Here is a 115,343-nt window from a genome sequence, read left to right as displayed (position 1 = left end):
TGGATTTTGAGTCCGCTAAATTGACAACCCAATTTATGGGCAAGAAACTTCTAAAAAATCTGCTACATAATACTTTAGATCAGTGGTTAGCGCTGAAATCGAAGTTAACTTATGCAGATTGTCCTTTAAAGCATTGAATTAAATATGAAAAGGCTATCTTCATTATATATACATGTGTAAAAAACTCTGATATCGTGCAAATAATTAAAATATTACTGTGATTTACGCAGACTGATACTCGGGGTGACATTAAAAATGTTAGAGCATAATTCTGGGAAATATTTGTATACGATACGCAGCGCAAACGGCGTGCTGGTTGAAAACTTGCAGGTGTATGGCAAGTCCCGCACTGAGGCGGATAACAAGATTCGGCAAATGTATTTGCGTTGTGACATTATCAGCTGCGGCTTGATTGAAGACATCAGGCCACGTGTGCCGAACTTGAAAATGAATTGGTTACGACCATAACAGTTCGATAAGACTGGCTCTAGAACCAGGCATGTTTTAAATAGAATACGCATAGTGAGTACCACCGTCGAATAGCTTGCAGTCCGCAGGGAAACCTAGCGTGGCAACCATCGACTGGCGTCGTACTTTGTCTGATCTCCCTGCCATGACCATCATATTTTGCATATGACAGCGCGTTTACTTTTCGCGTTGTAAAAAAGATGGATGCTGGCAGGGATGTGTCCCCATCTGCGATTTATCAAGCATCATCACATAGCATTACCCTCGGAGTTTCCTCGTATATAGCGGCTTCCAGCTTCTAATTGTATAAAAGGTGCAATTCAGGAGTTTGTGTTATACCATGTGGGATTTTATGCAACATTGTTGCGTATTTGGGTGGTAGGGCAACTCCAGTTCGACCTATCGCGTCAGATAGATTTGATAATAAAGCTTCCAAATTATGTTGATTGATAAAGTAATTTCATCCGAAGCCTCCAGCTCCGAATATGTACTTGATGCAAGGGATGTTCTGGCAGGGTACGGCAGCAAAACCATCCTGCACGAGTTGAATCTGCACATTCGCCCTGGCGAGATTTATGCCTTGTTAGGCGCAAATGGCGCAGGAAAGACAACCACATTAAGCCTTTTTCTGGGCTTCTTGGCCCCTCAATCAGGTTTAGTCCGTGTTAATGGTATTGACCCATTCACCCGGCCAACTGAGGCCAGGAAGAATTTTGCCTACATTCCTGAGAATGTAGCACTCTATGAACATTTGAGTGCCCGTGAAAATGTGGCTTACCTGTTAGACCTTGCAGGGCAGCATGAAGATGCAAGTACTATATCTAATGCACTGGCTGCAGCAGGCCTGGACTCTTCAGCATTTGATTTGCGGGTAGGGGGATTTTCAAAAGGGATGCGTCAGAAAGTGGCTATTGCTTTGGCATTGGCGCGCAAAGTGCCTGCATTGTTGCTTGATGAGCCAACCTCCGGATTGGATCCCCAAGCCACAACCGAATTCAATCGCTTGTTGGGCCTCCTCAGGCAGCAAGGGGTTGCCATACTCATGGTGACACATGATCTCCTCAGCGCTGCCGATATCGCTGATCGTATTGGTTTCCTGGAGGCAGGCCGATTAGTTGAGGAGGTTGCCGCTCAAGGCCAGGATCGTTTTGACGTCCGGAATCTGCATCGCCGATATGCTGGACAAGCAATATGAGCATCGTGTTACGCATTGCCCGCGAAGAGTGGCGCTCGCTATTAAGAAATCGTGTTGCCGTGATGGGCACGATTTTGTTAACCATATTGATGCTGATTGCGTCACTCACTGCCTGGGAACATCAGCGCAATGCTGGTGAAGAAAGAGCTCGCTACCAAGCTCAATCCAATCACGAGTTCGAATCACAGCCTGACCGTCATCCACATCGGGTGGCCCATTATGGTCATTTCCTATTTAGGCCTTTAAATGCGCTTGCAGCATTTGATCCCGGCATTAATGCCTACACCGGCAATACGCTGTTTCTAGAGGCTCACCGCCAGAACAGCGCAAACTTTGGTGATGTGAGGCAATCGTCGTTATTGTTGCGCTTTGGTCAATTAACGCCAGCGTTTGTGTTGCAGGTGCTTGCGCCGTTATTACTGATATTTGTTGGCTTTGCTGGTGTTTCGCGTGAGCGTGAGTCAGGCACATTGCGGGTGCTTCTAACACAAGGCGTGAGTAGCCAGCAGCTTGTGATAGGCAAGCTGGTTGCGCTTTTAGGCTTTTCAGGCTTGATCCTGCTTCCTGCAGTAGTAGGATTGTGCTTGTTATCAGTGTCTGGAGCGTCTGCCTGGGCGATGACCTTGCTGTTGATCGGTGGATATACTTTATGGCTTCTTCTGTGGTCATTAGCCGTGATATTTATTTCAAGCCTATGCCAGCGTGGACGTGACTCACTTTTAGCCTTAATGGCCATATGGGTGTTGGTCGTTATATTGTTGCCCCGATGGGTGCCGGACATGGCTAACGCGGCTATCGCTTTACCTACGCGCTTCGAAAATGAGATCTCCGTTCAACGTGAATATCTTGCCCTTGGAGATGCGCATAATCCAGATGATCCGAAATTCGCAGAGTTCCGCGACAAAGTGCTCAAACAATATGGTGTGACGCGTATCGAAGACTTGCCGGTCAACTTCAAGGGGCTTGTCGGAATGGAGGGGGAGCGCAAGTCGAGTGAATTGTTCAGTCACTATTCGACGAGAGCATTTGACCTCCAGGCTCAACAAAATAGCTTTGTTGATGGATTCAGTTTGTTAAGCCCCTTATTTGCGCTTAAGCGACTTTCAATGACAGCCTCAGGTACGGACTTGCAAAACTTCCGACGTTTCCTTGAACAGGGAGAACAGTATCGTTACAACCTGGTGCAAGGCTTGAACAAGCTGCAAGCTGAGAGCTTAACTTATGCTGACGATACCAATCGTCAGAAGGAAAACCGCATCGCACGCTCGAATTGGCAGGCTTTTCCTGAGTTTAAATTTACCCCTGGCTCCTCAATTGAGACACTAAAAGGTGCTTTGGCATCAATTGGCGTTTTAACGCTTTGGATCATGGTGCTTGGAGTTTTGAGCTGGTTACAAAGCCGGCGCTTAGGGAGGGCAATACGATGAGTTGGCTGTCTCATGAATTAAGGCTATTACAACGCTCTCATTTATCCATCATCGCGCTGATTTTGCTTTTCCTGTTAAGTGGGCTGGCAGTGTGGTCAGGGCTCAAGGAGATAAAGCATCAGCATGACACCATTGCCAGGCTAGCTCCTTTGCAAGAGCAGGATCTTGCGGCGGTGGCTAAGACATATTCGAATGCTGCAAACGCTGGATATCCTGCCTACTATACGTTTTATAGCACATGGGATACTCCTTCGGATGCTGCATTTCTTTCAATCGGCATACGGGATTCCGCGCCTTATGTTCTTCGCGTACGTGCCCTGGGCTTGCAAGCTCAGCTGTATGAAGGGGAAATATTTAATCCTGAGTTAGCATTGCCTGGTCGTTTCGATTTTGCTTTTGTGTTGATCTACTTGACTCCTCTTTTCATCATTGCGCTCATGCATGACATGATCTCAGGTGAGCAACAATCTGGCAGATTGCGCCTATTAGTGTCTTTACCGGAAGGGCGTCTTGTCTGGTTAAGACGCACCAGCTTGCGTTTTGTGCTGGTGTTGATGTGCCTAGTCATTCCTGTTTTGCTGGGAGCGACCATCACTAGCACTAACCTTAGCTCCCTCTCGATCATTATGGCTGTCATATCTAGCTACGTGGCGTTTTGGTTTGGATTGACTTTATTGATCACAACCCAGGGGTGGCGATCAGTGACAAACGCCACAGCATTGATGAGCGTATGGGTGTTACTCACTTTAGTATTACCGTCCCTAGCCAATGTTGCCTTGCTTCGTGCTGTGCCAGTGCATCAAGGTGTAGACCTGATGCTAGCGCAAAGGCAGGCTGTGCATGGCGCATGGGAAGTACCCCGCGAAGAAACAATGCAACGCTTTTTCGTTCATCATCCAGAGTGGAGTGGCACGGCCCCGCTGCCTCAAGACTTCCATTGGAAATGGTATTTTGCTTTCCATCAGCTTGGTGATGAAAGTGTAGCGCCTCTAGCTAACGCGTATAGGGCTGGTTTGTTAGAAAGGCAAGCATGGACGAACCGCTTGGGGTGGTTGTTACCAGGGGTTGGGGCTCAAGCGATATTACATCGTGTAGCCGATACTGATCTGCTTGCGCAACTTTCTTACCAGGATCAGATTGAAGCATTCCACCGCCAGATCCGGGAATTTTATTATGCATACCTATTTGAGGATCGGCCTTTTGGGGCAGCAGATTTCGCCAAGCAACCGGTTTTTCAACCAAGTGCACATAACATCGCACCACCAGAACATACATTTTTCATGCTAATTCTGAGCTGGATGGTGTTCTTGATTGGAGTATGGCGGTTGAAGACGGTGCGTCTTGATAGCTAATGAAAGCGGGTTTATGAGGTTGGGGATATACAGTCAGGACAAGTTGTCGTGATCAAGTCATCCCAGACACTGCATTAAGTTTTTCTTCGACCATGGCTGGTGACGATCCGTTAGCGCTACAGCCGCTAACGGAATTTTCTACTGGCATACTGACTTTCATTGATCTGAGTGAAACATCAGACCTGGTGGTCTCCCACGCTGATGAAATGCCATCTTCAATGCTTGTGCCCCAGATTAAGCGTCATTCTGTGGATGCTACTGGAAAGTACCACACGTACTTTTAAACTTGTTGGGAGACTTGGCTGATTTGAAAATCAAAGTATTAATGATTGATTGGTGCGCCCGACAGGAGTCGAACCTGTGACCTTTGGCTTCGGAAACCAACACTCTATCCAACTGAGCTACGGGCGCATTTTGAGGCAGGCGCGAATTATATCAAATGGCGGGGCAGTTGTCCTTGCTAGTAACCTTTTCCCTGTTGCGGGTTATTCAGTATAATTAGGCTCATTTTCCCATGTATCAAGGATATGGTTGGCATGAGCGCGCAAGAGTACGATTTTCCTAAAACAACTAAAAAAGAATTTATCCTGGCAGTGCTAGGTGGATTGTTTGCCCCTGTATTGGTACTTTTTCTGGTTGCCCGCTTGTTTTTCGGTATCCAGGCCAGCCATATTGATGATCCGGAAGTAAAGCAGCCCACTGCGGCTGAGGCTGCCAAGCCTGCTGAAGATGGGGAGGCTGATGAAGATGCGGCTGATGCGGAGGCACCAGTAGCTGAAGAGCCTGCCGCCGCTGAAGGCGAAAAGAGCGAATAAGGCTTAGCTTTATTCGTCTCAATTTCCTGTTGAAATAGCGGTCCTTATGTCTACATATGCAATAGGTGACATCCAGGGCTGCTACCATTCTTTTCTCTCCTTGCTGGATGCTATCCAGTTTGATCCCACCACAGACAAGCTCTGGCTGGTGGGTGATCTGATCAATCGTGGTTCGGGTTCTCTGGAAACGCTTCGTTGGGCCAAGGCGCATGAGTCCAGTGTGATTATGGTGCTGGGCAATCATGATTTGCATGCGCTCGTTGTGGCTGAAGGCTATGTCCGCGCGCATCGCAGTGATACTTTACAACCCATTTTTGATGCGCCAGACCGGCAGGAATTGCTTGACTGGTTGAGGTTCCGTCCCATTATTCATGGAGATGGCGATCTGCTGATGGTGCATGCTGGCTTGTTGCCGCAATGGCAAGCCGAAGAGGCGCTGGCGTTGGGGCGTGAGGTGGAAGATGCATTGCGCGGAGACCTGTATCAGGATTTTCTGGCACAGATGTATGGTAATTATCCGCTGCAGTGGCGTGATGATTTACAAGGGATGGATCGCTTGCGCATGATTACTAATGCCATGACGCGCTTACGTGTTTGCAGCGTGGACGGTGAGATGGATTTCCATTTCAAGGGTGAGTTGGCGGATATTCCCGCTGGCAATCTGCCGTGGTTCGATGTGCCTGCCCGGCATTCTGTAGATGCGACCATTATCTTTGGACATTGGTCTGCATTGGGATTGCAGCAGCGCGATAATTTGTATGCGCTGGACACCGGTTGCCTTTGGGGTGGGCGGTTGACTGCATTGCGCCTGGAAGACCGGCAGACCTTTCAGGTGGAGTGTCATCCTGCCGATGCGCCGCGCCGTATCAAGGCCTAGTTGTAGAACGTCTTCTGGGCATCTCGCCCCGAAATTATTAAGGTTGTTGTGATTAATGCAGGTCTAGCTTGGCAGCAATCGATTGTCTGGCCATTAAGCACAATCCTCTTCTTTCATGCCCTGCACTTGCAATTGGAGCGGCAAAATTCAGTTCCACCACTGGGTGTCGTTGTCCCAATATCATCAACAGTGATTGCCACATGGTGGTGTCGTTGTGGTATGCCATGGCGATATTCGTACTGCCATCCGGATTGGGATAGCGGATAGAAAATGGGCGAATGTCGGTGTGGGCATCAATCGCGGCTTGCATCAGGCTACCCTTGAATGGGCGCAACTCATTTCCGTCTGTAGTTGTGCCTTCAGGAAAGTAGCATAGGCAATCGCCAGCTTGCAGGCTTTGAGTGGCGGTGGCCACAATGCGGCTGGCATCCTGTTTTTTATCCCGCTCAATAAACAAGGTGTTTGCCTGCGCCATTAGCCATCCAAGGACAGGCCAGGAGCGAATATCGGACTTGGCAATAAAGCGCACGGTACGCATGCTATTGAGGGCATGTATATCCAGCCACGAGATATGGTTGGCCACAAACATGGCGCCACGTACTTGTTCATTGGGTACATGGCCTGTTGCCACTACGCGAATATTCAGGATACCCATGAATTGCCCGCTCCAGCGACTAATGATGCGGTCACGCCTTAAATGCGTGACGCGGGGCAATATCGTGGCGGCGATTGTGACTCCGTAAACCGTGTGGAGAAAAAGACGCGTCAGGCGATAGAGTTGAGTAGGGAGAGGCGTCTTTTTATTGTGCAAGCGGGTGTGTGCGGGCAGCCTATTTGAAAAAGTGAGCTGCATAGCGTTTGTTGATTCTCGACAATGGTAGCATGACCAGCATGTCTGCCGTGTTGAAATCAGGATCCCAGGCCGGTGCGCCGCAAATGTATGCACCCAGGCGTAAATAGCCTTTGATCAATGGCGGGCAATTGACTTCAATGTCATTCCTCAACGCTTCCAAGGGTAATGGGCAATTGGGAAACACACGATATTCCGCTGGAGACAGGTGTTCTTGCTGTAACTGGTGATAGAGGCTGGCTGCCATGTGGCCGCCATCTGCCATGCCGATACTGCCGCACCCAATCATGTATTCGTAGCGGTGTACCTTCATGTAATTGGCAAGTCCTGCCCATAACATGGTGATGGTGCCACCCATTCTGTAGTTCTTGTGTACGCAGGCACGTCCCACTTCTACCATGCTGGATGACAGGTGGCGCAGGCGCGAAAGGTCAAACTCGCCTGCGGAGTAATAGCCTCCAGCTTCATTGGCCATAGCAGGGCTGAGAATTCGGTAAGTACCGACGACTTCACCGGTATTGTGATCACGGACTAATAGATGATCGCAGAATGCATCAAAGCCATCCTTGTCCAGACCATCTGTGCTGGGGATATTGGCTCCCATTTCTTCGGCAAAGACTTTGTAGCGGAGGCGTTGGGCTTCTGCGATTTCAGAAGCGTTGCGGGCAAGGCTGACATATAGCTGGCTGGAACCGGGCCGGGCGCCGGTAGCGGACTGCCGATCAAGCATGGTGCTTTCCTGACTGCTGTTTAGACAGTCAGGACTTTAAAAGCGCCAGGTGACAAATTGGTTAAACGAGTTTTAAGCTTTTGTGAATGTGCCCGGTTTTGCCGAGCAATGATTAATGGCTGACGCGTGTCACGCCACCGCTATCCAGCAAGCGTACCTTGTCGCCAGGGGAAAACTGCACATCGGCTTCTTGCACCACTGCGAGCAGGGTGCCATTTTCCAGTTTGACGGTGATTTCCAGTCCATCCTTGCGGGTAATGCCTTCTTCTGCTGCTGCACCCGCCAAGCCGCCAACCAGTGCGCCAAGCACGGTGGTAATGGCTTGGCCTCTGCCACCACCCAATGTGCTACCGGCAATACCGCCTACGACCGCACCTGCACCACCACCGATCGGGGTTTTGGTCCCTTCCAGCTTGACGTTACGTACACTTTCCACCACACCCAGGCGCACAGTCTGCGTTTTGCGTGCTTCATCGCGGCTATACACATCCCCAGAGTTGGAGCTCATGCATCCCGTAAGCACGAGGAGTATGGACATAGCAGTCAATAATTTGGTGGTGCGCATTTCTTGCTCCTTAAGCGGTTAGTTCATCAGTGTGTTGCGACAATGTTTCATTTACCAGTATCTGGCTGTATATGTGCTGAATTTCATCACGGGTAGCACGATGGTTTTGTCCGCCGCGGCTGGCAATCTTGATTGAGCCCATGACCGAAGCCAGACGGCCACATACTGACCAATCCCAGCCTTGCGAAATGCCGTATAACAAACCGGCACGATAGGCATCACCACACCCAGTTGGATCAACCACTTCCAGCGCTTCCACACATGGGATCTCGTACAGTTGCTCATCGGCATAAATCGTCGAACCTTGAGCACCCTTGGTCACAATCAGCGCTTTTACCTTTGATGCAATGGCATCAAGAGTAAGACCGGTTTTTTCCTGTAATAGTTGCGCCTCATAGTCATTTACTGCGACATAAGTGGCCAAGTCGATAAAGTGCATGAGTTCTTCACCGTTGAACATGGGGAGACCCTGGCCTGGATCGAACAGGAACGGGATACCTTGTTCATGGCATTCCTTTGCATGCTGGAACATGCCTTCGCGTCCGTCTGGGGCGATGATTGCCAATCCAATGTCTTTGGTGTCGGCAACGCTGTTTTGATGACACTCACTCATGGCGCCGGGGTGAAAAGCGGTGATCTGGTTATCATCCATATCGGTTGTAATGAAGGCTTGCGCGGTAAAACTGCCATCAATTTTCTTGATGTGGGTGGTGTCCAGCTTGTTGTCGTTCAACCATTTGTCGTAGACGCCGAAATCTTCGCCAACTGTTGCCATGATCACTGGCTCACCAGACAGTAGGTTCAGGTTATAAGCGATATTACCTGCGGTGCCACCGAACTCGCGGCGCATTTCGGGCACAAAAAAACATACGTTAAGCATATGAATCTTCTCCGGCAGGATGTGATTTTTGAATTGATCGCCAAACACCATGATGGTGTCATATGCCATGGATCCACAGATTAATATACGCATGTCTAGCCTATTGCAATGGTGTAAAGCCTGCATTATCTAGGGCGCGCGAATGCTTCGCAAGTATGAAAAAAGCCTGCTTCATTCGAGGCAGGCTTTTGCAATGGATTTGTAATACTTTAGTAGCTACTTTTCCAGCGCATTCTCAATCAGAATCTTGGCTGCTTTTTTGGCATATTTGACCGCACCAGAGCCACGTTTCATCTGCTCGGCCTGGATTGCACCTTCAATCAGGATGGATAACTGAAGCGCCAGGCTGTCTGCATCTTTGGCGCCAGCGTCTACAGCGAGTTCAGTCAGAAACTGCTTGAATTGCTTGGAGTGCTCGGCAGAAAGGCGATGTACCGGGTTTTCTTCATTGGGGAATTCAGCGGAGGCCTTGAGGAATGCCATACCACGGAAATCAGGTGCAGTAACCCATTCTTCAATAAAGTCGAACAGCTTTTGCAGGCGCTCGGAAGGTTTCTTGGTGTTCTTGTTCAGTTTCTGGTTCAGCCAGGTGCTGAAGTCGGCATGCCCTTTGTGCAACACCTCCAGGATCAGGTCTTCCTTGCTGCGGAAATATTTGTACAGTGTCATCTTGGTGGTGCCTGCTACCGCTACGATGGTATCCACGCCGGTCGAGTTGATGCCGCGCGTCTGAAACAAGTCAGAGGCAACATCGAGTATTTTTTCCCTTAGCAAGGACATAGTGCCATTCCCCATATAGCGTAGCTCTTCAGTACGCATTTTTATATACAGATTAGTATATACGTAAATTTGCCAGTGCAATATGAATAAAAACTGCGCTGGCTAATTCTCTAATTCACGCCCGAGTATAAGTCCTGCCTATTAACTCTGCTTGGCTTAAGTGTAAACAAACTGTTACAAAAGTATAAAAAAGTGTAAATTTACGGCTGCAATAGGCAATTTTAAAAACCACAATGTATTTACAGGGAGGTATTGATGAAATGTATTTTAGCTGTTGCGGTAGCCGCTGTGCTGAGTTGCCCCTTAATGGTGTCTGCGGCCCTGGATGAAACCCTGCGCGTCAAGGAAACGGTGGAGATTGATGCACCGGCAGATGTGGTGTGGGAAAAGATTGGCAATTTTGGTGATATGAGCTGGCATCCTGCTGTGGCTTCCACTGAAATTGTAGAGGGCAAGCAGGATGAGGTGGGTGCGAAACGCACACTCACATTGCAGGATGGCGGGAAAATCCATGAGGTGCTGACTGCGCGAGATGCTGAAAGTAAGACACTGAAATATGAAATTACCGAAAGCGTTTTGCCGCTACGTGATTACAGCGCTACGTTGACGGTTCAGGCGAATGGTACAAAAAGCAAGATTGTCTGGAAAAGTATGTTCAAACGTCAGGATCCTGCACATCCAGGCGCGGCGGGCAAAGATGATAAAGCTGCGACTGACGTGATTACTGGGATTTTTCAGTCTGGTTTGGCTAATGTGAAGAAAATCATCAAATGATGATGAAGTGATTGGGGTCAGTGTTGTAAAAAAGCCGATAGATGTCGGCTTTTTTACATGGAGTGTCGTGATTGGCTGAGCTACTCTAGGTTTGCGATGTATTGGCCGGTCCATGGGTTGGTATGCCGGTGTGCATCTTCATTTGAGTCTGCTCAGGTTCAGATAAGGTGGTCAGTGGTCGGTATTCACAGCTGACCTTTTTTATTAATTGGCTGGCCAGTTTGATTTCATCTTCATGGCTGGAGAGATTGCCATCGACGATATTTTGTAGATAAACGCTTCGCTCTGACTCGGCCAGCATCAAGGCTTGCGGGAAGTGGCATTTCCCCTGACGCATGCGTTCCAGCATATTGTAAAGTTCAGCCACCTTGATCGGGTTGGCCACTGGCTGACGCGCACCATTGTTCCATAGCTGATAGCTGGAAGCGTCTTGATGCTGGGCGGGAATATCGCGCAACATATACCAGAACATGAACGATGTAATGATCATCAGGCTTACCAGGCCACTTGTCATGCTGAAATCGCGCACTTTGCGATAGCTGCCATCACATTGAGCCTGTACCAATGCCTGGGTGGCGACTTGGGCGTGATGCAAAGCCTGGCACCCAGGATGCTTGATCTCTCTTTGCAGCGCATTTTCCAGCATGATGAGGATTTGCTGTGCCAGCACCTCAGGTAACTGCGCGCCGCTGGAGCGGGCTTGCTTGGTGAGGTACTGCATCAGGGGTTGTTTGTTCTTCTCTACTTCAAGTGCCAGATCTGTAATAGAGGTGGACTTGCTCTCCAGCACATCAAACACGCGCAATAGCTTCGCCTGAGGCTTGTTTTTGTACTGTTGCAGTGCGCGCAGCAGCCATGATGTGGGTTGAGTAAACATATACGTGTCCTGGCTAGAATGGCTTGACGACCACCAGTATGACAACCCCAATTAATAAAAGCACTGGGAGCTCGTTCAGCCAGCGGTAGTAAACATGACCGTGGCGGTTGCGATTATATTTGAAATCAAATAGCAGCTTGCCACAATAGACATGGTAGGCCAACAGGACTGCCACCAGTGTGAGCTTTGCGTGTAGCCATGCACCAGAAATGCCATAGCCCTGCCATAACCACATGCCGAAGATAATTGTCAGTACGGCACCTGGCGTCATGATGCCAAAGAAGAGTTTACGCTCCATGATTTTGAAACGTTCAGTGCTGACGCTGTCGTCTGCCTGTGCGTGGTAGACAAAGAGGCGGGGCAGATAGAATAGCCCTGCGAACCATGTCACCATAAATACAATATGCCAAGCTTTTATCCATAACATGCTAATGGTTCCCCGATAATTGCTTGTCTAGCAGGCTGCGTAAGGACTTGAAGTCCAGCTCGCCAATGAGTTTCTGAGTAATGCGTCCTTGCTGGTCCACAATGAATGAGGTGGGGGTCACGCGGACATCGCTAAATAAATGAGCAGCTTCGCCTTGACTATCATGGGTAACAGGGAAGGGCAGGGCATTTTTCTGGGTGTAATTGATGACTTGCTGTGGCGCATCGTAAGACATGGCCACGGCAATGACTTCAAAGCCTTTATCTTTATATTGGTTGTAAGTCTCTACTAGGCCTGGCATTTCGGCAATGCATCCCGGGCAGTCTGTTGCCCAGAAGTTGACCAATACCATTTTCCCCTGCAAGGATGACAGTGGGATGGTCTTGCCTTCCAGTGTAACGAAATTAATGGTGGGGGCTTGCGGTTTCTGGGTTAGTGAATAGCCGAGAAATGCCAGTAAGCCGAGTATGACAAGAGGGATGAGTACTTTTCGCAGTTTTGATGACATTGTTCGATCACAGCCAATTCAACATCGAGGATAAATCTGTGTTGCCATTGTGGTGCTTTTTACAGGCTTTGTCATCTGAATTGCACTGTGGGGTGCGTGTGTGTGTATGAAACAATTCTCATTCTCGTGAAAGCCGCGTCACGACTGCATTTGCGTGTAATTCTACGGCTATCTCCATGTTATAATTGTGCCTTTAGCCCTCAGTACAAGCATGACTGCCCGCTTACGCGAAATCCCGTATAACTACACTTCGTTTTCCGATCGTGAAATTGTCATCAGATTCCTCGGCGAGGAAATCTGGGAGGTACTCAATGAGCTGCGAGAAGAGCGCAAGACTGGTCGCTCTGCCCGCATGTTATTTGAAGTGCTGGGCGATCTGTGGGTGGTTTCAAGAAATCCTTATCTGCAGGATGATCTGCTGCAGAACAAGAAGCGTCGCCAGGCACTGATTGATGCGCTGAATCACCGCATCAAGGCGATTGACGAGCGTAGTGCCGGCAATCAGAAGGTGCTGAAGCTGGTGGTGGCTGCCCGCAAGGCAGTCAACGAGTTTGAGCAGGATTTCCGCCAGACCGAGACCTTGCGCAAGCAGGCATTGGCAAAGCTGAGCCGTCATACGCGCAAGGACAATATCCGTTTTGATGGCTTGTCCCGTGTTTCCCATGTGACCGATGCGACCGATTGGCGCGTTGAGTATCCCTTTGTTGTGATCAACCCAGATACTGAAGCGGAGATCGCGGCGCTGGTCCGGATCTGTATTGAGCTAGGCCTGACCATCATTCCACGTGGCGGAGGTACCGGCTATACCGGTGGTGCCATACCATTGACCAAGCTCTCTGCGGTCATCAATACCGAGAAACTCGATCATTATTCCGAAGTCAGTTACACCACATTGCCCGGTGTTAGCGAGCAAGTGCCGGTGATCCATTGTGGCGCGGGTGTAGTGACTCGTCGGGTGATGGAGGCTGCAAGCAATGCAGGGCTGGAATTTGCTGTTGATCCAACCTCGGCCGATGCATCTTGCATAGGCGGTAACGTGGCGATGAATGCGGGTGGCAAGAAGGCGGTGCTATGGGGTACTGCGCTTGATAACCTGGCTTCATGGCGCATGGTGACGCCAGATGCCCAATGGCTGTTTGTGGAGCGCCTGGAGCATAACCAGGGCAAGATTCATGACATCGACATGGCGCGTTTTCGCATTACGCGCTATGAAGAGGATGGTGTAACCCTGATCGGGGAGCCCCATGTCCTAGAAATTCCTGGTCCCAGCTTCCGTACGGTAGGCTTGGGGAAAGATGTGACAGACAAGTTTCTGTCTGGTTTGCCTGGTATCCAGAAGGAAGGCTGTGATGGCCTGATTACCTCAGCCACCTTTATTCTGCATCGCATGCCCAAGCATGTGCGCACCGTGTGCCTTGAGTTTTTCGGCCATGTGGCGCTGGCAGTGCCTTCGATTGTTGAAATCAAGAATTACCTCGATGCCCATGCCAATACAATACTGGCTGGACTAGAGCATCTGGATGAGCGCTATTTGCGGGCGGTGGGCTATGCCACCAAGGCGAATCGCAGCGAGCGTCCCAAGATGGTGTTGATTGCCGATATCGCCAGCGATGATGAAGCGGGTGTAGGTGAAGCAGCTTCGCAAGTGGTACGTTTGGCCAATGCCCGTGGTGGCGAGGGTTTTATTGCGGTTTCCAGTGATGCACGCAAGAAGTTCTGGCTGGACCGTGCACGTACGGCTGCGATTGCCAAGCATACCAACGCGTTCAAGATCAATGAGGATGTGGTGATTCCATTGCCGCGTCTGGGCGATTATTCGGATGGTATCGAGCGTATCAATATCGAGCTTTCCATCCGCAACAAGCTGAAGTTGCTCGATGGCCTGGAAAGCTTTATGCAAGGCGATCTGCCCTTGTATGAGGATGATGAAACCCAGGCTGATCTCGACATGCTGGTGACCAAGCGCCAAATGGCACTGGAACTGTTTGCTGCAACGCGCAAACATTGGAAAAACACGCTGGAAAACCTGGACGGCGCGCTTTCATTGCTGGGGCCAGATTATAGTGATCTTGCCGTGGAGAATATCTTCCGCGCCGTGCAGGAGCATCAGGTGCGTATCTCCTGGAAACAGGACGTCAAGAAAGAGCTGCATCGCATTTTTACCGGTCGTGAATACCGGCGTATTCTGGAAAAATGCGATGAAATCCACAAACAGGTCTTAAAAGGCCGTGTGTTTGTTGCCCTGCACATGCACGCAGGGGATGGCAATGTGCATACCAATATCCCCGTCAACTCTGATGACTATGAAATGATGCAGGCCGCACATGAGGCTGTGGCACGCATCATGAAGCTGGCTACCGGCCTGGGCGGCGTGATCTCGGGTGAGCATGGGATTGGTATCACCAAGATGGAGTTCCTGGACGAGAAAACGGTGTCCAGATTTGCTGCCTACAAGCAACAGGTTGATCCTGAAGGCCGCTTCAACAAGGGCAAGCTGATGGCTGGTTCTGGCCTGCATTCAGCGTATACGCCTTCTTTCGGCCTGCTGGAGCAGGAGTCCATCATCATGGAGCAATCTGCGATTGGTGGCATTGCAGATTCCATCAGCGATTGTTTACGCTGCGGCAAATGCAAGCCTGTCTGCACTACGCATGTGCCACGTGCCAACCTGCTTTATAGTCCGCGCAACAAGATATTGGGTACCTCGCTATTGATAGAGGCATTTCTCTATGAGGAGCAAACGCGTCGCGGGATATCACTCAAGCATTTTGATGAATTCAATGATGTTGCGGATCATTGCACTGTGTGTCATCGCTGCGAAAAACCGTGTCCGGTCGATATCGATTTTGGCGATGTTTCGATTGCCATGCGCAATTTTCTGCGTGAGCAGGGCAAGAAGCATTTCAATCCTGGCACTACTGCGGCCATGACCTTCCTCAATATCAAGGACCCAGCCACGATACGCGCCATGCGTAGCGTGATGGTCGGTGTGGGCTACAAGGCGCAGCGGTTGGGGCATGCGATATTCAAGAAGCTGGGCTTGTTGAATGGCACCAAGAAAAATCCGCCGCCAACGTTGGGCAAGCCTGAAATCAAGGCGCAGGTGATTCATTTCCTCAATCGCCCCATGCCCAAGGCCATGCCAACCAAGACATCACGTGCCTTACTTGGCATTGAAGATGACACCATTGTGCCGGTGATCCGTAATCCACAAAAAACGCATGAAGATTCAGATGCGGTGTTCTATTTCCCTGGATGCGGTTCCGAACGTTTGTTCTCCACCGTAGGCTTGGCAACCCAGGCCATGTTGTATGAGGCTGGCGCTATTACCGTATTGCCGCCAGGTTATTTATGCTGCGGATATCCGCAAACCTCCAGTGGCAATCACGACAAAGGCCAGCAGATCACGGCGGATAACCGGGTGCAGTTCCATCGTGTAGCGAACACCCTCAATTACCTAGACATCAAGACGGTGATTGTTTCATGCGGCACTTGCATGGATCAGCTGCAGAAATATGAGTTTGAACGCATTTTCCCGGGTGCGAGGTTGCTCGACATTCATGAATACCTGATGGAGAAGAATTTCAAGATCGAGGGCGTCACCGGTACACGCTATATGTACCATGACCCGTGCCACAGCCCCATGAAGACCTATGCGCCAATGAAAGTAACCCAGGCGCTGGTGGGTGATAACGATGTTGAGCTCAATGATCGTTGTTGTGGGGAGTCCGGTACGTTTGCAGTGGCCCGCCCCGATATTGCGACCCAGGTCAAAATGCGCAAGCAGGAAGAGCTGGAAAAAGGCCTGACCAAGCTCGGACTGACGCCAGGGGCGCCAGAGCAGGATGTGAAAATCCTGACTTCTTGCCCATCATGCCTGCAAGGCTTGTCACGTTATGGGGAAGATACCGGCATAGAAGCCGATTACATTGTGGTGGAAATGGCCAAACATGTATTGGGTGAAAACTGGATGCAGGATTATGTGCACAAGGCAAATAATGGTGGCATAGAAAAGGTCTTGCTTTAAGCTCTCTGCATCATGAGCACCAAATAAAAAAGCCAGCATTGCTGGCTTTTTTATTTGACCAGGCAGGTTATGGTTGCTGAACTGGAGGAAGCTTATAGCCTCCCTGCGCGAGGTAGTCGAGTACGATGCGCACAAAGGCTTTCTGGCCCACGATCAGTGCACTGTCGTCCAGCAGGAAGTAGGGAGAGTGATTGCCCGCTGCTTTTTCCAGCGGTACTTGTGCTGGGGTGACGCCCAGACCAAACGCCAAGCCTGGGATGACTTTTGCAAATTCCCAGAAGTCTTCGCCGTAATATCCAGAATTGCTATCTACTTTCACGCTTTTTCCAGAAGCCTTGGCTGCACTTTGCAGGCTGGGCAGTACTTTATCTACCAGTGCAGGATCATTAAATCCAGCGGGCCAATGGTGATGATCGAGGATGAACTCTCCCTTGGCACCATGTGCAGCAGCAACATGCTCAGTGATACGCTGTATGCGATTGAGCACATCCTCTCGTTGCGAATTGGATTTCGCGCGCAATGTGCCATCCAGACTGATGGATTCAGGAATGATATTGTGGCGTATCCCGCCATCGACTCGTCCAATGCTAATCACGGGCGGTTTGTTGGCGATCAGGTCGGTCTGGCGGCTGGGGATTTGCTGCAGTGCCAGAATGACCTCGGCCGCAATCGGCACAGGGTCTATACCACGCCAGGGTGAAGCGCCATGGGTCTGCACACCAGTGATTTTTGCCGTGAAATGATCAGAGCTGGCCGCGGTTGGGCCTTTGGTGACACTCAGGCTTCCTGTTTCTCCAGGCCCCACATGCAACATGAAGATAGCGCCCGGGCGTGGATTCTCCAGTGCGCCTTCTTTGATCATTAACGATGCGCCACCTGCCTCGCCATTGGGAGGCCCCTCTTCTGCCGGTTGAAAGATGAATTTCACTGTGCCAGCGAGCTTTTCCCGATTGGCAGCCAGCGCTTCTGCTACGCCCAGGAGAATGGCAATGTGACCATCATGGCCACAGGCGTGCATCACCCCTACGTTCTCGCCGTTGTATTCTGCCTTGGCAGAGGATGCATAAGGCAAGCCAGTTTTCTCCACCACGGGCAAGGCATCCAGTTCTGAGCGCAGCGCAACCACTGGACCTGGTTTGCCGCCCTTGAGGACTGCGACTACTCCAGTGACACCTACACCGCTTTTGACTTCCAATCCCAGTTTGCGCAGGCGATCTGTCACCAGTTGGCTGGTTCGGACTTCACGGTTGCCAAGTTCTGGATGCTGATGGATGTCTTGGCGTAAGGCAATGATCTCTGGCTGTATGGCTTCCAGTTTCAGGTCAATGGCTTTTAGTAGAGGCTGATTGACGCCATCCAGAGCATAGGATGCTGAGCTGGCTAGTGTCAGCATCGCGGCGGCCAGAATCGGTTTTATCTTGAATTGCATGCGTATCCTCATCAGTGTATGAATCAGGTTTGGTTTTCGTTGATTTTATTAAGTGTTGCTTTATCTCACCTTGGCCAGCGCATGGATGCCGACTGGTGGGTAATGCGTGGTCGTGACGTCTGCATACTGATGGCTTGTGAAGTGAGCGCCGGGATGTGGTGCAAGGTGAATCACAGCGCTATCGATTTTGCCCGGACGATCTTTGCTTGCATCTGGAATGGGGCGCGTAGACTTATCTACAACGGTATTGGTCACTATTACGGTTGGTTTTTTGATAGCCGTGATCAATGCTTGCGCCGTTTCATCTGCAGCAGATGCAAGCGCGGGTAATGCAAGCAGGATAAACAAGGACATGGTATTCAGCAGATTTGAGCGATTCAAGATGTTCACGGAAGATCCCTGTTTTTTTGAATGACAGATAGGTATCGCAAGCGCCGTGCCACTAATTGATGACAAGTGGTGGTTTTATAGTTATATGATTTTTAATGTATTTTTGGTTTTAAGCCTGGGGTGCAAGCGGTTAATCGCCTGTTGCTAACAAAACAATCTGTCCCAATTCACACAATAAGATGGATGTGTGTGGATTTATCAACAGCTGGGGCAAGTTAGCGTTAGCAGTGAAGTAAAGACGCTTTCGCCGGGGATTGGGCTGAATGAATGGCAATGTTATCCGCTTGGGTAAAGATGATTGGCGATTGATGGAGTGTGGAGTAGAAAGGCGTGAATGCAACTAGAGCACTATGGTGCTTATGAAAATGAAGCGCGTGTTTATAATGTAGGTATTCAGCTATTGCATGCCCATCGGGATGATATTAAAAACTTTCTTGTTATTTGTTGTGACCGCCCTGGCTGAGATTGTAGGCTGCTATCTGCCTTATCTGTGGCTGAAAAAAGGCGGGTCGGTATGGTTGTTGTTACCTGCGGCTCTCAGTCTTGCCTTGTTTGCCTGGTTGCTGAGTTTGCATCCCAATGCTGCTGGGCGAGTCTATGCGGCGTATGGTGGCGTCTATATTTTTGTCGCCCTGGGCTGGCTCTGGCTGGTGGATGGCATACGTCCCAGTGCCTGGGATATTGTCGGGGTCATGGTGGCCATAGCTGGCATGATGATTATCATGTTTGCACCACGGTAGCTTGATTGATGGGGTGTAATGGAGTGAAATAAAGCAGTAAATCGCCAATGTAGGTCTTCAGGCAGGCAGTGCAAGGAGATTGAAATGAACGCGTTGATCACTTCCGTAATGCTAAGAGGGCTGGCCTTGATAGGCTTGATGCTGCCTTTTTCTGAGGCAAATGCCATCATGGATGGCATGCCTGCTGTCGGTGTGTCGACGGTTCAACTGGTGTTTGAACATCGGACTTGGCGTGAATATGCTCAAGAATGGAAGATCAGTCATAGCCAGTGTAGCGCAGTCGTCGTAGGCGTTGCGCCCTTAACCTTGCTGACGGCTGCCCATTGCCTGCGTGAAGTGAGCCTGAATCCAGTAAATCAACTCCCACTGGTACGCATTGCCCAAGCGGATCAGCCTGCAATACAGTCAGCAATACTCACACAAGCCATTTTCCCGGAGTTCGACAAAGTGCGGGGCAACCTGATTGATGACCTGGCAGTCTTGGTATTTGATCTCCAGCTCACGGATACCAAGCTGATTGCGCCGGTGTTACTGGATCATCCACAAGCCAGGGCATTGTTATGCGGTTATGGCTTTGGTGCCTCGGATAATCCCCCAGATATATTACGGTGCGCCAGCAAAACCTTGCACGAGGCCAGCGCGGAGTTTTCTGCTTTTGTGCCTGCCCGCTATGAAGCATTGGATCCATTGTTTTATGCGCGATATCGTACCCAGTTTGAAAGCAAGGCCAGCGCTATTTCTACATTGGATACGCTGCTCGCCGTGAATCGGCTGGATCATGAGGGTGAATATATCCCAAGTTTGCCAATGCCGACTTTGGGCGATTCCGGTGGGCCATGGTTGGCTGATTTGGGAGAGGGGCGTTATGTCGTGATGGGCGTGACCAGTTTTGTGGAAAGTTTTTACAGCAGTTCGCCCCAGTGGGGATTTTTCCGTCAGAGTAATGCGCCCATGGCGGATTTTATGTACGCAGGCTACGGCATCCGGCTGGATTCAATGCGCGCGCGCAAGTTATTCAATGCTGCGCGCATCCGGGGGGCGGATATACGCGTCTACCGGCAGGGTTGGGAGCAACTCGAATCAAGGCAGCGAATCAACTGATGCGACGGTTTTTCGGATCAGGCGGGATTGGGGCAGGACGGCACTGAAGATACTGCCTTTGCCTGCTTCACTTTCGATCTCAAGGTGACCTTGATGGCGCGTCAAAATATGCTTGACGATAGACAGGCCCAGCCCGGTTCCGCCAGTTTCACGTGAGCGGCTACGATCAACCCGATAAAAGCGCTCGGTGAGACGATCTATATGCTGTTGCTCAATGCCAATGCCGGTATCACACACGCTGAAAATAACATTGGTGCCACGTAGCAGCAGCTTCAGCGAGATAGATTCACCCTTGGGTGTATAGCGTACGGCATTGCTGACCAGATTGCCGAGGGCACTGTGCAGCTCTTCCGGGGCGCCTTTGATAAACAGGCCGGGTTCGACCGGGTCCAGCGTGATGTGGTGCTGGTTCTGGCTCAGGCTATTGCCTTCATGCAGGAGCATGTTAAGCAGGGCTGAGAGATCAATCTCACTTTCCTGCGGTGCTTCCGGACTATTCTCCAGCTGGGATAAGGTCAGCAGGTCTTCAATCAGGCGCCGCATGCGGTTGGTTTGTTCCTGCATCATGCTGAAGTAACTGCGTGTACTTTCAGGCACTGCACCTTCCATATCCATCAATGTTTCAATAAAGCCACCGACGACCGTAAGCGGGGTACGCATCTCATGGGAGACGTTGGCAATAAAATCTCGCCGCATGGTTTCGAGCTTTTCCACCTGGCTGATATCGCGCGATAGCAATAATTTCTGGTTGGCGCCAAAGGGTACCAGCTGTATTTCCAGCGTGGCGCCTGCATTACGCCATGATTTAAGTTTGATGGGTTCGGAATAATCCTGACGATGAAGATACTGGATAAAGTCTACCGGCCTGACCAGATAACTGATGGGCTGACCGGCATCCTGCTTCATGGATAAGCCGAGCTGGTGTTCAGCCGTGGGGTTACACCATTCGATCTGGTCGTTGCCATTCAGCAAGACCACACCATCTGGCAAGGCGCTGGCGGCGTGGCGAAAACGATCCAGCGCAGAGCTGATTTGTGCCTGGCTCCTGCTATGGCGACGTTTTTCATAATAGATCGCGGCAAACACATCTTCCCAGATACCTGCACCTATGGGCATCGAGTTGAGATCTGGCTTCTTGAACCACTGCAATAGCTTGTGCAACCAGAACAAATGGCTGATCAGATAAAGCAGGATGGCCGCAGCAAAGACCGCAAGTGCAGTCATGGCGTCCGTGGCTGCCCAGATGATCAGGCAAATGAATACTGTGGCCAAACCGAGCCACAGGGCTTTCCATCGAATATCTTGCACGAAGTTGTTCTTGTAAGAATCAGGCGCTTATTATGATCTACTGAGCGGAGAAACGGTAGCCAACACCACGCACAGTCTGGATAAATTCTTCATGCCCGGACTCTGTAAGTGCGCGTCGCAGGCGGCGGATGTGCACATCCACGGTACGGTCTTCGACAAATACGCGGTCGCCCCAGACGCGATCCAGCACTTGAGTGCGAGAATGCACGCGTTCCGGATTGGACATTAAGTAATGCAGCAAACGGAATTCTGTCGGACCCAGTTCCAGGGTTTTTCCATTGCCTGACACCCGGTGCGTCATTGGATCCAGCCTGAGGCCGCCCGCTTCAATCGGGTCATCTGTCATTTGAGGTGCACGACGGCGTAATACGGCCTTGATTCTGGCATTGAGTTCACGCGGGCTGAAGGGTTTGGTGACGTAATCATCCGCACCCACTTCCAGCCCACGTACTTTGTCTGCTTCTTCGCCACGTGCTGTAAGCATGATGATGGGGATGGACTTTGTCAGCTCATCGCCTTTCAGCTTGCGTGCAAACTCAATACCGCTCATGCCAGGCAGCATCCAGTCGAGCAGGATAAGGTCAGGCAGGGTCTCGCGAATCAGCATCTGTGCCTGCTCCACACTCAGTGCGCGCACTGGGTTGTGGCCGGCCTGGGTCAGGTTCAGGGCAAGCAATTCCTGTATCGCTGGTTCGTCTTCTACTACCAGTATATTGGCTGGCATTTGGAGGTTTCCTTGAGTGGTTGAATGACGAGCAATATATGACGCTAATATGACAGATTGATGAACAAGATTAAATAGACTCAGGCATTGCAGTTTTTCCCAATTTATATGAGTATTTGTAACAAATTGTTTCGATCTTGGCAGTGGCGGTGATTGCTTGCTGATTATTGATTAAATAAGGGGTGTCTGATGTCTGGTTTTTTCTCCAAAGAGCGCATTACTGCTGCGCCGGGCTATAACCGCTGGTTGGTGCCGCCTGCTGCATTGGCGGTGCATTTGTCCATTGGTATGGCGTATGGTTTCAGTGTCTTCTGGTTGCCGCTGTCCAAGGCCTTGGGTATCAAGGAGCCGCTTGCGTGTGGCGAGGATATCAGTTTCTGGATGCGCACCATTACAACGAGTTGCGACTGGAAGGTCAGTGATCTGGGCTGGATGTATACTCTGTTTTTTGTTTTTCTTGGCTCCTCAGCTGCTGTGTTTGGGCATTGGCTGGAGCATGCAGGCCCACGCAAGGCGGGGGCAGTGGCCGCGCTGTGTTGGGGCGGTGGCCTGCTAATCTCGGCGATTGGGGTATACACACACCAGCTCTGGTTAATGTGGTTAGGCTCGGGTGTGATTGGCGGGATTGGTTTGGGGCTGGGATACATTTCGCCAGTTTCAAGCCTGATCAAGTGGTTCCCTGATCGCAGGGGGATGGCAACCGGTATGGCCATCATGGGGTTCGGTGGTGGTGCCATGATAGGCGCACCCTTAGCCAATACCCTGATGAATTACTTCGCAACACCGACATCGATTGGTGTCTGGGAAACCTTTGCCACCATGGGCGTATTATATTTTGTCGCCATGATGATAGGCTCGCTCGGCTATCGCGTGCCCGCCAATGGCTGGAAACCTGAAGGCTGGACTCCGCCAGCGAATAATGGCAAAGCGATGATTACCTCACGCCATGTGCATGTGAATCAAGCGCATAAAACGCCACAGTTCTGGTTACTCTGGAGTGTGCTGTGCCTGAATGTGAGTGCGGGCATAGGCGTGATTGGCATGGCTTCTCCGATGTTGCAGGAGGTGTTTGGGGGATTGCTCATAGGTGAGCCGCTGAAACTGGCTGAGCTGAGCCTGGACCAGAAACTGCAGGTGGCGGCCATTGGAGCGGGTTTTGCCGGCTTGTTGTCCTTCTTCAATATCCTGGGACGGATTGGCTGGGCGTCATGCTCTGATTTTCTTGGGCGCAAGCTGACCTATATCATATTTTTTGCGCTGGGTTTTGTGCTGTACATCCTGTCACCCTGGGCGGGAGATATCGGCAGTGTGGCGCTGTTTGCAGGATTGTTCTGCGTTATCCTCACCATGTATGGCGGTGGATTCTCGACGATTCCTGCCTATCTTGCCGATATCTTTGGCACTCAGCATGTAGGCGCGATTCATGGCCGCTTGCTGACAGCATGGGCAACTGCAGGCGTGCTTGGGCCAGTCACGGTGAATTACCTACGCGACTATCAGTTGGATCATGGCGTGCCTGCAGATCATGCCTACAACATGATCATGTATGTGCTGGCTGCGCTTTTGTTGATTGGGCTGGTGTGCAACTTACTGGTGCGTCCAGTGGCTGAAAAACATTACATGACACCAGCCGAGCTTGAGGCTGAAAAGAAAATCTCTCATGAGAAGTCGCTGGCGGCAGCCAGCCAGCAGGGCACGCACAAAAGCAGTACCGTTCTGACGGTGGTGGTATGGGTAGCGGTAGGCATTCCGATTAGTTATGGCATATGGAATACCTTGCAGAAAGCCGTTATCCTGTTCCATTAAATCGGCCAGAGGTGTTTGTTGTGAGCCATCCCGCTCGTTCGCGTTGTCTATGGGCCAAGGCCCCACTCGATATTGTTTATCATGATCATGAGTGGGGTGTGCCGGTTCATGATGACCGTACCTTGTTTGAATTCCTCACGCTGGAAGGTGCCCAGGCAGGCCTGAGCTGGAGCACTATCCTGAAAAAACGCGCGCACTATCGTCAGGTGTTTGATGATTTTGAGATCGCTAAAGTAGCCGCTTACGATCAGGCCAAGGTGGATAGTCTGTTGGCAGATGCAGGCATAGTGCGCAACCGGCTCAAGGTGGCTTCTACCATTGGCAATGCGCGTATTGCGCTGGAAATCCAGGCGCAGTATGGCAGTCTAAATCAGTACCTGTGGGAATTCGTAGGCGGCGAGCCAGTGCACAACGCCTGGTCGGATGTTTCCCAGGTGCCAGCCAAAACGCTGGTGTCAGATCAGATGTCCAAGACTTTGATCAAGCGGGGATTTAAATTCGTTGGTTCTACGATTTGTTATGCATTCATGCAGGCAACCGGTATGGTCAACGATCACACTATCGATTGTTTTCGCCATGCTGAAATCTCAGCGCGTGCATAAAGTCGCTACGTGGTAAAATATCTTGATTAATCAGGGCATCCCCTGAATCATTTTCAATGACGCGGCATGGGCCGCGTACCTGACGGAACGAGATCATGAAGAAAATAGCAGTAGATTTGAACGGCAAGGATTTGCGTATTGGCATTGTATTGTCACGCTTTAACAGCAATATTGGCGAAGGCCTGTTGCAAGCCTGCGTGGCAGAGTTGGTGAAGCTGGGTGTGGCCGATAATGACATTACCCTGGCAACCGTGCCAGGTGCGCTTGAAACGCCAGCCATTCTCCTGCAAATGGCCGATAGCGAGCAGTTTGACGGATTGATTGCGCTGGGTGCGATCATCCGTGGGGAGACCTATCATTTTGAGGTCGTTTCCAATGAATCCGCCCGCGGCATTTCTGATGTGCAATTGAACACGGGTATCCCCGTAGCCAATGCCATTCTCACCACAGAAACTGATGAGCAGGCAGAAGAGCGTATGGCAGTGAAGGGCGCCGAAGCTGCAACTGTTGTGGTTGAGATGATCAACTTACTGAAGCAGCTATGAGCGATATTGATAATAACCAGCCTGACGCTGCTGCGCGTCCCAAACCTGTCAAGGCTGCACGCAGTCGCCGTAAATCACGGGAGTTGGTGCTCAAGGGAATTTACCTGGGTCTGATGAACCAGAAAGCAGTGCGCGACATCATGCGTGAGCTGGCGGATGATCCCGATTTTGACAAGGCGGATGATGAGTATTTCCGTCAGCTGCTGGAAGGTGTCGCCTCGAATATGAGCGTGCTGGATGCTCGTTTGGTGGGCTCGCTGGATCGCCAGGTATCTGAGTTGAGCCCGATAGAACATGCCATTCTCTGTATTGCTGCTTATGAGCTGATCTATGACGTTACCATTCCTTATCGCGTGGCAATTAATGAGGGTGTAGAGCTGGCCAAGCTATATGGCGGCACGGATGGCCACAAATATGTGAACGGTGTGCTCGACAAGATTGCTGCTGAAGCCCGTCCTGATGAGTTTCAGCGGAACCGGAGATAGTTCGCCAGTATTGGAGATGACAAATAGCCAGCCGCAAGCTGGCTATTTTTTTGTCGGTAATTGCTTGTAATGTTGGGTAAGATTGGTCATATTCTGAGCAGTCAGTAAAAAATAACAAATTCAAGGTTTATGCACATGCCATGTGAAGTGTTATGCCGCGCATTTTGAAATGGCCTGTCATGGGAGTATGGGGTGCAAGTGATTAAACAGGTAGGAATCGGGTATTTATGGCAAAGCTTGTACTGACACTGGAAGGTGATTTTCTGGCCGAGTTTCCACTGGATAAAGAGCGATTGACGATAGGGCGGCGACCCAATAACGATATCCGCCTTGAAAACCTTGCCATCAGTGGTGAGCATGCGGTGGTTGTCACGGCTGGTGATCAGTCCTACATTGAGGACGCGGGCAGCACGAATGGGACATTGGTGAATGGTCAGCCCGTCAAGCAGCACTGGTTGCAGGATGGTGACAGGATAGGTCTGGGTCGGCACCAGATTGAATATCGGGAAGAGGGTCTTGCCGCCAGTCGCGGTTTTGAACAAACCATACTGGTCATGCCATTGATCAATCAAGCGATGGCGGATGCTGCTCCTGAGGCGCAAGTAGAGCAGGTGGTTGAGCCGAGCGAGACTTCTTTGGACGATGAGCTTGGGCAAGCTGCAGTCATCAATACCGTTCCCCTGTTGGCGCCAGTCAGTCAATTACAGAGTGCCAAAATACAGGTATTGAGCGGGGCCAGCGCCGGGAAGCAGATGGTGTTACACAAGAGCTTGACTACCTTGGGGAAAAGCGGCGTGCAGGTAGCGGTGATTACCAGACGCCCGCATGGCTATTTCCTTGCCCATGTGGAAGGGGAAGGACGTCCGGTGTTAAATGGTCATGCAGTAGGTGTTCAGGCCCATGCATTGGGGCATGGCGATATTATTGAGTTGGCTGGGGTGAGGATGGAGTTTTCCCTCAGCCCTTAGGGTTGGCTGACATTACCGATTCAAGGGGAGTAGCGCATGACGGACCAGAGTGTTCTTTTGCAGCAGCTAGAGCAGCTTCATGCGATCGGCATTGCGCTTTCTTCAGAGCATGACCACAAACGTTTGCTGGAAATGATAGTGATCAGTGCCAAGGAGATGACCAACGCCGATGGCGGCACTCTCTATACCGTGACTGAAGATCAGCAACTGCGGTTTGAAATCATGCGTACGCGCTCACTCAATATTGCTATGGGCGGGACGACTGGCATTGATATCCCCTTTCCCTCCTTACCACTTTATCTGAATGATGGAAGTCCTAACCACCACATGGTGGCCGCCTATAGCAGTCTGAACGGGTGTACTGTCAATATAGACGATGCCTATGCGGTGGATGGGTTCGATTTTTCTGGTACGCGGGAATTTGATCAAGCCACAGGCTATCGCTCTTGCTCGTTCCTCACAGTGCCGATGAAGAATCATGAAAATGAAATCATCGGAATATTGCAATTGATCAATGCACAGGATCCTGATACCGGCGACATCATGCCATTTTCCCTGGCCAGCCAGCGGCTGGTGGAATCACTGGCATCACAGGCTGCGGTTGCCTTGACTAATCAGCAATTAATCACTGGCCTGAAAAGCCTGTTTGAGGCATTTATACAACTGATTGCTGGCGCGATTGATGCGAAATCTCCGTATACGGGCGGGCATTGCCGGCGCGTGCCCGAGCTGACAATGATGCTGGCTGAGGCCGCGAGCCGGACCAGTGTGGGGCCCATCAGTGGGTTCAGCATGAGCAGCAAGGAAGTGGATGAACTAAGGATTGCGGCATGGTTGCATGACTGTGGCAAGGTGACGACGCCAGAAGCCGTGATGGATAAGCCGACCAAGTTATCCACCATTTTTGACCGTATCGAGTTGATAGACCAGCGCTTTCAGTTATTGAAAAAACAGCTTGAATGCGGATTCCTGAAAGAAAAGCTGGCCTGTGTGCAACAAGGTCGTCATGCCGCTATGCCTGATCTGGAGCATGGGTTTTCCGCACGGTTACAGCAGTTGGAGCTGGACCGCATTTTTCTGCGGCAGGCGAATATAGGCAGTGAGTTGATGCCAGTCGAGGATCAGCAGCGCGTGCGTCACATTGGGCAATATGTGCTTGAGGATGCGCTGGGTCAGCCTGTTCCGTTTCTGACTGAAGAAGAGATCTATAACTTAACCATAGAGCGAGGCACGCTGACTGAGGAAGAGCGATCCATCATCAATCACCATATCGTGGTGACGATAGAGATGCTGGAGTCCTTGCCCTATCCGCCTGATCTGCGCCGTGTGCCGGAGTATGCAGGAGGGCATCATGAGCGCATGGATGGCAAGGGGTATCCGCGTGGCCTGACGCGTGAGCAAATGTCGATTCCGGCACGAGTGATGAGTATTGCGGATATTTTTGAAGCCTTAACGTCTGGTGACCGGCCTTACAAGAAAGCCAAGCGCTTATCTGAGGCTCTGCAAATACTGGGGAATATGAAGCTGGACCATCATATTGATCCAGACCTGTTTGATGTGTTTATTCGTGAAAAAGTCTATTTGCGATATGCAGAGCAGTATTTGCAGCCAGACCAGATTGATGAGGTTGATGAGTCGAAAATCCCGGGTTACGCGCTGTCTGTCAGCTAACAACTGACTCAGGTTTTCTTTATAAAGGCTGGTTAGTAAAGCCGGAATGATCGGCCCGCAAGCAACTACCCTGATCATACCAATCACCCAATACCCAGCGTTGCACCTGGTGCCCATCGACGGTCAGCTGATGCAATGCCGGCCTGTGCGTGTGACCATGGATCAACACCTGCGGATACTGAAACTGGCGGATGAGGGTATCTACGGCATCCTCATTCACATCCATAATGCTTTCCTGTTTGCCAGACTTTTCCTGTTCACTGCGTTTACGCAAGGCTTCAATCTGTGCTTTGCGGGATGCCAGAGGTTGTTGCAGAAATGCGTGTTGCCAGGCGGGGGTGCGCACCTGCTGACGGAAGGCCTGATAGGCTACATCATCGGTACACAGTGCATCGCCGTGGCTGAGTAGTATGCGCCTGCCATACAGCTCTATTAAGGTCGGATCTGCCAGTAGAGTGATGCGCGTGGCCTGCGCAAAGCGATCGCCAATCAGGAAGTCGCGATTGCCATGCATGAAGAAGATAGAGGTGCCGTTGTCGGCCAGAATGCGTAAGGCTTCGATAATAGGTAAGTGCTGGTCCAGATCATCATCACCTGCCCAATATTCGAAAAAATCCCCTAGGATATAGAGTGATTCTGCCTGAGAAGCCTGATATTGCAGAAAAGCCAGGAATTGCGCCGTAATAACGGGCCTGGAGCGGCAAAGGTGCAGGTCGGAAATGAACAGCGAATGTGCGTGCGCATTTCCTTTACCTGACCTCATAAGCAAGCTTTAAACGACTTCAGCGCGTTCGATGATAACTGGCTCTACCGGTACATCCTGGTGACCATTCTTGCTGCCAGTTTTGACTTTCTTGATCTGGTCTATCACTTCAGTACCCGCGACCACTTTGCCAAATACTGCGTAACCCCAGCCTTGGGAAGTAGGCGCAGTAAAGTTGAGGAAGTCATTGTCAGCCACGTTGATGAAGAACTGGCTGCTTGCAGAGTCAGGCGATGGCGTACGTGCCATGGCAACTGTATAGTTTTTGTTCTGCAGGCCGTTGTTGGCTTCGTTCTTGATGGTTGGGTTGGTGGGTTTTTGCGACATATCACTGGTAAAGCCGCCACCTTGAATCATGAAACCGTCAATGACGCGGTGGAAAATGGTGTTGTCATAAAAGCCATCCTGGACGTATTGCAGGAAGTTTGCCGCCGTAATAGGGGCTTTTTCTGCATCCAGTTCAAGGGTGATTTCGCCGAAATTGGTGTGTAATTTAATCAAGGTTTCTTTCCTTTGGTTTTGGGTGTCTCAGTTTGCGCAATCTTGTTTTTCTTGTAGTCCAGGCGCTCGGCAATATTGATGGGCTGGTCAAGTAAGGCTACGCGCTCGATCACGACGGGTTCGGTCGGCACGTTCAGGTGGGCGCCCACGGCCTTGGTCGGGCTCTTGCCGATACGCTCCACTATATCTATACCCTTGATGACTTTGCCAAATACGCAATACCCGATATAAGCCGCTTCCGGTTTGTGGAAGTTAAGAAACTTGTTGTCAGCCAGGTTGATAAAAAATTGCGATGTGGCTGAGTGGGGCGAAAATGCACGTGCCATGGCGATTGAGCCATATTCATTCTTGAGGCCGTTGTTGGATTCGTTTTCAATTGGAGAAAAGGTCGATTTTTCCCGCATCTCAGCCGTCAAGCCACCACCCTGGATCATGAAGCGATCAAGGGTACGATGAAAGGTGGTACCTGTATAAAAGTCGCTGGTGACGTACTGGATAAAATTGGCGACTGTTTTCGGCGCCTTGTCTGGATACAGCTCAATAATGAAGCTGCCCTGGTTAGTCTGCACCTCGATTTGGGGCGGTGTGTTATCTGCGGCCTGAGCAATCCCAAACAACAAGGATAAAGACAGTAACGGTACTAAAACAATACTTTTTATTGCGCGCATCGGGGAGTCCTCCAAAAAAACCGGCATGTGATCATGCTGGGCCTTCATACATAATTTTCCAGCGCTGTTTGTCCCAGACCCAGTACTGCTTTTTTTGCATGCGGCTTTCGAGGACATCGCTTTTATAATTCTGGTTAAAATTCACCTGAACCATCGTGGCAGGGCTACTAGGATAGCGGAACATGCTGAGGTTGGATAGGCTGATGCTGACTTTTGAACTGGCGGACTGGATGCGGCGTTTTTCACTGCTCCAGCGTTGCAGATTGATATTTTCACTAAAGAAATTAGTGTCGTAGTGGCTCAGATAGCGCTCTGTATCTTGTGATTCCCAATCTTGACGCCAGCTTTCAATCGCCTGTTTCAATGCCTGCATATTGGCTGTAGATGCCTTGTTTGGCGTAATCCAGGTCAGGTCATTGGCAATAATCACTGGGGTATTGCCATTCTGTAATACTGGCGCCAGTGCTAATAGGTCGGGGTTGGTCATGACGATACAGCCGTCGCTGGCCTTGGGTGGTCGACTATAGACATTTTTAGGCGTGCCATGCAGCCAGATACCGTGCCCTTTTTTACCTTGCTGGCGATCCAGTGGATTGGGGTAGTTGAGTGGATAGGCCGCTTCGCCATAAAAGTCAGGAAGTTTGCGCGACATTTTCTGTCCGGCGGTATACAGCCCAAGTGGCGTGCGCTTGTCCCCCTCGGTAAATTTCTCGCTACCGTTCTTGCCCATTGTGATGTAGTAATCAACCAGATAATGCAGTTGGTTGTCACGGTTCTGATACACATATAGTCGTGATTTTGTTGTGTCGACGACGATGGCATAACGTTGGTCGGGCGCCAGTTGCCACAGGGGTTCAGGGATTTTGGCGATCGTGTTGCTGGCGAGATGACGTTCAATACGGACCCTAGCCTCATCACGGAAATCCCCGAGCGTCGGGTCGCTGGTCGCATCCATTTTGGGGCTTTTCTGGGCAAACGCCATCAGCAGGTCGCCCCGTACCAAGTGTGCCAAGCGGAAGTTTGGCACTGCTTGCAATAGCTGGTCTATTGTATCTAGCGCTTGTTGCAGCTTGCCATCGTTGATCTCTAGCAGGCTCTGAACCAACAGGCGCTCGGCCTGGTTACTGCTAAAAGCCGTGATAGCGGTCGTAGGCATGGCACCGCTTTTATCTGCAGTAGCATTCCATGGCAGTAGGTTGCCACTGAGCAGCAGGGCGCCGATGACGAGTTTGACGATACGATTCTTCATAGGGTGAGCTTATCGATCCGTCAGTTCTTGCTGGATCAGCCATTTGCCATGTTGCTGCGTCATCACCAGTAGTTTGGAGGTCCGTTGAGACAGGCTGCCTGAGCGGTAGGATTGCTGAAAGCGTACCTTGGCGCTGTGGTCATTTTCAAAGCTGACCTCAAGCCTGTTCAGACTGACTTGAATTTTCGATGGCTTGCTGAGGCGCTCCCGCCGAATGTTCTCCCAGGCTTTACGGGTTTCACCATTGGGAGTTTTGAAGTTGCTCGCATAGCTTGCCAGGTATTGATCCACGTTCTGTGAAGACCATGCCTGGGCCCAATGCTGCACTGCATCCGTGACGGCTTGCTGGTTGCTTGAGATGACTGGTGCAGGCGCTTTGACCTCTTCAGGTACAGGCTTGGCTGGCTTGACTTCAGCTTTGGGTTCACTCTTGGCGGGTGCTGGCGGTACTGATATTGCCGCTATCTGCGTTTCTTTTGGCACCTCCACTTTGGCCGTGGTTTGCACCGGCGGTGTGGGCGAAGCGAATAAATCCTTGATCAGAGATAGCTTGCTTTTAGCCCTGGTATTGCTGGTGTCCAGTTGCAGGGCTTTGCCGTAGGCGTCTGAAGCCATGCGTGCATAAATATCGCCCAGGTTTTCATGGGCCGTGGCATAGCTGGGATGGGTTTTGATGGCAGCATCCAGTGCGGTGCGGGCTTTGTCATACTGTCCCTGGTCGGCATAAAGTACTGCCAGATTGTTGTATGGTTCAGGCAGCGTTGGATTTTTTTCCGTTAGCTCGGTAAAGGTTTTGATTGCTTCATCCCGCTTGCCGGTCTCAGCAAGCAGCACGCCACGCAGGAAGATGGCCTGGATATCTTTAGGCTTGCTGATTAGGTAAGTGTTGATGCGCTCCAGTGCCTGTGCATTTTGCCCTTGATTGGCCAGTAGGGTAATGTTCTTCAGTTCATCTGCGCGTGCGCTAGCGGCAACGAATAAGGCCAGCATGAGCAGGCCATGGCTTAAAGCGCGGAGTACAGGCATTGTGATATACTTTTTGACAAATTATTCAGGCGCCAATTTTATCAATAAGCTCATTCAAGCTCCAGTAGCACAATGGTGATTCGCTGGTTTTATTGATATAAAAGGCTCTTGCATTACACAATAGCATCACATGACATTCATTCCGCTTAATTTCTTATCAACTTCCAACCATTCACATGCTGAAAATCTATAACTCGATCGCTCGCGAGAAGCAGCAATTTGTCCCTATCGTTGCTGGCAAGGTAAGCATGTATGTATGTGGCATGACCGTATACGACTATTGCCATTTGGGCCATGCCCGGGTGATGGTGGTGTTCGATATGGTCAATCGCTGGTTGCGTACTTCAGGCTTTGACGTCACCTATGTGCGTAATATCACCGATATCGATGACAAGATTATCGCCCGTGCCAATGAGAATGGCGAAACCATTACTGCGCTGACCAATCGGTTTATTACTGCCATGGATGAGGATGCTGCGCGTCTAGGTGTATTGCGTCCAGATATTGAGCCACGGGCGACAGCCTATATTGATGCGATGATCAATATGATTGTCACCTTGATTGGCAAAGAGCACGCCTATGCGGCAGATAATGGCGACGTCTATTATTCAGTGTCCAGTTTTGCCGGATATGGCAAGCTTTCTGGCAAGTCGCTGGAGGATCTGCGTGTGGGTGAGCGGGTGGATGTTGATGTGCACAAGCGTGATCCCATGGACTTTGTGCTGTGGAAAGCTGCCAAGCCTCATGAGCCAAGCTGGGATTCTCCCTGGGGCCAGGGTCGTCCAGGCTGGCATATTGAATGTTCCGCGATGGGCGAGCAGCATCTTGGCCAGCATTTTGATATCCACGGCGGTGGCCAGGATCTGCAATTCCCACATCATGAGAATGAAATTGCCCAGAGCGAGGGCGCGCATGACTGTACGTTCGTGAACTACTGGATGCACAACGGTTTCATTCGCGTCGATGATGAGAAGATGTCCAAGTCTCTCGGCAACTTCTTCACCATACGCCAGGTGCTGGATCAATATGATGCCGAAGTGGTGCGCTTCTTTATCCTGCGTGCGCATTACCGTAGCCCCTTGAATTACTCTGATCATCACCTGGATGATGCCAAGCAGGCGTTAACCCGCTTATATACTGCCTTGCGCGGATTACCCGTGCAACCATCCGCCATCGATTGGACGCAATCTGCTGCGGCGCGCTTTAAAGTGGCCATGGATGATGACTTCAACACCTCCGAGGCGTTTGCCGTATTGTTTGAGCTGGCCAATGAAGTAAACCGTAGCCGTTCGCTGGAGCAAGCCTCCATACTCAAGACCCTGGCTGCCCAGCTTGGCTTGCTGCAGCGGGATTCTGAGGAGTTTCTTCAGGGCGATGTCTCTGCTGGCTTGTCGGTGGACGCGATTGAGCAATTGATTCACCAGCGACTAGCCGCCAAAAAATCCAGGAATTTTTCCGAGGCGGATTGCATCCGTCAATCACTGTCAGAGCAAGGCGTGGTGCTGGAAGACACGCCTCAAGGGACGACCTGGCGGCGCGTTTAGTTTTGCTCAGCAGTCAGCTTTGTGGCTATAATGGGCTCATGTCTTTTGCCAAGCGGCTATTCGCCTTACTCAGTATGGTTGTCTGTATGTGTTTGTTTGCGCAACAAGCAGAGCAGGCATATGCAATGGAGTTCGATGGTCCTGCCGTCTCCCATAGCCAGCATTTCGAGATGGATAATGATCGAGATGCGAGTGAACCTATCCTGGTGTTCCATTTGCCGCTGGTCCGTCCTGAGTTCTTTTTTGATCTCAAAGTTGCCATCCTGGCGCCTACTTACCGCCAACCCAATCTGTTCCTGATCACCCGCCCTCCTATAGCCTAATTGCGTCCGTAAACTATTATCAGGCCATGTGTGCCGCTATGCCATGTGATTGGCCCTGGTGTGCGCCTGTGTCTAGAAGTTTGTGGGCGTTGTCTTCTGGGTATTTCTCACGTTTGGCCCGACCCTTGCTACTTGTAGCCTGGTCGCCATATCAATGGCATAGTCTGCTGCCTGACCGTGGCCTTTATCCAGATCGTAGTGCCTGCTATCACTGGTGCCATCAACTAGCGCCAGTGGCCCGCAGGATTGCATTCAATCAATCAGTTAGAGTGACATGAAGATAAAAACAGATGTACATGCGCACAAAAGTGGTGCATTGCGGGCAGGAAGTGCTGTACTTCGTACAGTGGCAAAAAAACTCTTGCCTGCGGTGCTGACTTTTTGCTGCATAGAGCCGGCCTTGGCAGCGTATACGCTGCCTGACATTATAGATGGTGCCTTGCAATACAACCCGGCGGTGGGTATCGCTGCTGCGCAGAAAGATGCTGCTGAAGCGGCAATCACGACTGCAGGAACTTATAGCAATCCTCAGGTCGAAGCGGTCATGGGGCCTAGTCGCTATCGGACACCAGGTGGTCAAGGGGGAGATCGTAACTGGAACCTGGGACTTTCCCAGCCTTTGGAGTTTCCAGGTGTGCGCAATGCCAGGCTGGCAGTTGCGGAGTCTGGTAGCAAAGTGGCGGATACCACAACCGCCTTGATTCAGATTGAACTCAGAACACGTGTCAAGAATGCGTTTTACGATGTTTTGCAGCGCCAGGCGGTACTCAAGCTGGTAGAGGGCGACCGTAACTTGCTGCAGCAAATTCGCGAGCGCGTGAAATTACGGGTAGATGTGGGTGAAGCGCCCAGATATGAGCTGATCAAGGCAGATACCGAGGCCTTGGCTGCAGAGCGCGATTATCAGGCTGCATTGGTACGTGTGTCCGAGGGTAAAGCCTATTTGCGTGGGCTGGTGGGATCGAGCATTCCGGTTGAATATGATCTGGCAGGCGAGTTGCCGCTGGCATATAGTCTGCCATCCCTGGATAGCTTGCGTGAGCAAGTGTTACAAAGCCCTCAATTATCTCAGGCACGTGCAGCCAGGGAAACCGCCGATGCCAGGCTAAAGCTCGAAGAGCGCTTGCGCACGCCAGGCCTTACCCTGAAGGCCAGCATAGAGCAAGATCCCGATTTGACGCAGATGCGTTTTGGCGTGGCCATTCCATTGCCATTGTGGGATCAGCGCAAGGGCCCTATTGCCGCAGCCGCAGCTGATGTCAGACAGAACCAGGCGATATTGAGTGACCGTGAACTGGCCTTGCGCCGTGATATGGAAGCCGCTTATCAGCGCTACCTGATTGCCCAGCAGCAAGTATCCGCATTTGAAAATGGCCTGCTCAGTCAGGCCGAGTCAGTATTGAAGGTGGCGGAAGCTGCTTACCGTTTTGGCGAACGAGGCATTCTTGAATACATGGATGCACAGCGGACTTTCCGCGCGGTGCGCAAGGATTATCTTGCTGCCCGCTTCGATTATGTCAGCAGTATGCTGGAAATTGAGCGCCTGCTCGGTACTGAACTTTTGGAGGTTAAGCCGTAATGTTTCTGAATTCTTTGATTAAACAATCCCCTGCCACATTCCCAGTCAAGTCCGTGTTATCGAGTTTGATGTTGGTGTTATTGCTTTCTGCCTGCAAGCCTGCGACTGAAAATACCGATGAAGCTGAAAAGCAGCCGAATGATCCCAATGTGGTCGAGCTTTCCAAATTGCTGCAAGACCAGGTCAAGCTGGCAACGGTAGGCAAAGCCGATATTCGGGAGATCTTGCGTGTGCCTGGCAGCATACAGGTGGATGAGCAGCGTGTTGCCCGGATTGGTGCCTCTGTGACCGGACGGATTACGGATATTGATGTGATTCTGGGGCAGGATGTCAAACAGGGCCAAGTGCTGGCGACCTTGAACAGTACCGAGCTTGCACAGAACCAGTTGCTGTATATCAAGGCATGGCAACAGATTGCGCTACAAACCAAGGCGGTTGAGCGCGCACGCCAATTGCTGGAAGCTGATGTTATTGGAGCAGCCGAGTTGCAGCGTCGTGAAGCCGAGTTGAGTGCAGCGCAGGCTGACCTCTATACCGCCAAGGAGCAATTGCATGTGCTGGGCATGTCTGATCAGGCGATTGCGCAGATCGCCCATTCTGGCCAGATGCGTTCCTACAGTAGTGTCTACGCACGTCTTGCAGGCACCATTATCAGTCGCAAGGTGAATCTGGGGCAGGTAGTGCAGCCGGCAGAGGAGCTGTTTATTGTGGCCGACCTGTCACGCGTCTGGGCGGTGGCTGAGGTGCCGGAGCAGCAGGCTGAACTGGTGCAGGAAGGCGAAGATGTTGATATCGAAATCCCCGCACTGAGTAATCGAAAATTCACCGGCAAGCTGATTTTTGTAGGCGATGTGGTGAACCCGCTAACGCGTACGGTGACAGTGCGTACCGATATGGTGAATACCGACCATACCATCAAGCCGGATATGCTGGTTTCCATGCTGGTGCAGTCCAAGGCGATTTCCCAGATGGCGGTTCCACGTCGTGCGGTGGTACGTGAAAATGACAAGAATCATGTATTTGTCGAGATTGCACCCAACAAATTCCGTATGCGTGAAGTGGAACTGGGGACAGAGTACCAGGAGTTGGTAGCTGTCACTGCAGGTCTGGATGAGGGTGAGAAAATCGTGGCCGAAGGCGCTTTCCACGTCAATAACGAACGCAAGCGCAAGGAACTGGAATAACGATGATTGAATCCCTGATTAGAGCTGCACTCAAGCAGCGTCTTATAGTGGTGGTCCTGGCCCTGGCCCTGATGGCTGCTGGGGCGTTTTCTGTGAAGAAACTTTCGGTAGACGCATTTCCTGATGTGACCAATGTACAGGTGCTGATTGCGACGCAGGCAACTGGCCGCTCTCCTGAGGAGGTTGAGCGTTTTATTGCGGTACCGCTGGAAATTGCCATGACCGGTTTACCGGGCCTGGAGGAAATGCGTTCGCTGAATCGGAATGGCTTGTCGCTGATTACCTTGGTGTTTACTGACAAGACCGACGTCTACTTTGCCCGTCAGTTAGTGATGGAGCGCTTGATGGAGGTGATGGAGCGCCTGCCCGAAGGTGTGACGCCGATTCTTGGCCCTGTGGCCACCGGCCTGGGCGAGGTGTATCAGTTCACCCTGGAAAAACCCAGCGATGGTAACAAGGAGCTATCCCAGGAGGAGTTGACCGAGCGTCGCTCCATCCAGGACTGGATTGTGCGCCCATTGCTGCGCGGTATTCCTGGCATTGCTGAAATCAATTCCCAAGGCGGTTACGTCAAGCAGTATCAGGCGCTGGTGAACCCCGATCGCATGAATCACTATGGCCTCAAGTTGCATGATGTCTATCTGGCCTTGGCGCGTAACAATGCGAATAGTGGTGGTGGCGTGTTGCCGCGCTATGCCGAGCAGTATTTGATCCGCGGTGTGGGCTTGATCCAGGATCTGGAAGACATCCGCAATATCGTGCTCAAGGAACAAGGCGGCGTTCCGGTATATATGCGCGATGTGGCAGAAGTCCAATTAGGCTACGAAGTACGGGTCGGTGCAGTGGTCAAGAATGGCTATACCGAATCTGTGGGCGGTATCGTCATCATGATGCGTGGCGGTAATGCCAAAGAGGTGGTGAGCCGTGTCAAGGCGCGTGTGAAGGAAATCAACGAGCAAGGCATGTTGCCTGGTGGTCTGCAGGTCGTGCCTTATTATGATAGAAGTGAGCTGGTGGATGCGTCACTGAAGACGGTGGTCAAGGTGTTGATTGAGGGCATTATCCTCGTGATCATCATCTTGTTCCTGTTCCTCGGTGATGTACGCTCCAGCCTGATTGTGGTGACCACATTGATTCTGACGCCATTGATTACTTTCATGGCGATGAACTATTACGGTATTTCCGCCAACCTGATGTCCTTGGGTGGCTTGGCGATCGCGATTGGCCTGATGGTCGATGGCTCGGTGGTAGTGGTGGAGAATGCCTTCCACCATCTGGGACACCGACCTGGTGAGAGCAAGATACGCGTGGTGCTGGAAGCGGCGACCGAGGTGGGTACGCCGGTACTGTTCGGCGTAGGCATTATCATCCTGGTATTCCTGCCGTTGATGACCTTGCAGGGGATGGAGGGCAAGATGTTTGCCCCGCTGGCCTTGACGATCGCCATAGCCTTGTTTGTGTCACTGGTTATTTCACTGACATTGTCACCCGTGCTGTGCTCTTACATTCTCAAAGGTGGTAGTGGGGAAGATACCCGTTTTATCCAGGCTATTAAGCGCCCTTACCTGCGCATGCTGGACTGGGCGCTGGAGCATGACAAGCTTACGATCATCACGGCTACGCTGGTTTTTGTCGGCACGATATTGCTGGTGCCATTTCTGGGAACATCGTTTATCCCGGAAATGAAGGAAGGCTCGATTGTGCCAGGGATCAACCGGGTGCCAAATATTTCGCTGGAAGAGTCGATCAAGATGGAAAACGACGCCATGCGACTGATCATGGAGCAGGTGCCGGGTGTGAAATCAGCTGTTTCTGGCGTTGGCCGTGGCGAAAGTCCTGCCGATCCGCAGAGCCAGAATGAGTCCACTCCTATCATCAGCCTCAAGCCTAGGGATGAATGGCCGGATGGCTGGACGCAGGATGATATCGCAGAAAAAATGCGTATTGTGCTGGAGTCCTCGTTGCCAGGTGTGCAGATTGTCATGGCCCAGCCGATTTCTGACCGTGTAGATGAGTTGTTGACCGGAGTGCGTGCGGATGTGGCGGTGAAGATCTTTGGTGAAGATATGGATCTGCTAAAGGCCAAGGCCGATGAAATATCGCGTATCGCAAGTAGTGTGACGGGGGCGACAGAGATCAAGGTAGAAAAGGTCTCCGGCCAGCAATATCTCAATATCACTGTGGACAGGCATGCGATTGCACGTCATGGTATTAATGCCGCTGATGTGCATGATGTGATTGAAACAGCGATAGGCGGCAAGATCGCCACTGAAATTTATGAGGGGCAGCGTCGATTCAGTGCGGCAGTGCGTTTCCCGGCCAGCTTCCGCGACAATATTGAAGCAATCAAGAATATCCTGATTACTTCACCCAATGGCTCGCGAGTGGCGCTGGAAGACCTTGCCAAGATCGAGGTGCGTGATGGTCCTGCACAGATCAGTCGTGAACTGGCCAAGCGCCGGGTGGTGGTGGGGATTAACGTCAAGGATAGAGATCTGGGTGGTTTTGTCGCCGAGTTACAGCAAGTGCTGACCAAGCAGTTAAAGCTGCCTGAAGGCTATTACCTGGAGTTTGGTGGCCAGTTCCAGAACATGGAACGGGCGATGGGACATTTGATGGTGATTATCCCGGTCACGATAGGAGCGATTTTCTTCCTGTTGTTCTTGCTGTTTAACTCCGTGCGCTACGCCACCATGATTATCATGGTGCTGCCATTCGCCTCCATCGGCGGTATCATCGCGCTCTTCCTGACAGGCGAATACCTCTCGGTACCCGCTTCCGTCGGCTTTATTGCCTTATGGGGGATTGCGGTGCTGAACGGGGTGGTACTGGTCTCGTATATTCGCAGTTTGCGGGATGAAGGCTTGAGCCAGAGTGAAGCTATTATCAAGGGTTGTACACAACGATTCCGTCCCGTCATGATGACGGCCACAGTGGCGATGCTGGCCTTGGTGCCTTTCCTGTTTGCGACTGGACCAGGTTCGGAAATTCAGCGTCCGCTGGCGATTGTGGTGATTGGCGGGCTGATTACCTCTACGCTATTGACGCTGGTAGTGGTACCTACTTTGTATCGCAAGTTTGAAGAAAAACGGATAGAAGCCTGAGGGAAATGAGATGAAAGAGATTAAAGCAGTAGTACCGCCGCAACGATTGCCAAAAATCCGTTCAGCCTTACGTAATATCAAGGGCTTTCCCGGGATGACCGTGAGCAAGGTAGATGGATGCGGACACCATGTGGCGCGCCCTACGCACGGCATACGGGAGGAGCTGACGGATTACAGCCCCAAAGTGCGGGTTGAGATTGTGGCCCCCGAAGAGCTGGTTGAAGGCATCCTGCAAATCCTGGTTGAGGTTGGACATACCGCCCAAATTGGCGATGGTATTGTCTGGGTGACCCCAGTGGAACGTATGGTGCGGCTGTCTGAGCAAGTGATTGTTCTGGATTGCTGATTCACAGTGTATCCATGTTGTGAATAAAAAGGGCTCCGTAAGGGGCCTTTTTTATGCAGCCATTTTCTATCGGAATGGTGTGGATAGTGAGAATGGCTCAGCACAACATAGGTTTTACGGTAAAATTCATCTCATGTTTTATTCCATTGCCAAACCATGGTTGTTCAAGCTTGACGCTGAACATGCTCACGACTTCACACTACAGAATCTGCGGCGTGCCGAAAAATTAGGGCTGCTCAATCTTTATCCCAATCCTGCGCCATGCCAGCCCAGAGAGGTCATGGGGATTCGTTTCCCCAATCCGGTTGGCTTGGCTGCCGGCCTGGATAAGAATGGGGCCTATATTGATGGCCTGGCGGCCCTGGGTTTTGGTTTTATTGAGATAGGCACCATTACGCCGCGTCCGCAACCTGGCAATCCCAAGCCGCGGATGTTCCGCCTGCCTGATGCTGAGGGGGTGATTAACCGTTTTGGCTTCAATAATCTCGGCGTTGATGCTTTACTGGACAATGTGCGTCAAGCCAAGTACCAAGGCGTGCTTGGGATCAATATCGGCAAGAACTTTGATACGCCGAATGAGCGTGCGGTGGATGATTACTTGATCTGCATGCGCAAAGTCTATGCGCATGCCCATTACATTACCGTCAACATCTCGTCTCCGAATACGAAGAATTTGCGCCAGTTGCAGGAAAAAGAAGCGTTGGCTGGTTTGTTGCAGGCATTGAAAGCCGAGCAACAAGTGTTGGCAGATCAACATGGCAAGTATGTGCCGATTGCGCTCAAGATTGCGCCTGATCTGGATGCGACGCAGATTGCAGATATTGCCAGCCTGCTGATTGAATATCGGTTTGATGGCGTAATTGCCACCAACACTACCCTGGCGCGTGATGCCGTGCAGGGAATGCCTCATGCTGAGGAGGCGGGTGGTCTTTCTGGCGCACCAGTGCGAGACCGATCCACAGCAGTCATCAAGGCACTTGCCCGTCAGTTGGCTGGTGCTTTGCCCATCATCGGGGTGGGCGGCATACTGAGTGGCCATGATGCGGCTGATAAGCTGACAGCGGGCGCTAGTCTGGTACAGCTATATAGTGGCCTTGTGTATCGTGGCCCGGCGCTGATTGATGAAGTCTGCCGTACATTGGGCTAAACACTGAATGGCATTGCCAGTTCTTTATTCCTATCGTCGTTGTCCCTATGCCATGCGAGCGCGCATGGCACTGCATTATGCCGGTATAAAGGTGGACATTCGCGAAGTATCGCTAAAGGCCAAACCCGCTCACATGCTGCAGGTGTCACCTAAAGGGACGGTCCCTGTCTTGATTTTTGAGCAGGGGTGCGTGATAGAGCAAAGTCTGGACATCATGCGGTGGGCATTATCCAGGCATGACCCTGACAATTGGCTTGGGGATGTTGCCGCTGAAGCTGAAATTGCCATGCTCATTGTGATGAATGACGGGGACTTCAAGCGGGCACTGGATCAATATAAATACGCTATTCGTTTTCCTGATCATCCGCCAACGGTGTATCGCGAACACGCCGAGGTGTTTTTGCGGCAGTTAGAAATGCGCTTGCAGCAGCATCAATATCTACTCGCGCAAGGTCTCAGCATGGCGGATATTGCCATTTTTCCTTTCGTCCGCCAGTTCGCCATGGTGGATGAGCCATGGTTTGCCAGTGCAGCTTACCCGAAGGTCAGGGCATGGTTGGAGAGCTTAATTGCATTGCCATTGTTTGATGCCATCATGCAGAAATATCCCACTTGGGTTGATTAAGTATTCTATGCAATAAAAAAGCCGCCAGTAGTAATGTTGGCGGCTTTTTTCTTTATGCTAAAACCCTTTAGCTGGCGATATCAGCTTCCAGTAAGGTTTTATCCTGCTTGGCATCTTTGTCGAAGCTGAGCTTGATATTGTCGTCCTGATCGATATCTACCTGTACATGTCCACCATTGGACAGTTTGCCAAACAGTAATTCATCGGCCAGCGCACGGCGTATGGTGTCTTGAATCAAGCGTGACATCGGCCGGGCACCCATGAGCGGGTCGAATCCCTTCTTGCCCAGATAAGCCTTGAGCGCATCGCTGAAGGTGGCTTCCACTTTCTTCTCATGCAATTGATCTTCCAGTTGCATGAGGAACTTGTCGACGACACGCATGATAATTTCCTGGGACAGCGGCGCGAACGAGACCATGGCATCAATGCGATTACGGAACTCAGGGCTGAACAGGCGCTTGATATCGGCCATCTCATCACCGGAGCTGCTGCCCAGCGTGAAGCCGATGCTGGTCTTGCTGATGGCTTCCGCACCGGCATTGGTCGTCATGATAATGGTCACGTTGCGGAAGTCCGCCTTGCGACCATTGTTATCAGTCAGTGTGCCGTGATCCATCACTTGCAACAGGATGTTGAAAATATCAGGATGGGCTTTTTCAATCTCGTCCAGTAGCAGGACGCAATAAGGTGTCTTGGTGACTGCCTCGGTCAGCAAACCACCCTGTTCAAAGCCGACATAGCCAGGAGGCGCACCAATCAGGCGTGACACGGCATGACGTTCCATGTACTCGGACATATCAAAGCGTATCAGCTCAACACCCAGGGTATAGGCGAGCTGGCGAGCAACCTCGGTTTTGCCCACACCAGTCGGGCCGGAGAACAGGAATGAGCCAATCGGCTTGTTGCTGCTACCCAGGCCGCTGCGTGCCATTTTGATGGCACTGGCCAACACTTCAATCGACTTGTCCTGACCAAATACTGTTGCTTTCAGGTCTCGTTCCAGGGTCTTCAATGCATTCCTGTCATCGCTGGAAATGTTCTTGGGTGGAATACGGGCCACCTTGGCGATAATGTCTTCGATTTCCTTATTGCCGATGACTTTTTTCTGCTTGGACTTGGGCAATATGCGTTGTGCTGCACCAGCTTCATCAATCACATCAATCGCCTTGTCCGGCAGATGACGGTCATTGATGTAGCGTGCTGAAAGTTCAGCTGCCGTATTCAGGGCAGACGCGGTGTATTTGACACTGTGATGCTTCTCGAATCTGGACTTGAGGCCTTTGAGTATTTCCACGGTTTCGGAAATGCTAGGCTCAGCCACATCGACTTTCTGGAAGCGGCGTGACAGCGCATGATCCTTCTCGAAAATGCCACGGAATTCCTGATAGGTAGTAGCCCCTATGCATTTCAGCGAGCCATTGGAAAGCGCTGGCTTCAACAGGTTGGACGCATCAAGCGTGCCACCACTGGCTGCTCCCGCACCAATCAGGGTATGGATTTCGTCTATAAACAGGATGGCATCAGGCTGTTCCGCCAATTTTTTCATGATGGCTTTGAGGCGTTGCTCAAAATCACCGCGATACTTGGTGCCTGCAAGTAATGCTCCCATGTCGAGTGAGTAGATCACTGCATTTTCCAGCACCTCGGGTACATTACCTTCAACGATGCGACGCGCCAGTCCTTCAGCAATCGCGGTTTTACCTACACCTGCCTCACCAACCAGCAAGGGGTTGTTCTTGCGGCGACGGCATAGCGTTTGCACCACGCGTTCCAGCTCTTGAGCGCGCCCGATCAGTGGGTCTATCTTGCCAGCCAGTACTTGCTGGTTAAGGTTGAGCGTATAGCTTTCCAGAGCACTAGCCGGAGAAGCTTCAGTTTCAACCTCCTGCTCAGACTCACTGCGCTTGGCAGTGCCGTCTGCTACCTTGGCCACTCCGTGGGAAATGAAATTCACCACATCAAGACGGGTAATGCCTTGCTGATGTAGGAAGAAGACCGCATGTGAATCTTTTTCGCCATAGATGGCAACCAGCACATTTGCTCCGGTTACCTCTTTCTTGCCAGAGGACTGGACATGCAGGATGGCACGCTGAATGACGCGCTGGAAACCAAGCGTAGGCTGCGTATCAACCTCTTCGCTACCTTCAACAGTAGGCGTGTGCTCTTCAATATAGTTATTGAGTTCGCTACGTAGATTGTCGAGATTGGCACCGCATGAACGCAGCACATCGGCCGCGGTCGGGTTATCTATCATGGCAAGCAGCAGGTGCTCCACGGTGATAAGCTCGTGCCGCTTTTGTCTGGCATCCATGAACGCCATATGTAGGGATACTTCGAGTTCTTGCGCAATCATTTAAGCTTCCTCAGCTTTCTTCAGGCTTCTTCCATCGTGCATTGCAGCGGATGCTGGTGCTCACGGGCATAACTAACGACTTGGTTCACCTTGGTTTCAGCGATGCCGTGCGGATATACACCGCATACGCCAGCCCCTTCGGTATGTACTTGGAGCATGATATGTGTTGCTTGTTCACGATTCTTCTGAAAAAAGCGTTGCATGACATCCACGACGAACTCCATAGGCGTGTAGTCATCATTCAACAGAATGACCTTGTACATGGCAGGCGCTTTGGGTTTCGTTGCGCCGGTCTTTTCAACAATGTTGTCCTGATGTTTGATGCTAGCCATATCTTGTAGTCTATTTTGAGCCGAATGCAGAATTTTTCAAGTCTGAAATGAGTAGGGTTATTACTTCTACTCTAAATTTAAGCAATATTTTGGTCTGTTAATCCTATTACGGATAAATTCTGACAGTTTTTACTGTTCTGTCCTGCGTCTTGATAATTTCCAGTTTGAAGTCTCCGATTTTCAGCCCGATGCCAGATTCTGGAATATCTTCAAAGTGTTCAATAATCAGGCCATTCAGGGTGCGAGGGCCATCAACTGGTAGGCTGATGCCGAGTTTTTTATTGATATCGCGCAGGCTGCTGCTGGCATCCACCAGCCAGCTACCGGTACTTTCCTTACGATAGGCCTGTTTGGTTTCTAGCGATTCACTGGCAAAGTCACCAATAATCGCCTTGATGATATCTTCGAGTGTCACCAGGCCTTTGAGTTCACCATACTCATCCACTACTACAGCAATGCGCTGCTGGTTCTGCTGGAATTCCTGCATCTGGGTATAGAGTGGGGTGCCTGAAGGAATAAAGTAAGGGGACTCTATGTTCTGCACCAATATACGTTGGGTCAGGTCATGCTGGCGTAATGCATTGATGGTTTTGCGGATGTGCAGCATGCCGATAATCTCTTCAGTTGGCCCTTTACGCACTGGTAGACGCGTGTGGTGGCTGGTGGTGATCTGCTGCAGAATCTCCTCCATCGGCGCATCAAAATCCACAATTTCCAGTTGGGTGTGGACGGTCATGATGTCATCTACCGTCGTTTGTTCCAGATCCAGCAGATTGAGCAATACCTCGCGGTGTTTTTGCGGGATAGGGCTGGTGGACTCACTGAAGATACTGCGTAATTCCTCAATGCTGGCGGCGTGGCTGCTTTCGGTAAAACCGACTTTCATCCCCAGCAGGCGCAACAGGCTGTTGGCACATAAATTGGCGAACCAGATCAACGGATAGCCGATTTTGACCAGGGGCAGCAATACATAGCTGAAAGCCAGGGCCAAGGGTTCTGCATGTCGGGCAGCTATTACCTTCGGGGTGATTTCGCTGAAAACCAGAATGGCAAAGGTAATGATGAGGGTGGAAGCTGGCATCAGCAGCTCACCGAGATTGAAAAGCCGGATGCTGATAAATGCCGCCAAGGTGGCAGCAGCAGCATTGGACAGGGTGTTGCCGAGCAGGATGGCACCGAGGAACTGTTCGCGTTCGTGCAGGAGCCTGGAGGCCAGGCGCGCACTACGCAGGCCTTCTTTTGCCAATATGGTCAGTCGGTGACGATTGAGCATCATCAGACTGGTTTCGGCCATGGAGAAAAATGCAGAAACAAAAAGCAGCAGGGCAAGGGTGCCCAGCTGCCATATTAAAGGGATGTCCAACGGTAGCTATCGGTTAAGAGATAGCCATAGTGTCGGCGCGAAGCGCCTGCCTTGTCAAGGCAGGGCTTCTGTTTCGGCTTTCTTTTCGCCAGTGCTGCCGCCAATCAGGTTCTCACGCGATACACCAAGATACATGGCGATCGGGCTGGCAACCAGGACGGAAGAGTAAATACCGAACAGGATGCCGATGGTCAGTGCCAGAGCGAAGTTGTGCAGCACCTCACCACCGAAGAACAGCATAGACAAGACCATGAGTTCAGTCGAGAAGTGGGTGATGATGGTACGTGACATGGTGCGGGTAATCGCATTGTTGATTACCTCAGGCACACTTGCCTTACGCATCTTGCGGAAGTTTTCACGTACCCGGTCAAACACGACTACAGATTCGTTAACTGAGTAACCCAGTACCGCCAGAACCGCAGCGAGCACCGTCAGGTTGAACTCCCACTGGAAGAAGGCAAAGAAGCCAAGGATGATCACGACGTCGTGCATATTGGCGATGACGGCGGCCACCGCAAAGCGCCATTCAAAGCGCAAGGCAAGATAGGCCATGATGCCCGCACAGACAAACAGCATTGCCAGCGCACCCTTGTCATACAATTCCTGTCCAACCTGTGCACCGACAGACTCCACGCGGTGCAGCTTGACTGAAGGGTCCGCCTTGGACAGAGCTGCCAGAACCTGGTCGGACAGTTGAGCAATCGATACGCCAGGCTTGATCGGCAGGCGGATCAATACGTCCTGGCTGGTACCGAAGTTCTGTACCGTGGCATCCTTGAGGCCAATCTCATCCACGGATTTGCGGATGCTTTCCAGATTGGCCGCTTGTGGATAGTTCACTTCCATCATGGTGCCGCCAGTGAAGTCGACGCCAAGATGCAAGCCTTTGGTGAACAGGAATAGTACCGACAGCAGGAAAGTCACCAGCGAGATGGTCGTCGTCAGGCGACCATAGCTCATGAACGGTATATCTTTTTTGATTCTGAAAAATTCCATGATATTTACTCTAGTCTTTTATGCCGGGTTGATAGCAATGTTCAATGTGGCTATTAGCCTATGGATAACTTGGTGATCTTGCGACGGTAGCCGTAGATGAGGTTAACCACAGATCTTGAAACCACCACAGCGGTAAACATCGAGGTCAGAATGCCCAATACGTGTACCACGGCAAATCCCTTGATCGGGCCAGTACCAAACATGAACAAGGCCACACCGGCAATCATGGTGGTGACGTTGGCATCCAGGATGGTGTCGAACGCACGGTCATAACCGGCGTGGATGGAGGCTTGCGGAGTATTGCCGTTACGCAGTTCTTCACGAATACGTTCGTTGATCAATACGTTGGAGTCAATGGCCATCCCCAGTGTCAAGGCTACCGCGGCAATGCCTGGCAAGGTAAGTGTGGCTTGCAGCAAGGACAATAGCGCCACCAGCAACAGCAGGTTAATGCTCAATGCCAGTACCGATACACTGCCGAACAGCATGTAGTAAATCAGCATGAAGATGGAAATTGCGACAAAGCCCCACAGGGTAGAGTGCATGCCACGTTCAATATTGGCTTCACCCATGCTTGGGCCCACTGTACGTTCTTCGATGATCTCCATCGGGGCTGCCAATGCGCCTGAGCGCAGCAGCAGAGAAATATCGGTAGCTTCCTGCGTGTTGGCCATACCCGATATTTGTACACGGCCGCCACCGATTTCCTCGCGGATCACCGGGGCAGTAATCACTTCAGCCTGACCTTTTTCGATCAGCAGAATCGCCATGCGCTTGCCGACGTTTTCACGCGTGGCCTGTTTGAACAGGCGTGCACCACGGCCATCCAAGGTGACATGTACCACGGCACCACCACCTTGTGGATCCATGCCCGGGCCTGCATCCGTGATGTAGTCACCGGTCAGAATCACGCTTTTCTTCACCAGCATGGGCTGGCCGTTACGGTCGGTGTAGAAGTCAGTACCGAAAGGCACCTGGCCCTTGGAAGCACTTTCCAGGGTCAGCGCATTGCTCTTGTCTTCATCCACCATGCGGATTTCCAGGGTGGCGGTACGGCCCAGGATTTCCTTGGCCTTGGCAGTATCCTGCACACCTGGCAGTTGAACAACGACGCGATCCAGGCCTTGCTGCTGAATCACCGGTTCGGCTACGCCTAGTTCGTTGATCCGGTTATGCAGGGTCTGGATGTTTTGTTTAAGCGCAAACTCCTGGATGCGTTTCTGTGCGGGTTGGCTCAGTACGGCCTTCAGGAATTTTTCATCGCCATGATCTTCAGAGCTGAAGGTCAGGTCAGGGTACTCTTTGGACAGGGCTTTCTCTGCCTTAGACAGGTCAGCGCTTTCCTTGAAGCGAATCTTGACGGACTGGCCTTCGCGCGAAACACCAAGATAGGTTAAGCGAGCATTGCGCAAGGCGCTACGGAAGTCTCCCACATAACGTTCAGCGGCTTGATCCAGTGCTGCCTTCATGTCTACCTGCAGCAGGAAATGCACGCCACCGCGCAAGTCCAGGCCCAGGTACATGGGGCGTGCACCAATGCTACGCAGCCATTCCGGGGAGCGGGAAAGCAGGTTAAGCGCAATCACGTATTCCTTACCAAGGCGGCTTTGCAGGACATCTTTGGCTTTCAGCTGGGTATCTGTATTCGCAAACCGCACCTTGACGCCATTGGTATCGAGAAACAGTGCCTCAAACTGGATTTTTTCCTGGTTGAGGATGTTTTCCGTGTTGGAAAGCAACGCGGAGTCTACTTTGGCATTGGTCTTGGCTGCAGTGATCTGGACAGCGGGGGATTCGCCAAACAGGTTAGGCGCTGCGTAGAGCAGCCCCAACACAACGACGACCAGCACTAGCAGGTATTTCCATAAAGGGTAGCGGTTCATGAAGCAGCTCGCATTTCAGTGTTTCGATGTTTTTAAAGATCGGATTTTCAAGAGTAGCAGTGGACTGTTACAACGCCTTGATCGTGCCCTTGGGCAGCAAGGTCTGTACGGTGTGCTTCTGGACTGTAATCACGGTCTCAGCGGCAATTTCCAGGCTGACATAGCCTTCGCCTACCTTGGTGATTCTGCCGACGATGCCGGAAGTCGTGGTGACTTCATCGCCTTTTTGCAGCGCTTCTATCAGTTTGCGTTGCTCTTTGGCCTGTTTCATTTGAGGGCGTATCAGCATGAACCAGAACAATACGAAGATCACAACCAGAGGAATGAAGCTGGTCCAGTCTGGAGCAGACTGTGCTGCTTCTGCAGCGATAGCGGAACTGATAAACACAGGTAAACCTTTCTTTACTTATAAAGTGAATTACTTAAAGCGCAAAATATTAGCCCAAAATTCTAACATAGTGTGATTTATGCTTCTTTCAGGATGTTTTGCCGATTTTGCTTGAAGGTGTTGACGAACGCCGCAAACTGGCCTTGTTCAATCGCGAGCCGCATTCCAGCCATCAGTTCCTGGTAGTAATGCAGGTTGTGGATGGTGTTGAGGCGTGCGCCCAATATTTCGCCTGTCCGGTGCAAGTGGTGCAGGTAGGCACGGCTGAAGTTGCTGCAAGCGTAGCAAGTGCAGTCTTCATCGATCGGCCTTGTGTCCTGGCGATGGCGGGCATTCTTCAGCTTGATATCACCATTGCGGGTGAACAGCCAGCCATTGCGTGCGTTACGGGTAGGCATCACACAGTCGAACATATCCACGCCATGGGATACTGCAGCAACCAGATCTTCCGGGGTACCAACGCCCATGAGGTAGCGTGGCTTGTTGCTTGGCATTTTGGGAGCAGTGTGGGCCAAGATGCGCAGCATGTCTTCCTTGGGTTCACCCACGGATAGGCCGCCGATGGCGTAGCCATCAAAGTCGATATCGGTGAGTCCGTCCAGTGATTCATCACGCAGGTCTTCATACATGCCGCCCTGAATAATGCCAAACAGGGCATTGGAATTGCCTTCATGCGCGGACTTGCTGCGTGCAGCCCAGCGCAAGCTGAGGCGCATGGAGTCGCGGGCTTCGATATGAGTGGCCGGATAAGGCGTGCACTCATCAAAAATCATGACTATGTCGGAATTCAGCACTTTCTGTATGCGCATCGACTCTTCGGGTGTGAGGAAGCAGCTGTCACCATTGATCGGGGAGCGGAAACGTACGCCTTCCTCGGTAATCTTGCGCAGATCGCCCAGGCTCCAGACCTGGAAGCCACCGGAATCCGTAAGTATAGGGCCGTCCCATCCCATGAATTTGTGCAGGCCACCGTGGGCGGCCACGACATCCAGGCCCGGTCGCAACCAGAGGTGGAAAGTATTGCCCAGCAGGATATGGGCGCCGATCTCACGCACCTCGACGGGGGAGAGTGACTTGACGGAGCCATAGGTGCCTACAGGCATGAAGGCTGGGGTCTGTACCTCGCCATGTGCGAGGCTAACAGTGCCGCGCCTAGCAGCACCATCTTCATTGATTAGGGTAAATTCCATGATTCCTGGAGCCTGTTCAAAGGCTTTTTGCCAAATTTCAAGCCGCGATACTATCACGGACTGGACTTGAAGATGGACATGGAGTGTAGGCCATGCGCTTTGTTATACTGTCTGGAATTGCGCGCAGATAAGCTGCGCCATCATGACAATCAAGGAAATTCCGGTATGGCTGAATCCCCTCTTCGTCCGCGTCGTTCTGGTTCGCTCATAGAGCCAGGTTTGCGTGAACGCAGTATCTACCTGCTCCCCAACCTGTTTACCACGGCTGCATTGTTTGCAGGATTTTATGCGATTGTGCAGGCCATGAACGGGAAATTCGAGTATTCCGCCGTGGCTATTTTTATTGCCATGGTCATGGATGGGCTGGATGGCCGGGTTGCCCGCATGACCAACACGCAGAGTGCGTTTGGTGCGGAGTACGATAGCTTGTCAGACATGGTGTCCTTTGGCGTTGCGCCTGCCTTGGTGCTGTATGTATGGGCGCTCAAACCTCTGGGCAAGCTGGGCTGGATTGCGGCGTTTATCTATTGTGCATGTGCCGCCTTGCGCTTGGCACGGTTTAATACCAAGTTGGATGAGAGCGACAAGCGTTATTTCCAGGGCTTGCCAAGTCCAGCTGCCGCCGCATTGCTGGCCGGGCTGGTGTGGGTTGCCCATGAAAACAGTGTAAGTGGTACAGAGGAGTTTTTTGGCTGGGTCAAGATGCAGTGGGTGGCATGGACCATTACCCTGTTTGCAGGCTTGTCCATGGTCAGCGATCTGCGCTATTACAGCGGAAAAGATATCAACCTGCGCCGCAGTGTGCCTTTTGTCGTCATTTTGTTGATTGTGCTGGCTTTCGTACTGGTGTCCTATAGCCCCCCTGAAGTGCTGTTTGCGGTGTCGCTGTTATATGGCATATCGGGTTATTTCCTCTGGCTGTGGCAGAAACGCAAGCCCAGGGTATCCGTGGGTGACAAGCAAGCCGAAAGTAGTATCGACAAGCCTGTCGAATAATCCAGGAGGAGGATGAAGTCCGGTGCAGGAGCGACTAATGATCCTGCGCCAGCTCCTGGAGCAGCGGTCTTATATTGTCTCCAATATATATCTGCGGGTTGGAAAATCCATCATTTTTGCCCGCTGCCTGTTCCCGCCTTTGAATTTCCGGCACTGCCTGCTTGAAGGCTTCTTCAAAAGAGCGCGTATTGCGCAGGGCTTCATCAAAGACGGCACGGCCAAAAAAGGTCAGCTCAGAACGACTGCCACAACCAAAAGAGGTATGCGTGCTATCTGCCGCGGTCATGATCAGCGTATTGGGCGTTTTCAAGGGCGCGATCCAGCTACCGGAAAAGCAGGCAGATACCGCGATGATACGATGCTTGATGCCCGCTTTATCCAGCCAGAGATTGAGTGTTTGAGGCGTTAATGGATCGGTTTCCAGCGGCCATAGCGAGGCGCTAAGCTCGCCATCCTTGGCTCCGTGCGAGGTCAGGTAGATGAACAGGACATCGTGCTCCCTGTCCATGAGGTCAGCCGCGCGGTTAATCGCACGTTCCAGGTTTTCCAGGCTGGCCCATGGCAGGTTTTCCAGCGTAGCGGGGTGATTGACCAGCTCCTGCATGTGGCCTGCTGCATCAAATTGCTCTTCAATCACCGCATTGACCATGCTGCTTTCGCGCAAAAATACAGTCTCCTCTCCATACGGCGCATAGGTAATGCTGAATATATCGGTGATGCCGGGCCGCTCTGGCTTGAGTGCAGCACGTTGCTTGGTTGCCAGCTGAAATTGAGTTTCCAGCTTCTCCTGCGTTAGTTGTAGGCTGTTTTCCGCTTCGCCTGATTCAGCTTGCTCCGGTAACCAGAACATGGGCGCTTGTGCAAAATGGATGAGCAATGGTGTGCCGAGGGCAAATACACCGGCAAGAATGATCAGGCGCCCCTGTGACTGGGTAACCCGCGTCAGCAATAGCCAGTAAGCCAAGGCCCCCCAGGCTGACATACCGATATAGACTGCCCAGTGCCAGCTTGAACCATCCAGTCCCTGGGGCTGGATCAGTAGTAGATAAGCTAATGTGCTGATGACATCCAGTGTGAATCCTAGTCCCACCCCCAGTGCAAACAGCGCTGCCGCTTGTATATTCCGCCCATGCGGTTTTGCCTGTTCTGTCAGGTACCAACAAAGCCACAGCAATAGGATAGTGATCAGCCAGCCCCACAAGACGGCTTTGGGATAAAACTCGGCAGGTCCGGCAATCACCATGCGCCCCATGATGATAGATGCGGTGGTGGTCAGGATCATCACCACCAATAGTGCCAATGGCGTGATATGAAGATCAGCAGCTGATACCCTGAGAAAGAAGGCGCTCCTCAAACCGCGAACAAAGAAAGTGTGCAATGCGCAGTTTGTTTTTGTCATGTTGGGCGACTCAGGCGTTGGATTATCATATTTATCATCCTGCCTGAAATCAGGGGGGGAATTCAAGGGAATCTGACAGTTCTTGCCGATATCAGCGGATGAGATGTCGCTTGGCTTGCCTTGCTTGAGGAAAAGAATTATATTCAAAGCCCTATGCAATCCCCCAGACACAATACTGACTTTCCTGTTCTCGCGGCCAGCCCGGCCGGGGTTGGTCTGTTGCTGTGTATTCCGCGCTAGAAGACTTCCCATCCAGTTATACAGCCGTCATCTTTACCATGACGCACACTCATTCTTACGAAACCCCATAAATTAGTTGATGGAACAAAGGCCATGACAAACAAGCAGCTGATCATTTTCGATACCACATTGCGTGATGGTGAACAAAGCCCCGGTGCTGCAATGACCAAGGACGAGAAGCTGAGGATCGCACGCCAGCTGGAAAAACTGGGTGTGAATGTCATTGAGGCAGGATTTGCTGCTGCCAGCCCTGGCGATTTTGATGCGATACGTGCGATTGCCGAAGTCATCACTGAATCCACGGTATGCTCGCTGGCACGCGCCAACGAGAACGATATCCGCCGTGCTGGTGAGGCGATTGCCCCCGCAAAGAAACGTCGTATCCATACCTTTATCGCCACCAGCCCTATCCACATGCAGAACAAGTTACGCATGACCCCAGAACAGGTGCTGGAACGTGCTGTCCAGGCGGTAAAATGGGCGCGTGAATATACCGATGATGTGGAGTTTTCGGCTGAGGATGCTGTGCGTTCCGATATGGACTTCCTGGTACAGGTATTCGATGCGGTGATTGAGGCCGGTGCAAAGACCATTAACGTACCAGATACTGTTGGTTATTCCGTGCCAGCCCAGTGGGGCGAGCGCATGGCGCAATTGATTGCCCGCGTGAAGAATGCTGACCAGGTGATCTGGTCAACCCACTGCCATAATGACCTGGGCATGGCGGTCGCCAATTCACTCTCTGCGGTACTGGCAGGGGCACGCCAAGTGGAATGTACGATCAATGGACTGGGTGAGCGCGCAGGTAACGCCAGCCTTGAGGAAATTGTGATGGCGGTCAAGACACGCCGTGATATTTTTCAACTCGAGACCAGCATAGATACCACCCAGATCGTCACCACGTCCAAACTGGTTTCCACAATCACGGGTTATCCCGTGCAGCCCAACAAAGCGGTGGTGGGAGCCAATGCTTTTGCGCATGAGTCTGGCATTCACCAGGATGGCGTACTGAAGCATCGTGAGACCTATGAAATCATGCGCGCAGAAGATGTGGGCTGGGGAGCGAACAAGTTAACCCTGGGCAAATTGTCTGGCCGCAATGCTTTCCGCACCCGCTTGACCGAACTCGGCATTACGCTGGAGGGTGAGGATGCGCTCAATGCCGCATTTGCACGTTTCAAGGAGCTGGCTGACAAGAAGTCCGAGATATTTGATGAGGATATCCAGGCCCTGGTGGGGGGCAATGTGATTAGCGAAGAATGCTTCAAGCTGACCTATCTGCAAGTAGCATCGCAAACTGGCGAGGTGCCTCATGCCATTGTAGCTGTCACGGACAATGGGCTGGAACGTCGTGCTGAAGCCGATGGTGGAGGGCCAGTTGATGCGGCGTTCAAGGCTATTGAGAAGATAGTTGCCAGCGGTGCCGAACTACAGCTTTACTCCGTGAACAACATCACCAGTGGGACAGATGCGCAGGGCGAGGTGACGGTGCGCCTGTCTAAAGGCGGCCGTATTGTCAACGGCCAGGGGGCTGATACGGATATCGTGATTGCCTCGGCCAAGGCTTACCTCAATGGTTTGAATAAACTGTACACCAATGCGGAGCGTGCACATCCCCAAGTCTGATCACAGGTCTGTTCAAGGGTTTTAGGTAGAGTATCAACAGCGGCCGCTGTACTTCTGGTCGGCATTGGTCAAGATTGACTACACATCTGAATGTTTTGCACTTAGTCACGCCCTGTGCGGGGCTAGGTGTATTTAAAGTTAAATGAAAAGGAGTTTTTCCATGTTGCAAGGCGCTATACAGGTCACGAGTTTTGACATGAACCGACTGTTTGCCATGATAGAGCAGCTGCGCAAGAACGGTTTTCGCGAGGATGGCAATCTGTCCAAGTTGGAAGAAGAGCTCGCGCGTAGTGAGGAAGTCGCTTCCGAGAAGGTGGCTGCAGATGTGGTAACGATGAACTCCCGCGTCTTGTTGCGCGATGAGTCCAGTGGGCATGAAATGGTGTGCACCTTGGTATTCCCGGTTGATGCCAATGCCTCGGAGAATCGTATTTCCGTCGTTGCTCCACTGGGCACGGCCATTCTTGGCTATCGTGTCGGGGATCTGGTCGACTGGGCCATGCCGGGTGGTGTGCGCCAGTACAAAATTCTCGAGATCAGTTATCAGCCGGAAGCGGCGGGTGACTTTCATCTTTAGGACGTAGGGTGATGTATCAAGGCGCCTGATGCAGGCGCCTTTTTTGTTTGTGGCTGGGCTTAATCAATAAAGGCTAGATCATGCGTTTATCTCGTCACCATCTCCTTATCCTGCTGGCTTTATTGGCGCTCTATTTTATTTGGGGTTCCACTTATCTGGCCATGCGTTTTGCCATTGAGAGCTTTCCGCCTTTTCTCATGGCAGCGATACGCTTCCTGGTAGCGGGTGGCTTGCTTTACCTGGTGTTATGGTTCAAAGGATATAAAGCGCCGGTAGGCAGTGAATGGTTCGGCGCTTTTTTAGTAGGGACCTTGTTGTTGGCTGGTGGCAACGGGGGTGTGGCGTATGCCGAGCAGACGGTTTCATCCGGTGTAGCCGCATTGGCGGTGGCTACGATGCCTTTATGGGCGGCTGTGTTTGCCAGTATGTGGAAACATCCGCCTAGCCGTCGAGAGTGGCTAGGTGTGATGATAGGGACTATTGGCGTGGTGGTGCTCAATCTGGGTACGGAAATGCAGGCCAGCCCTGTAGGTGCCATAGTCTTGCTGCTGGCAGCCGCAAGCTGGGCTTTTGGCTCAATTTGGGGCAAGCATCTGTCCATGCCAAAGGGGATGATGGCCAGCGCTTCACAAATGCTGTGTGGTGGCCTGGTTTTGCTGTTCATGAGCCTGTTCAGTGGTGAGCAATGGCCGCAGCAGGTGACGCAAACCTCTTTTTATGCATTGATATACTTGGTTGTTTTTGGCTCACTCGTTGCCTATAGCGCATATTTGTATCTGTTCAAGACGGTTCGCCCTGCGTTGGCGACCAGTTATGCCTTTGTCAATCCAGTGGTAGCAATGATGTTGGGTGCACTGCTTGCCAATGAAGTGATAGGCCGTGCTGAATATGTGGCACTGGCGATCATTGTGCTGGGCGTGCTACTGGTGCTGCCGCTAGGCCGACAGCGTTGATATAAATGAGCTATTACTTGGTTTTGAGATAACGCGTGTCGTTAAACGTCATCAGCCAGTGTGGCCTGAATGCCGTCATCAAGGTGACGGCCATGCCCGTCAACAGAGCTTCTGACCAACCGATCAGAATGTAATACGGCAGATAGTGATCCCGTAAATATTCACCTGGATAAGCCTCCATGCCAATTAGTGCAAGTACCGCACTCAGGCCGCACATGTTGATGGTGAGGCCTGCGCAGAGAAAACCGCAGACAAAGATGTAAATCACCAGGTGATTGGGGAGCTTGCTATCTACCAGGCGGAAAAGGTTATAACTGAACGCCACTGGGATAGCCGCCATAATGAGAAAGTTGATCCCGAGTGCATGCCAGCCTGTCATGTTAAATGCGGCGTGGCCCAGGAGTATGGTGGCCATGGCGATCAGGGCCAGCTGCCAGCGGAACATCAGGCAAAGCACGGTAGCGCCAAGTAAGTGGATATTGAGGCCGGGCCTGATGCCTGCCTTGATGGTCCAGAGTATGAGTAAGGTGACGATGGAGCCCAGAAATACATGCTGCAGTGCAGAAGGGGATAGATGCTTCCACGGAGCCTTGATGATGGAATAGACCAGCAACAGTATGGCCAGGCTATTGGCTGCCCATTGCCAGGCCGTCGGAATCAGGTAATCCGGCAGATTCATGTACGGTATGCCCGTATCGGTATCGGTCGGTCACACACACTCAGCATCGCGAACTTCGGGTTCATAAGCTAAACTCTAGCAATTTTTGCAGTGGATGGAGAAACAATTTGCAACTCGCTCTGTTTGATCTCGACAACACCCTCCTGGCTGGAGACAGTGATTTTCAGTGGGGACAGTTCCTTATCAAGAAAGGACTGCTTAACGCGGAAGAGCATCTGGCCAAGAATCTTCGGTTTTATGAAGATTACAAGGCTGGCAATCTGGATATCTACGCTTTCCTGGATTTTCAGCTCAAACCCTTGAGCGAGCACAAGCGCAGCGAGCTGGATGCCTTGCACCGTGAATACATGACACAGATCATCCGCCCCATGATTACAGATCAAGCACGTGCGTTGGTAGAAAAACACAGGACAAACGGCGATCTGTTGATGATTATCACAGCCACCAACAGTTTTGTGACTGGGCCGATTGCCAAGGAATTTGGTATAGACAATCTGATCGGTACCACGCCTGAGGAGATCAATGGTGAATTTACTGGCAAGGTAACAGGTACTCCCAGTTTTCAGACTGGAAAAATTACGCGCCTGAATGAATGGCTGGCTGAGCGAGATCAAACTCTGCAGAGTTTTGAAACCACTTGGTTTTATAGCGATTCACACAATGATTTGCCATTGATGAAACTGGTCGGCAAGGCTGTCGCAGTGGATCCGGATGAAAAGTTGAAAGCTTACGCTGAGGCTGCAGGCTGGCCTGTGGTGAGTTTGAGGTAAGTGGTGTGGCGGGAGAATATGGGTTCCCCGCTATCATTTTGATCTAGCGGTGCAGCAGGACTTCCAGTACAAACTTGCTGCCGGCATAAGCGAGCAGTAGCACCACAAATCCAGTCAAGGTCCAGCGGATAGCAGTGCGGCCTCGCCAGCCATAGATGCGGCGGCCTAACAGCAAGCCACCGAAGATCAGCCATGACAATATGGTGAATATATTCTTGTGGGTCATGCGTAGCGGATGATCGAACAATAGCTCTGAAAACATCATGCCACTGATAAGTGTCAGCGTCAGCAGGATAAAGCCCAGGGTGATGATGCGAAATAGCAGGGTTTCCATGGTCATCAATGGTGGAAAGTCCGGCAGGCTGATCCAGGTGGATTTCTGGTGCAGCTTGCGTTCAGCCGCAGTCATCAGCAGTGCGTGCAAGGCGGCAAAAGTTAGCAGGCTGTACGCCAGCATGGCAATGATCATGTGCGCGACAAACAGGGGTTGTTCTGCGTAAGGTACTACATGGGTTTCGGGCATGAGCCTCTGCAGTAGCACGAAGAACGCTGCTGGAGGCAGTACAAAGGCCTGCAGACTATGCAGGTGGTGCCTGAAATTGGTGAGCCAGTATATCAGTACCGTCAGCCATAAAATGGTGGAGAGGGCGTTGGTGAAGCTGAGATTAAGCGCATGCTGAAACAGCGAGGTGTATAGCAGGATGGCATGCAGCGCTAGCCCGACCGCGATCAGGCCGGATTGCCAGTTGGAACTCTGATGTACGCTTTTTGCCGTTGTTTTTGGGTTGCGCCAGTAGTTGGCGGCCACAAACAGGTAGATGAAAGCAGTAATAAAAGGCAGAAACTCAATCATACGTCGCGATGACTTGGGTTAGAATTCATATATTCATAACACTATAACATGCGGCCGTTCAACTAAGCGTGGTTGCTGCATGACCGGTACCCAATCATGTTTGAAAATCTGAGCAGTAGATTACAGCAAGTCGTTAAATCATTACGCGGCCAGGCGCGACTGACTGAGGACAATATCGCCGATGCCATGCGGGAAGTACGCATGGCCTTGCTTGAGGCCGATGTTGCCTTGCCCGTGGTCAAGGACTTCATTCAACAGGTCAAGGAGCGTGCGCAAGGCCGAGAGGTGTTGCAAAGCCTGAGCCCGGGCCAGGCCGTGATTCAAGTGGTGCATGAAGAGCTGACCAAGCTCATGGGCCAGCAGAATAGCGGCCTGAATCTCGCTACCACTCCACCAGCAATTATCCTGATGGCGGGCTTGCAAGGGTCGGGTAAAACCACGACGTCCGCCAAGCTGGCGCGCTTGCTCAAGGCAGACAAGAAAAAAGTCCTGCTTGCCAGTGCCGACGTGTATCGGCCGGCAGCGATCGAACAGTTGAAAACCCTTGCCAAAAGCCTGGACGTGGACTGTTTTGACTCCAATGCCACCCAGAAGCCTGCTGATATTGCCGCACAGGCGCTGGATTTTGCCAAGCGCCATTTTTACGATGTGCTGATTTTCGATACTGCCGGTCGGTTGGGTATTGATGAGGCCATGATGGCCGAAATCAAACAGCTGCATGAATACCTGAATCCAATAGAAACCCTGTTTGTAGTGGATGCCATGCAGGGTCAGGATGCGGTCAATACGGCCCGCGCGTTTGGCGAGACGCTGCCTTTGACAGGTGTCGTGCTGACCAAGCTGGATGGTGATGCCCGTGGTGGCGCTGCGCTTTCCGTTCGCCATGTCACTGGCAAGCCAATCAAGTTTATTGGTGTGAGCGAAAAGGTGGATGGGATTGAGTTATTCCATCCGGAGCGTATGGCTTCCCGTGTGCTGGGCATGGGAGATGTGCTGTCACTGATCGAACAGGCACAAAAGAATGTAGACCTGGATGAGGCGAAAAAGCTGGCTGACAAGGTCAAGTCAGGCAAAGGCTTTGATCTGGAAGACTTCAAGGCGCAAATGCAGCAGATGCGCAAAATGGGAGGCGTCGGCGCCCTTATGGACAAAATGCCTGCGCAGCTTGCAGGGATGGCCGGGCAGATGAATGGTGATGCGGGTGACAAGGCTATGCGTCGCATAGAGGGCATTATCAATTCGATGACGGCACTTGAGCGTCGTAAGCCGGAGTTGATCAAGGCTACCCGCAAGCGCCGGATTGCTGCTGGTGCTGGTGTGCAGGTGCAGGAAGTGAACCGTTTGCTCAATCAGTTTGAAGAAGTGCAGAAAATGATGAAGATGTTTTCCAAGGGCGGTATGGGCAAGATGATGCGCGCCATGCAAGGCCGCTTCCCGGGTATGAGGTAGTGCCCTGATCGTCATCTAAAGGCATGAATTGGGTGTTTACTCGAGTTTTTCGATAATTACTACCAATCTAGCATTGACGCATAGCGCGGTTTTCTTCATAATTGCGCGCTTTCCGAGGTGAGCTTCTCATCTCCGGGCTGTTAGCTCAGTTGGTAGAGCAGCGGACTTTTAATCCGTTTGTCACAGGTTCGAATCCCGTACAGCCCACCAGAAATATCAAAGGGTTAGCCTCACAGCTAACCCTTTTTCATTTTCAAAACGTCAACTGAATGACGACCTAGTAAAGGTGCCTATAGTCAAACAAAGGCATCTAATCCAGATTCATCATCGGATTTAGCTTCCTAGCCTCCTGTAAATGATCGGGGGAAAGGTGCGCATATCGCATCGTCATAGTCAGGCTGCTGTGCCCGAGCAATCGCTGCAATACCAGAATATTTCCACCGTTCATCATGAAGTGACTGGCAAAGCTATGCCGCAAGACATGTGTCATTTGCCCGTCTGGTAGCTCTAGCTGCGCTCGCTTCACTGCATCCCTGAATGCGTTATAGGAATACTGGAATAAACGCCCCATGGCCCCGCGCCGCTTGTCCTGCTCCTTTAGCTCCTTTATCAAAAACTCAGGGATAGGCACTGATCGGTTTTTGCCTGACTTCGTGTTGCTGAAATGGATCATCCCGTCCCGAACTTGGCTAGGCCGCAAATGCTCCGCTTCGCTCCATCTAGCCCCTGTAGACAAACACACTTTCGCAATCAGTAATGTGTCTCGACTCTTGGACTGCTCAAGCGCGGCCAGTAAGCGCTTTATGTCCTCCTTGGACAGGTATGACAGCTCACGCTCTGGCACCTTGATCTGTCTTACTGAAGACAAGGGGTTATCGCCCTTCCAATGTCCCAGGCGCTTGGCCTCATTAAACACACTGCGCAGATAGGCATGCTCACGATTGATCGTGTTAGCAGCTAATCCAGCCTCTGTGCGGGCCTTGCGGTACTGCGCAAACATGCTTGCATCAAAGCGGTCAAGGTACGGGTTACCCAAAGCCACACAAAGCGCTTTCAGGCGCTTGTACGTATCTTCCCCGGCTCGCAGGTTAGAACCATGGTGTTCGTACCAAACATCGACCAGCTCAACCAATCGGCGCAGATCACGTTTTGCAGGCTGCCACTCAGGCGTGACTAACACCTTGGATTTAAGCCATGCCTCATAAGCTAAAGCCTCGCCTTTGCTGGCTAAGGTCTTACGATAACGTTTAGATCCTCGTCCACCTGGCTGAATATCTACTAGCCAGCCACCCTCCATTTTCTTGATGGCCATCTCATTTTTCCCCCTTGTGGTGCTCGCATAGATCCTCCATGTTTTTGCTGATCACGTTCAGCAAGACATGTTGCGCACAAAGAATGTTCTCCAGGAGCACGGGCTGCAGACCTGAATACTCATGATCGGTGCTATTGGCCTTGTTCATTTCGGCAATGCTGCGCTCGATGAGATGGGCAACACCCATGGCGCCATAAGTGGCTGTCAGGGCTTGGGCTGCTTTTTGTTGGATTTGGCGTCCGCCATATTCGGCTTCCACCCAGAATTTCCCGTTTAGGGGATTGGATTGATGACTGGTCAAGATGACCTCCTTGATTTTAGAGAGAGCCATCCCTTATGCGGGGTGGCGGGCGCACTCTCGGTATCAAAGAAACCGCGTCCGGGCTTCCCTTTCGGTGTTATATACCCGGTCTCAACCCCGCCATAAAAACTGTAGACGTAAAAATAGCCGCAGACTGACGGGGCGACAGGCCGCTTTGAATTTTGAGAGGTCTTCAGGATATGCGTTGACGTATATAGGTGTCAATAGAGGTGTAATGATGAGTTTGCATAAAGTGATAAAAGTATTACCATAATAGCTGGAAGGTTATTTGTTCCTACAAAAATTTTTGTTCATTTCATGAGGAGAATTAGTAATGGCATTACTTTCTACAGGTGATTTGCAATTTACATATTCTTGGACTGCGATTCCACCTGATGACGCGAGGGTCACTGGCGTGCCTGACAGTACATTGTTGAATCGGGGTGAAGGGTATGAGGTACTTTATTTCATCAATCGCCTTGCTACTGCAAGCGAATGGGCTTCTAAAGAGCCGGCGTTAAAAGCAGAGCGGTTGATTAAAACTAAACTTCCTGGTGATGTGAGAAGCCACAAGAATGTATGGCAGTGGCTCATTGATCATTGGAACGATTAATAACATAGCCGCCCCAGTTATCCATAGCGCAGCGCATACGACGCAAGCGCTGTGGATAACTGGAAAGGGGCGGCGGGAATAGACCTGTATTATATAAGGCAGGAAATTAAAAAAAACGATTTGTTGATTGGGTGGTGTAATTAAATATAAAGGGGAAGGTGACTGTGAAGGAAAAAATTCGTAAAGAGCGTCTTTCTATTTATCTAGTTAGGCAGCAAAAAAAAGATGAAGAAGACGATAGTCTTATAAATTATGATGAGACTTTAAAGAAAGTTTCTTTTCAAGCTCATGCCATTGAAAGTGCAACTCTGTACGTAAAAAATCCTTTTCCTCACTCACCTGCCTGGGCAAGAATGTTTGCAGAAATTCCTAATTTTCCTATGGATATATTTGGTTCAACTAGCTCAGTTGGAGCTGTATGTATTTTAAGGTGTGAGGGAAATACTTTTATTTTGTCTTTTGGTACTGGGTATCATTTATTAAAACAAGATCTTATAGAGCGAGATTTTGGCTTAAGAGTGACTCTCAATTCTGTTGATCCCGATAAATTAAGAAGTTTAGATAAAGCTAGTTATGTTGATAATCCATTAAACTCTAGAACTCAAAGTACTAGAGAGGTCGATATTTTTGAACTACATGTTGATTCTGAAATGGAAATGCTTTATGCCGTAACTGGTGCCTCCAAAATTCCACAATTTGGTTCGCACGTAACTGGAAGAGATGCTTTAACATTAATGGTGGAAGTTAATTTTGATACTATTAGTAAAATTTTAATTACTGCATATCAGCAATATAAATCCAGTTTGCCGCCTCAATTTTCATGGGTTGATAATATCAGTCGTGTGCGAGATCTAGAAACAATGGAAATACTTGATCTAGAGCTAATCGATAATCTCCAAAAAGGTATGATTGATAATATTTGGCTAGGTGAGCCTGAGATTGTTGATTGGGAAGGGCAAATTGGATATTCATTTGATCTTTATTCTAAGACGTTACGACACGTTGTGCTAGATATTAAAGATTATTTTGAGTATCTGAAGGCAAAAGAAAAGCCGTTAGATATAAATGCGCTGCTTTATGGACAGGTTCATGTAAATAATACTGAATTTCACCCCATAAAATCTTGGTCAATATATCGTTGTTTATATGCGGAAATTGAGATTGGAAAAGAACAATATGTTCTCAGAAATGGGACATGGTATAGAGTTAATACGGACTTTGTTAAAGAGGTCGATCAATATCTATCTAATTTGAAATCTCCTTTGTATACTCTTCCTACTTATAATCATGATGATGAGGGGAGTTATAATAAAGCTGTCACTAGTGATCCATCATTTATATTAATGGATAAAAATAATATTAAAATTGGAAACGTATACGACAAAATTGAATTTTGTGATTTGATCAAAGACAAATTTGATTTGATTCACGTCAAATATTATAGAAGCTCAAGCACACTGAGTCATTTATTCTCTCAAGGAGCAGTCGCAGCAGAGACTTTTATTTCTGATGAAAATTTTAGACAGAGGCTGAATGAAAAATTTCCTGATGAAATTAAGTTGTTGGATTATAAAGATAGACCAGATCCTGGAAACTATAAGATAATTTATGCAATTGCTACAAAGAAATCTTTACCCGATGAGTTGCCTTTTTTCTCTAAAGTTTCTTTGAAAAATGCATTAAAACTTCTTAGAACATTAAACTTTACTGTTGAGTTAGCTCAGGTTGAGATCGCGCCGGACTTATTGGTAAGAAAGCATTGCAAGCCAAACAAATAAAAAATTTCTAGTTAGATTTTTTAACTGATTGGTAGGAAGCAAAGGCCGTTGCGTATTTGCCAGCCAGGGGCGGCTGTACGCAACGGCCTTTTTTATCTAGGTTATCGATTATAGAAAGTCCATAAGAAATTCAAATATTGCTTTGCACCTCTTTGCAGGCCGTTCAGATTTAGCCCCTTGTCCTTAAAAAGCCTCCAATTGCATCATGCGCTTACACCTCCCCCGTCTGTAATACGGGGGGAAAGATTAAACGGGCGTATGTATCGGGGAAATCCAGTATTGATGCGGGTTACACCAGAAATGATGTATGTACATTGTTCATACGCTTGTATGTACAACGTAACGACAGGGGGTTTTATGGAAAATGACATCACGTTAACAATTCGGCTCAATAGGGAGTTGAAAGAGGACGCTGAGCTTGCATGCAAAAAAATGGAGTTCACACTCTCGGCTTATATCCGAAAGTGCTTGAAGGATGCGGTGCGTACTTATCATGTCACCTCAGTGCGTGAAAATGGATATGCCAAGGCCTTTATGGAGACCGATGAGGCAAAGCGAGCATATGATGTGATCGTCAATGCTGTGAAGCAATCAGAAGCCATTCAGCCGCAGCCTGTTCCTGCTCAACCTAAACCACCAGAACCAATGCCCTCAAGGAAAGAGGTTGGTGATGTGCTTTTTGATGAGAATGGGCATGTTGATCCCAGTACGATGAGCCGAAAGATGCGCAGGGAGTATCAGCGCGAATGGAAGCGGGGCACGTTTGATGAAAGGCCAGGAGAGAGACAAAAACCTGTCTTGGAGCGATTTAACCCTGAGCAGCGATTAAAGGAACTGATAGAAAAGGAAAAGCGGACCCACTTGACGCGCCGGGAGCGAGATCAGAAAAGTGCATTGATCACTGGTGGGGTTAAATTAAGTGATGACTGAGATTGTCAACCTACCGTCGACAATTATGGTATTTAATGATATTGTCCGACATCCGTTGTGGGCTGAAACCCTTGCGTAGTAAAGCATTGATAGATTCAGAACGACGTTAGATGACTCTTTTAATCCGTTTGTCACAGGTTCGAATCCCGTACAGCCCACCAGAAATATCAAAGGGTTAGCCTAACAGCTAACCCTTTTTCATTGCACCGCATCAACAACTGTGTTGACTGTATAAACCCGCAACCTCTGGATCATACCTATGCAAGCTGATCACCATACAGAACCCCGTAGTCGATGGCTGGCCTTGATCGTGCTGTGCCTGGGCGTGCTGATGATCGTGCTGGATACGACTATCGTCAATGTCGCCCTGCCTTCCATACGTGCCGATCTGGGGTTTAGTGAAACTTCGCTAGTGTGGGTGGTGAATGCTTATATGCTGACGTTTGGCGGTTTTCTGCTGTTAGGTGGCCGACTGGGGGATATTTTTGGGCAACGACGCTTATTTCTGATGGGCATTGCCTTTTTTACCCTGGCCTCTTTGTCCTGTGGCATTGCTAATAGTCAAACCCAATTGATCTGGGCCCGTGCATTGCAGGGCTTGGGTGGGGCGGTAGTGTCTGCCGTGGCATTGTCCCTGATCATGAATTTGTTTACCGAACAGACCGAGCGCGCGAAAGCCATGGGGGTCTATGGGTTTGTCTGTGCAGGGGGTGGCAGTTTGGGCGTGCTGCTGGGTGGCGTGCTTACCAGTAGCTTGAGCTGGCACTGGATTTTCCTGGTGAATTTGCCGATCGGTATTGTGGTGTATGTGCTGTGCCTGTCACTATTGCCACCGCACAAGGCTGAATCTCAGTCCCAGCGGCTAGATATTGCTGGTGCAATAACCATTACTAGCTCCATGATGCTGGCGGTTTATGCGATTGTGAATGGCAATGAGGCAGGGTGGTTATCCATGCAGACGCTGGGCATGTTTGCGTTGTCCATCCTGTTATTTATCGGTTTTGTTGTATTACAGATGCGGCTTTCCACGCCGCTGATGCCATTGAGTCTTTTCCGGCAGCGCAATGTCTCAGTGGCCAATGCTGTGGCTGTGCTATGGGCTGCTGCCTTGTTTGCGTGGTTCTTCATGTCTGCACTGTACTTGCAGTTTGTCCTGGGCTATGACGCGCTCAAGGTAGGCTTGGCATTCCTGCCTGCCAATCTGGTGATGGCTTTATTTTCACTGGGGTTGTCAGCTAAACTGGTCATGCGTTTTGGCATTCGATACTCCCTGGCGGCAGGGCTCGCCCTGGCAGCTTTGGGCTTGCTCTGGTTTGCCCGTGTATCCTTGCATGGTGATTTCCTGATCGATATCCTGCCTGCCATGGTGTTGCTGGGGCTAGGTGGCGGAATTGCTTTTAATCCTTTATTACTGGCAGCGATGAACGATGTGGCACCGCAGGATTCAGGATTGGCTTCCGGTCTGGTGAACACTGCCTTCATGATGGGTGGCGCGGTGGGGCTGGCGGTGCTTGCCAGTTTGGCAGCCCTGGTGAGCCAGCGCTTGCTTGCTGTGAATGTGCCCCTGCCAATTGCGTTGTTACAGGGTTACCAGTTGGCCTTCCTGCTGGGCGCAGCATCTGCCGCGATAGGGGCTGTAGTGGTATTGTTATTGATGCGAGAGAATACTGTCGCTCAAGCACCCCATGCGCCTGTTGTGCATTAGCAGTCTAAAAATCCAGTCGCATGCCGATTTCTATGTTGCGTCCTAGTTCTGGGCTGTAATAACGCAGGAATGAGGTGCTGTTTCTCACTTCGGCATTGGTGATATTACGCATATTGATGAAAAAATCTCCCTTGAATCCCTCACTGAATGTCACGCTTCTTCTAATCGCGATATCAATCTTGTTATAGCTATCAGTACCAGGCTCCAACTCAATCTGATCCACCTTGATCATGGTGCCAGTGCGTTCTTGCGCCTGCACATGGGTATATCGTAGATCGGCTTCCCATTGATCAAAGCCTGTCTGGATAAATAGTCCTTGTCTGGCTGGCGCCAGTCTGGGGACATAAGTCCCATCATCCAATACGCCACGGACTTGATCTGCAAACACGCTGGCACGAAATTTCCTGAGTCCAGGCATTTTTAATGGCAATCCTACTTCCAGCTCATATCCATGGAATTGGGCATCTTGTTGCGCCTGCTGCATCACGATCAAACAGGTGGTAAGCCTCGTGCAAACAGGCTTGGGAATTGGCAATACTGCATCGGTCTGATATTTGTTCCCTGTGTTGGATTGGTATATATAGTTTTCAGCGGAGTATTTGAATAGATTGAGTACGCCATCCAGTTTGCCCAGTTTTTGTTGCACCCTGATATCCCATCCATTCAAGGTTTCAATGTCGAGGTTTTTGTTACCAAAGTCATAGGTGCGAGTCGCCAAGTGAGGGCCTACGGCATATAGCTCCTGGACATCGGGGGCACGTCTGGCTATCCATCGGTTCAATGTGATATTACCTGTCTGATGCGTCCAGCCCAGGGCCATGGAGAAGCTGTCTGGACTGAAGTCTCGCTTGGGTTGTGCAACAGGGATGGTTATTGGTCCGAATCTTGTGAGCTGATCGTCAGGGTCAAGTTTTACCTGTTCTTTCCTGTAGCCGAATTCCAGCTGGAATGGTTTCAAATCCAGAGTTTCTATCAAATACACTCCCTGGGAGTTGATGCTGGTTTTTGGTGCAAAGGCTTCCACACCCAGTGCTGCAAAATGCCGGTGGATGCCATGGAATCCCAATACCCCTGATAGCTTGGTGAATATATGATGGTTAAATTCTAGCCGTGACTCTACGACATCATTCGTGAAACGCGTTTGAGCATTACCATTATTGAGCTCATCGTGCTGGTAGCGGGATTTGCCCACCCGCAATGCAATGCTGTCTAGCCATGGCGTGTCTAAAAACAATTCTCCCTTGAGATCAATTCGCTCCTGTTGCATGTCGATCCTGACGCGCTCGGCTCCTTCGATCACGCCTCCTCCATGGCTATGGGAAGGGCCTAAAGGGATGCCGTAATTATTGGCGGATTGACTTAACGATATGCCGATATAGCCTTGTTCACCAAAATAACTGGCCCCCACACTACCGCCCTTGCTACGCGCATTCGTATTGTCTGTGTAACCATGTGTGTTACTGGGTGAGGGGATATCCAGCACTTTGATAATATCCTGCTGGTTGATGGCATACCCTGGAATCTGAATATTATTGCTATCACGCCCATGCACATCGGCATGGAAAGCCAGGTTGTTAAGCTTGGTGAGTAACTCACTGGTCAATACTTTTTCGTCGTTGTTGCTATTGAACCTGATTTGAGTTGTCACCTTGGTATTGTTCGGCAGGCTTTCAGGAATTCTGCCATCCTTGATTTCTATTGCGCCGCCAATGGCACCGCCACCATTCCGAATGGTTGCTGGACCTCTCAGGATCTTGATCTCTTTCGCTAGCAACGATTCAACCGTGGTGCCATGGTCTGGGCTGATCGCAGAGGCATCATGTGTGCCGACTCCATTAATCATCACCCTGGTGCGAGGACCATGCTGTCCACGTATCAAGGGCAGTCCCACGTTAGGGCCAAAGGTGGAGTTGGCCACGCCAAGCTCGTCCTGCAAGGTAGCACCCAAAGTAGCGGCACTTTTCTGCAGCAGTTCTTTGCCAGAGATGACAGTGGCAGGCTCCAGCGATCTGGAAGCTTTTTCTTGCTCGGCACTGACTTCTATTGCCTCTAATCTGATTAGTTCTGCTTCTGCCGACAGGCCTACCCCCGGGATGAACAACGAAATCATGGCAGCATAAACACTGCGGATGTTGAGATGTGGCTTGGAAGTGTTCACGATGAGTGGCTGCAATATTGGTATTTTTCCCTATGGTAATGCAACTATGTTTCTTTATGCAACATTATTGCAATTGGCAACATAATTGCATTAAGATGCAACACGGGCAGGATATTGGATCCATGAAAGCCCGACATCTTTCTGTTAATAAGGGAGTAATACCAATGCGTAAATTAATGATGCCACTGGTTATAGTGGCGGGGTTGTTCAGTGCTTCAGCCTATGCGGAAGATCATCTGCACGATGGGGATATTGAAGTGGAAATTGAAGGTGGTAAGCTCGGCACTCATGGTGCCGGGCATACACAAGTGGGTTCTGGTTATGCCATTTTTGAGTCCGACTTCCGTGACTTGGCAAAAGGGCCATATGCCACTAATGCGCCAGGCTTTGATAGCCATAATGGCGTCTTTGAGCAGAATGATATCGTCGGCTACCAGGCAATAGGCTCATTGTGGGCGTGGAATGGCTCAAGCTGGACCAGTTCTTTGCTCAATGGCGAAACCATCAAGCTGGGAGGAAACCTGGGAGAAACTACCACTTGGGGTGCTACTGGAGTGACTGGTGATGTGATTGGGACGCTCGGCCAGGCAGGGTCCGCCGGCAATATTCATGAGCATCTGACATTCACGATTGCCGGTGCGAGCGGATTGCCTAGCAATGGGGCTTACTACATTACCTTGCAACTGATTTCTGCTGACCTCAATTCCAGTTTTGATGGCATTGTCGCCAATGGTAAATATGCCAGTTCAGATCCTTTCTACCTGGTATTCAACAATGGTCTTAGCGCCAGCGAATTTCATGCGTCCGTTCATGGGCTATCTGATATTGCGCCTGTTCCAGAACCAAGTTCCTACGCCATGCTCATGCTCGGTTTGGGCTTGATCGGGTGGCGTCTGCGTAAGCGCACATAAGCGTATGCCAGCATGGTGCCCCGACGGGGCACCTTACAAGCAAGGAGTTAACCATGTTGAAAACATTACTCACTGTGGCATTGCTGGCTTATGCCTCGCTGGCACAGGCAGTGCATTATGATGTGCGTCTTGGTACCAGCAATGGCCCGGTAGCAGGCAGCAAGATCACGGTAGATTTTTATGGGGATTATGACCTGGCAGGCAAGTTGCCAGTGGATACGCAAACCGGCTACAAGATATTTCCCGGCTATTTTGATGATCTGGAGGGTGGTCCACGGCTTACCGATGATCCGGGTTTCCAGTCGTTTGCCAATACCTTTAAGTATGGCGAGGAAGTACATTTCCGTGCATTGGGTAGCTTGTCGTACTGGGATCCTGCCAGTGCCAGCTGGGGAAGTGCAGGAGCTGGTGCGAGCGTGACCTTGTATGGCGGGATACCGGTGAATATCTGGTTAAACTATATGCTGAATCCAGGGAATGCCAGTTATGCCGCACAATATAACCACTATGCGGGGGGTACGGTCTATTCAGGCGGCGGTGTTAGCGGCCCACTGACTGCGCTCATTGATGGCGCCAGCCAGAATGGAACTTTCCACTCACACCTGGATTGGAAGTTATCAGATGCCGCAGCTGCGGGGGCTTATATGCTCACCTTGCAGGTGTGGTCACCAACTACATCTGTGAATGGTGAACCAAAATACCTGGACTCCGATCCCTTCCATGTAGTGTTCAAGTCTGCTGGTATTAGTCAGGCACAATTTGATTTGGCATTTGAGCAACGTATTGCGGTTGCAGTACCAGAGGCCGATACCTGGAGCATGCTGTTATTGGGGCTGGGGTTGTTGACAGTATTGGGTCAGCGGAGACGTCGCCAATCCTGATCAAGGTTATTGTCGCTATAAAATCAATAAGGCCCGGTAAGCAAGCGTTTACCGGGCCTTATTGATTACAGTCTGATGGGTGGCCGCGCCCTAAATATTGATCTGCTATTTACATCGTTGCCACGACGTCCCTGAGCTTACTCGGTTTCTTCCTGGAACTTGCGGCGTGCGCGTACACTTTCTGCCAGTTTGTCGAGTAGGGTCAAGGTATCATCCCAGCCCAGGCAGCCATCGGTAATGGATTTTCCGTATTCCAGCGTACAGCCCGGCGTGTGATCCTGCCTGCCTTCGTTGAGGTGTGACTCAATCATCACGCCCACAATCCGGTCATCGCCGTTGCTGAGCTGACCACACACATCAGCTACTACATCCACCTGGCGTTTGTACTGCTTGAGGCTGTTGGCGTGAGAACAGTCTATCATGACCTTGGCAGCAAGGCCGGCACTGGCGAGCTCACGTGAAGCTATCTCCACATTTTCTGCATCGTAGTTCGGGGTTTTCCCACCGCGCAGGATGACGTGACAATCTTCATTGCCGCTGGTAGAAATGATCGCGGAGCGGCCTTCCTTGGTGACGGAAAGGAAGTGGTGCGGGCTGGCGGCGGCTTTGATCGCATCGACAGCAATGCGGATGTTGCCATCCGTGCCATTCTTGAAACCTACCGGGCAAGACAGGCCTGAAGCCAGCTCACGATGGATTTGCGACTCCGTGGTGCGTGCGCCTATGGCACCCCAGCTCACCAGGTCTGCCGTGTATTGGGGCGTGATCACGTCCAGGAATTCAGTACCTGCGGGCATGCCGAGGTCATTGACCTCCAGCAGGAAACGGCGTGCCAGTTCCAGGCCTTCATTGATACGGAAACTGCCATCAAGGTATGGATCGTTGATCAGGCCTTTCCAGCCTACGGTGGTGCGCGGTTTCTCGAAATATACGCGCATCACGATCACTAGCTCATTGGCAAATAAGGGAAGCTGTTTCACCAAACGCTGGGCATACTCGATGCCAGCCTGATAGTCATGGATGGAACAGGGGCCGATAATGACCAGTAACCTGTCATCTGCACTATGCAGGATCTTATGGATGGCGCTGCGGGTATCCACGATATTCTGGGTAGTGGAGGCGCTGGCCTGTAGTTCCTCAAGCAGCTCTGACGGTAATCTCAGCTCCTTGATTTCTTTGATGCGAACATCGTCAGTCGCAATTTTCTGGTATGGACTCATAGTCTTATAGCCAATGCCTTTTGGGCGGGCAGTTCATGTAAAAAAGTCGATTATTATAGCTTTGCAGGCGGATTCATGCCTGACTGTTTCAGGACAACATCGCAGTCATGGGGCATCAATCGGCCAGTGGACACCATTTACTGGCTATCTACTGCTTTGCATACAAAGCTATGGAAGCCAGGTTTGGCGCCATCTATCTGGTCAAAATGGCCATCTGCCCGGCTTTGAGTCGAGCCTTTCGGACAGGTGAACATAGTGGGTGCGGAGTCTGCCAGTGGAACATAGCTGGCGATATGCCCGTTGGCATCACGAGTGGCGATCAGCTTGTAGAAAATACGGCGGTTGCCTTCCTCGGCAATCTCAGAGGTAGTCCAGCACATATTGCCGTAGAAGTAGGCTTCTATCTTGTCCTGTTTATATTCAGCAAATGCCACACCACCGACCACACCGTTGGTGGGCTTGTAATTGCCGTAGTCCATGCATACGGCATGGGCTGATCCAGCACAGGCAAATAATATGGAGGCCATAGCCAGTGCTGGAATATGTCTTTCAATCATGCAATCTCATCCTCAAGCTTGGAATAATTTTTTTATATTCTCTCACAATCTGGCTGAAGGCTAGCGGCGGAGTGAGTGGGGTAGTGAATGACCTATTTCTACCGACTAATACCTGTCATGACCTATCCTTGAGCATGGGCATTTTCGTGCAACTCTTTCGTATCTGATTTGCTCTTATGCATGATGGATAATAAAATCAATGCAAAGAGCTTAATCAATAAAAATGAGCTAACGCTTATATAGCATTGAAATTCAATGTGCTCCGGTGCCAATGGTGAATCATTGCGCAGTGGAGAGTCTATCTTGGGGAGTCGTGGCGGGTGAGATGTTTGCCATGCTGCCCGCAGCAATATGGTCCCGAACTGTTTCATAATGCATTGATGGTGTATCCCAGCCCACTATAGTCTTCATCCCGCTTGGGATGTGAGTCAGAAAGGAAGCGTGTTTTGTCTAGAAAAAATAACTCTTTAATCATGGCCAGCCTAGTGATGACGGGCATTGGCCTACTCTCTGTACCTGCAAGTGCAGATGAAATCCGGCTCAAGAATGGTGACGTCATTACCGGCAAGGTAGTGAAGAAGATCAATGACAAAGTGGTATTCAATACGCCGTATGCGGGCGATATTCAGGTGACATGGACTGAGATTGAAACCATCAAGACCGATGAACCGCAACGGGTGACACTGACAGATCGAACCAACCTGAAGACGCCGCTGGAAAGCTATGACACAGGCAAGGCAACCATCAAGCTGGTGGATCTTGATGAAGATGATGGCAAGGAAAAACAATATGAAGAGAAGGAAATTGCGCTCTCAGACTTGTTATATATCAATCCCACGCCTGAACTGTCAGGTGTAGGCGTCAACTGGACAGGCCGTGTCAATCTCGGTGGTTCTGTAACGCAGGGCAATACCGATACTACGACCTTACGTCTGGATGCCGAGTCGATTGCACGCACGCTGAATCATCGTCTGACAGTGGCTGCCGTGGTAAACCGGGCAACGAATAATGACGTCAATACGCAATTTAATAACCGCTCGTCAATCAAGCTCGACAGATTTATCAGCGAGAAATGGTATATATACGCCAATAACACGCTGGAAAATGACAAGTTCCGCGACATTCGTCTGCGTACCACCACCGGTATTGGTAGTGGTTATCAGGTGTATGAGCAGCCTGATATCAATCTGTTTGTTGAAGGCGGTTTTAACTACGTGACGGTCAATTATTATGCGGCAGAGAATGAGAGTTACCCTGGCGCACGTTGGGCCGTGAAATATGACCACCGTATTTTTGGTGGCAGCACGCAGTTTTTCCATGAGCATGAAGCCTTGCTGGGCTTGGACAACCTGGACAATACCCTGGTATTCACCAAAACTGGTCTACGCTTCCCGATTATCAATAATTTCAATGCTTCTGTTCAGTACAACCTGGATTGGGCACGTACCCCGGCTGAGGGCCGCAAGAGCGCTGACAGTGCTTTGATTTTCAGTTTGGGCTATGTTTGGCAATAAGCATCTGCCGTGCCTGAGTCGTGATGCATTGCATCGACTTGGACACGGCAGTCTAATGGTTTAATTGACTATGCTTTTTAGGTTGTTCTTGAGCTAGTGCTGTTTATGATGGCCTCTTCACGTATCGTTGCGTTGTTGTGATGTGTCACTGGCATTTAGTTTTTACTAAAACCGTCCGTTAAGTAAGAAAAAGCGCTGATTTTCAGATGCTTGGGCCAATCCCGAGTCAATGTTCGCTAATAAGTAATGCTGCCTAGCTTATATGATTCCCTTCGTGACGATTTACTGCTCTCTGGATTTTAATACTCAACAATTACTAGAAAATCGTCATGTCATTTAATCAAGCACCTGATAGAACAGTTTGGCTAGGCTTCTGGTGCCGTTATTCCCCCATGATCATTGCATTGTCGCTAGGGATAATGCTGGGGATGTTGACTATCTATCTTGACCGGGTCGAACAGGAAGTGGCGCTGAAGGATGAACGTGCCTATATCGCCACTATCACAGCCAGTGTGCGTGCCAGGCTGGAAGCCGAAATTAATAGCGCAATTCATCTGGGCTTGGGACTGGCTACTTATATTGCCGCGAATCCGCAGGCGTCTGAAAAAGATTTTCAGCGAATATCTGCCAAGTTGATCAAATATGGGCGGCATGTCAAAGCCATTACTTTGGCGCCGGATAATGTGGTACGTCATGTGTATCCGCTATCTGGGAATGAGAAAGTACTGGGCTTGCGCTATCACGATAGCGCGCCTGAACAAGACAGCCTCCATCCCATGCGTGCCTGGCAATTTACGTTGGCAGGCCCGATCAACCTTATTCAGGGCGGACGTGGCTTGGTGCATCGGTTACCGGTGTTTCTTGGAGAAGAGCCAACACAGGAATCCTATTGGGGCGTGGTGTCGGTGGTGCTGGACATTGATTCATTGCTCAATGCCGCCGGCTTGACCGCCCCGCAGACGGTTGTGCAATATGCCTTGAGGCGCAGTGTGAAGCCCGGCACTGCAAATCTGATGGTGTATGGAGATAGTGCCTTATTTAATCATCATCCTATTTTGCTGGATGTTTCCCTCTCGGATTCATTACCCTGGCAACTGGCAGCGGTGCCGCTACACGGCTGGGGAACACTGACCGAGCGACAGCTATGGATACGCCTATTCGGCGGTGGCTTATCCCTGATCTTGACCGTGCTTATTTATGTATGGTTGAAGAGTGTGCAACGGCTGCGTGTGCGTAATGCACAAGCACGCTTGGCGACTAGTGTGCTGGCATACTCTAATGAATGCATCTTGATTGCCAACTCCTACGATGAGGTGGTGACGATTAATCCGGCTGTGAGCAAGATTACGGGCTATCAACCAGCAGACTTAGTGGGAATGCCTTCCGGTTTCTTGCTGGCTGAACCTATGCAGCCAGAAGAAATGAAGCAGATGCAGGCGATGGTCAGCCACTCAGGGAACTGGCAAACCGAAACCTGGTTCCGCCATAAAGGGGGGCATATCTTCCCGGTGGCACTGACGGTGACAGCGGTACATGATGAGCATAATCGCACCATTAATTTTGTGAATACTTTTAGTGATATCAGTGAGCGTAAGCGGGCTGAGGAACGTATTTACAATCTGGCTCATCAGGATGCGCTGACTGGCTTGCCTAATCGCATTGATATTTATGGCAGGCTTGAAGAGCTGATGAAGCTGGCGGATAACCAGCACAGGTTTGCCGCCATGATTCTTGATCTGGATAACTTCAAAATCATTAACGATACCCTGGGGCATTATGTGGGCGACCAGTTGTTGGTGGAAGTGGCACATCGTCTCACTTCTGCCGTCAATAGTGGGGATGTCGTGGCCAGGCTGGGAGGGGATGAGTTTGTGGTGGTGCTGACCAATGTTGATGCACCGGTAACCGTCAGCAATGTGGCCGAAAAAATCCTCTACCGCCTGGCGCAGACTTACCTGATAGATGGCTATGAATTACACTCCTCTGCCAGTATTGGTATCGGAGTGTTTCCTCGGGATGGCGTGGATATCAATAGCCTGTTCAAGAATGTGGACACTGCCATGTATGAGGCAAAATCCCAGGGTAAAGGTAATTACCAGTTCTTTACCGAAAGCATGCGGGTACAGATTGATGAGCGTTTGCGCATGGAGAGTTACTTGCGCCAGGCGATTGCGCGCCAGGAGTTTGTACTGCATTACCAGCCACAAATCGATATAGCATCTGGCCGTGTCAGTGGAGTCGAGGCCTTGGTTCGCTGGAATCATCCGGAATTGGGGATGGTGTATCCGGATAAATTCATTAAAATCGCAGAGGAATGTAACCTGATCATTCCGCTTGGCGAGTGGGTGTTGCAGGAAGCCTGCCGCCAATCTAGCGAATGGCGCGCGCAAGGAATGAAGGATATTTGTATGTCAGTCAATATTTCTGCCAGGCAATTACAATCCAGGCTGTTATTTAGCCTGATAGATCATCTCATCGCACAATATGATATTAAACCGGGCGCTCTGGAATTGGAGATTACCGAAAGTGTCGCGATGGATAATCCGGAAGAAACCATTCCCCGGATGGAAAAATTGCGCGCCAAAGGGGTGGCGCTGGCGATTGACGATTTTGGCACCGGATATTCTTCACTGAGTTATTTGAAGCTGTTGCCATTGACGCGGTTAAAAATTGATCGATCCTTCGTCAAGGATATTGAGTCAGATCCGAATGATGCCGCCATCTGTGCTGCCACGATTGCGCTGGCACATATTCTTGATTTGGAGCTGGTGGCCGAAGGCGTTGAAACCGAGGCACAACTTCAATATTTACGTGAACAGGGCTGTGATACTGCGCAGGGATATTATTTCAGCAAGCCCTTGCCTGCCGATAGTTTGGTAGAGTTCGTCTCATGTCATCAAGCTGTGATGACAGGATGATGGGATAGAGTGAGGCCACTAAAGGGATGGGGAGTATGCTCAGGCAACTGATTCTTGTGCTGTTGGTATGCTGCCATGCAAATGCATGGGCACAGCCCGCTGCCTTGCGCCTGGATGTGGCCACTCACTCTGTAAGTGCTGCCCCCTTCCTGCAATATATAGAGGATGCACAGCATCAACTGACTATAGCGACCCTGCCTGCGCTGACCGATCAGAGCAGGCGCTGGCAACCCGCGATGAACGAGAGTAGCAGTGTCAATTTTGGCTATTCGCCATCCACTTACTGGTTTGCACTCACGGTCGATGTCACTCCCGATGCTCCCGCCAAATGGTTGCTGGAGATTGCATTTGCCTCACTGGATCAGGCTCAGGTCTATGTGCCGCAAACGGATGGGCAGTACAGTATGCAATTGGCCGGCGATATCTATCCGTTTGAAGCGCGTCATTATGCGCACAGAAATCTCCTGTTCCCTATGTCCTTATCGCCAGGCCAGCACACGATTTACATCAAGGTGCGCTCGCAAGGCAGTGTGACGGTCCCTGTGAGCTTGTGGCAGGTGGAAGCCAAACACAATGACGACCAATACACCTATTCATTGCTGAGCCTGTATTACGGTGCCTTGCTGGCTTTGTTCTTCTACAATTTCCTGATTTACTTATCGACGCGTGAGTCGGTGTTCCTGTTTTATGTGGCATTTGTGGGTAGCATGATCATTGCCCAGGCCTCACTGAATGGATTTGGCAACCAGTTTCTGTGGCCCAATTGGCCAGCCTGGGGCAACGTGGCCTTGCCTTGCGGAATGGCGGCTACCGGGTTTTTTGGTGCTTTTTTCAGTCGTCACTTTCTTAATACGCGTGCCAAGTTTCCGCGCTTGGATCGCGTTATCCTGGCTTTTGCCGTCTTGTTCTTATTGATTTTTTGTTCGCCGATTCTGTTGCCCTATCATGTGTCCGCGATTTCGGTATCCATTGCCGGCATTTTCTTTTCGCTGTTTATTACCTTGGTCGCGATAGGCTCCTATCTGGATAAAAACCCCGGTGCATTTTACTTTTTGCTGGCTTGGGGGGCCGTGCTGGCTGGGGTAGTCATACTTGGTTTGCGTAATCTTGGCTGGGTGGAAACCAACGCATTCACCATTTACTCGATGCAAATTGGTTCTGCAATAGAGATGCTGATGCTGTCCTTTGCCCTGGCCGATCGCATCAACATTATGCGCAAGGAAAAAGAACAGGCCCAGCGCGATACCCTGAATGCGAAGCAGGATCTGGTGGATACCCTGATCAAGTCAGAGCAGGAGCTGGAAGAGCGCGTGGTGTTGCGTACCAAGGAAATCGAGGCGGTCAATACGCAATTGCGCCACAAAGAGCGAGAATTGCGCTATATGGCGTTGCATGATGCCTTGACCGGGTTGGCAAATCGTACCTTGATGAACGATACACTGAAACGGGCGATTTCTCGCCGGGAGCGCGATAAAAGCAAAGTCAAAGTGGCTGTACTGCTGATTGATCTTGATGGATTCAAAGAGGTAAATGACTCCTACGGTCATGCGGCAGGGGATTTGGTATTACAGGTAGTGGCGGCGCGTTTGCGCAAGATTACCCGCGTCAGTGATGTAACTGCTCGCCTGGGCGGAGATGAGTTTGTGGTGGTGCTGGAGGATATTCATGGCGTGGAGGATGCGATCAGGATATCGGAAAAACTGGTACATGAACTGGCCCGCCCGGTTGAAGGCGGTTTTCATGTTTCCGCGAGTATCGGCATTGCATTGACCGGGTGCGAACCGATCACTGCAGATCAATTAATCAAGATGGCAGACCAAGCCATGTATCAGGCAAAACTGTTGGGGCGTAATCGGTGGGTGATTGCTGGCGATGAGCCATGCGATAGCACTATCTGAACAATACGCAACTTTTTTGTTGGGCATGTGTCTCTTTTCAGGGGATTTTTGCTGCAGAACTTTCCTGACTCCTTCAAATATCAATAAGGCAGCGCCATGAATTTTTTGAAAAAATATAAGAAGTTTTTCCAGTTTCTTTTTTTAATACTGGCTGGCTGTATCGTTTTTCTGGTGGGGGCTAACCAATACCATATGCAATGGTGGCCTTTCGGCTATGGCTATTTCACCCACGTTGATGTGGATGAAATGGTGCCTGAGCCTCAACAGACCAAGATATCCTCGATTTTTGGTTCTCAGGATGTGCAGGTGCGCGACCTGCCCTTCAGTGATCAATATCCTACCGGCCCTTTCGAGGTGTTGGGAGAGAAAAGCTTTTTGTTCATTACCAAGTGTGGCGATGTCTATTTCACCAAGCTCAATCCATCTGGCGATATGGAAATTACAAAACAGGGAGACCAGCTGAGTAAGGGCAATCCTTCGCAGGCAAGTGACAGCAAGGATGAGGATCTGGTCTACTGCAAGGAGCTGGCAGGGGTCAAAGATTCCCTGTTGGTGGACAACGTTCTATATGTGGCTTATACCACCTGGGATAGTGAGGATAATGGCGCCAGACTTGCTGTGTCTGCATTTGAGCTAGATGTGGACAATGCCGAGCTGACCTATCGCCGGGATATCTTCATTAGTCATCCCGCAGTCAAAGAGCCTTTCCTTGGGCACCAGGTTGGGGGGAAACTGGTACTTGGGGCTGATGATAAAACCATGTTCCTTAGCATTGGTGATTTTTCCAAACCGCAAGGCGTACAGGATCCCTCAACTTCACTAGGCAAGATGATCAAGATCAACTTGCGTGATTTCAGCGCTGAAGTGTATGCCTCTGGTTTGCGCTCACCTTCTGGTGGATTGTATTTTGACCGCGAGAGTAATGAGCTGTGGGAAACTGAACATGGCCCCAAAGGCGGGGATGAAATCAACCTGATCAAGGCGGGCAAGAACTATGGCTGGCCACTGGTGAGCTATGGCACGCTGTATGAGCGTGAAGGCATGGGCAATTACTACGGCAACAAATACAACTCCCACGAGAAGTTTGAGAAACCAGCCTTTGTCTTCATTCCATCCGTTGGTGTAGGGGCGATCGCCAAGTATCCCAAGACAGGCAAGAATGAATACTGGGAGAATGGTTTCTTTGTGGCCGGGATGGCGGCAAACTCCCTGCTGTATATGCGTAAGGAAGGCGAGCGTCTAGTCTATGCAGAGCCTGTGCTGAATGACTATCGTATCCGGGCACTGAAAATAGATAAAAACGGACGTTTCTTTATGAAGACTGATAACGACCAGTTTCTCTGGACCGAATAGTCAGCATTTTTTCCTAACTCAGCTTTCGCATTAAGTTCCAGCCTCCGGGATGGGACTTAATGCGGGAGCTGCTCTGGCAGTATCAGCAAATGATGCTGCATGGCATAAAAAATGAAGTCCGCATTGCTCTTGAAGTTCAATTTCTTCAATACCCGGCTTCTAAACACACTGACCGCTCCAGTACTGACGTTCAGCTCTTTTGCCACGGTAGAAATAGGTTTTCTCTGGATGAACTTCAAGAACACCTGAAACTCCCGATTAGACAAACATTCATGGGGCAAGGGAGCAGAATGGGCTTCCAGTGCGTCTCTGAATTTTTCGGATAAGTAATAGCCCCCGGTACTGACCTCCTGAATGGCATCCAGCAAATTTTGCTGACTGGCATGTCTGTCCAGATAACCCTTACATCCGCAACGTATAAAGTTGAGTAAAAACTCGGTTTCTTCATTGTTGCTTAATATCAAGACCGGAATCTTTGGTGCAATTTCCCTGAGATGGGATAGCACTTCCAACCCGTCGGTTTTGGGCATGGAGATATTGATCATGATCAGGTGGATACGTTTGCTCACGATCAAAGGCTTGATTTTGGTGGCATCAATGTGCGAAAACTCGTGACTAATGCTCAAATCCTGTGCCTGCTCTACCAAGAGTCGCAGGGAGTAATTGATGAGATTGTCGTCACTGATTAATACGATCTTTTTCATAATGAACAGACAATAGTTTCTGAACGTTAATCATAATCAGATCAGTAAGATAGTAATGTAGGACTACAAATGACATGTGTGTAGGACATGCTGAGTTACGCCGCTTCAAATATTCATCCAGCGCAATTGACCCTCGGTTTATCCATTTCTCCTCTTACTTTCATCAGCCTTTATGGTCAGTATCATCCTACAAAAAGTCAGGCCAAAGCCCGATGCTGATAGATATGGTCCTCGATTAAGCTGTCGCCAAGCTTGAAACCAAGCTGGTTAATTAAAACAACTTTAATCTAGGAGGCTGTGATGGCTACGTTAAGCAATGAAGTAATCGGCAGAAATGCTGACGGGTTTATTTCGCGGATTTCATGGCGAGCAATATTGGCAGGTTTGGCAGTTGCAGTAGCTGTGCAGTTGATTTTGAGTTTGCTCGGTACCGGTGTTGGTTTCAGCTTTGTGGATCCGGTTGAAGTAGGTGCTACACCTTCGGCAAAAAGTTTTGGCATCGGGGCATCTTTGTGGTGGATCGTGTCATGGATACTTTCTTTGACCGCTGGCACCATTGTTGCCGTCATGTCATCTGATGTTATTACCCGCTGCCGTGGTGCCATTTTAGGCATTGTGATCTGGGCGCTGGCCACGATAGTGGGCGCTTGCGTGTTCAGTAATCTGGTTGGTGGAGCATTCAAGACTGCGGGTAGTGCAGTCGGTATCGCTGGTACCGGTGCGGTTGCTGCCGGCGCGCTGCTGACAACAGAGGGTTCCTCTGGTGCTGGTCTGGGTGTGGAGGACTTGAAGTTTCAGATTCAGGACTTCATACGCAATGCCAAAGGTAGTATAGACCAGCAGATTGCAGAGGGTGCCACTGATGGAGCTGCACCCCCACCCAAGCAGGGTGGTCCTCGCGCAGGACACGGACAGCATGCACTTTATTGGCAGGCGTTGACCAAGTATCTGGCAAACGCTGACGAAACCAGCAAGGCCGTAGATCGTGAGCGCGTGGTAGCAACGCTGGCAGACGCTGCAGGTGTGTCAAAAGAACAGGCCGAAGCAGAACTGCAAAAGCTTGAAGCCGCCTATGATCAGGCCAAGCAAAAAGCTAAAGAGGCTGCAGACAAGGCCGCCAGTGCTGCCGCGCATTTTGCGCTATGGGCAACCCTTGGTTTTATCTTGAGTTTGTTGGCTGCCACCTTCGCTGGTGCGTGCACTGCGCGCAGCCTGACTCAAGCTAACGTTAAGCACACATACTAAAAGGAGTAATTCATATGCCTTATATCATTGCATGGCTACTAGGTGTACCCGTCTTTGTATTGGTGTTGATCTGGTTGTTGTTCTAATCAGACTCAATTCTCAGGTTTAAAAGCGCCCATATTCGTCCCCCCGATATGGGCGTTTTTATTGGCGTGTGAGCGTGTCGGTGCTCTCTGACAAGAAGTCTATCGTCAGTCCTATATTGCATATTTTCAAGAGGGATAAGATAACTGAACCATCACAAACGTGGCTGACAGCAAAGATGCTGGGTTGATTTTGTGGAGGCATATAGATCCAACCATCGTTGTTATAACGGGGATGGTGGCATGCAGCAAACCTGATTGCGTCAGTGGATGATAAGGAGACAAGGATAATGAAGAAATCCTGCAAAGTAATACACCTTCTATGGATAACCGGTGTTTTAACATTGGCTGGCACCGCCAGTGCCGGGGAGATTTGTTATAGCGAATTAAAGCATGCATACCCTGGCAGGGCTGATGCACATTCGATGCTCAGCATCGGAATGCACCAAGCACCAGTGATGAATGGCATGCAACAAAGCGCATCGGCACCATTGAAGCGCTATCAGAAGCCTGTACTGTCGGATAAAGGCACTTGCCTCTATAAGCCTGCAGGATTCAAGAGTGTATCAATCAAGATGTAGCCTGGCGAGGCATGCTGAGCGTGGATGCTCGGAATTATTGCTTCATTGCCTGTGAGTTGAGGCGTAGTTATTGTTCATCAACATTACAAGGGATTCTATGCGTTTGTCAAAATCAAAGTTTTTTGCCGGAATTATTCTGCTCATCCTAGTGTGGGTTGCCTTTACACAAATCCGCATGGTGGATGGAAATGCAATTGATATGGCCAAAGCCGCGGCATTAAAGGAAATTGAGAATTCTGAAACTGCCAAGTTTGATCAGATGGAAAAAGTCGATCATGGAGAAACAACGGTGGTATGTGGTCAGTATTCAGTGAAGGATGAGGCGGGGAATTACACGACACCCAAGAATTTTTCGGTGATTGTACAAACGCCGGAATCCAAATTCAGTGAGAGTGCAGAGGACTTCAACCAGTACTGTGCGTTACCTGGTAAAAAATAGTCCTTCAAGCCAATAAAAAGCCCCAGCGATTTGAGACTGGGGCTTTTCATTATCAAACTGTGTCAGTGACTGACAGGCGCAATCAATGGCCAGCGATCACCTATCCATGCATATTCCTCTGGCGGCTCTGTGGTGACCACATAAATACGGCGTTCATTGTGATGAGTGGCGATCACGCCCTGAATAGCATGACCTTCCGGGATGTCAATCCAGTGCGATATTCTGGATTGGTCTTTGCCCATGAATTCATGGGCCATGATGTTGACCTTTTCAGGTTTAAGCTTGTCCCACTTGCCCTGGTCGAGCGAGGTCTTGCGGGCCCAGCCACCAACAAAGAATCCGCCTTCTTTTTCCTCCAGATTATTACCCCAGCGTAACCATTTGATTTTTCCGTCTTTATATTTGATCGGTAAAGCGGATGTTAAATGGGGAAATAAAATCTTCGTCTCTAGGCCTGACGCATCAGTAAATTTAACGCCTCTACACATGGTACTTCCTTCCGAAATTCGTCACTCAAAATCAGTTTACGCATATCGTATGAAGAATTGATTAAACGTTGAAGTGGCTATAGTCCGAAGCTTGTGTAGGAGTTGGCTGATTGACAGCCAGCGTTGGCATGTTCAACAGTGAAATAACGTATTACTTATTATAAATAAGCAAAGTTATATGACATCCAGAGCATCACAATGGCAAGCAGTGTGACTTCGAAAATGGTCAGTTTGAACATGATGCAGCTCCAGACTTGGAAGGTGTGTATTGATCTTAAGAAAGTAAGTAATGTCTGTGAAGTGAGGGTTTTCTGATTTACTTGTCAGAATTGACTGAGGATAGCGGTATTCCGTTATCTGGAATTGTGTAAGTAATATATTTCTATATATTGAGATAGCGCATTTGGGCATACTGTTATAGAGAATCATTATCTATGGAGCAAAATAAACAATGAAAAAATGCATAAACCTGATACGTATTATGGTCGCGCTGTCATTGGGTGCGGGCGCCAGCTTGGCATACGCTGATGCCAAGGATGTAGAGGCCAATCTCAGCCGCTTGAAAGTACCTGCAGGATTCAAGGTTGAGGTCTATGCTGAAGTGCCTGGCGCACGCCAGATGGCATTAGGCACGGCTGGCACGGTATATGTGGGCACGCGCGGCAACAAAGTCTACGCCGTGGTTGATAAGAACAAGGATCATAAGGCTGATCAGGTAGTGACCTTGATGGATGATCTTTCCGTGGGGAATGGGGTTGCCATGCACAATGGCAATTTGTATGTCGCAGAACAAAACCGTATTGCGCGATATGCAGCTCCCGATTTTGACCTCAACTTACCTTTTAAGCAGATGCGGGAGGTGATTTATGACAAGCTGCCCAACAAGGCTCACCATGGCTGGCGCTATATCAGTTTTGGGCCAGATAACAAGCTCTATGTCACAGTAGGAGCACCCTGCAATATTTGTGATCCTCAAGGGGTTGAGGCCAGTATTCTGCGCATGGATCCTGATGGCGGTCATGTGGAGACCTTTGCCAAGGGGGTAAGAAATTCTGTGGGTATGGATTTCCAGCCAGGCACTGGGGTTTTGCATTTCACCGATAACGGCATGGATATGATGGGGGATGATATTCCCCACGATGAATTGAATGCGGCTCCCAAAGCAGGACTACATTTTGGCTTCCCTTACTTCGGTGGGCGTGATGCACGCCCCAAAGAATGGCAGAACAAGAAGCCGCCCCAGGACGTAACTCCACCAGTGGTTGAGTTCCAGGCGCATAGTGCCAACCTGGGTTTTAAGTTTTATACGGGTAAACAGTTCCCCGCAGAGTATCAGGGCAATGCCATTGTCGCCCAGCATGGATCATGGAATCGTAGCCAGCCGGTTGGCTATCAACTCATGCGCGTGGTGTTTGACGAGCATCATCAGCCAAAAAGCACAGAGGTGTTTATTGATGGCTGGCTGAATGATGGAGAGGCATGGGGCCGTCCGACGGATGTGTTGCAGTTGAATGATGGGTCTTTGCTGGTATCGGATGATTATAGTGGTGTGATTTACCGGATCAGCTACGGCGAGAAAAATGCCCCGGTTTCCTCTGCTGGCAAGAAAATCACAGGCCTGAAAATGCCTGAGTCTGCAATCGCGCACTCAGATGGCCGCATTTTTGTGACTGAAATTGGCGAGTTTGGTAAAAATGGGGACGGCAAGATCACCGTGATTAACCAGGATGGTAGTACCAAGACTCTCGCCGATGGCTTGAATGATCCTAAAGGGATAGATCTGTTCAATGACCAGTTGTACATTGCGGATGTTGATCACGTGGTGCGCGTGGGGCTGGATGGTAGCAAAACGATTATTGCTAAACCGGCTGATTTCCAGCAAAAACCCATCTTCCTCAATGATATTGAGATTGATGGCTTAGGCAATGTTTATGTGTCTGACAGTGGCGACGATAATGGCAAGCATGCTGCTATTTACAAGATCGCGCCAAACGGCAAGGTGACGCAAATCATCAATGATCAATCAGGGATTAAGCGCCCCAATGGCTTATTGATGGATGGTCCAAACAAACTGCTGGTGGCTGACTTTGGCAATGGGAAGTTGTTCCAGGTGGTTTTCAATGAACCGTCAGCCAAGGCAAAAGCCACCGTGACCTTGCTTAACAGTGGTTTTGGTGGGGCGGATGGCTTGGTGCGGGATACCGATGGGTTGCTTTACGTTAGCGATTGGGCAGGCGGTAATGTCTGGCAACTGAGCGAGCCTAAAGCGACGCCCCAATTGATTTCGAAAGGACATCAGTCTGCTGCGGATATTACGCTATCAAGCGATGGTAAAACGCTGCTGATCCCAGACATGAAGGGCGGGGAACTGGTGTATTTACCGATTAAGTAAGCGGTGAAATAGGCTTACATCTCAATAGAAAAGCTGGCATTGCCAGCTTTTCTATTTGGTGCTGCGTCAGATCCAGGCTGACAGATCCATCTGTCTTCAAGTGTTAATCAAGGCGGCTTTGGTGGTATGGGGCAGGTAAGAGTCCAGCTTGAATGCCAGTTTGCTCGATTTGTACTGGCGCTCAGCATCCTGAATCCGTTGATCAATCAAATCCAGTACATCTTCCACGGTTAATATGTTTGCATAAGGCGCAATATCATTCTTTAATGTCTTCAGAGTCTTTACATAATGAAGACTGTCATAAATGGATTGTTCAATATCTTTAGAAAACATCTCAATAGCCTCAATTAAAGTGAGCCCTGAATGGGCAGCGCGAGTAAGTGAGGTGATTGTAGAAAGTTCATGATGACTGGCGAAGCAGAAAAAAGCTGATGTTCTTGTAGGACAATAATGACAAGGGCATCCTGTTGGCAATGGCTTCCTTGTTAGGTTTGGGGCCATCACTGTATTTCAAACTAGGATATGCAATTGTAAGCTTGTAGTATTTATCAGGTCGGTCTAATGACTGACGGTTTTTTTCTTTTTAATGCAGGTATGTGTCAAAAAGTCTCTACTATGAACGTGAAATAAAGCAATTGAATTTCCGACCACTTTGTGGAGGCTTGAGCTATGGCTATAAATACAATAACAAATACCAAGCAGTCTTTGCGCATGCGTCGAGCTTTGCTATTGAGCTGTCTGGTTCTTGGCGCTGTTTCCCTGTATTGGGGGATCTACTTTGTGGCGCGTCAGAACTGGCTTATTAGCAGTATCAATCTAGTGTCGGCTTTAGTCGCCACTGGCACCGCTTTACTCACATGGCGCGGGCACAATCGAGCAGCCTCCATTATTCTTTTCTGTGCTGTATACCTGATTCTTGGCGTATTTTGCATCCTTCTTGATGTGCCAACGGCTGAAGCGCCGCGATCAAACCATAACTATTTTTTGGTCATCGCGCTCTTTGCCTCTTTGGTATTTAAAGGCGACAAACTGTGGATTCGTCATGGCATGATCGTTGCAGCGTTGTGTGCCTTTATTTTCTTTGCGAGTAATCCGTGGGGCTTGGTTTCTTCCTATCAACTAGGCAATGAAGTGCGTATACCCGGCACTTGGGTCCACAACACTATTGTGGCGGGATTGCTCTATGCCCTGGTGTGGGTGATGCAATCAGATCTTTCCCAGCGTAGCGCGATGGAGTCTGATTTGCGTAAAGCTATTCTGGGTAACCAATTGGAGCTGTATTACCAACCTCAAATTGGCGATGAGGGGCGGATTGTGGGGGCAGAAGCGCTATTGCGCTGGAAGCATCCGACACAAGGCATGGTGTCGCCCGCTGATTTTATCCCACTGGCGGAGCAAACCGGACTCATTCTGCCGATTGGGCATTGGGTATTAGGCACGGCCTGTGCGCAATTAATGGCCTGGGCCAGTAACCCGGTTACCGCGCATTTATGTATGGCGGTGAATGTCAGCGCGCTGCAATTCAAACAAGCAGATTACGTTAGTCAGGTGATTTCCGTGATAGATCGCTCCGGCATTGATCCTACCTTGCTTAAGCTTGAGTTGACCGAGAGCATGTTAGTCAATGATGTCGACGATATCATCTCCAAAATGAATTTGCTCAAGGCCAAAGGCGTGCGCTTGTCTCTGGATGACTTTGGTACCGGGTACTCCTCTTTAAGTTATCTGAAGAATTTGCCACTTGACCAACTCAAAATTGATCAATCTTTTGTCCGCGATATGCTGAGTGACGCTAGCGATATGGCAATTGTCCGTACACTTGTAGAGCTGGGGCGGGCCATGAATTTACATGTGATTGCCGAGGGCGTAGAAACCGAAGAGCACCGTACTCATTTGGCCGAGATTGGCTGTCATTCGTTTCAGGGGTATTTGTTCAGCCGTCCCGTGCCCATTGCAGATTTTGAAGGCGTATTGCAGGTGCACAATACAAATGCGTAGTTTTTGGGAAGGGAATGTTTTATATGGAGGTGCATGACTGACAAACTATGAGAATGATCACTGATTCACCGCAGATGTATTCTGTGGGTGCAGAGTGTCGGTACACTCAAGATTAAAAAGAATGCAGCTACTACCCTGATCTATTTGGCGCGTGCCCGACAAATAGATTGCAACAATCTGAAACAGGGCGAAAATAAAAAAGAATTGGTCCTGCTTTCGTAAACAACGCCATGGTGTTTTGCAGCCAGGGTGATCCCCTTAATCCCGTACACCTAAATGATGGCCTTGGATGCCTTCAGTATAGATTGCAGAACCCCTGGATATTTCTTCTCGATTTCCTCGAACCTCAATGAGTTCATGTGCTCGGTACCATCAATCAAGGTCTCAACCAGCCCGGCACTTCGTAATAGCTTGAAGTGATGTGACATGCTGGATTTGGGGCGATTCAGATCCAATTCGCCACAAGTCATCTTCCTGCCTGCTTGTGCCAGGCGCACAACAATCTCCAGACGAGTAGGGTCTGCGAGGGCATACATGATGTCCGTTAGTTCAACCTGATCAATGTTGGGGTGTTTGATTTGTCGCATTGACAAAATCTATCACATCTCTTGATATTATTCCATAGTTCCATTATATTCGAACAATGGAATAATGAAGCCGGCTATTCCAAGGTACTATTCCCTGAATATCTATTAAGAGGATCATATGACAGATCTATTTTCTTCATATCAATTGAAGGACGTTACATTAAGAAATCGAATCGCCATCCCCCCAATGTGCCAATACATGGCGCAAGATGGTTTTGTGAATGATTGGCATAAAGCACATTATGCGAGCCTGGCACGAGGTGGAAGTGGGCTGGTTATCGTGGAGGCCACTGGTGTGGCCCCAGAAGGGCGTATCACGCCAAACTGTCTGGGAATATGGAATGATGCTCAAGCTGAAAAATTACGCGAAATAGCCGCAGAAATTAAAGCCGCGGGCGCGGTTCCTGGCATCCAGATTGCACATGCGGGCCGTAAGGCAAGTGCCAATATCCCATGGGAAGGGGACGACCATATATCGATTGATGACCCACGTGCATGGCAGTCGATTGGACCATCTGCTATTGCATTTGGCGGTGACCTTCCCCGAGTGCCGATTGAAATGACGATTGATGATATCAAACGAGTACAACAAGATTTTGTAGCAGCTGCTCGTCGTGCCCTGGATGCCGGGTTTGAGTGGCTGGAGCTCCACTTTGCGCATGGATATCTGGCTCAGAGTTTTACTTCATCTCATTCCAATCATCGCACTGATGAATATGGTGGTAGCTTTGAGAACAGATCCAGATTCACCCGCGAGACGCTTGCCGCAGTGAGAGAAGTTTGGCCTGAGAATCTGCCGCTCACCGCCAGGTTTGGTGTCATTGAATATGATGGCAAAGATGAGGAAACGCTGAGCGAGTCTATTCAGCTAGTCAAAGCATGGCGTGAAATTGGTCTGGATATGTTGAGTGTGAGTGTTGGATTCACCATCCCTGAGACTCATATTCCATGGGGCCCCGCTTTTCTTGGGCCTATCGCTGAACGCGTCCGGAATGAAGCGAAAATACCCGTGTCATCAGCCTGGGGCTTTGGTGCCCCCACACTTGCTGACCAGGCCATCCGCAGTGAACAGCTTGATCTGGCCATGATAGGACGGGCACATCTAGAGAACCCAAATTGGCCGTACCATGCGGCGAAGGAACTGGCAAAGAGTGATCCGGCATGGGTGCTACCGCCACCCTATGCACATTGGTTATCTCGATATAAAAGTCTATCGTAAAAGGAGAATAGCGCTGACAGTTTCGGCGCTATTTTTTTGTATATAAATTCAGGTTAGGAATATGCGGTAATGGCTGTAGAGGTTTGATAGCAGCAGATGAAAGGTGTATATGTGGAATTCACGCTCTGCTTTTGATGCTCAATTAGAGCCGCTGACAAAGTGATCCATGACAGAAGTCACCGCAGCAAAGAAAACGGGGTAAGTGATATTCACTTACCCCGTTGATTTACTACTTATAATTTGGTGCGCCCGAAGAGATTCGAACTCCTGACCCCTTGGTTCGTAGCCAAGTACTCTATCCAGCTGAGCTACGGGCGCGTGAGGCGTGCATTATACGTGAAGATAAATTTAATGCTAGCAAAAAATTTATCTCGTTTTGCACACCATTTAAGGTGGCGGAGAGCGAGGGATTCGAACCCTCGATACAGGTTTAAGCCCGTATGCTTCCTTAGCAGGGAAGTGCCTTCGACCACTCGGCCAGCTCTCCGCACGAGGGCGTAACAATACTTGAATACGCCGCAAAAATCAACGCTAAAACGGCCTATTCTTTAAACTTCCTCTAGTCCGAAAGCCTTATGCAATACGCGGACTGCCAACTCCATGTATTTCTCGTCGATGACGACCGAGATTTTGATCTCGGAGGTGGAAATCATCTGGATATTGATGCCTTCTTCAGCCAGTGTGCGGAACATCTGGCTGGCGATGCCGACGTGCGAGCGCATACCAACGCCAACGACTGATACCTTGGCGGTTTTGTCGTCACCAATGATCTCGCGTGCGCCGATGTGGCCTTGTACTTTGTCACGCAGGATTTCCAGTGCTTTCTGCAGGTCATTTTTATGTACGGTGAAGGTGAAGTCGGTGGTGCCGTCTGCGCCTACGTTCTGGGTGATGATATCTACGTCGATATTGGCATCAGCCACTGGTCCCAGGATTTGATAGGCGATGCCTGGACGGTCTGGCACGCCCAGTACGGTAATTTTGGCTTCGTCGCGGTTAAAGGCGATGCCGGAGATGATGGGTTGTTCCATGTTGTTGTCGTCCTCAAAAGTAATCAACGTGCCTTCGCCTTCTTCTTCAAAGCTGGAAAGCACGCGTAGTTTGACTTTGTATTTACCGGCAAACTCGACGGAGCGAATTTGCAGTACCTTGGAGCCCAGGCTGGCCATTTCCAGCATTTCCTCGAAGGTCACGGATTTCAGGCGGCGTGCTTCTGGCACGACGCGTGGATCGGTGGTGTATACGCCATCTACATCGGTGTAAATCTGGCATTCGTCGGCTTTTAATGCTGCGGCCAGTGCAACCCCCGTTGTGTCTGAGCCTCCACGACCCAGGGTAGTGATATTGCCTGCTTCGTCCACGCCCTGGAAACCGGCGACGACGACGACGTAGCCATTGTTCAGGTCTTCCCGCATGCGCTCTTCATCGATCTTGAGGATGCGAGCCTTGGTGTGAGCGTTGTCTGTCAGGATGCGCACCTGGCTACCAGTGTAGCTTTTTGCCTTTACGCCTAACTCCTGGAGTGCCATCGCGAGCAAGGCAATGGTGACTTGCTCGCCTGTGGAAACCAGTACGTCCAGTTCGCGTGGACTTGGGTTGGGCATGACTTCCTTGGCCAGTCCAATCAGGCGGTTGGTTTCGCCCGACATCGCGGATACCACCACCACGACTTGTTGGCCCAGCGCTTTATGCCTGGCGACGCGGCGTGCCACGTTGCCGATGCGTTCCGGATTGGCGACTGAGGTGCCGCCATATTTTTGTACGATGAGTGCCATATTTATATCTGTATCAAGAGTGAAGCATCAATGAACACGAATAGAGGTTGGGAAATACGCCTCTATTGGCGGCTTAATTCAATTTTTCCTTAACCCAGCTGGCGACACTGGCGAGGGCTGCAGGGAGCTGGCTGGCATCTGTACCGCCTGCCATGGCCATATCCGGTTTGCCACCACCCTTGCCGCCTACTTGGCTTGCGACAAAGTTGACCAGATCCCCTGCCTTTATCCTGGCGATGGTGTCTGCGGTCACTCCTGCTGCAACGCTGACCTTGCCTGCATTGACGCTGGCAAGCACAATCGTCGCGGTTTTGAGTTTGTCCTTCAATTTATCCATGGTTTCACGCAGTGTATTGGCATCGGCACCTTCTAGTGTGGCAGCCAATACCTTGACGCCATTGATGTCCACAGCCTGTTCCGCCAGTTCATCGCCTTGTGAGGAGGCGAGCTTGGACTTGAGTCTGGCCAATTCCTTTTCAAGCGACTTGACCTGCTCCAGGGTCTGGCTGATTTTGCCAGCCAGCTCAGTCGCAGGTGCCTTGAAGGCAGAAGCTGCATCAGCCAATAAATTCTGCTGTTGCTGGATGTGTTGTAGCGCTACGTCGCCAGTGGCAGCTTCAATACGACGCACACCCGCCGCTACGCCTGACTCTGCAGTGATTTTGAACAGTCCAATATCCCCAGTGCGGCTAACGTGCGTGCCGCCACAAAGTTCACGGCTGCTGCCAATATCAATGACGCGAACTTCATCGCCATATTTCTCACCGAACAACATCATGGCACCGGTTTTCTGTGCAGATTCAATATCCATCACCCGGGCTTGCGTAGGAGCGTTAGCCAGGATCTCGGTATTGACGATGGTTTCTATGCGGCGAATTTCTTCAGCACCGACGGGGGCATTATGCGAGAAATCAAAACGCGTTTTGTCCGGGTCAACCAAGGAACCTTTCTGCTGCACATGTGTGCCCAAGACCTCGCGCAATGCCTTGTGCATCAAGTGGGTGGCGGAGTGGTGGCGCATGGTTCTATGGCGAGCCACCAAGTCCACGCGAGCACTGATTTCAGTGCCTACACTCAGCTTGCCGGTGCTGAGTACACCATGATGCCCAAATACATTGGCCTGGATTTTCTGCGTATCTTCCACCTGGAAGATGCCGTCCGAACCCTTGAGCAGGCCCTGGTCACCGACCTGGCCACCGGATTCAGCGTAGAAAGGCGTGTTGTTGAGGACCACGATACCAAGCTCGCCTTCATTGAGTGTGTCGACTGCGGCACCATCTTTGTATAAAGCCAATACTGTGGCCTGAGCTTCAAGGGTATCGTAGCCCTGGAATGTCGTGGCAGCACCATCATATTCAAGATTGGTAGCCATCTTGAACTTGCCAGCTGCGCGCGCCTGTTCCTTCTGGCGTGCCATGGCAGCATCAAAGGCAGCAGAGTCTACGCTGACTTCACGCTCGCGGCAGACGTCCGCGGTCAAATCCAGAGGGAAGCCGAAGGTGTCATGAAGTTTGAAAGCGGTTTCGCCATTGAACACCTGATGGCCATGCTTGGCCATCTCAGCCAGTTCAGTTTCCAGGATGGCCATGCCATGTTCAATGGTTTCAAAGAAGCGTTCTTCTTCCTGGCGCAGGATGTCAGTGATACGTTGCTCACCGCTCTTCAGTTCAGGATAGGCATCGCCCATTTCCGTGACCAGGTCAATGACCATCTTATGGAAGAATGCGGCGCGGGCACCTAGTTTGTAACCATGACGGATGGCACGGCGAATAATGCGGCGTAATACATAGCCGCGACCTTCATTGCCGGGAATTACGCCATCAGCAATCAGGAATGAACAGGCGCGAATATGATCAGCCAGTACCTTGAGTGACGGGCTGTCGAGGTCTTGTGTATTGGTGACCCGAGCCGCAGCCTTGATCAGGCTTTGGAACAGATCAATCTCGTAGTTGCTGTGTACGCCTTGCAATACTGCCGCAATACGTTCTAGCCCCATGCCAGTATCCACGCTGGGCTTTGGCAGGGGATGCATCACGCCTGCCTCATCGCGGTTAAACTGCATGAACACGTTATTCCAGATTTCGATGAAGCGATCGCCATCTTCTTCAGGGCTGCCTGGAGGGCCGCCCCAGATATGGTCGCCATGGTCATAGAAGATCTCACTGCAAGGACCACAGGGGCCAGTGTCGCCCATCATCCAGAAGTTGTCTGAGGCATAACGTGCGCCCTTGTTGTCACCGATGCGGATAATACGTTCCGCTGGTACGCCGATTTCCTTGGCCCAGATGTCGTAGGCCTCATCATCTTCTGCGTATACGGTGACAGTAAGCTTGTCCTTGGGTAGTTTGAATACTTCGGTCAATAACTCCCAGGCAAAATTGATGGCATCACGCTTGAAATAATCACCAAAGCTGAAGTTACCCAGCATTTCAAAGAAGGTGTGATGGCGTGCGGTGTAGCCAACATTTTCCAGGTCGTTGTGCTTGCCACCTGCGCGTACACACTTTTGGGAGGATGTCGCACGATTGTAGGGGCGTTTGTCAAAACCGAGGAACACGTCCTTGAACTGGTTCATCCCGGCATTGGTGAAGAGCAGGGTAGGGTCGCCAGCGGGAACCAGTGAACTGGAACTGACAATCTGGTGCCCTTTGGAGGCGAAGTAATCCAGGAAAGCCTGGCGAATCTGATTGCTCTTCATGTACCTGTTTTCTTGCTAGAAGTTATGTTCAAAAATCTTTGTAGAGGCCACCCTATTCAATGAGCAGGATGGCGTATGTACTTTAGTTAGTCTTCGTCAGGCGTATTACGCAACACCTGGCGGATAATCTCAAACCCAAATCCACGGCCTTGCAAAAACCTGGCTTGCTTAGCCCACTCTTCCCGGCTTTGTGGGGGAGTGGCAAATTTCTTTCGATAAACATTGGTGGCAGTTGCCAGTTCATCGGTTTGTACTTCTGCCACTGCTTGGCCGATCAACTCATCCGCAACCCCATGTTCTCGCAGCTCATGTGCAACACGTAAACTGCCAAAACGCCCCTTGCGCGCATGGACTATCTGCTCGGTATATCGTGCATCAGAAAGCCAGCCGCGCTGTTTAAAGTCATCCAGCAAGGCTTGCACGTCATCCTCTTCACTGGCATACATCCGCAGTTTTTGCTGCAGCTCCTGGTACGAGTATTCACGCCGGGTCAGATAAGCCAAAGCCCGCTCGCGCAGGCTGATGGCAGGTTTATTCTTCTTCGTTGTCTTCATCCGGCGCCGTGGAGGTGCGGGCATTGGTCATCTTGGAATTAGCACGTATTTTGGCATCGATTTCATTGGCGATTTCTGGGTGTTCACGCAGGAACTCGCGCGAGTTATCCTTGCCCTGTCCTATCTTTTCGCCGTTGTAGCTATACCAGGCACCGGCTTTTTCAACCAGCTTGAGGTTGACGCCCAGCTCCACAATTTCGCCTTCGCGTGAAATACCTTCGCCATACAGAATGTCAAACTCAGCCTGCTTGAATGGCGGTGATACCTTGTTCTTCACAACCTTGACGCGTGTTTCAGAGCCGATGACTTCATCTCCCCTTTTGATCGCGCCAGTGCGGCGGATATCCAGGCGGACGGAAGCGTAGAACTTGAGGGCGTTACCGCCGGTAGTGGTTTCAGGATTGCCGAACATCACACCGATTTTCATACGAATCTGGTTGATGAAGATCACCAGCGTATTGGTGCGCTTGATGTTGGCAGTCAGTTTGCGTAAGGCCTGGGACATCAATCGGGCTTGCAAGCCCATATGGGAGTCGCCCATTTCACCTTCGATTTCAGCCTTGGGTGTCAGCGCTGCCACAGAGTCAACGACAACGATGTCGACCGAGCCGGAACGTACCAGCATGTCAGCAATTTCCAGTGCCTGTTCGCCAGTATCGGGCTGGGAAATCAGCAGTTCGGAAACATTGACGCCGAGTTTTTGTGCGTATTGTGGATCCAGCGCATGTTCTGCATCAATAAAGGCAGCCGTACCACCAATCTTTTGCATCTGTGCAATCACAGACAATGTCAGGGTGGTTTTGCCTGAAGACTCAGGACCATAAATTTCCACGATACGACCGCGTGGCAGACCACCAATGCCTAGGGCGATATCAAGACCCAGTGAGCCAGTAGATACTGCCTGGATGTCAGCAGCAACGTCGGTGTCACCCATGCGCATGATAGAACCTTTGCCGAACTGTTTCTCGATTTGCGAGAGTGCCGCGGCTAGCGCTTTGCTTCTATTTTCATCCATCAGTAAGTACCTTTTTCAATTAGCCTGCTAAAGCCTGCAATTATTTCATAAATCAGGGGCTAAGGTAAGTTGCAACAGACCTTCAAACACGGTTTTTACCGACTGTCTGCGTACTTCCTCCCTGTCCCCTGGAAAGTGATGGGTGCTGCTGATAATGCGACCATCTGCATGTACCCATCCAAAGCACACGGTGCCTACGGGTTTTTGCGTTGATCCACCATCTGGCCCGGCAATGCCGGTGATGGACGCAGATAGTTGTGCATGGCTATGCTGCAAGGCACCCAGCGCCATTTCCCGTGCAGTTTCTTCACTCACAGCCCCATAAGTCTGCAGTGTGGTGAGCCTGACATCGAGCATTTCTTCCTTGGCCGCATTGCTGTAACTGACAAATCCCCGATCAAACCAGGATGAGCTACCAGCAACGGCCGTGATGCATTGTGCCGCCCAGCCACCAGTGCAGGATTCAGCTAATGCCAACTGCCAGTGTTTTTCCTTGAGGGCTATGCCCAGTTCTGTTGATAGCGCTAAAAGTAATGCATCACTAGCCATTGCAGTCCTTTCAACGCGGCGATGGCATAAATGGCGGCCAGAAGGTCGTCAAACATCACGCCCAAACCACCATGTAGCGTACGGTCACACTGGCGGATGGGAAATGGTTTCCAGATATCAAATAGCCGGAACAGCAGGAATGCCACCAGCCACCATTCCCAGGCTTTTGGCGTGAATTCCAGTACCAGCATATAGGCGAAGATTTCGTCCCAGACAATCCCGCCATGGTCACTGACGCCGAGATTACGTCCAGTGATGCCACAGATGGGGATGCCAATCAGGAAAATGAATGCAAGGATGACAAGGTGACTGGCCTCGGGTAGCTGCATCAACAAGGCAAACAAGGGCAGGGCTGCCAGGGTACCAAAAGTCCCGGGGGCCTTGGGTGCCAGGCCGGTCCCAAAACCTAAACCGAGAAAATGGGCAGGATGGCTGAGTAGAAAGCGCAGGTTAGGCGAAGTGGTCAAAGCCATTCTCCTCAATGATCATTATCGTGCCATCCATTCCGTGTACATTTAGTCCTTGATCGCGGGTAATGTGTCCGATAGCGTGAAGTGGCAATCCTAACTCTTGGCCGAGGGCAGCAATCTGGTTGTGGTTTTCCGGTCTGGCGGTAAAACACAGTTCATAGTCATCACCCCCGCTGAGTACCATCTGCTGCACTACATCGTGCTGTAAGTGGGTGCTGACTGTTGTTGAAACTGGAATGCGGTTGAGATAAAGCTCGGCCCCCACGTTTGAACGCGCCAGGATATGGCCGAGATCGGCCAATAGACCATCAGATATATCCAGTGCACTATGTGCCAGACCGCGTAATCCCAGCCCCAGTTCGACACGGGGGATAGGTTGGTGCAGCGCCGAGGTACAGTACGCTAGTTCCTGATCGGTCAGCGCGTAACGCTGTTGTAATCCCGCCAGGGCCAGGGCCGCATCTCCCAGGGGTCCTGATACCCAGATTTGATCGCCAACATGAGCCAGGCTGCGTAACAGGGATTGACCAGGGGGAACTTCTCCCATGATCTGCACACTGATGGTGAGAGGGCCGCGCGTGGTGTCACCGCCAATCAGGTCAACCTTGAATTGTTCGGCACAGGCAAAAAAACCTGCAGAAAATTGTTTGACCCAATCTTCGTCGGCCTGGGGCAGGGCGATGGCGAGCGTAGCCCACCTTGGCAAGGCTCCCATCGCAGCCATATCTGAGATATTGACGGCCAGTGATTTCCAGCCGATTAGCCAGGGATCAATATCAGCAAAGAAGTGAGTATTTGCTACCAGCATGTCAGCTGAAACAGCGAGCTCCATGCCCGGGGTGATCTGCACCAATGCGGCATCATCGCCAACCCCCAACACTGCTTGCCTAGTAGGGCGGTTGAAGTGGCGCTGGATCAGGTCAAATTCACTCGCCATCAGGATGCAGGTGTTTGCGCAGATTTGGGGCGGAACGATGCCACGATGGCTGCATTGGTTTCAATGTAGGGTGCGCCTATGAGATCCAGGCAGTAAGGTACTGCGGCAAAAATACCGGGGACTGTGATGTTGCCTCCTTCGTCCTTGAGACCTTCCAGTGTCTGGGCGATGGATTTTGGCTGGCCTGGTAGGTTAATGATCAGGCTGCGTTTGCGGATGACGGCGATTTGGCGCGACAAGATGGCAGTGGGTACAAAGTTGAGGCTGATCTGGCGCATCTGTTCGCCAAATCCGGGCATGATCTTGTCGGCGACAGCCATGGTGGCTTCCGGGGTGACATCCCGGATTGCCGGGCCAGTGCCGCCTGTGGTGAGAACGAGACTGCAACCGTCGAAATCGACCAGGTCCCGTAATGTGGCCTCAATCTCCTCTTGTTCATCGGGAATGACACGTACTGTCGATTCCCAGGGTGTGGTGAGGGTTTTGCCTAACCATGCCTGCAGCGATGGAATACCTTTGTCTTGATATTCACCGCTGGACGCGCGGTCGCTGATGGAAACTAATCCTATGCGTATGAGTTGATCTGCCATATTGTATGTATCAGGTTAATTTATTGGGTGATATCCACGGCGCGGATGTGAAAAACTGTGGTTTCATCATACCATTAGAACCCCTCACAGCGATGTCCCGCATGTGTGGGCCAAGCACTACTCAATCTGCAATTCTTAGATAATGGAGGCATGATGCGTATATTCTTAATCCTGCTGTTTGTAATGCTAGCGGTTGCCTGTAGCAAGCCTGTCGTCAAGGAGCCGGTGCCCGATAAGCCTGTCATTGCTACTCCCACAGTATCAGTGCCGGAACAGGATAATCCCTACACGCGTACCTACACGCCGCGTGAGTTGCATGGCGTCAAACTGAGTCCGAGTAGCGCAACCCCCAAGATATATAAAGGCGTAGCTGAAACTGAGGACTATCAGCGTATGTTGCGCGAAGGTTATGAAATGTTGGGTTATTCCCGCTTTGAAGCTGGCGATATACTGCCATCCAAAGCGCTGGCACAAGCCAGTCAAGTGAAGGCTGAGGCGGTAGTAGTTTATACTCAGCGGCTGGCATCACCCACGGCTGCAATGAAAATGCAGCAGATACGGGAACAAGCCAGGCATCCCGAGAATGCTGCCCAGAGTGCTGAGATTTATAGTTATTTTGCCACCTATTGGGCCAAGCTGTTGCCTCCAGTCTTGGGGGTGCATGTGATGAAGCCACGGAATGATGATGCCAATCCAGGCTTGACCGTGCTCGCAGTCATTGCGGGCTCACCTGCTGAAAAAGCTGGGATTGTGGTCGGCGATATACTGATAGCACTGGCTGCGCAACGCCTGAAATCCCCTGAACAATTGCAGCAAGTGACACAGCAGCATGCGGGGCAGCCGATTGAGGTCACTTTTCGCCGTGTCAATCTGGAAAAGATGGTGTCAGTCAACCTGAATCCAGTGCCCTGAGCAAGTCGTTAGCAAGTGAAAATGGGATGGCAAGCTGGTTCAACTTGCTTGCCGCCTGCTAAGTGATCAAATTGAGTAGATAACAAAGATGATGATGGAAAAGATACTGAGTACGTATACAGTACAAAACACCAATGCTGCACGGTTGATTGCTGATCTTGTGGCAGAAATACGCCCTGCCAGTCTGAGCGACACTGATGATGCAGCTCATGCAGTTCAAGCGCTGTGCCATGTGTTGAACAGTGATCCGCAAAAGGCCATCTTGTTGCGCGATGCGATTGTCAGTCTGTTGAGTGGTCGCAAGCCGATCTCCCTGTATGTTGATTCCGGCATACAGCCTAATAGTGGGTTTTTCACAGAGCTTTGGCGCAGAATCGGCCATAAGCTGCTGCCGGATGCGGTGAACCCGGCATACCTCAAGGATGTGTTTGCAGAGGTTTTCCCTAAAGCCGGGGATGAACTATGGGTGGCTGCCATTCCTGATGAAGTCTGGTTGCAACTGATACACGCCCTGCGTTTTCATGAGGTTGAGCTGGATCAGGTGTTTGCCTGCCAGAAAAGTGTGTTGGAGTCCGCTCAGGTACTCTCTTATCGCTTGGCGGCATCAGGACTGGAGCCGGAGTTAATCCGCAATCATCCCGAAATTGAGTATCACGATTCTCCTTTTATCACGCAGAGTGTAGAGCTGCAGGCGCTATTGGCTTTGCCGTTGGAAAAACAGTATGAAGTCGACCATATCCTGGTGATGCTGGATCAGTGTCGGCAAGTGATTGCCAAGATCCGGCGCAATAGCTCACAAACTGGTACCAGTGTGCGATTGACCTTTCTGCTGCAACGCATGAGCCAGCAGATTCGTCGCCTGGAAAGCCTGCTGGGCATTATCAAGCAGGTACGCAGTGCGGAGGATGCCGGGATTGCATTTGTGCAACTGTTCAAGACTCTGGTGTCTGCAGAGCGGCACAAGAATGACGTGCGGCAGCATTTTCGTGAGAATGTAGAGCTGATGGCGCTACGCGTGACTGAGAATGCCAGCCGTACCGGTGAGCATTACATCACGGAAACACGCAGCGAATATTTTGGCCTGATGCGTTCGGCCATGGGTGCTGGGGTCATTATTGCCATTATGAGCATGCTCAAGATCATGGCAGCCAAACACCATTATGCGCCGCTCACGGAGGCCATCCTGTTCAGCCTGAATTACGGACTGGGCTTTGTCTTGATCCATATCCTGCATTTCACGGTAGCCACCAAGCAGCCTGCCATGACTGCTGCGGCAATCGCAGCCAGCATTGATGCCAGTGACCGTAGAAACAAGAACCTGGACAAACTGGTGAATATTGTCGCCCAGACCTTTCGTAGCCAGACCATCGCAATTCTGGGCAATGTGATGCTTGCGGTACCCATGGCTATGCTGGTGGGCTGGGTGATTCTCAGCGTGACGGGCGAGCATTTTATCAGCCCGGAAAAAGCACATCAGTTGCTGGATTCCAATGATCCATTGCATAGCGGAGCAGTGTTCTATGCGGCTATCGCCGGGGTCTGCCTGTTTCTGTCGGGGTTGATTGCGGGCTATCACGACAATCTTGCGGTCTACAACAAAATCCCACAACGCTTGCGGGCGCTACGCTGGCTAGAGAAGCTCTTAGGCACCCACAGGCTGGACAGGGTGGCACGCTATGTGGAAAACAATCTTGGTGCCCTGGCGGGTAACTTTTATTTCGGCTGCTTGCTGGGCGGGATGTCTGGCCTGGGTGTGTTGCTGGGTGCGCCGATTGATATCCGCCATATTGCCTTTGTATCCGCGTTTACCGGCTATTCCTTCATGGCATTGGATTTTGCGTTCAGTTGGCAGGTGCTGGTAACCGCCATACTGGGTATCTGGCTGATCGGGACTGCAAACCTGGTGGTGAGTTTTAGCCTGGCGCTCTATGTGGCCATGAAGTCACGCAAGGTCTCATTTGCGCAGTGGCGCTTATTGCTGAAAACCTTGTTGAAACGCTTTATCCAGCAGCCAGGGCTGTTCCTGTTACCGCCAAAACGCCAGCAGCAGGTGCTGGATACGGAAGGTGAGCTAGTGGCACAGGTAAAAGAGCCGCAACAAACTAGCCAGCACTAGCCGATGTTAGCTAAGGTTGCGGGGTTGTGTGTCGCCTTAGTCCAGTGAATGGTACTGCTGATGCTGTTTATTCTTGCGCTCTATCGCTTCATCCGGCAACGGCACCAGCGATTCAACCTTGAGGTGCAATGCTGCTTTGGCTAGCAGGTGGGCGCTGATTGGGGCAGTAATGAACAGGAATAGCGTGATGAGCCCTTCATGCAGGCTGATACCTTCATCACGTGTACTGAAAAATATGGCGGATGCGATCAACAGGCAACCTACCCCCAGCGTAGTGCCTTTGGTGGGGCCGTGCAAACGGGTATAAAAGTCCCGTAAGCGCGCCAGGCCCAGTGAGCCGATAAAAGTAAATAGGGCGCCGGCTACAATCAGTACCGACAACAAGATTTCCAGCAGAGTGTTCATTCGATGATGTCTCCGCGCAGCAGGTATTTGCACATGGCAACCGTACCGACAAAGCCCATCAATGCGATCAGCAGCGCGGCCTCAAAGTAAAGCGCACTGCCGATATGGATGCCGAACAGGACCAATAGGGCGATGGTGTTGATGTATAGCGTATCCAGCGCCAGGATACGGTCAGGGGCACTTGGCCCTTTGAGCAGGCGCCAGAAGTTGAGTGCCAGCGCCGCAGATACCAGCACAAATGCAATGTGGATGGCGATTGCGATCATTCCTCGAAAATCTCCTTCAGCGGTTGTTCATAGCGGGTCTTGATGGTACGGATAAAGGCTTCTTCATCCTCTACATCCATCGCATGCACCAGTATGCTTTTACGGTCAGGTGCCAATAGCGCAGAGAGTGAGCCTGGCGTCAGGCAGGTGGTGTTGGCAAGGATGCTCATCGCAAAATCAGAATCCAGGTCGATAGGGACCACAATAAATGCCGGGCGCAGTTTTGCCGGGTTGCCAAGAATGCGCGCAGCCACAATAAAATTGGCCTCCACGATATCGTGCAGCAGGATGTAGGTGAACTTTAGCAGGGTCAGAGGTTTATGTACCTTGACCTTGTCTGGCCAGAATGGCAGTGCAAAGAACGGAATGGCCCAGCCCAGCAACATGCCCAGCACCAGTTGGCCTAATGCGATGCTGTTGGAGAGCAGCAGCCAGATTAGTGTCAGCAGTACGGTCAATAAAGGGTGGGGCAATAATCTTTGCATCATGGGGCTCCTTTCCCTAATACTGCCTCTATATAGGACTTTGTATCCAGCAGTTGGGCGGCGGTCTCGGCGGTGAATTTTGTCAGGGTACCCGCCCATAGTGTCATGGCGAGACATAAGCCTAGCAAGGCAAAGATGGGCAACAGTTCGCGTACGTTCAGTGGCTCAGGTAGCTCTTGCTTGTTATAGGTATTGGTGGATTTATCCACGGCGTGCGCTTCATAGAACATCAGGCTTCCCGAGCGAGCTAGTCCAATCACCGTCAGTAGGCCATTCAGCAAGACGATCGTCATGATGAACACAACCGCGGGATGATCCAGTGCGGCTTGAAGCAGCATAAACTTACCGAGAAACCCTGAGAGTGGCGGCAAGCCTGCTGCAAGGATGGCTAAGGTAAAAAATATTGCACCAAGAAACTTTTGCTGAGTAATCACATAGCCCGCATCCAGTCGATCTTCCATCAAGCCACGGCGTTTGACAATCAGGTCGGCAAGCAGGAACAGCGCTGCGGTGGCAAAGGTGGTGTGGGGCAAATAGTAAAGCCCGGCCGCGATGCCTGCTTCCGAGTTGAGGCTGAAACAGGTAAGCAGTGTGCCTGCAGAAATCACCACCAGATAGGCGACCTGCTGGCGCAAGCGTTTGCTGCCCAGCAAGCCGAAAGTGCCGATGGCGATTGTCAGCAGTGCCATCGGTAATAGCCAGCCATCCAACAGGTTGGCAAGCGGCCCGGCATGGTCTCCGAAGATCAGGGTGTACACGCGCAAGATGCTATAAGCGCCAACTTTGGTCATGATGGCAAATAATGCAGCGGCAGGTGCGCTGGTTTGCGAGTAGGCAGAAGGCAGCCACAAGTAGAATGGCAGTAAGGCGGCCTTTAGTGCGAATACGGCGAATAGCAGCATGCCTGCGCTATGCACCAATACCAGGTTTTCCGGCGGTGTGGCGGCTACCTTGACGGCAAGGTCTGCCATATTGAGTGTGCCCAGTACGCCGTACAACGTCCCCACTGCAAACAGGAACAGCGAAGATCCGACGACATTGATGACGACAAAGTGCAGGCCCGAGCGTATCCGTTTGCGTCCACCGCCATGCAATAACAGGCTGTAGGATGCCAGCAGCAATACCTCGAAAAACACGAACAGGTTGAACAGGTCTCCGGTTAAAAATGCACCGTTCAGGCCAAATAGTTGTAGCTGGAACATGATGTGGAAATGCCTGCCTTCACGGTCTACGCCATGCATGGCATAGATCAGGGCAAAGATGGATAACATGGAAGTGGTCAGCACCATCCATCCTGCCAGCCTGTCTGCAACCAGGGTGATGCCATAGGGCGCTGCCCAGTCGCTGAGGGCGTAGACCAAGATAGTGCCATCCGCTACCTGCAGCAATAACTCAATGGCGATGACAATCAACGCAATATTACTGATGCCGGCAATGATGCGTTTGACGTAAATGCGCTGCTCGCGCAATAGCAGCAAGCAAATGCCGGTAAACAGCGGCAATAATAATGGGGCGATGGCAATGTGGTTCAACTGACATCCTTTCCATCGACATGATCATTACCCATTTCAGTACGCGCTTTTAACGCCAGCACAATGATAAATGCCGTCATGGCGAAGCTGATCACGATCGCAGTCAGCACCAGCGCCTGGGGAATTGGGTCGGCATATCCGCTGGCATCGGCGCTGATAATAGGCGGTTGACCAATGACCAGGCGTCCCATCATGAATAGGAACAGGTTGACGGCATACGACAGCAGCGTCAGCCCCAAGACCACCGGGAAGGTGTGGCTACGCAAACAGAGATAAACCCCGCCCGCGGTGAGTACGCCTATGAGTAATGAAATTAGTGCTTCCATGGCATAACCTTCTTGATGACTGCAGACCTGGAAGAGGTCTTGCCGCTATCTGTGGCGGCGCTCGGTGTTGTCAGGGCTTTTTTGACGGTACGTGGCTGGTAGCTCACCTGGTGTATCAGACCCAGATTGATCAGGATCAATAATGATGTGCCTACCACTACTAGATATACCCCGAGGTCAAATGCCATCGCTGACGCTAGTTCCAGCTCACCCAGGAGCGGAATGTAGAAATGATCGAAAGTGGATGTCAGGAAGGGGTAACCAAAATACCAGCTGGCCACGCCTGTGGTGGCTGCGATCAATAATCCACTGCCTATGACTGGGTGGGTATTGGATGGCAGCTTGCTGCGCGTCCATTCCACACCGTTGGCAAGATATTGCACAATCAGGGCAACTGAGGTGACCAGCCCGGCAATAAAGCCGCCACCAGGCAGGTTGTGCCCACGGAGCAATATGAAGATGGAGACCATTAATGCGAGCGGAAGCAGCAAGCGGCTGAAGGTCGACATGATCAGGGGGTGAGTGTCGGGATTCCATGGGCGACCATCCGCATCTTGCTTGGGGCTAAGTAGTTTCAGCTTATCAAGCATGGCATAAATGCCAATACCTGCCAGCGAAAGCACGGTGATCTCTCCCATGGTATCGAACCCGCGGAAATCAACCAGCAGTACGTTAACTACATTGGCCCCGCCACCGCCGGACACACTGTTGCTGATAAAGTAATCTGCAATGGTAGTGTATTCCCGTGTGAGCACGGCATAACTGAGTGCAGCCACGCCACTGCCTGCCAGCAGGGCAATCACGATGTCGCGCCCCTGGCGCAGGCGATCAGTTTCGTCAGGAGTTGTTTGCGGCAGGAAGAACAATGCCAGCAACAATAGTACTGCGGTGATGAACTCGACGGAAAGTTGGGTCAGCGCCAGATCCGGTGCTGAAAACTTGATAAAGGTCAGGGCAACGCCCAACCCCACGGCACTCACTAGCACCAGGGCAGTGAAGCGCTGCTGGTGCATGATAACGGTACTGATCCCCGCCGCGATCATGATGAGCGCCACCATGGCACTCATTGGGTCTATTGGCAGCATGGGGCGCGTCCCAGCCAGGGGGGAGTCATGCACGATGAAACCTGACGCCCCCATGACGATGGCGGCCACAAACAAGATCCACAGCATACGTTTCTGGGATAGATTGTCTGCATTCATGGTAATGCTGCTGGACCAGTTAAATAGCCTGCGCATGGCCCCGTTATACAGACGCTTGGCTTCAAATGCGCCGTCAAACCTCGCTTGCAGCTTGAACAAACGCTCGCGGCTGCGATAGACCAATATTCCGCCAGCCACAGCTATCATGCTCATGATCAGGGCTGGATTAATGCCATGCCAGATGGCCAGATGATACTCGGGTGGCGTTGCCTGCAAGGTGCTGGCAACCACCACGGATAACAAAGGCCCGGCAATCTGTGCCGGGAAAATGCCAATCAGAAGACAGAGGACGACCAGGATTTCCACCGGGATCTGCAGGCCGCGAGAAGGTTCGTGCGGTGTTTTGGGCAGGTCTTCGGTCTCACCATTGAAGAACACATTATGCGCAATGCGAATCGAGTATGCCGCAGCAAAAATGCCGCCGATAGTGACAACCAAGGGTAGCAGCCAGGGGAGTGCCATGCCGCTGCCATGTTCTACTGTCTCGGCAAAGAACATTTCCTTCGACAGAAATCCATTGAAGAAAGGAATACCGGCCATGGATGCGGCAGCAATCACTGTGAGCAAGGCCGTATAGGGCATATATCGACGTAGACCTCGTAGCTGGCGCATATCGCGGGTGCCGGTTTCATGATCGACAATACCTGCCAGCATAAACAGGGAAGCCTTGAATATGGCATGGTTCATGATATGGAAGATGCCAGCTACCACAGCCAGAGGGGTGCCGATGCCAAACAGCATGACGATCAACCCTAAGTGGCTGATGGTGGAATAGGCCAGCAGTGCTTTCATATCGTGCTTGAAGAGGGCGATATAGGCACCGGTGAGAAAGGTGATCAGCCCGGTCAGCGTGACAATCCATGTCCATTCAGGGGTACCGGATAAAGCCGGGAATAAACGAGCCAACAGGAAAATCCCAGCTTTGACCATCGTCGCGGAATGTAGATAAGACGAGACCGGTGTGGGTGCTGCCATGGCATTGGGTAGCCAGAAATGAAACGGAAACTGGGCCGATTTGGTAAATACTCCCAGCAGAATCAACACCAGCATGTAAGGGTATAGCGCATGTTGACGGATCACATCACCCGCGCTCAGTATGACCGAGAGCTCATAGCTGCCCGCTATTTTCCCCAAAAGCAGAAAGCCGCCCAGCATGGCCAGGCCGCCACCGCCCGTGATGGCGAGTGCCATGCGTGCACCACGGCTGGCTTCTTCACGTTGCTGCCAGTAACTAATGAGCAGGAAAGAAGAAAGGCTGGTTAATTCCCAGAACATCAGTAATTGAAGAATGTTTTCCGAGAGCACGATTCCCAGCATGGAGCCCATGAACAGCAATAGATAGGCATAAAAGCGTCCCATGCTGTCGCGAGGAGAAAGGTAGTAACGTGCGTAAATAATGACGACGAGGCCGATCAGCAGGATCATCAAGGTAAACAGCAGGCTCAGCCCATCCAGGCGGAAGGCGATATTCAGGCCCAGGGAGGGCATCCATTGGCTGGTCTGCTGGATGATGGTCTGACCCGCCATGACATCGTTGATCAGGGGTAACATCAGGGAGAGTGAGGCTATGGTAGTGAGCACAGCCACCCACGCGGAGGAGTATCTGCCCAGCCTGGTGCTGACAGTGGTGAATGCGGCCCCGATAAAAGGAATAAGTGTGAGGTAAGCTAGACCCATGAGTGATTTGAATTCAGTTATTTATTTTATTGGTAGCCCTTGCTTGAATAGTCTGTCATGCGTTGCATGCAGGCTATTCAAGGTGTTGGTTCACATGGCTGAAGCTCATTCGTCAATCAGGAATACCCTGATCGCGGAGAGCGATTTTTAATGTCACCGGATTCGCCACAATCCAGTAGTTCACTAGTTAAGAGATTAGTACGACGTCAACTTTTGGCTACTACACTGAGTCTCTAATGACTGTCGAGTTCAGTGTCAGTATGATTATTTTCCGTGATCGTGCGTAATAACTTAAACAGTTCACGGCTGCTTTTTGGCGGTTTCCCCGCACTTTCCTCGCGCCTGGCATTGCGGATCAGGTTGCGGATTTGCTGGGCCTCAGTCTGCGGATATTCATTCATGAATTCCGCCAGTGCGGATTCATCTTCTATCAGGCGAGTACGCCAGCGCTCCAGCCGGTGGAAGTATGCATTTTCTTCCGTATGGGTGCCTTCCCAACGTTGTAACTGATCGAGGATGGGCGCGGTGTCAATATCGCGCATCAAGCGACCCAGATACTGCATTTGTCGACGGATGGCACCATTGGCGGTCAGGCGCTTGGCCTCATTGACGGCGTCCAGCAATGTTTCTGGCAAGGCCAGCTTTTTCAGCTTTTCCTTGGGTAAATCAACCAGTGTCACGCCTATATCCTGTAATGCATCCGCTTCGGCTTTGCGTTTGGTTTTGCTGATGGGCTCTAGCTCATCAGCCGAGTTTTCTGTCTTGTTAGGTTTCATGCTGATGTATGATAACAGTTTTTTGCAAAGAGACTCTTGTGAAAGACCAGACAGCGGGCAGTGCGCGCTTTTCATATTCGCTTGATCAGCTCAAGGCCATGAGTGACGAAGTGTTGCGTTTGGCTAAGTCTTCCGGCGCAACTTCTGCTGAAGCTGAGGTTAGCCTCGGGATCGGGCAGAATGTTTCGGTGCGTATGGGCGAAACCGAAACCATAGAGTACAACCGTGATAAAGGCATGTCGGTAACGGTCTATTTCGGCCAGCAAAAAGGCCATGCCAGCACTTCCGACCTGTCTCCACAGGCATTGAGTGATACCGTGGCCGCCGCCTGTAATATTGCCCGCTATACGGCTCAGGACGAGTTCTGTGGCCTGGCTGATCCGGCCTTGCTGGCACATGACATACCAGATTTGGATCTGCACCATCCTTGGCCGCTCTCGGTGGATGAAGCGATTGCCATTGCCCTGGAGTGCGAGCAGGCTGCGCGCGATGCCGATACGCGGATTGTGAATTCTGAAGGGGCTTCAGTTTCCACCTATGAAGGCCTGTTTTCCTACGCGAATAGCAATGGTTTCAATGCCGGTTACCCAAGCTCACGACATGGCATCAGCTGTTCGGTGATTGCTGAGGAAGGCGAAAGCATGCAGCGTGATTACTGGTACACCAGTGCCAGGCATGCGGCTGAGCTGGATTCACCACGTTCCGTGGGTTTACGTGCAGGCGAGCGTACAGTCAGGCGCCTGGGGTCACGCAAGATCAAGACTGCACAAGTTCCGGTATTGTTCGAGGCGCCGCTGGCCTCTGGCCTGATTTCGCATCTGATTTCAGCTATTTCGGGCGGCAGCCTCTACCGCAAGTCCTCCTTCCTGCTGGATAGCCTGGGCAAACAGGTGATGTCCAGCAGTATCAACATTGAGGAATTGCCGCATATCAAGCGTGGCCTGGCGAGCTCGCCATTTGATAATGAAGGCGTATCTACCAAGCCGCGTATGCTGATCAAGGATGGCGTGCTGCAAGGCTATATGCTGGGCAGTTATTCCGCACGCAAGCTCGGCATGACCACTACTGGCAATGCTGGCGGTAATCATAATCTGATCATTCAACACGGCGATCTGGATTTCCAAGGCTTGCTCAATACCATGGGAACAGGCTTGCTGGTGACCGAGTTGCTCGGGCATGGGCTGAATATGGTGACGGGTGATTATTCGCGCGGCGCTGCTGGTTTCTGGGTGGAGAATGGCGTGATTGCTTATCCTGTGGAGGAAATCACCATTGCTGGCAACCTGGCTGACATGTTGAAGCAGATAGTCGCGGTGGGCAGTGATGTTTTGACCCAGGGCTCCAAGCAAACCGGCTCTATCCTGATTGAGCGCATGACGGTGGCCAGTGGCGAATGAGCCGCTTGACTCATAATTTCTCAGCTTAAACTCAAAATAAGCACAATAAAAAAAGCCCCGAAATTCGGGGCTTTTTTTATTCATGACAGAGCAATCTACTGCTCAATTCACTTGTTATTCATCATCATCTTCATACGTGGCATCAACCGGCGCCTTGCCAGTGACAAACTGTTCACGACGTGCGAGGTAAGCATCACGCATGAAGGTATAAGGATCAAGCGCAGCATCATCCAGTAAATCACTGGCTGGCAGGTATTGCGAGCGCAGGTCGATGAACTTGACTGCACGTAACTGGTTACGGGCGCGCACATTGTCCACGTACTGGATAGGATCAAACACCAGTGTGTCTACACCCATGCCAGCAAAGTCACGTGCAGTGCTAGGGCCGAGGAATGGAATCACCAGGTAGGCACCACTGCTCATGCCCCAATGTCCAAGGGTCTGGCCGAAGTCAGCGTAATGTCTGGGAACGTTGTCCATGGATGCGACATCAATAACGCCACCCAGGCCTAAGGTGCTATTGATCAATACACGGCCGGTGTTGTCCATGGCCTTGCCTAGCTCAAGCTGGAGAATATTGTTGATAATCGATGTGATGGTGGTCAGATTGGTGAAGAAGTTATTCACGCCGGTTCTGATCGGGCTAGGCAGTACTGCTTTGTATGCACCTGCAATTGGCTTGAGAACTGCTTTATCAGCAGTGTCATTGAATTTGTAGACTCCGCGGTTTATGCTTTCCAGCGGATCTTTGTTAGCTTGGGAGGCACAGCCAGTAAGTGTCAGAGCAAGAGCGACACTGGCAGTTATTGCGGAAATTTGAAAGCGCATACATTGTCCTAGTTATGATGGTGTGTCTCTAAATTGACACACGGAGCCAACTTTAACCGAGCGATTTTTACTTGTCCACTCATTTGAAATGCTGTTGGCATGGTCTTTGTGTATTAGTTGTAAAAATGAAACACTGCTGGCCTTGCAATGAGCCCTAGGCTGCGCCATTCCGGCTTAAAACGTGATCATATTTATTTCCTGATGGAAGAAATGCATGCACCCACCTACCTTATTACATTTTTTTGAAACCCAGCAGCATGGTGTCGATCATTCCCAACATCTGTTGTCGGTGATTGGGGACATTGCCCAAGCCTGCAAGCTGGTGGCCAGAGAGGTCAGTCATGGCGCATTGTTGGGCAATATGGGCAATGTCGGGCACGAAAATATTCAGGGTGAACAGCAAAAAACACTGGATGTGATTAGTAACGATATCTTCATCAAGATGGCCGAAGACAATCCTTATATCGCAGGCATTGCCTCTGAGGAAATGGAGCATACGCTTGAGTTCTCAGCCAAGGCTGGTGGGTTTCTGCTGGTATTTGATCCTTTGGATGGTTCGTCCAACGTCAATCTCAACCTCTCGGTGGGCAGTATCTTTTCAGTATTGCCTGGTCCTGACAGTGAAGGGCCCCTGACTGAGCAGGATTTTCTCCAACTGGGCACGCAGCAAGTATGTGCAGGGTATGCATTGTATGGTACGTCTACCATGCTGGTGTTGACTACAGGCCAGGGCGTGAACGGATTTACGCTCGATCCTGATAGCGGTGAATTCATGCTGACGCATCCAGCGATGCGTATTGCCCCTGAAGCGCAGGAGTTTGCCATCAATATGTCCAATCAGAGATTCTGGCAGCCGCCTGTGCAGCGCTACATTGATGAGTGTTTGGCGGGTACTCAAGGAGCAAGAGGCAAGGATTTCAATATGCGCTGGGTGGCCTCCATGGTGGCGGAGGTGCATAGGCTGCTGATTAGGGGCGGGGTGTTTTTGTATCCCCTGGACAGCCGTACCAAGGGCAAGGGCGGGCGTTTGCGGCTGCTGTATGAGGCCAGTCCCATGGGCTGGTTAATTGAGCAGGCTGGTGGCCTTGCGACGACAGGGCACAAGCGTCTGTTGGAAATAGAACCAACTGCACTGCACCAGCGGGTGCCGGTGATATTAGGCGCACAGGAGGAGGTTGAGTTGTTGCTCAGTTATCATTCGCTGAAAGATCCTACGGCTTGATGCCCTGATCAGGATTGGATGCCTGTTTGTACAATGCCAATACCTGTTCTCGCCTGGTGGCATGGTCTACCACTGGCAGTGGATAGTGTTTGCCGATCAGGATGTTCAGTGATTGCTGGCGCAGGGGTGGGATCAGCCAGGGAGCATGGATTTCATTGTTGTCACACTGCGATAGCTCAGGCACATATTTGCGGATGAACTTGCCTTCAGCATCAAATTTTTCTGATTGAGTCACCGGGTTGAAGATACGGAACCATGGTTGTGCATCGCATCCGGTAGAGGCGGCCCATTGCCAGCCGCCATTATTGGCGGATAGGTCGAAATCAATCAATTTTTCTGCAAAATACTGCTCACCCCAGCGCCAGTCAATGAGCAAATCCTTGACGAGGAAACTGGCTGTTACCATGCGCAATCGATTATGCATGTAGCCAGTCTGGTTGAGCTGGCGCATGGCAGCATCCACCAGCGGGTAACCGGTACGGCCTTCACACCAGGCGGCAAACAGCGATGGGTCATTGGGAAACGGAATTTGATTGAATTCGGGCCTGAAAGCCTGGCCTGCAGCTACTTGAGGGTGGTGATGCAATATCTGGAAATAGAAATCGCGCCACAATAGCTCGTTGAGCCAGGTTTCGGCGCCTTGCCCCCCGGTATTCCAGGCAGTTCTTGCCAGGTGACGGATGGAAACAGTGCCAAAACGTAAGTGCACTGACAGGTAGGAGGGGCCTTTAATGCCAGGAAAGTCCCGTGTGTCACGGTAGCGCTGGATGCGTTGGCTGAAGTCTTCAAATAGTGCGACTCCACCCGACATACCCGTTGGTAGTTTGAGAGACTGCAGGTTGGTAGGTTCGAACCCAAGGCTCTGCAGGTCTAGCATGGGCTCATGGGGATGAGCAGCCAGACTCCCCAGATACCGGTCTACTGGATAGGCCTTCAGGTAAAAGTCATTGAGTGTTCTGAGGCAGGCATTCTTGTAAGGCGTGAAGACACTGAATGCGGTACCGGTTTTGGTGAGAATTTCATTTTTCTCGAAAATGACCTGGTCTTTGTAACTGTGGAATTCAATATGGCTCTGCGCCACGGATTGTTGCACTGATTGATCGCGCTGGATGGCAGCAGGTTCGTAATCGTGGTTACAGAACACGGCTTCCACTTGCAGCTGCTGGGCCAGTAAGGGAATGAGTTTGACGGGATTGCCGGTTCTGACAATCAGCTCGCCTCCATGCTGTTGCAGAGCGGATTTGAGTTCTCTAACGCTCTCCCAGATAAACTCGACCCGACGGTCAGCCTTGTCGGTCAGAGCGGTAAGAAGGTCAGTATCAAAAATGAAGACGCAATACACCTGCCTGGCGGATTTCAGCGCATGGTAAAGTGCTGCATGGTCATAATCGCGCAGGTCACGCCGGAACCAGACGAGGGCTTTGTCCATTATTCGCGGTGGTAGGGATGATTGTTGATGACGCTATGGGCGCGATAAAGCTGCTCACTCAGCATCACGCGTACCATGCCGTGTGGCATGGTGAGGCGCGACAGGCTCCACAGCCAATCAGCTTGTTGCTTGATATCTTCATGCAGGCCGTCAGCACCGCCTATGATCAGGCTGATGTCACGGCCGTTTCCCAGCCAGGTTTTCATGCGCTCTGCCAGTTGCAAGGTGCTGACTTCCTGGCCGCGTTCATCCAGAGCTACCAGGTAGTCGCGTCCAGCGGCTTCCAGTATGCGCTTGGCTTCAGCTTCCTGTACAACGGCCGCATTTTTCCCGGAAGCGCGTTTGTCAGGCTTGATCTCGACGATATCTACCGACATTTCGCGAGGCATGCGCTTGATATATTCGGTGCATGCGGATTGCACCCAGTCTGGCATTTTATGACCGACAGAAATAATCCGCAGCTTCAAGAGGGGCTAACTACTCTGTGGGTTTGATATGACCGCGGCGGTTTTCGGCCTCACCCCAGAGTTGTTCCAGGTTGTAATAGGCACGGGTAGCAGGAATCATGACGTGAACGACGATATCGCCCAGGTCAACCAGCACCCATTCACCTTCTTTTTCACCTTCGGTGCCTTGCAGGTTGGCACCCTTGGCTTTGAGTTTTTCGCGTACGTTATCGGCAACAGCCTTGGCCTGGCGCGTGGAGTTCGCGCTGGCGACTATCATGTAATTGGTCATGGAGGTGAGCTTGCGCACATCCATCACCGTGATATCAAAGGCTTTGATATCTTCCAGCGCGTCGACGACGGCCAGCTTCATTTCTTCTAGATCTAGCATTAGGCGGCTTGTACAGGTATATGCTGGCGTTGGTCCTTGATACGGTTTTCTGTATCAACGTACACCAGTTGGGGGTTAAATGTTGCCAGCTCAGCTTCGGTATAGCTGGCATAAGTCGCAATAATCAGCAGATCGCCGGGGCTTGCCTTGCGGGCAGCCGCTCCGTTGACCGAAATTGTGCCGGAATTACGCTGGGCGCGAATGGCGTAGGTTGTGAAACGTTCACCGTTATTGATATTGTAGATGTCGATTTGCTGGTATTCACGGATGTCCGCGGCTTCCAGCAACGCTTCATCAATGGCGCAGGATCCCTCATAGTCCAGCTCCGAGTGCGTTACGCGCACGCGATGTAGCTTGGATTTGAGCATAGTTCTTTGCATGGCCTACCAATTGTAATGTAAAAATAAGACCGGCTATTATAGTGTAAACAACACGCTGAATAAATGAAGTTTTATTGCAGAGGGAGATATAGCATTATGGATAAGCAAGAGCGGGGCTGGATAATTGCCTGGGCTGCACTGCAGGGAGTGAGCCTGTGGTTGCTGCACGAGTGGCTGCTGAAGCTATCAATACCAGGACAGTATTTTAGTTTAATTTGGCCCTTATATGCCGTGATCATCACCCTGCCACTCAGCCTGATGGTGCTTTCCCACTATCGCCAGCAGACACTATTGTGGAGCATGGCAACCGGCTTTTCCGTACTGATGGCAGGCGCTGCAGCTTATATGGGGCACCAGGCATGGGTGGCGGACTTACCGGTCAATAAAACGGGAGAGCTGGGCTTTATCCTGAATGTGATCGCCTTATCCAGCTGGTTTGTCTTGCTGCCGTTTGCCGAACATAAACTGAGCCGGGGTAGCTGGGCCAGCGATTACCCACTGCTCTTTTCTGCGGCCTGGCGCAACTGGATCAAGCTGATGCTGGCGGCGCTCTTCACCGGGCTGTTCTGGACATTATTGTTCTTGCTTGCGGGCTTGTTCAAGGTGCTCAATGTCAACACGCTCATGGATTGGTTTACCAGCAGAATCTTTGCCTATCCAGCCACCACCATTATCTTTGGCATAGGCCTTTCTCTTTATGCCGCCAAGGAAGAGGCCTTGGTGGGGATTTACCGCGCAAGCCTGAATATCCTG

Annotated in this window: 107 protein-coding genes and 4 tRNA genes (1 of these 111 running past the window's edge); 51 read left to right on the top strand and 60 right to left on the bottom strand. The window is 50.8% G+C overall.

The features are described from left to right. Nucleotides 1-255: 255 nt before the first annotated feature. The 4 genes from LG201_RS08335 to LG201_RS08320 all read left to right on the top strand — a co-directional run bounded on the left by LG201_RS08335 (nt 256) and on the right by LG201_RS08320 (nt 4,442). Entirely contained in the window at nt 256-468 is a 213-nt protein-coding gene (locus tag LG201_RS08335; protein WP_226771693.1) for a hypothetical protein, read from the top strand. Nucleotides 469-907: 439 nt separating this feature from the next. Continuing rightward, a complete protein-coding gene (locus LG201_RS08330) occupies nt 908-1,663 on the top strand; it encodes an ABC transporter ATP-binding protein (RefSeq protein ID WP_226771692.1) in 756 nt (251 codons plus the stop codon). Further along, entirely contained in the window at nt 1,660-3,090 is a 1,431-nt protein-coding gene (locus tag LG201_RS08325; protein WP_226771691.1) for an ABC transporter permease, read from the top strand. The genes LG201_RS08330 and LG201_RS08325 overlap by 4 nt, the downstream gene beginning before the upstream one ends. Next, nucleotides 3,087-4,442, top strand: coding sequence for an ABC transporter permease (locus tag LG201_RS08320; protein WP_226771690.1), 1,356 nt, complete (start codon nt 3,087-3,089; stop codon nt 4,440-4,442). Before LG201_RS08325 ends, LG201_RS08320 begins: the two co-directional genes overlap by 4 nt. A 334-nt stretch (nt 4,443-4,776) precedes the next feature. Here the strand turns inward: LG201_RS08320 and LG201_RS08315 are convergent. Then, nucleotides 4,777-4,853 (bottom strand) — tRNA-Arg (locus tag LG201_RS08315). A gap of 125 nt (nt 4,854-4,978) precedes the next feature. Between LG201_RS08315 and LG201_RS08310 the strand changes: the two genes are divergently transcribed. Both LG201_RS08310 and LG201_RS08305 read left to right on the top strand, forming a co-directional pair. Next, nucleotides 4,979-5,257: a hypothetical protein gene (locus LG201_RS08310; protein WP_226771689.1), complete on the top strand. Its 279-nt coding sequence runs from the start codon at nt 4,979-4,981 to the stop codon at nt 5,255-5,257. A gap of 46 nt (nt 5,258-5,303) precedes the next feature. Continuing rightward, the gene (locus LG201_RS08305) at nt 5,304-6,134 is read left to right on the top strand and encodes a symmetrical bis(5'-nucleosyl)-tetraphosphatase (protein ID WP_226771688.1); all 831 of its coding nucleotides are present in this window, start codon (nt 5,304-5,306) and stop codon (nt 6,132-6,134) included. 52 nt (nt 6,135-6,186) lie between these two features. On the opposite strand, the gene LG201_RS08300 is transcribed toward LG201_RS08305, so the two are convergent. The 5 genes from LG201_RS08300 to LG201_RS08280 form a co-directional block, all read right to left on the bottom strand. After that, nucleotides 6,187-6,945, bottom strand: coding sequence for a lysophospholipid acyltransferase family protein (locus LG201_RS08300; protein ID WP_226771687.1), 759 nt, complete (start codon nt 6,943-6,945; stop codon nt 6,187-6,189). A 19-nt stretch (nt 6,946-6,964) separates the two neighbouring features. Beyond that, the gene (locus LG201_RS08295; RefSeq protein WP_226771686.1) at nt 6,965-7,714 is read right to left on the bottom strand and encodes a GNAT family N-acetyltransferase; all 750 of its coding nucleotides are present in this window, start codon (nt 7,712-7,714) and stop codon (nt 6,965-6,967) included. 112 nt (nt 7,715-7,826) lie between these two features. Further along, nucleotides 7,827-8,279, bottom strand: coding sequence for an outer membrane lipoprotein (locus LG201_RS08290; RefSeq protein ID WP_226771685.1), 453 nt, complete (start codon nt 8,277-8,279; stop codon nt 7,827-7,829). Between the two features lie 10 nt (nt 8,280-8,289). Further along, the gene (locus LG201_RS08285) at nt 8,290-9,252 is read right to left on the bottom strand and encodes a carbohydrate kinase family protein (protein WP_226771684.1); all 963 of its coding nucleotides are present in this window, start codon (nt 9,250-9,252) and stop codon (nt 8,290-8,292) included. A 123-nt stretch (nt 9,253-9,375) separates the two neighbouring features. Next, nucleotides 9,376-9,939 (bottom strand): TetR/AcrR family transcriptional regulator, encoded by a 564-nt coding sequence (locus tag LG201_RS08280; protein WP_226771948.1) that lies wholly within the window; start codon nt 9,937-9,939, stop codon nt 9,376-9,378. A gap of 255 nt (nt 9,940-10,194) precedes the next feature. Between LG201_RS08280 and LG201_RS08275 the strand changes: the two genes are divergently transcribed. Then, a complete protein-coding gene (locus tag LG201_RS08275; protein WP_226771683.1) occupies nt 10,195-10,713 on the top strand; it encodes an SRPBCC family protein in 519 nt (172 codons plus the stop codon). 85 nt (nt 10,714-10,798) lie between these two features. Here the strand turns inward: LG201_RS08275 and LG201_RS08270 are convergent, their stop codons facing one another. The 3 genes from LG201_RS08270 to LG201_RS08260 are packed head-to-tail and all read right to left on the bottom strand — an operon-like array spanning nt 10,799 to nt 12,525. Further along, on the bottom strand, nt 10,799-11,590 hold the full coding sequence (locus LG201_RS08270) for a hypothetical protein (protein WP_226771682.1): 792 nt from the start codon (nt 11,588-11,590) through the stop codon (nt 10,799-10,801). Nucleotides 11,591-11,603: 13 nt separating this feature from the next. Next, nucleotides 11,604-12,017 (bottom strand): protoporphyrinogen oxidase HemJ, encoded by a 414-nt coding sequence (hemJ, locus tag LG201_RS08265; RefSeq protein WP_226771681.1) that lies wholly within the window; start codon nt 12,015-12,017, stop codon nt 11,604-11,606. A gap of 1 nt (nt 12,018) precedes the next feature. Next, complete coding sequence (locus tag LG201_RS08260; protein WP_226771680.1) at nt 12,019-12,525, bottom strand: peroxiredoxin family protein; 507 nt, start codon at nt 12,523-12,525, stop codon at nt 12,019-12,021. 211 nt (nt 12,526-12,736) lie between these two features. Between LG201_RS08260 and LG201_RS08255 the strand changes: the two genes are divergently transcribed. Continuing rightward, nucleotides 12,737-16,552, top strand: coding sequence for a DUF3683 domain-containing protein (locus LG201_RS08255; RefSeq protein ID WP_226771679.1), 3,816 nt, complete (start codon nt 12,737-12,739; stop codon nt 16,550-16,552). A gap of 67 nt (nt 16,553-16,619) precedes the next feature. Here LG201_RS08255 and LG201_RS08250 read toward each other — a convergent pair whose 3' ends face one another. Then, nucleotides 16,620-17,981, bottom strand: coding sequence for an amidohydrolase (locus LG201_RS08250; RefSeq protein ID WP_226771678.1), 1,362 nt, complete (start codon nt 17,979-17,981; stop codon nt 16,620-16,622). A gap of 60 nt (nt 17,982-18,041) precedes the next feature. Then, on the bottom strand, nt 18,042-18,371 hold the full coding sequence (locus tag LG201_RS08245) for a hypothetical protein (RefSeq protein WP_226771677.1): 330 nt from the start codon (nt 18,369-18,371) through the stop codon (nt 18,042-18,044). Between the two features lie 416 nt (nt 18,372-18,787). Here LG201_RS08245 and LG201_RS08240 point away from each other — a divergent pair, with 416 nt between their 5' ends. After that, nucleotides 18,788-19,111, top strand: coding sequence for a YnfA family protein (locus tag LG201_RS08240; protein ID WP_226771676.1), 324 nt, complete (start codon nt 18,788-18,790; stop codon nt 19,109-19,111). Nucleotides 19,112-19,195: 84 nt separating this feature from the next. Further along, nucleotides 19,196-20,212, top strand: a complete 1,017-nt coding sequence (locus tag LG201_RS08235) for a S1 family peptidase (protein WP_226771675.1) — start codon at nt 19,196-19,198, stop codon at nt 20,210-20,212. On the opposite strand, the gene phoR is transcribed toward LG201_RS08235, so the two are convergent. Both phoR and phoB read right to left on the bottom strand, forming a co-directional pair. Beyond that, complete coding sequence (phoR, locus tag LG201_RS08230; RefSeq protein WP_226771674.1) at nt 20,192-21,520, bottom strand: phosphate regulon sensor histidine kinase PhoR; 1,329 nt, start codon at nt 21,518-21,520, stop codon at nt 20,192-20,194. The two genes, LG201_RS08235 and phoR, sit on opposite strands and share 21 nt — an antisense overlap. Nucleotides 21,521-21,557: 37 nt before the next feature. After that, on the bottom strand, nt 21,558-22,244 hold the full coding sequence (phoB, locus tag LG201_RS08225; RefSeq protein ID WP_226771673.1) for a phosphate regulon transcriptional regulator PhoB: 687 nt from the start codon (nt 22,242-22,244) through the stop codon (nt 21,558-21,560). Nucleotides 22,245-22,433: 189 nt separating this feature from the next. On the opposite strand from phoB, the gene LG201_RS08220 reads away from it, so the two are divergent. The 6 genes from LG201_RS08220 to LG201_RS08195 all read left to right on the top strand — a co-directional run bounded on the left by LG201_RS08220 (nt 22,434) and on the right by LG201_RS08195 (nt 28,321). Then, the gene (locus tag LG201_RS08220) at nt 22,434-24,050 is read left to right on the top strand and encodes an OFA family MFS transporter (protein ID WP_226771672.1); all 1,617 of its coding nucleotides are present in this window, start codon (nt 22,434-22,436) and stop codon (nt 24,048-24,050) included. 20 nt (nt 24,051-24,070) lie between these two features. Next, on the top strand, nt 24,071-24,652 hold the full coding sequence (locus LG201_RS08215; RefSeq protein WP_226771671.1) for a DNA-3-methyladenine glycosylase I: 582 nt from the start codon (nt 24,071-24,073) through the stop codon (nt 24,650-24,652). 95 nt (nt 24,653-24,747) lie between these two features. Continuing rightward, nucleotides 24,748-25,197 carry a 6,7-dimethyl-8-ribityllumazine synthase gene (ribH, locus tag LG201_RS08210; RefSeq protein WP_226771670.1) on the top strand — a complete coding sequence of 150 codons (450 nt, stop codon included), beginning with the start codon at nt 24,748-24,750 and terminating at the stop codon, nt 25,195-25,197. Continuing rightward, nucleotides 25,194-25,682 (top strand): transcription antitermination factor NusB, encoded by a 489-nt coding sequence (gene nusB / locus LG201_RS08205; RefSeq protein WP_226771669.1) that lies wholly within the window; start codon nt 25,194-25,196, stop codon nt 25,680-25,682. Before ribH ends, nusB begins: the two co-directional genes overlap by 4 nt. Nucleotides 25,683-25,909: 227 nt before the next feature. Continuing rightward, complete coding sequence (locus LG201_RS08200; RefSeq protein ID WP_226771668.1) at nt 25,910-26,650, top strand: FHA domain-containing protein; 741 nt, start codon at nt 25,910-25,912, stop codon at nt 26,648-26,650. 36 nt (nt 26,651-26,686) lie between these two features. Beyond that, the gene (locus tag LG201_RS08195; RefSeq protein WP_226771667.1) at nt 26,687-28,321 is read left to right on the top strand and encodes an HD family phosphohydrolase; all 1,635 of its coding nucleotides are present in this window, start codon (nt 26,687-26,689) and stop codon (nt 28,319-28,321) included. A gap of 19 nt (nt 28,322-28,340) precedes the next feature. Here the strand turns inward: LG201_RS08195 and LG201_RS08190 are convergent, their stop codons facing one another. From LG201_RS08190 to LG201_RS08170, 5 genes are read right to left on the bottom strand one after another with little or no spacing between them, the layout of a single operon-like run. Beyond that, complete coding sequence (locus LG201_RS08190) at nt 28,341-29,084, bottom strand: UDP-2,3-diacylglucosamine diphosphatase (protein WP_226771666.1); 744 nt, start codon at nt 29,082-29,084, stop codon at nt 28,341-28,343. Between the two features lie 9 nt (nt 29,085-29,093). After that, nucleotides 29,094-29,585 carry a peptidylprolyl isomerase gene (locus LG201_RS08185; RefSeq protein ID WP_226771665.1) on the bottom strand — a complete coding sequence of 164 codons (492 nt, stop codon included), beginning with the start codon at nt 29,583-29,585 and terminating at the stop codon, nt 29,094-29,096. Then, nucleotides 29,582-30,280 (bottom strand): peptidylprolyl isomerase, encoded by a 699-nt coding sequence (locus tag LG201_RS08180; RefSeq protein ID WP_226771664.1) that lies wholly within the window; start codon nt 30,278-30,280, stop codon nt 29,582-29,584. Before LG201_RS08180 ends, LG201_RS08185 begins: the two co-directional genes overlap by 4 nt. 4 nt (nt 30,281-30,284) lie before the next feature. Further along, entirely contained in the window at nt 30,285-31,502 is a 1,218-nt protein-coding gene (locus LG201_RS08175; RefSeq protein ID WP_226771663.1) for a L,D-transpeptidase family protein, read from the bottom strand. 9 nt (nt 31,503-31,511) lie between these two features. After that, entirely contained in the window at nt 31,512-32,528 is a 1,017-nt protein-coding gene (locus LG201_RS08170) for a nuclear transport factor 2 family protein (RefSeq protein ID WP_226771662.1), read from the bottom strand. A gap of 176 nt (nt 32,529-32,704) precedes the next feature. Here LG201_RS08170 and cysS point away from each other — a divergent pair, with 176 nt between their 5' ends. Then, nucleotides 32,705-34,072 (top strand): cysteine--tRNA ligase, encoded by a 1,368-nt coding sequence (cysS, locus tag LG201_RS08165; RefSeq protein WP_226771661.1) that lies wholly within the window; start codon nt 32,705-32,707, stop codon nt 34,070-34,072. A gap of 38 nt (nt 34,073-34,110) precedes the next feature. Beyond that, nucleotides 34,111-34,395 (top strand): hypothetical protein, encoded by a 285-nt coding sequence (locus tag LG201_RS08160; RefSeq protein ID WP_226771660.1) that lies wholly within the window; start codon nt 34,111-34,113, stop codon nt 34,393-34,395. 72 nt (nt 34,396-34,467) lie between these two features. Here the strand turns inward: LG201_RS08160 and LG201_RS08155 are convergent, their stop codons facing one another. Further along, the gene (locus LG201_RS08155; RefSeq protein ID WP_226771659.1) at nt 34,468-34,647 is read right to left on the bottom strand and encodes a hypothetical protein; all 180 of its coding nucleotides are present in this window, start codon (nt 34,645-34,647) and stop codon (nt 34,468-34,470) included. A gap of 22 nt (nt 34,648-34,669) precedes the next feature. Between LG201_RS08155 and LG201_RS08150 the strand changes: the two genes are divergently transcribed. From LG201_RS08150 to LG201_RS08125, 6 genes are all read left to right on the top strand, one after another. After that, the gene (locus LG201_RS08150; RefSeq protein ID WP_226771658.1) at nt 34,670-35,974 is read left to right on the top strand and encodes a TolC family protein; all 1,305 of its coding nucleotides are present in this window, start codon (nt 34,670-34,672) and stop codon (nt 35,972-35,974) included. After that, nucleotides 35,974-37,158 (top strand): efflux RND transporter periplasmic adaptor subunit, encoded by a 1,185-nt coding sequence (locus tag LG201_RS08145; RefSeq protein ID WP_226771657.1) that lies wholly within the window; start codon nt 35,974-35,976, stop codon nt 37,156-37,158. Before LG201_RS08150 ends, LG201_RS08145 begins: the two co-directional genes overlap by 1 nt. Before the next feature lie 2 nt (nt 37,159-37,160). Continuing rightward, nucleotides 37,161-40,262 (top strand): efflux RND transporter permease subunit, encoded by a 3,102-nt coding sequence (locus LG201_RS08140; protein ID WP_226771656.1) that lies wholly within the window; start codon nt 37,161-37,163, stop codon nt 40,260-40,262. Nucleotides 40,263-40,272: 10 nt separating this feature from the next. Further along, entirely contained in the window at nt 40,273-40,608 is a 336-nt protein-coding gene (locus tag LG201_RS08135) for a P-II family nitrogen regulator (RefSeq protein ID WP_226771655.1), read from the top strand. A gap of 133 nt (nt 40,609-40,741) precedes the next feature. Beyond that, the gene (locus tag LG201_RS08130; RefSeq protein WP_226771654.1) at nt 40,742-41,755 is read left to right on the top strand and encodes a quinone-dependent dihydroorotate dehydrogenase; all 1,014 of its coding nucleotides are present in this window, start codon (nt 40,742-40,744) and stop codon (nt 41,753-41,755) included. A gap of 7 nt (nt 41,756-41,762) precedes the next feature. Then, the gene (locus tag LG201_RS08125) at nt 41,763-42,380 is read left to right on the top strand and encodes a glutathione S-transferase (RefSeq protein ID WP_226771653.1); all 618 of its coding nucleotides are present in this window, start codon (nt 41,763-41,765) and stop codon (nt 42,378-42,380) included. Nucleotides 42,381-42,447: 67 nt separating this feature from the next. Here the strand turns inward: LG201_RS08125 and clpA are convergent, their stop codons facing one another. From clpA to tgt, 7 genes are all read right to left on the bottom strand, one after another. Beyond that, complete coding sequence (gene clpA, locus LG201_RS08120) at nt 42,448-44,733, bottom strand: ATP-dependent Clp protease ATP-binding subunit ClpA (RefSeq protein WP_226771652.1); 2,286 nt, start codon at nt 44,731-44,733, stop codon at nt 42,448-42,450. A 20-nt stretch (nt 44,734-44,753) separates the two neighbouring features. Next, nucleotides 44,754-45,065, bottom strand: a complete 312-nt coding sequence (gene clpS, locus LG201_RS08115; protein ID WP_226771651.1) for an ATP-dependent Clp protease adapter ClpS — start codon at nt 45,063-45,065, stop codon at nt 44,754-44,756. 106 nt (nt 45,066-45,171) lie between these two features. Then, nucleotides 45,172-46,428, bottom strand: coding sequence for an HlyC/CorC family transporter (locus LG201_RS08110; protein ID WP_226771650.1), 1,257 nt, complete (start codon nt 46,426-46,428; stop codon nt 45,172-45,174). Between the two features lie 54 nt (nt 46,429-46,482). After that, entirely contained in the window at nt 46,483-47,424 is a 942-nt protein-coding gene (secF, locus tag LG201_RS08105; protein ID WP_226771649.1) for a protein translocase subunit SecF, read from the bottom strand. 53 nt (nt 47,425-47,477) lie between these two features. Next, nucleotides 47,478-49,307 (bottom strand): protein translocase subunit SecD, encoded by a 1,830-nt coding sequence (secD, locus tag LG201_RS08100; RefSeq protein ID WP_226771648.1) that lies wholly within the window; start codon nt 49,305-49,307, stop codon nt 47,478-47,480. 67 nt (nt 49,308-49,374) lie between these two features. Next, nucleotides 49,375-49,695 (bottom strand): preprotein translocase subunit YajC, encoded by a 321-nt coding sequence (gene yajC / locus LG201_RS08095; protein ID WP_226771647.1) that lies wholly within the window; start codon nt 49,693-49,695, stop codon nt 49,375-49,377. 77 nt (nt 49,696-49,772) lie between these two features. After that, on the bottom strand, nt 49,773-50,885 hold the full coding sequence (gene tgt / locus LG201_RS08090; RefSeq protein ID WP_226771646.1) for a tRNA guanosine(34) transglycosylase Tgt: 1,113 nt from the start codon (nt 50,883-50,885) through the stop codon (nt 49,773-49,775). 165 nt (nt 50,886-51,050) lie between these two features. Between tgt and pssA the strand changes: the two genes are divergently transcribed. Continuing rightward, a complete protein-coding gene (gene pssA / locus LG201_RS08085; RefSeq protein ID WP_226771645.1) occupies nt 51,051-51,881 on the top strand; it encodes a CDP-diacylglycerol--serine O-phosphatidyltransferase in 831 nt (276 codons plus the stop codon). A gap of 34 nt (nt 51,882-51,915) precedes the next feature. Here the strand turns inward: pssA and LG201_RS08080 are convergent, their stop codons facing one another. Next, nucleotides 51,916-53,532 (bottom strand): C13 family peptidase, encoded by a 1,617-nt coding sequence (locus LG201_RS08080; protein WP_226771644.1) that lies wholly within the window; start codon nt 53,530-53,532, stop codon nt 51,916-51,918. An 81-nt stretch (nt 53,533-53,613) separates the two neighbouring features. Between LG201_RS08080 and LG201_RS08075 the strand changes: the two genes are divergently transcribed. The 3 genes from LG201_RS08075 to yedA all read left to right on the top strand — a co-directional run bounded on the left by LG201_RS08075 (nt 53,614) and on the right by yedA (nt 56,676). Further along, on the top strand, nt 53,614-55,146 hold the full coding sequence (locus LG201_RS08075; protein WP_226771643.1) for a 2-isopropylmalate synthase: 1,533 nt from the start codon (nt 53,614-53,616) through the stop codon (nt 55,144-55,146). 160 nt (nt 55,147-55,306) lie between these two features. Continuing rightward, on the top strand, nt 55,307-55,723 hold the full coding sequence (gene rnk, locus LG201_RS08070; RefSeq protein ID WP_226771642.1) for a nucleoside diphosphate kinase regulator: 417 nt from the start codon (nt 55,307-55,309) through the stop codon (nt 55,721-55,723). Between the two features lie 80 nt (nt 55,724-55,803). Then, the gene (gene yedA, locus LG201_RS08065) at nt 55,804-56,676 is read left to right on the top strand and encodes a drug/metabolite exporter YedA (protein ID WP_226771641.1); all 873 of its coding nucleotides are present in this window, start codon (nt 55,804-55,806) and stop codon (nt 56,674-56,676) included. Between the two features lie 13 nt (nt 56,677-56,689). On the opposite strand, the gene LG201_RS08060 is transcribed toward yedA, so the two are convergent. Next, a complete protein-coding gene (locus LG201_RS08060) occupies nt 56,690-57,355 on the bottom strand; it encodes an energy-coupling factor ABC transporter permease (RefSeq protein WP_226771640.1) in 666 nt (221 codons plus the stop codon). Nucleotides 57,356-57,462: 107 nt separating this feature from the next. Between LG201_RS08060 and LG201_RS08055 the strand changes: the two genes are divergently transcribed. Further along, nucleotides 57,463-58,125 (top strand): histidinol-phosphatase, encoded by a 663-nt coding sequence (locus tag LG201_RS08055; protein ID WP_226771639.1) that lies wholly within the window; start codon nt 57,463-57,465, stop codon nt 58,123-58,125. Between the two features lie 43 nt (nt 58,126-58,168). On the opposite strand, the gene LG201_RS08050 is transcribed toward LG201_RS08055, so the two are convergent. After that, nucleotides 58,169-58,978: a cytochrome C assembly family protein gene (locus LG201_RS08050; protein ID WP_226771638.1), complete on the bottom strand. Its 810-nt coding sequence runs from the start codon at nt 58,976-58,978 to the stop codon at nt 58,169-58,171. Between the two features lie 96 nt (nt 58,979-59,074). On the opposite strand from LG201_RS08050, the gene ffh reads away from it, so the two are divergent. After that, nucleotides 59,075-60,427, top strand: a complete 1,353-nt coding sequence (gene ffh / locus LG201_RS08045) for a signal recognition particle protein (protein ID WP_226771637.1) — start codon at nt 59,075-59,077, stop codon at nt 60,425-60,427. Between the two features lie 134 nt (nt 60,428-60,561). Next, nucleotides 60,562-60,637: transfer RNA gene (locus tag LG201_RS08040), tRNA-Lys, on the top strand. Between the two features lie 100 nt (nt 60,638-60,737). Here the strand turns inward: LG201_RS08040 and LG201_RS08035 are convergent. Next, nucleotides 60,738-61,739: a phage integrase gene (locus tag LG201_RS08035; RefSeq protein WP_226771636.1), complete on the bottom strand. Its 1,002-nt coding sequence runs from the start codon at nt 61,737-61,739 to the stop codon at nt 60,738-60,740. A 1-nt stretch (nt 61,740) separates the two neighbouring features. Beyond that, nucleotides 61,741-62,040 carry a hypothetical protein gene (locus LG201_RS08030; protein WP_226771635.1) on the bottom strand — a complete coding sequence of 100 codons (300 nt, stop codon included), beginning with the start codon at nt 62,038-62,040 and terminating at the stop codon, nt 61,741-61,743. A 334-nt stretch (nt 62,041-62,374) separates the two neighbouring features. Here LG201_RS08030 and LG201_RS08025 point away from each other — a divergent pair, with 334 nt between their 5' ends. The 4 genes from LG201_RS08025 to LG201_RS08010 all read left to right on the top strand — a co-directional run bounded on the left by LG201_RS08025 (nt 62,375) and on the right by LG201_RS08010 (nt 67,066). Next, nucleotides 62,375-62,653, top strand: coding sequence for a hypothetical protein (locus LG201_RS08025; protein WP_226771634.1), 279 nt, complete (start codon nt 62,375-62,377; stop codon nt 62,651-62,653). Between the two features lie 164 nt (nt 62,654-62,817). Next, complete coding sequence (locus LG201_RS08020; protein ID WP_226771633.1) at nt 62,818-64,431, top strand: TIGR04141 family sporadically distributed protein; 1,614 nt, start codon at nt 62,818-62,820, stop codon at nt 64,429-64,431. A 357-nt stretch (nt 64,432-64,788) separates the two neighbouring features. Next, complete coding sequence (locus LG201_RS08015) at nt 64,789-65,361, top strand: hypothetical protein (RefSeq protein ID WP_226771632.1); 573 nt, start codon at nt 64,789-64,791, stop codon at nt 65,359-65,361. Nucleotides 65,362-65,620: 259 nt separating this feature from the next. Continuing rightward, nucleotides 65,621-67,066: a DHA2 family efflux MFS transporter permease subunit gene (locus LG201_RS08010; RefSeq protein WP_226771631.1), complete on the top strand. Its 1,446-nt coding sequence runs from the start codon at nt 65,621-65,623 to the stop codon at nt 67,064-67,066. A 4-nt stretch (nt 67,067-67,070) separates the two neighbouring features. On the opposite strand, the gene LG201_RS08005 is transcribed toward LG201_RS08010, so the two are convergent. Then, nucleotides 67,071-69,224: a TonB-dependent receptor domain-containing protein gene (locus tag LG201_RS08005; protein WP_226771630.1), complete on the bottom strand. Its 2,154-nt coding sequence runs from the start codon at nt 69,222-69,224 to the stop codon at nt 67,071-67,073. A gap of 164 nt (nt 69,225-69,388) precedes the next feature. Here LG201_RS08005 and LG201_RS08000 point away from each other — a divergent pair, with 164 nt between their 5' ends. Together LG201_RS08000 and LG201_RS07995 are read left to right on the top strand one after the other, a co-directional pair. After that, complete coding sequence (locus LG201_RS08000) at nt 69,389-70,135, top strand: PEP-CTERM sorting domain-containing protein (protein ID WP_226771629.1); 747 nt, start codon at nt 69,389-69,391, stop codon at nt 70,133-70,135. Between the two features lie 53 nt (nt 70,136-70,188). Further along, a complete protein-coding gene (locus LG201_RS07995; protein ID WP_226771628.1) occupies nt 70,189-71,016 on the top strand; it encodes a PEP-CTERM sorting domain-containing protein in 828 nt (275 codons plus the stop codon). A gap of 137 nt (nt 71,017-71,153) precedes the next feature. Here LG201_RS07995 and aroG read toward each other — a convergent pair whose 3' ends face one another. After that, nucleotides 71,154-72,236: a 3-deoxy-7-phosphoheptulonate synthase AroG gene (aroG, locus tag LG201_RS07990; RefSeq protein WP_226771627.1), complete on the bottom strand. Its 1,083-nt coding sequence runs from the start codon at nt 72,234-72,236 to the stop codon at nt 71,154-71,156. Nucleotides 72,237-72,373: 137 nt separating this feature from the next. Continuing rightward, nucleotides 72,374-72,793 carry a hypothetical protein gene (locus LG201_RS07985; RefSeq protein WP_226771626.1) on the bottom strand — a complete coding sequence of 140 codons (420 nt, stop codon included), beginning with the start codon at nt 72,791-72,793 and terminating at the stop codon, nt 72,374-72,376. Nucleotides 72,794-73,239: 446 nt separating this feature from the next. Here LG201_RS07985 and LG201_RS07980 point away from each other — a divergent pair, with 446 nt between their 5' ends. The 4 genes from LG201_RS07980 to LG201_RS07965 all read left to right on the top strand — a co-directional run bounded on the left by LG201_RS07980 (nt 73,240) and on the right by LG201_RS07965 (nt 80,476). Next, on the top strand, nt 73,240-74,307 hold the full coding sequence (locus LG201_RS07980; protein WP_226771625.1) for a DUF481 domain-containing protein: 1,068 nt from the start codon (nt 73,240-73,242) through the stop codon (nt 74,305-74,307). Nucleotides 74,308-74,636: 329 nt separating this feature from the next. Continuing rightward, a complete protein-coding gene (locus LG201_RS07975; protein WP_226771624.1) occupies nt 74,637-77,225 on the top strand; it encodes a bifunctional diguanylate cyclase/phosphodiesterase in 2,589 nt (862 codons plus the stop codon). A 35-nt stretch (nt 77,226-77,260) separates the two neighbouring features. Beyond that, nucleotides 77,261-79,123, top strand: a complete 1,863-nt coding sequence (locus LG201_RS07970) for a diguanylate cyclase (protein ID WP_226771623.1) — start codon at nt 77,261-77,263, stop codon at nt 79,121-79,123. Between the two features lie 96 nt (nt 79,124-79,219). Continuing rightward, complete coding sequence (locus LG201_RS07965) at nt 79,220-80,476, top strand: PQQ-dependent sugar dehydrogenase (protein WP_226771622.1); 1,257 nt, start codon at nt 79,220-79,222, stop codon at nt 80,474-80,476. 56 nt (nt 80,477-80,532) lie between these two features. On the opposite strand, the gene LG201_RS07960 is transcribed toward LG201_RS07965, so the two are convergent. Continuing rightward, nucleotides 80,533-81,180, bottom strand: coding sequence for a response regulator (locus LG201_RS07960; protein WP_226771621.1), 648 nt, complete (start codon nt 81,178-81,180; stop codon nt 80,533-80,535). 300 nt (nt 81,181-81,480) lie between these two features. Here LG201_RS07960 and LG201_RS07955 point away from each other — a divergent pair, with 300 nt between their 5' ends. Both LG201_RS07955 and LG201_RS07950 read left to right on the top strand, forming a co-directional pair. Further along, a complete protein-coding gene (locus LG201_RS07955) occupies nt 81,481-82,425 on the top strand; it encodes a hypothetical protein (protein ID WP_226771620.1) in 945 nt (314 codons plus the stop codon). Between the two features lie 767 nt (nt 82,426-83,192). Further along, nucleotides 83,193-83,528, top strand: coding sequence for a hypothetical protein (locus LG201_RS07950; RefSeq protein WP_226771619.1), 336 nt, complete (start codon nt 83,193-83,195; stop codon nt 83,526-83,528). A gap of 62 nt (nt 83,529-83,590) precedes the next feature. Here LG201_RS07950 and LG201_RS07945 read toward each other — a convergent pair whose 3' ends face one another. After that, on the bottom strand, nt 83,591-84,016 hold the full coding sequence (locus LG201_RS07945; RefSeq protein WP_226771618.1) for a hypothetical protein: 426 nt from the start codon (nt 84,014-84,016) through the stop codon (nt 83,591-83,593). A 451-nt stretch (nt 84,017-84,467) separates the two neighbouring features. Between LG201_RS07945 and LG201_RS07940 the strand changes: the two genes are divergently transcribed. Next, on the top strand, nt 84,468-86,408 hold the full coding sequence (locus LG201_RS07940) for an SMP-30/gluconolactonase/LRE family protein (RefSeq protein ID WP_226771617.1): 1,941 nt from the start codon (nt 84,468-84,470) through the stop codon (nt 86,406-86,408). A 96-nt stretch (nt 86,409-86,504) separates the two neighbouring features. Here LG201_RS07940 and LG201_RS07935 read toward each other — a convergent pair whose 3' ends face one another. Beyond that, nucleotides 86,505-86,741 carry a hypothetical protein gene (locus LG201_RS07935; protein WP_226771616.1) on the bottom strand — a complete coding sequence of 79 codons (237 nt, stop codon included), beginning with the start codon at nt 86,739-86,741 and terminating at the stop codon, nt 86,505-86,507. Between the two features lie 336 nt (nt 86,742-87,077). Between LG201_RS07935 and LG201_RS07930 the strand changes: the two genes are divergently transcribed. After that, complete coding sequence (locus LG201_RS07930) at nt 87,078-88,406, top strand: putative bifunctional diguanylate cyclase/phosphodiesterase (RefSeq protein ID WP_226771615.1); 1,329 nt, start codon at nt 87,078-87,080, stop codon at nt 88,404-88,406. Nucleotides 88,407-88,678: 272 nt separating this feature from the next. Here the strand turns inward: LG201_RS07930 and LG201_RS07925 are convergent, their stop codons facing one another. Continuing rightward, nucleotides 88,679-88,993 (bottom strand): ArsR/SmtB family transcription factor, encoded by a 315-nt coding sequence (locus tag LG201_RS07925; protein ID WP_226771614.1) that lies wholly within the window; start codon nt 88,991-88,993, stop codon nt 88,679-88,681. A 118-nt stretch (nt 88,994-89,111) separates the two neighbouring features. Between LG201_RS07925 and LG201_RS07920 the strand changes: the two genes are divergently transcribed. After that, nucleotides 89,112-90,212 carry an NADH:flavin oxidoreductase/NADH oxidase gene (locus tag LG201_RS07920; RefSeq protein WP_226771613.1) on the top strand — a complete coding sequence of 367 codons (1,101 nt, stop codon included), beginning with the start codon at nt 89,112-89,114 and terminating at the stop codon, nt 90,210-90,212. Between the two features lie 241 nt (nt 90,213-90,453). On the opposite strand, the gene LG201_RS07915 is transcribed toward LG201_RS07920, so the two are convergent. The 10 genes from LG201_RS07915 to mog all read right to left on the bottom strand — a co-directional run bounded on the left by LG201_RS07915 (nt 90,454) and on the right by mog (nt 98,800). Beyond that, nucleotides 90,454-90,530 (bottom strand) — tRNA-Arg (locus LG201_RS07915). Nucleotides 90,531-90,605: 75 nt separating this feature from the next. Next, nucleotides 90,606-90,699 (bottom strand) — tRNA-Ser (locus LG201_RS07910). Nucleotides 90,700-90,760: 61 nt separating this feature from the next. After that, the gene (locus LG201_RS07905) at nt 90,761-91,987 is read right to left on the bottom strand and encodes an aspartate kinase (protein ID WP_226771612.1); all 1,227 of its coding nucleotides are present in this window, start codon (nt 91,985-91,987) and stop codon (nt 90,761-90,763) included. Nucleotides 91,988-92,060: 73 nt separating this feature from the next. Then, nucleotides 92,061-94,685: an alanine--tRNA ligase gene (alaS, locus tag LG201_RS07900; protein WP_226771611.1), complete on the bottom strand. Its 2,625-nt coding sequence runs from the start codon at nt 94,683-94,685 to the stop codon at nt 92,061-92,063. An 86-nt stretch (nt 94,686-94,771) separates the two neighbouring features. Then, nucleotides 94,772-95,239 (bottom strand): recombination regulator RecX, encoded by a 468-nt coding sequence (recX, locus tag LG201_RS07895; protein WP_226771610.1) that lies wholly within the window; start codon nt 95,237-95,239, stop codon nt 94,772-94,774. After that, nucleotides 95,217-96,254 (bottom strand): recombinase RecA, encoded by a 1,038-nt coding sequence (recA, locus tag LG201_RS07890; protein WP_226771609.1) that lies wholly within the window; start codon nt 96,252-96,254, stop codon nt 95,217-95,219. The genes recX and recA overlap by 23 nt, the downstream gene beginning before the upstream one ends. A 45-nt stretch (nt 96,255-96,299) precedes the next feature. Further along, nucleotides 96,300-96,803 (bottom strand): CinA family protein, encoded by a 504-nt coding sequence (locus tag LG201_RS07885; RefSeq protein ID WP_226771608.1) that lies wholly within the window; start codon nt 96,801-96,803, stop codon nt 96,300-96,302. Further along, nucleotides 96,779-97,276, bottom strand: a complete 498-nt coding sequence (locus LG201_RS07880) for a phosphatidylglycerophosphatase A family protein (protein WP_226771607.1) — start codon at nt 97,274-97,276, stop codon at nt 96,779-96,781. Before LG201_RS07880 ends, LG201_RS07885 begins: the two co-directional genes overlap by 25 nt. Further along, the gene (gene thiL, locus LG201_RS07875) at nt 97,254-98,210 is read right to left on the bottom strand and encodes a thiamine-phosphate kinase (protein WP_226771606.1); all 957 of its coding nucleotides are present in this window, start codon (nt 98,208-98,210) and stop codon (nt 97,254-97,256) included. Before thiL ends, LG201_RS07880 begins: the two co-directional genes overlap by 23 nt. Further along, a complete protein-coding gene (gene mog, locus LG201_RS07870) occupies nt 98,210-98,800 on the bottom strand; it encodes a molybdopterin adenylyltransferase (protein ID WP_226771605.1) in 591 nt (196 codons plus the stop codon). The genes thiL and mog overlap by 1 nt, the downstream gene beginning before the upstream one ends. 150 nt (nt 98,801-98,950) lie before the next feature. On the opposite strand from mog, the gene LG201_RS07865 reads away from it, so the two are divergent. Together LG201_RS07865 and LG201_RS07860 are read left to right on the top strand one after the other, a co-directional pair. Then, on the top strand, nt 98,951-99,712 hold the full coding sequence (locus tag LG201_RS07865) for a PDZ domain-containing protein (RefSeq protein WP_226771604.1): 762 nt from the start codon (nt 98,951-98,953) through the stop codon (nt 99,710-99,712). A gap of 91 nt (nt 99,713-99,803) precedes the next feature. Beyond that, nucleotides 99,804-101,828, top strand: coding sequence for a site-specific recombinase (locus LG201_RS07860; protein ID WP_226771603.1), 2,025 nt, complete (start codon nt 99,804-99,806; stop codon nt 101,826-101,828). Between the two features lie 36 nt (nt 101,829-101,864). Here the strand turns inward: LG201_RS07860 and LG201_RS07855 are convergent, their stop codons facing one another. The 7 genes from LG201_RS07855 to yjgA form a co-directional block, all read right to left on the bottom strand. After that, the gene (locus LG201_RS07855) at nt 101,865-102,233 is read right to left on the bottom strand and encodes a Na+/H+ antiporter subunit G (protein WP_226771602.1); all 369 of its coding nucleotides are present in this window, start codon (nt 102,231-102,233) and stop codon (nt 101,865-101,867) included. Further along, a complete protein-coding gene (locus LG201_RS07850) occupies nt 102,230-102,499 on the bottom strand; it encodes a K+/H+ antiporter subunit F (RefSeq protein WP_226771601.1) in 270 nt (89 codons plus the stop codon). The genes LG201_RS07855 and LG201_RS07850 overlap by 4 nt, the downstream gene beginning before the upstream one ends. Beyond that, a complete protein-coding gene (locus LG201_RS07845) occupies nt 102,496-102,987 on the bottom strand; it encodes a Na+/H+ antiporter subunit E (RefSeq protein ID WP_264193274.1) in 492 nt (163 codons plus the stop codon). Before LG201_RS07845 ends, LG201_RS07850 begins: the two co-directional genes overlap by 4 nt. Continuing rightward, complete coding sequence (locus LG201_RS07840; protein ID WP_226771600.1) at nt 102,984-104,516, bottom strand: monovalent cation/H+ antiporter subunit D; 1,533 nt, start codon at nt 104,514-104,516, stop codon at nt 102,984-102,986. The genes LG201_RS07845 and LG201_RS07840 overlap by 4 nt, the downstream gene beginning before the upstream one ends. Next, a complete protein-coding gene (locus LG201_RS07835; RefSeq protein WP_226771599.1) occupies nt 104,513-104,842 on the bottom strand; it encodes a Na+/H+ antiporter subunit C in 330 nt (109 codons plus the stop codon). The genes LG201_RS07840 and LG201_RS07835 overlap by 4 nt, the downstream gene beginning before the upstream one ends. Next, nucleotides 104,830-107,721: a monovalent cation/H+ antiporter subunit A gene (locus LG201_RS07830; RefSeq protein WP_226771598.1), complete on the bottom strand. Its 2,892-nt coding sequence runs from the start codon at nt 107,719-107,721 to the stop codon at nt 104,830-104,832. Before LG201_RS07830 ends, LG201_RS07835 begins: the two co-directional genes overlap by 13 nt. A 233-nt stretch (nt 107,722-107,954) precedes the next feature. Continuing rightward, nucleotides 107,955-108,497, bottom strand: coding sequence for a ribosome biogenesis factor YjgA (gene yjgA / locus LG201_RS07825; RefSeq protein WP_226771597.1), 543 nt, complete (start codon nt 108,495-108,497; stop codon nt 107,955-107,957). Between the two features lie 98 nt (nt 108,498-108,595). Between yjgA and pmbA the strand changes: the two genes are divergently transcribed. Next, complete coding sequence (gene pmbA / locus LG201_RS07820; RefSeq protein ID WP_226771946.1) at nt 108,596-109,894, top strand: metalloprotease PmbA; 1,299 nt, start codon at nt 108,596-108,598, stop codon at nt 109,892-109,894. A gap of 114 nt (nt 109,895-110,008) precedes the next feature. Here pmbA and LG201_RS07815 read toward each other — a convergent pair whose 3' ends face one another. Continuing rightward, entirely contained in the window at nt 110,009-110,722 is a 714-nt protein-coding gene (locus LG201_RS07815) for an MlaA family lipoprotein (protein ID WP_226771596.1), read from the bottom strand. A gap of 214 nt (nt 110,723-110,936) precedes the next feature. Between LG201_RS07815 and LG201_RS07810 the strand changes: the two genes are divergently transcribed. Further along, on the top strand, nt 110,937-111,944 hold the full coding sequence (locus tag LG201_RS07810) for a class 1 fructose-bisphosphatase (protein WP_226771595.1): 1,008 nt from the start codon (nt 110,937-110,939) through the stop codon (nt 111,942-111,944). Here LG201_RS07810 and LG201_RS07805 read toward each other — a convergent pair. From LG201_RS07805 to panD, 4 genes are read right to left on the bottom strand one after another with little or no spacing between them, the layout of a single operon-like run. After that, nucleotides 111,934-113,373, bottom strand: coding sequence for a cryptochrome/photolyase family protein (locus LG201_RS07805; protein WP_226771594.1), 1,440 nt, complete (start codon nt 113,371-113,373; stop codon nt 111,934-111,936). The two genes, LG201_RS07810 and LG201_RS07805, sit on opposite strands and share 11 nt — an antisense overlap. Then, on the bottom strand, nt 113,373-113,840 hold the full coding sequence (rlmH, locus tag LG201_RS07800; protein WP_226771593.1) for a 23S rRNA (pseudouridine(1915)-N(3))-methyltransferase RlmH: 468 nt from the start codon (nt 113,838-113,840) through the stop codon (nt 113,373-113,375). The genes LG201_RS07805 and rlmH overlap by 1 nt, the downstream gene beginning before the upstream one ends. Before the next feature lie 10 nt (nt 113,841-113,850). Further along, on the bottom strand, nt 113,851-114,210 hold the full coding sequence (rsfS, locus tag LG201_RS07795; protein WP_226771592.1) for a ribosome silencing factor: 360 nt from the start codon (nt 114,208-114,210) through the stop codon (nt 113,851-113,853). After that, the gene (panD, locus tag LG201_RS07790; RefSeq protein WP_226771591.1) at nt 114,210-114,590 is read right to left on the bottom strand and encodes an aspartate 1-decarboxylase; all 381 of its coding nucleotides are present in this window, start codon (nt 114,588-114,590) and stop codon (nt 114,210-114,212) included. The genes rsfS and panD overlap by 1 nt, the downstream gene beginning before the upstream one ends. Before the next feature lie 96 nt (nt 114,591-114,686). On the opposite strand from panD, the gene LG201_RS07785 reads away from it, so the two are divergent. Beyond that, nucleotides 114,687-115,343, top strand: the beginning of a protein-coding gene (locus tag LG201_RS07785; protein ID WP_226771590.1) for a DUF4153 domain-containing protein. 1,086 nt of this gene lie beyond the right edge of the window; the window shows 657 of its 1,743 coding nt (coding positions 1-657); it begins with the start codon at nt 114,687-114,689; its stop codon lies off the right edge, out of view.

Source organism: Methylobacillus gramineus (genome assembly GCF_020532675.1).
Classification (GTDB): Bacteria; Pseudomonadota; Gammaproteobacteria; order Burkholderiales; family Methylophilaceae; genus Methylobacillus; species Methylobacillus gramineus.
Note: the sequence above shows the minus strand (reverse complement) of the source record. Positions and strands in the feature narration are given on the sequence as shown.

Coding starts and splice junctions, on each gene's coding strand:
- panD (WP_226771591.1), bottom strand. CDS start 114,590: ATGCAAAGAACTATGCTCAAATCCAAGCTACATCGCGTGCGCGTAACG.
- yedA (WP_226771641.1), top strand. CDS start 55,804: ATGCGTTTATCTCGTCACCATCTCCTTATCCTGCTGGCTTTATTGGCG.
- LG201_RS08010 (WP_226771631.1), top strand. CDS start 65,621: ATGCAAGCTGATCACCATACAGAACCCCGTAGTCGATGGCTGGCCTTG.
- clpA (WP_226771652.1), bottom strand. CDS start 44,733: ATGATTGCGCAAGAACTCGAAGTATCCCTACATATGGCGTTCATGGAT.
- LG201_RS08180 (WP_226771664.1), bottom strand. CDS start 30,280: ATGCCGGTTTTTTTGGAGGACTCCCCGATGCGCGCAATAAAAAGTATT.
- LG201_RS07945 (WP_226771618.1), bottom strand. CDS start 84,016: ATGTGTAGAGGCGTTAAATTTACTGATGCGTCAGGCCTAGAGACGAAG.
- recX (WP_226771610.1), bottom strand. CDS start 95,239: ATGAAGACAACGAAGAAGAATAAACCTGCCATCAGCCTGCGCGAGCGG.
- LG201_RS08335 (WP_226771693.1), top strand. CDS start 256: ATGTTAGAGCATAATTCTGGGAAATATTTGTATACGATACGCAGCGCA.
- LG201_RS08255 (WP_226771679.1), top strand. CDS start 12,737: ATGACTGCCCGCTTACGCGAAATCCCGTATAACTACACTTCGTTTTCC.
- LG201_RS07930 (WP_226771615.1), top strand. CDS start 87,078: ATGGCTATAAATACAATAACAAATACCAAGCAGTCTTTGCGCATGCGT.
- LG201_RS08280 (WP_226771948.1), bottom strand. CDS start 9,939: ATGTCCTTGCTAAGGGAAAAAATACTCGATGTTGCCTCTGACTTGTTT.
- LG201_RS08025 (WP_226771634.1), top strand. CDS start 62,375: ATGGCATTACTTTCTACAGGTGATTTGCAATTTACATATTCTTGGACT.
- alaS (WP_226771611.1), bottom strand. CDS start 94,685: ATGAAGAGCAATCAGATTCGCCAGGCTTTCCTGGATTACTTCGCCTCC.
- LG201_RS08170 (WP_226771662.1), bottom strand. CDS start 32,528: ATGCCTGTACTCCGCGCTTTAAGCCATGGCCTGCTCATGCTGGCCTTA.
- LG201_RS07830 (WP_226771598.1), bottom strand. CDS start 107,721: ATGGGTCTAGCTTACCTCACACTTATTCCTTTTATCGGGGCCGCATTC.
- pssA (WP_226771645.1), top strand. CDS start 51,051: ATGGCTGAATCCCCTCTTCGTCCGCGTCGTTCTGGTTCGCTCATAGAG.
- LG201_RS08275 (WP_226771683.1), top strand. CDS start 10,195: ATGAAATGTATTTTAGCTGTTGCGGTAGCCGCTGTGCTGAGTTGCCCC.
- LG201_RS07855 (WP_226771602.1), bottom strand. CDS start 102,233: ATGAACACTCTGCTGGAAATCTTGTTGTCGGTACTGATTGTAGCCGGC.
- LG201_RS08320 (WP_226771690.1), top strand. CDS start 3,087: ATGAGTTGGCTGTCTCATGAATTAAGGCTATTACAACGCTCTCATTTA.
- rnk (WP_226771642.1), top strand. CDS start 55,307: ATGTTGCAAGGCGCTATACAGGTCACGAGTTTTGACATGAACCGACTG.
- LG201_RS08135 (WP_226771655.1), top strand. CDS start 40,273: ATGAAAGAGATTAAAGCAGTAGTACCGCCGCAACGATTGCCAAAAATC.
- LG201_RS07975 (WP_226771624.1), top strand. CDS start 74,637: ATGTCATTTAATCAAGCACCTGATAGAACAGTTTGGCTAGGCTTCTGG.
- LG201_RS07995 (WP_226771628.1), top strand. CDS start 70,189: ATGTTGAAAACATTACTCACTGTGGCATTGCTGGCTTATGCCTCGCTG.
- LG201_RS07805 (WP_226771594.1), bottom strand. CDS start 113,373: ATGGACAAAGCCCTCGTCTGGTTCCGGCGTGACCTGCGCGATTATGAC.
- clpS (WP_226771651.1), bottom strand. CDS start 45,065: ATGGCTAGCATCAAACATCAGGACAACATTGTTGAAAAGACCGGCGCA.
- LG201_RS07865 (WP_226771604.1), top strand. CDS start 98,951: ATGATGCGTATATTCTTAATCCTGCTGTTTGTAATGCTAGCGGTTGCC.
- LG201_RS08250 (WP_226771678.1), bottom strand. CDS start 17,981: ATGCAATTCAAGATAAAACCGATTCTGGCCGCCGCGATGCTGACACTA.
- secD (WP_226771648.1), bottom strand. CDS start 49,307: ATGAACCGCTACCCTTTATGGAAATACCTGCTAGTGCTGGTCGTCGTT.
- LG201_RS08155 (WP_226771659.1), bottom strand. CDS start 34,647: ATGCAATCCTGCGGGCCACTGGCGCTAGTTGATGGCACCAGTGATAGC.
- LG201_RS07860 (WP_226771603.1), top strand. CDS start 99,804: ATGATGGAAAAGATACTGAGTACGTATACAGTACAAAACACCAATGCT.
- LG201_RS08330 (WP_226771692.1), top strand. CDS start 908: ATGTTGATTGATAAAGTAATTTCATCCGAAGCCTCCAGCTCCGAATAT.
- LG201_RS07845 (WP_264193274.1), bottom strand. CDS start 102,987: ATGATGCAAAGATTATTGCCCCACCCTTTATTGACCGTACTGCTGACA.
- LG201_RS08195 (WP_226771667.1), top strand. CDS start 26,687: ATGACGGACCAGAGTGTTCTTTTGCAGCAGCTAGAGCAGCTTCATGCG.
- LG201_RS08000 (WP_226771629.1), top strand. CDS start 69,389: ATGCGTAAATTAATGATGCCACTGGTTATAGTGGCGGGGTTGTTCAGT.
- LG201_RS08160 (WP_226771660.1), top strand. CDS start 34,111: ATGTCTTTTGCCAAGCGGCTATTCGCCTTACTCAGTATGGTTGTCTGT.
- phoB (WP_226771673.1), bottom strand. CDS start 22,244: ATGCCAGCCAATATACTGGTAGTAGAAGACGAACCAGCGATACAGGAA.
- thiL (WP_226771606.1), bottom strand. CDS start 98,210: ATGGCGAGTGAATTTGACCTGATCCAGCGCCACTTCAACCGCCCTACT.
- pmbA (WP_226771946.1), top strand. CDS start 108,596: ATGAGTGACGAAGTGTTGCGTTTGGCTAAGTCTTCCGGCGCAACTTCT.
- LG201_RS07940 (WP_226771617.1), top strand. CDS start 84,468: ATGAAAAAATGCATAAACCTGATACGTATTATGGTCGCGCTGTCATTG.
- LG201_RS07835 (WP_226771599.1), bottom strand. CDS start 104,842: ATGGAAGCACTAATTTCATTACTCATAGGCGTACTCACCGCGGGCGGG.
- aroG (WP_226771627.1), bottom strand. CDS start 72,236: ATGAGTCCATACCAGAAAATTGCGACTGACGATGTTCGCATCAAAGAA.
- LG201_RS07920 (WP_226771613.1), top strand. CDS start 89,112: ATGACAGATCTATTTTCTTCATATCAATTGAAGGACGTTACATTAAGA.
- LG201_RS08050 (WP_226771638.1), bottom strand. CDS start 58,978: ATGATTGAGTTTCTGCCTTTTATTACTGCTTTCATCTACCTGTTTGTG.
- LG201_RS07905 (WP_226771612.1), bottom strand. CDS start 91,987: ATGGCACTCATCGTACAAAAATATGGCGGCACCTCAGTCGCCAATCCG.
- recA (WP_226771609.1), bottom strand. CDS start 96,254: ATGGATGAAAATAGAAGCAAAGCGCTAGCCGCGGCACTCTCGCAAATC.
- LG201_RS08310 (WP_226771689.1), top strand. CDS start 4,979: ATGAGCGCGCAAGAGTACGATTTTCCTAAAACAACTAAAAAAGAATTT.
- LG201_RS08080 (WP_226771644.1), bottom strand. CDS start 53,532: ATGGGAAGTCTTCTAGCGCGGAATACACAGCAACAGACCAACCCCGGC.
- LG201_RS08260 (WP_226771680.1), bottom strand. CDS start 12,525: ATGTCATCAAAACTGCGAAAAGTACTCATCCCTCTTGTCATACTCGGC.
- LG201_RS08295 (WP_226771686.1), bottom strand. CDS start 7,714: ATGCTTGATCGGCAGTCCGCTACCGGCGCCCGGCCCGGTTCCAGCCAG.
- LG201_RS08060 (WP_226771640.1), bottom strand. CDS start 57,355: ATGAATCTGCCGGATTACCTGATTCCGACGGCCTGGCAATGGGCAGCC.
- LG201_RS07810 (WP_226771595.1), top strand. CDS start 110,937: ATGCACCCACCTACCTTATTACATTTTTTTGAAACCCAGCAGCATGGT.
- LG201_RS08140 (WP_226771656.1), top strand. CDS start 37,161: ATGATTGAATCCCTGATTAGAGCTGCACTCAAGCAGCGTCTTATAGTG.
- ribH (WP_226771670.1), top strand. CDS start 24,748: ATGAAGAAAATAGCAGTAGATTTGAACGGCAAGGATTTGCGTATTGGC.
- cysS (WP_226771661.1), top strand. CDS start 32,705: ATGCTGAAAATCTATAACTCGATCGCTCGCGAGAAGCAGCAATTTGTC.
- LG201_RS07880 (WP_226771607.1), bottom strand. CDS start 97,276: ATGGCTTTGACCACTTCGCCTAACCTGCGCTTTCTACTCAGCCATCCT.
- ffh (WP_226771637.1), top strand. CDS start 59,075: ATGTTTGAAAATCTGAGCAGTAGATTACAGCAAGTCGTTAAATCATTA.
- LG201_RS08200 (WP_226771668.1), top strand. CDS start 25,910: ATGGCAAAGCTTGTACTGACACTGGAAGGTGATTTTCTGGCCGAGTTT.
- LG201_RS08015 (WP_226771632.1), top strand. CDS start 64,789: ATGGAAAATGACATCACGTTAACAATTCGGCTCAATAGGGAGTTGAAA.
- LG201_RS07885 (WP_226771608.1), bottom strand. CDS start 96,803: ATGGCTAGTGATGCATTACTTTTAGCGCTATCAACAGAACTGGGCATA.
- LG201_RS07985 (WP_226771626.1), bottom strand. CDS start 72,793: ATGATTGAAAGACATATTCCAGCACTGGCTATGGCCTCCATATTATTT.
- LG201_RS08305 (WP_226771688.1), top strand. CDS start 5,304: ATGTCTACATATGCAATAGGTGACATCCAGGGCTGCTACCATTCTTTT.
- LG201_RS08325 (WP_226771691.1), top strand. CDS start 1,660: ATGAGCATCGTGTTACGCATTGCCCGCGAAGAGTGGCGCTCGCTATTA.
- LG201_RS08290 (WP_226771685.1), bottom strand. CDS start 8,279: ATGCGCACCACCAAATTATTGACTGCTATGTCCATACTCCTCGTGCTT.
- mog (WP_226771605.1), bottom strand. CDS start 98,800: ATGGCAGATCAACTCATACGCATAGGATTAGTTTCCATCAGCGACCGC.
- LG201_RS07960 (WP_226771621.1), bottom strand. CDS start 81,180: ATGAAAAAGATCGTATTAATCAGTGACGACAATCTCATCAATTACTCC.
- tgt (WP_226771646.1), bottom strand. CDS start 50,885: ATGGAATTTACCCTAATCAATGAAGATGGTGCTGCTAGGCGCGGCACT.
- LG201_RS08130 (WP_226771654.1), top strand. CDS start 40,742: ATGTTTTATTCCATTGCCAAACCATGGTTGTTCAAGCTTGACGCTGAA.
- LG201_RS07955 (WP_226771620.1), top strand. CDS start 81,481: ATGGCTACGTTAAGCAATGAAGTAATCGGCAGAAATGCTGACGGGTTT.
- LG201_RS07815 (WP_226771596.1), bottom strand. CDS start 110,722: ATGCGCTTTCAAATTTCCGCAATAACTGCCAGTGTCGCTCTTGCTCTG.
- LG201_RS08285 (WP_226771684.1), bottom strand. CDS start 9,252: ATGCGTATATTAATCTGTGGATCCATGGCATATGACACCATCATGGTG.
- LG201_RS08150 (WP_226771658.1), top strand. CDS start 34,670: ATGAAGATAAAAACAGATGTACATGCGCACAAAAGTGGTGCATTGCGG.
- LG201_RS08145 (WP_226771657.1), top strand. CDS start 35,974: ATGTTTCTGAATTCTTTGATTAAACAATCCCCTGCCACATTCCCAGTC.
- LG201_RS07965 (WP_226771622.1), top strand. CDS start 79,220: ATGAATTTTTTGAAAAAATATAAGAAGTTTTTCCAGTTTCTTTTTTTA.
- hemJ (WP_226771681.1), bottom strand. CDS start 12,017: ATGTTATGGATAAAAGCTTGGCATATTGTATTTATGGTGACATGGTTC.
- secF (WP_226771649.1), bottom strand. CDS start 47,424: ATGGAATTTTTCAGAATCAAAAAAGATATACCGTTCATGAGCTATGGT.
- yjgA (WP_226771597.1), bottom strand. CDS start 108,497: ATGAAACCTAACAAGACAGAAAACTCGGCTGATGAGCTAGAGCCCATC.
- LG201_RS08240 (WP_226771676.1), top strand. CDS start 18,788: ATGATATTAAAAACTTTCTTGTTATTTGTTGTGACCGCCCTGGCTGAG.
- LG201_RS08220 (WP_226771672.1), top strand. CDS start 22,434: ATGTCTGGTTTTTTCTCCAAAGAGCGCATTACTGCTGCGCCGGGCTAT.
- LG201_RS07970 (WP_226771623.1), top strand. CDS start 77,261: ATGCTCAGGCAACTGATTCTTGTGCTGTTGGTATGCTGCCATGCAAAT.
- LG201_RS07935 (WP_226771616.1), bottom strand. CDS start 86,741: ATGTTTTCTAAAGATATTGAACAATCCATTTATGACAGTCTTCATTAT.
- LG201_RS08270 (WP_226771682.1), bottom strand. CDS start 11,590: ATGTTTACTCAACCCACATCATGGCTGCTGCGCGCACTGCAACAGTAC.
- LG201_RS07850 (WP_226771601.1), bottom strand. CDS start 102,499: ATGATCGCAATCGCCATCCACATTGCATTTGTGCTGGTATCTGCGGCG.
- LG201_RS08175 (WP_226771663.1), bottom strand. CDS start 31,502: ATGAAGAATCGTATCGTCAAACTCGTCATCGGCGCCCTGCTGCTCAGT.
- LG201_RS08075 (WP_226771643.1), top strand. CDS start 53,614: ATGACAAACAAGCAGCTGATCATTTTCGATACCACATTGCGTGATGGT.
- nusB (WP_226771669.1), top strand. CDS start 25,194: ATGAGCGATATTGATAATAACCAGCCTGACGCTGCTGCGCGTCCCAAA.
- rsfS (WP_226771592.1), bottom strand. CDS start 114,210: ATGCTAGATCTAGAAGAAATGAAGCTGGCCGTCGTCGACGCGCTGGAA.
- LG201_RS08235 (WP_226771675.1), top strand. CDS start 19,196: ATGAACGCGTTGATCACTTCCGTAATGCTAAGAGGGCTGGCCTTGATA.
- LG201_RS08190 (WP_226771666.1), bottom strand. CDS start 29,084: ATGAGGTCAGGTAAAGGAAATGCGCACGCACATTCGCTGTTCATTTCC.
- LG201_RS07925 (WP_226771614.1), bottom strand. CDS start 88,993: ATGCGACAAATCAAACACCCCAACATTGATCAGGTTGAACTAACGGAC.
- LG201_RS08035 (WP_226771636.1), bottom strand. CDS start 61,739: ATGGCCATCAAGAAAATGGAGGGTGGCTGGCTAGTAGATATTCAGCCA.
- LG201_RS08125 (WP_226771653.1), top strand. CDS start 41,763: ATGGCATTGCCAGTTCTTTATTCCTATCGTCGTTGTCCCTATGCCATG.